General features: G+C 64.0%; 108 protein-coding genes and 3 pseudogenes (2 of these 111 running past the window's edge). 48 read left to right on the top strand and 63 right to left on the bottom strand.

Going from position 1 to position 114,533, the window contains the following annotated elements:
- From ACP8ML_RS04080 to mraZ, 18 genes are all read right to left on the bottom strand, one after another.
- Positions 1-387, bottom strand: partial view of a TraR/DksA family transcriptional regulator gene (locus ACP8ML_RS04080; protein WP_004811792.1) — the 5' portion only. Its footprint begins 93 nt before the window's first position; only the first 387 of its 480 coding nucleotides appear in the window; it begins with the start codon at positions 385-387; the stop codon falls past the left edge of the window.
- Positions 388-546: 159 nt separating this feature from the next.
- Positions 547-1,638 (bottom strand): DivIVA domain-containing protein, encoded by a 1,092-nt coding sequence (locus ACP8ML_RS04075; protein ID WP_486703033.1) that lies wholly within the window; start codon positions 1,636-1,638, stop codon positions 547-549.
- A gap of 149 nt (positions 1,639-1,787) precedes the next feature.
- Positions 1,788-2,078 carry a YggT family protein gene (locus ACP8ML_RS04070; protein ID WP_065673937.1) on the bottom strand — a complete coding sequence of 97 codons (291 nt, stop codon included), beginning with the start codon at positions 2,076-2,078 and terminating at the stop codon, positions 1,788-1,790.
- 11 nt (positions 2,079-2,089) lie between these two features.
- Positions 2,090-2,605, bottom strand: a complete 516-nt coding sequence (locus tag ACP8ML_RS04065; RefSeq protein ID WP_065673936.1) for a cell division protein SepF — start codon at positions 2,603-2,605, stop codon at positions 2,090-2,092.
- A 127-nt stretch (positions 2,606-2,732) separates the two neighbouring features.
- A complete protein-coding gene (locus ACP8ML_RS04060; RefSeq protein ID WP_117189289.1) occupies positions 2,733-3,518 on the bottom strand; it encodes a purine nucleoside phosphorylase YfiH/LACC1 family protein in 786 nt (261 codons plus the stop codon).
- A 1-nt stretch (position 3,519) separates the two neighbouring features.
- Entirely contained in the window at positions 3,520-4,773 is a 1,254-nt protein-coding gene (gene ftsZ, locus ACP8ML_RS04055; protein WP_065673935.1) for a cell division protein FtsZ, read from the bottom strand.
- A gap of 121 nt (positions 4,774-4,894) precedes the next feature.
- Positions 4,895-5,608: a cell division protein FtsQ/DivIB gene (locus ACP8ML_RS04050; protein WP_004811798.1), complete on the bottom strand. Its 714-nt coding sequence runs from the start codon at positions 5,606-5,608 to the stop codon at positions 4,895-4,897.
- Positions 5,608-7,023 (bottom strand): UDP-N-acetylmuramate--L-alanine ligase, encoded by a 1,416-nt coding sequence (gene murC, locus ACP8ML_RS04045; RefSeq protein ID WP_065673934.1) that lies wholly within the window; start codon positions 7,021-7,023, stop codon positions 5,608-5,610. The genes ACP8ML_RS04050 and murC overlap by 1 nt, the downstream gene beginning before the upstream one ends.
- 31 nt (positions 7,024-7,054) lie before the next feature.
- Complete coding sequence (murG, locus tag ACP8ML_RS04040; protein ID WP_065673933.1) at positions 7,055-8,158, bottom strand: undecaprenyldiphospho-muramoylpentapeptide beta-N-acetylglucosaminyltransferase; 1,104 nt, start codon at positions 8,156-8,158, stop codon at positions 7,055-7,057.
- A gap of 37 nt (positions 8,159-8,195) precedes the next feature.
- The gene (gene ftsW / locus ACP8ML_RS04035; protein ID WP_171048592.1) at positions 8,196-9,371 is read right to left on the bottom strand and encodes a putative lipid II flippase FtsW; all 1,176 of its coding nucleotides are present in this window, start codon (positions 9,369-9,371) and stop codon (positions 8,196-8,198) included.
- A 115-nt stretch (positions 9,372-9,486) separates the two neighbouring features.
- Positions 9,487-10,983: a UDP-N-acetylmuramoyl-L-alanine--D-glutamate ligase gene (murD, locus tag ACP8ML_RS04030; protein ID WP_065673932.1), complete on the bottom strand. Its 1,497-nt coding sequence runs from the start codon at positions 10,981-10,983 to the stop codon at positions 9,487-9,489.
- Entirely contained in the window at positions 10,965-12,035 is a 1,071-nt protein-coding gene (gene mraY, locus ACP8ML_RS04025; RefSeq protein WP_016667320.1) for a phospho-N-acetylmuramoyl-pentapeptide-transferase, read from the bottom strand. The genes murD and mraY overlap by 19 nt, the downstream gene beginning before the upstream one ends.
- Positions 12,032-13,489: a UDP-N-acetylmuramoyl-tripeptide--D-alanyl-D-alanine ligase gene (locus ACP8ML_RS04020; RefSeq protein ID WP_221268918.1), complete on the bottom strand. Its 1,458-nt coding sequence runs from the start codon at positions 13,487-13,489 to the stop codon at positions 12,032-12,034. The genes mraY and ACP8ML_RS04020 overlap by 4 nt, the downstream gene beginning before the upstream one ends.
- Positions 13,486-15,075: a UDP-N-acetylmuramoyl-L-alanyl-D-glutamate--2,6-diaminopimelate ligase gene (locus ACP8ML_RS04015; protein ID WP_446333904.1), complete on the bottom strand. Its 1,590-nt coding sequence runs from the start codon at positions 15,073-15,075 to the stop codon at positions 13,486-13,488. Before ACP8ML_RS04015 ends, ACP8ML_RS04020 begins: the two co-directional genes overlap by 4 nt.
- Positions 15,072-16,859, bottom strand: coding sequence for a peptidoglycan D,D-transpeptidase FtsI family protein (locus tag ACP8ML_RS04010; RefSeq protein WP_021108643.1), 1,788 nt, complete (start codon positions 16,857-16,859; stop codon positions 15,072-15,074). Before ACP8ML_RS04010 ends, ACP8ML_RS04015 begins: the two co-directional genes overlap by 4 nt.
- A gap of 137 nt (positions 16,860-16,996) precedes the next feature.
- Positions 16,997-17,350, bottom strand: a complete 354-nt coding sequence (gene ftsL, locus ACP8ML_RS04005; protein ID WP_036976532.1) for a cell division protein FtsL — start codon at positions 17,348-17,350, stop codon at positions 16,997-16,999.
- Positions 17,351-17,457: 107 nt separating this feature from the next.
- Positions 17,458-18,471 carry a 16S rRNA (cytosine(1402)-N(4))-methyltransferase RsmH gene (gene rsmH, locus ACP8ML_RS04000; protein ID WP_065673930.1) on the bottom strand — a complete coding sequence of 338 codons (1,014 nt, stop codon included), beginning with the start codon at positions 18,469-18,471 and terminating at the stop codon, positions 17,458-17,460.
- Between the two features lie 142 nt (positions 18,472-18,613).
- Positions 18,614-19,042 carry a division/cell wall cluster transcriptional repressor MraZ gene (gene mraZ / locus ACP8ML_RS03995; protein ID WP_015583001.1) on the bottom strand — a complete coding sequence of 143 codons (429 nt, stop codon included), beginning with the start codon at positions 19,040-19,042 and terminating at the stop codon, positions 18,614-18,616.
- A 279-nt stretch (positions 19,043-19,321) separates the two neighbouring features.
- Between mraZ and ACP8ML_RS03990 the strand changes: the two genes are divergently transcribed.
- From ACP8ML_RS03990 to ACP8ML_RS03980, 3 genes are read left to right on the top strand one after another with little or no spacing between them, the layout of a single operon-like run.
- A complete protein-coding gene (locus ACP8ML_RS03990; protein ID WP_065673929.1) occupies positions 19,322-20,365 on the top strand; it encodes an AAA family ATPase in 1,044 nt (347 codons plus the stop codon).
- Positions 20,362-21,588 (top strand): DUF58 domain-containing protein, encoded by a 1,227-nt coding sequence (locus tag ACP8ML_RS03985; RefSeq protein ID WP_117189292.1) that lies wholly within the window; start codon positions 20,362-20,364, stop codon positions 21,586-21,588. The genes ACP8ML_RS03990 and ACP8ML_RS03985 overlap by 4 nt, the downstream gene beginning before the upstream one ends.
- Positions 21,585-23,804, top strand: coding sequence for a transglutaminase TgpA family protein (locus tag ACP8ML_RS03980; RefSeq protein ID WP_117189293.1), 2,220 nt, complete (start codon positions 21,585-21,587; stop codon positions 23,802-23,804). Before ACP8ML_RS03985 ends, ACP8ML_RS03980 begins: the two co-directional genes overlap by 4 nt.
- Before the next feature lie 26 nt (positions 23,805-23,830).
- Here ACP8ML_RS03980 and ACP8ML_RS03975 read toward each other — a convergent pair whose 3' ends face one another.
- Complete coding sequence (locus ACP8ML_RS03975) at positions 23,831-24,262, bottom strand: DUF3040 domain-containing protein (protein ID WP_065673926.1); 432 nt, start codon at positions 24,260-24,262, stop codon at positions 23,831-23,833.
- Positions 24,263-24,387: 125 nt separating this feature from the next.
- Between ACP8ML_RS03975 and gcvT the strand changes: the two genes are divergently transcribed.
- From gcvT to gcvP, 3 genes are read left to right on the top strand one after another with little or no spacing between them, the layout of a single operon-like run.
- Complete coding sequence (gcvT, locus tag ACP8ML_RS03970; RefSeq protein ID WP_117189294.1) at positions 24,388-25,503, top strand: glycine cleavage system aminomethyltransferase GcvT; 1,116 nt, start codon at positions 24,388-24,390, stop codon at positions 25,501-25,503.
- 44 nt (positions 25,504-25,547) lie between these two features.
- On the top strand, positions 25,548-25,919 hold the full coding sequence (gene gcvH / locus ACP8ML_RS03965; protein WP_065673924.1) for a glycine cleavage system protein GcvH: 372 nt from the start codon (positions 25,548-25,550) through the stop codon (positions 25,917-25,919).
- Positions 25,919-28,909, top strand: coding sequence for an aminomethyl-transferring glycine dehydrogenase (gcvP, locus tag ACP8ML_RS03960; RefSeq protein WP_117189295.1), 2,991 nt, complete (start codon positions 25,919-25,921; stop codon positions 28,907-28,909). Before gcvH ends, gcvP begins: the two co-directional genes overlap by 1 nt.
- A 110-nt stretch (positions 28,910-29,019) precedes the next feature.
- On the opposite strand, the pseudogene ACP8ML_RS03955 reads toward gcvP, so the two are convergent.
- The 3 genes and pseudogenes from ACP8ML_RS03955 to cmtR all read right to left on the bottom strand — a co-directional run.
- A pseudogene (locus ACP8ML_RS03955) lies at positions 29,020-29,406 on the bottom strand (FadR/GntR family transcriptional regulator); the annotation flags it as partial.
- Positions 29,407-29,557: 151 nt separating this feature from the next.
- Positions 29,558-30,160, bottom strand: coding sequence for a cadmium resistance transporter (locus ACP8ML_RS03950; RefSeq protein WP_016667307.1), 603 nt, complete (start codon positions 30,158-30,160; stop codon positions 29,558-29,560).
- Positions 30,157-30,516, bottom strand: a complete 360-nt coding sequence (gene cmtR / locus ACP8ML_RS03945) for a Cd(II)/Pb(II)-sensing metalloregulatory transcriptional regulator CmtR (RefSeq protein WP_065673922.1) — start codon at positions 30,514-30,516, stop codon at positions 30,157-30,159. Before cmtR ends, ACP8ML_RS03950 begins: the two co-directional genes overlap by 4 nt.
- 193 nt (positions 30,517-30,709) lie before the next feature.
- On the opposite strand from cmtR, the gene ACP8ML_RS03940 reads away from it, so the two are divergent.
- Genes ACP8ML_RS03940 through ACP8ML_RS03930 form a run of 3 tightly spaced genes read left to right on the top strand, consistent with a single transcriptional unit; the run spans position 30,710 to position 33,007 of the window.
- Positions 30,710-31,306: a recombinase family protein gene (locus ACP8ML_RS03940; RefSeq protein ID WP_117189296.1), complete on the top strand. Its 597-nt coding sequence runs from the start codon at positions 30,710-30,712 to the stop codon at positions 31,304-31,306.
- Positions 31,307-31,313: 7 nt separating this feature from the next.
- On the top strand, positions 31,314-32,711 hold the full coding sequence (locus tag ACP8ML_RS03935; RefSeq protein ID WP_081302699.1) for a Mu transposase C-terminal domain-containing protein: 1,398 nt from the start codon (positions 31,314-31,316) through the stop codon (positions 32,709-32,711).
- Positions 32,708-33,007 (top strand): hypothetical protein, encoded by a 300-nt coding sequence (locus ACP8ML_RS03930; protein ID WP_249361227.1) that lies wholly within the window; start codon positions 32,708-32,710, stop codon positions 33,005-33,007. Before ACP8ML_RS03935 ends, ACP8ML_RS03930 begins: the two co-directional genes overlap by 4 nt.
- 202 nt (positions 33,008-33,209) lie before the next feature.
- Here the strand turns inward: ACP8ML_RS03930 and ACP8ML_RS03925 are convergent, their stop codons facing one another.
- Positions 33,210-33,899: a FadR/GntR family transcriptional regulator gene (locus ACP8ML_RS03925; RefSeq protein WP_117189297.1), complete on the bottom strand. Its 690-nt coding sequence runs from the start codon at positions 33,897-33,899 to the stop codon at positions 33,210-33,212.
- Positions 33,900-34,056: 157 nt separating this feature from the next.
- Here ACP8ML_RS03925 and ACP8ML_RS03920 point away from each other — a divergent pair, with 157 nt between their 5' ends.
- Both ACP8ML_RS03920 and ACP8ML_RS03915 read left to right on the top strand, forming a co-directional pair.
- Positions 34,057-34,581 carry a gluconokinase gene (locus ACP8ML_RS03920; RefSeq protein ID WP_171048578.1) on the top strand — a complete coding sequence of 175 codons (525 nt, stop codon included), beginning with the start codon at positions 34,057-34,059 and terminating at the stop codon, positions 34,579-34,581.
- A 31-nt stretch (positions 34,582-34,612) separates the two neighbouring features.
- Positions 34,613-35,983 (top strand): GntT/GntP/DsdX family permease, encoded by a 1,371-nt coding sequence (locus ACP8ML_RS03915; protein WP_065673920.1) that lies wholly within the window; start codon positions 34,613-34,615, stop codon positions 35,981-35,983.
- A gap of 73 nt (positions 35,984-36,056) precedes the next feature.
- Here the strand turns inward: ACP8ML_RS03915 and ACP8ML_RS03910 are convergent, their stop codons facing one another.
- Positions 36,057-36,515: an Hsp20/alpha crystallin family protein gene (locus ACP8ML_RS03910; protein WP_004811828.1), complete on the bottom strand. Its 459-nt coding sequence runs from the start codon at positions 36,513-36,515 to the stop codon at positions 36,057-36,059.
- 120 nt (positions 36,516-36,635) lie between these two features.
- On the bottom strand, positions 36,636-37,364 hold the full coding sequence (locus ACP8ML_RS03905) for an alpha/beta fold hydrolase (RefSeq protein ID WP_117189298.1): 729 nt from the start codon (positions 37,362-37,364) through the stop codon (positions 36,636-36,638).
- A gap of 50 nt (positions 37,365-37,414) precedes the next feature.
- Between ACP8ML_RS03905 and ACP8ML_RS03900 the strand changes: the two genes are divergently transcribed.
- Together ACP8ML_RS03900 and ACP8ML_RS03895 are read left to right on the top strand one after the other, a co-directional pair.
- The gene (locus tag ACP8ML_RS03900) at positions 37,415-38,581 is read left to right on the top strand and encodes a carotenoid dehydrogenase (RefSeq protein ID WP_117189299.1); all 1,167 of its coding nucleotides are present in this window, start codon (positions 37,415-37,417) and stop codon (positions 38,579-38,581) included.
- 83 nt (positions 38,582-38,664) lie between these two features.
- Positions 38,665-40,890: a HelD family protein gene (locus tag ACP8ML_RS03895; protein WP_171048579.1), complete on the top strand. Its 2,226-nt coding sequence runs from the start codon at positions 38,665-38,667 to the stop codon at positions 40,888-40,890.
- On the opposite strand, the gene metF is transcribed toward ACP8ML_RS03895, so the two are convergent.
- On the bottom strand, positions 40,787-41,725 hold the full coding sequence (gene metF / locus ACP8ML_RS03890; RefSeq protein ID WP_016667297.1) for a methylenetetrahydrofolate reductase [NAD(P)H]: 939 nt from the start codon (positions 41,723-41,725) through the stop codon (positions 40,787-40,789). The two genes, ACP8ML_RS03895 and metF, sit on opposite strands and share 104 nt — an antisense overlap.
- 91 nt (positions 41,726-41,816) lie before the next feature.
- Here metF and ACP8ML_RS03885 point away from each other — a divergent pair, with 91 nt between their 5' ends.
- Positions 41,817-42,914, top strand: a complete 1,098-nt coding sequence (locus ACP8ML_RS03885) for a polyprenyl synthetase family protein (protein WP_117189301.1) — start codon at positions 41,817-41,819, stop codon at positions 42,912-42,914.
- Positions 42,915-42,924: 10 nt separating this feature from the next.
- Here the strand turns inward: ACP8ML_RS03885 and ACP8ML_RS03880 are convergent, their stop codons facing one another.
- Positions 42,925-43,323, bottom strand: coding sequence for a barstar family protein (locus tag ACP8ML_RS03880; RefSeq protein WP_069101636.1), 399 nt, complete (start codon positions 43,321-43,323; stop codon positions 42,925-42,927).
- Positions 43,320-43,760, bottom strand: coding sequence for a guanyl-specific ribonuclease (locus ACP8ML_RS03875; protein WP_333490116.1), 441 nt, complete (start codon positions 43,758-43,760; stop codon positions 43,320-43,322). Before ACP8ML_RS03875 ends, ACP8ML_RS03880 begins: the two co-directional genes overlap by 4 nt.
- A gap of 119 nt (positions 43,761-43,879) precedes the next feature.
- Between ACP8ML_RS03875 and ACP8ML_RS03870 the strand changes: the two genes are divergently transcribed.
- Both ACP8ML_RS03870 and ACP8ML_RS03865 read left to right on the top strand, forming a co-directional pair.
- Positions 43,880-45,304 carry a protein kinase domain-containing protein gene (locus tag ACP8ML_RS03870; protein WP_117189302.1) on the top strand — a complete coding sequence of 475 codons (1,425 nt, stop codon included), beginning with the start codon at positions 43,880-43,882 and terminating at the stop codon, positions 45,302-45,304.
- 49 nt (positions 45,305-45,353) lie between these two features.
- Positions 45,354-46,313 carry a DMT family transporter gene (locus tag ACP8ML_RS03865; RefSeq protein ID WP_261795789.1) on the top strand — a complete coding sequence of 320 codons (960 nt, stop codon included), beginning with the start codon at positions 45,354-45,356 and terminating at the stop codon, positions 46,311-46,313.
- Between the two features lie 12 nt (positions 46,314-46,325).
- On the opposite strand, the gene ACP8ML_RS03860 is transcribed toward ACP8ML_RS03865, so the two are convergent.
- The 4 genes from ACP8ML_RS03860 to ACP8ML_RS03845 all read right to left on the bottom strand — a co-directional run bounded on the left by ACP8ML_RS03860 (position 46,326) and on the right by ACP8ML_RS03845 (position 50,022).
- The gene (locus ACP8ML_RS03860; protein WP_016667291.1) at positions 46,326-46,973 is read right to left on the bottom strand and encodes an MBL fold metallo-hydrolase; all 648 of its coding nucleotides are present in this window, start codon (positions 46,971-46,973) and stop codon (positions 46,326-46,328) included.
- Between the two features lie 78 nt (positions 46,974-47,051).
- The gene (locus ACP8ML_RS03855; protein WP_171048580.1) at positions 47,052-48,470 is read right to left on the bottom strand and encodes a class II 3-deoxy-7-phosphoheptulonate synthase; all 1,419 of its coding nucleotides are present in this window, start codon (positions 48,468-48,470) and stop codon (positions 47,052-47,054) included.
- Positions 48,471-48,542: 72 nt separating this feature from the next.
- Positions 48,543-49,115, bottom strand: coding sequence for a 1-acyl-sn-glycerol-3-phosphate acyltransferase (locus ACP8ML_RS03850; RefSeq protein ID WP_171048595.1), 573 nt, complete (start codon positions 49,113-49,115; stop codon positions 48,543-48,545).
- Between the two features lie 151 nt (positions 49,116-49,266).
- The gene (locus ACP8ML_RS03845) at positions 49,267-50,022 is read right to left on the bottom strand and encodes a lysophospholipid acyltransferase family protein (protein ID WP_016667288.1); all 756 of its coding nucleotides are present in this window, start codon (positions 50,020-50,022) and stop codon (positions 49,267-49,269) included.
- Between the two features lie 60 nt (positions 50,023-50,082).
- Between ACP8ML_RS03845 and ACP8ML_RS03840 the strand changes: the two genes are divergently transcribed.
- A complete protein-coding gene (locus ACP8ML_RS03840) occupies positions 50,083-50,490 on the top strand; it encodes a hypothetical protein (RefSeq protein ID WP_065673619.1) in 408 nt (135 codons plus the stop codon).
- A 4-nt stretch (positions 50,491-50,494) separates the two neighbouring features.
- Here ACP8ML_RS03840 and ACP8ML_RS03835 read toward each other — a convergent pair whose 3' ends face one another.
- A complete protein-coding gene (locus tag ACP8ML_RS03835; protein ID WP_117189304.1) occupies positions 50,495-51,565 on the bottom strand; it encodes an ROK family glucokinase in 1,071 nt (356 codons plus the stop codon).
- Between the two features lie 6 nt (positions 51,566-51,571).
- On the bottom strand, positions 51,572-52,708 hold the full coding sequence (locus tag ACP8ML_RS03830; RefSeq protein WP_171048581.1) for a C40 family peptidase: 1,137 nt from the start codon (positions 52,706-52,708) through the stop codon (positions 51,572-51,574).
- 311 nt (positions 52,709-53,019) lie between these two features.
- Between ACP8ML_RS03830 and ACP8ML_RS03825 the strand changes: the two genes are divergently transcribed.
- Positions 53,020-54,765 (top strand): DEDD exonuclease domain-containing protein, encoded by a 1,746-nt coding sequence (locus ACP8ML_RS03825; protein ID WP_171048582.1) that lies wholly within the window; start codon positions 53,020-53,022, stop codon positions 54,763-54,765.
- Here ACP8ML_RS03825 and ACP8ML_RS03820 read toward each other — a convergent pair.
- Together ACP8ML_RS03820 and ACP8ML_RS03815 are read right to left on the bottom strand one after the other, a co-directional pair.
- Positions 54,700-55,278, bottom strand: a complete 579-nt coding sequence (locus ACP8ML_RS03820) for a rhomboid family intramembrane serine protease (RefSeq protein WP_036910428.1) — start codon at positions 55,276-55,278, stop codon at positions 54,700-54,702. The genes ACP8ML_RS03825 and ACP8ML_RS03820 overlap by 66 nt on opposite strands.
- 198 nt (positions 55,279-55,476) lie before the next feature.
- Positions 55,477-55,989, bottom strand: coding sequence for a peptidylprolyl isomerase (locus ACP8ML_RS03815; protein ID WP_016667282.1), 513 nt, complete (start codon positions 55,987-55,989; stop codon positions 55,477-55,479).
- 183 nt (positions 55,990-56,172) lie between these two features.
- Between ACP8ML_RS03815 and ACP8ML_RS03810 the strand changes: the two genes are divergently transcribed.
- From ACP8ML_RS03810 to ACP8ML_RS03800, 3 genes are all read left to right on the top strand, one after another.
- Positions 56,173-57,315: a sunset domain-containing protein gene (locus ACP8ML_RS03810; protein WP_117189305.1), complete on the top strand. Its 1,143-nt coding sequence runs from the start codon at positions 56,173-56,175 to the stop codon at positions 57,313-57,315.
- Positions 57,316-57,579: 264 nt separating this feature from the next.
- Positions 57,580-58,059, top strand: a complete 480-nt coding sequence (locus tag ACP8ML_RS03805) for a hypothetical protein (protein ID WP_065673615.1) — start codon at positions 57,580-57,582, stop codon at positions 58,057-58,059.
- A gap of 9 nt (positions 58,060-58,068) precedes the next feature.
- Positions 58,069-58,779 carry an A24 family peptidase gene (locus ACP8ML_RS03800; protein ID WP_016667279.1) on the top strand — a complete coding sequence of 237 codons (711 nt, stop codon included), beginning with the start codon at positions 58,069-58,071 and terminating at the stop codon, positions 58,777-58,779.
- On the opposite strand, the gene trpD is transcribed toward ACP8ML_RS03800, so the two are convergent.
- The gene (trpD, locus tag ACP8ML_RS03795) at positions 58,766-59,818 is read right to left on the bottom strand and encodes an anthranilate phosphoribosyltransferase (RefSeq protein ID WP_117189306.1); all 1,053 of its coding nucleotides are present in this window, start codon (positions 59,816-59,818) and stop codon (positions 58,766-58,768) included. The genes ACP8ML_RS03800 and trpD overlap by 14 nt on opposite strands.
- A gap of 14 nt (positions 59,819-59,832) precedes the next feature.
- Entirely contained in the window at positions 59,833-60,276 is a 444-nt protein-coding gene (locus ACP8ML_RS03790) for a response regulator transcription factor (RefSeq protein ID WP_117189307.1), read from the bottom strand.
- Between the two features lie 253 nt (positions 60,277-60,529).
- On the opposite strand from ACP8ML_RS03790, the gene ctaE reads away from it, so the two are divergent.
- From ctaE to qcrB, 4 genes are read left to right on the top strand one after another with little or no spacing between them, the layout of a single operon-like run.
- Positions 60,530-61,225 (top strand): aa3-type cytochrome oxidase subunit III, encoded by a 696-nt coding sequence (gene ctaE / locus ACP8ML_RS03785; protein WP_429830894.1) that lies wholly within the window; start codon positions 60,530-60,532, stop codon positions 61,223-61,225.
- A 30-nt stretch (positions 61,226-61,255) separates the two neighbouring features.
- On the top strand, positions 61,256-62,059 hold the full coding sequence (gene qcrC, locus ACP8ML_RS03780; RefSeq protein ID WP_065673612.1) for a cytochrome bc1 complex diheme cytochrome c subunit: 804 nt from the start codon (positions 61,256-61,258) through the stop codon (positions 62,057-62,059).
- Positions 62,026-63,108, top strand: coding sequence for a cytochrome bc1 complex Rieske iron-sulfur subunit (qcrA, locus tag ACP8ML_RS03775; protein WP_036910312.1), 1,083 nt, complete (start codon positions 62,026-62,028; stop codon positions 63,106-63,108). Before qcrC ends, qcrA begins: the two co-directional genes overlap by 34 nt.
- Complete coding sequence (gene qcrB, locus ACP8ML_RS03770; protein WP_065673611.1) at positions 63,108-64,787, top strand: cytochrome bc1 complex cytochrome b subunit; 1,680 nt, start codon at positions 63,108-63,110, stop codon at positions 64,785-64,787. Before qcrA ends, qcrB begins: the two co-directional genes overlap by 1 nt.
- A gap of 45 nt (positions 64,788-64,832) precedes the next feature.
- Here the strand turns inward: qcrB and ACP8ML_RS03765 are convergent, their stop codons facing one another.
- Entirely contained in the window at positions 64,833-65,150 is a 318-nt protein-coding gene (locus ACP8ML_RS03765) for an MGMT family protein (RefSeq protein WP_016667272.1), read from the bottom strand.
- Between the two features lie 40 nt (positions 65,151-65,190).
- Here ACP8ML_RS03765 and ACP8ML_RS03760 point away from each other — a divergent pair, with 40 nt between their 5' ends.
- Positions 65,191-66,675: a GuaB1 family IMP dehydrogenase-related protein gene (locus ACP8ML_RS03760; protein WP_117189309.1), complete on the top strand. Its 1,485-nt coding sequence runs from the start codon at positions 65,191-65,193 to the stop codon at positions 66,673-66,675.
- 64 nt (positions 66,676-66,739) lie between these two features.
- On the top strand, positions 66,740-67,396 hold the full coding sequence (locus ACP8ML_RS03755) for an NAD(P)H-binding protein (RefSeq protein WP_117189310.1): 657 nt from the start codon (positions 66,740-66,742) through the stop codon (positions 67,394-67,396).
- 97 nt (positions 67,397-67,493) lie between these two features.
- On the opposite strand, the gene ACP8ML_RS03750 is transcribed toward ACP8ML_RS03755, so the two are convergent.
- The 6 genes from ACP8ML_RS03750 to ACP8ML_RS03725 all read right to left on the bottom strand — a co-directional run bounded on the left by ACP8ML_RS03750 (position 67,494) and on the right by ACP8ML_RS03725 (position 72,312).
- Complete coding sequence (locus ACP8ML_RS03750) at positions 67,494-67,889, bottom strand: cytochrome c oxidase subunit 4 (RefSeq protein ID WP_004811862.1); 396 nt, start codon at positions 67,887-67,889, stop codon at positions 67,494-67,496.
- Positions 67,889-69,610 (bottom strand): aa3-type cytochrome oxidase subunit I, encoded by a 1,722-nt coding sequence (ctaD, locus tag ACP8ML_RS03745; protein ID WP_117189311.1) that lies wholly within the window; start codon positions 69,608-69,610, stop codon positions 67,889-67,891. The genes ACP8ML_RS03750 and ctaD overlap by 1 nt, the downstream gene beginning before the upstream one ends.
- Complete coding sequence (gene ctaC, locus ACP8ML_RS03740; RefSeq protein ID WP_429830895.1) at positions 69,607-70,515, bottom strand: aa3-type cytochrome oxidase subunit II; 909 nt, start codon at positions 70,513-70,515, stop codon at positions 69,607-69,609. The genes ctaD and ctaC overlap by 4 nt, the downstream gene beginning before the upstream one ends.
- A gap of 180 nt (positions 70,516-70,695) precedes the next feature.
- Entirely contained in the window at positions 70,696-71,049 is a 354-nt protein-coding gene (erpA, locus tag ACP8ML_RS03735) for an iron-sulfur cluster insertion protein ErpA (RefSeq protein WP_004811865.1), read from the bottom strand.
- A gap of 172 nt (positions 71,050-71,221) precedes the next feature.
- Positions 71,222-71,512: a PspA-associated protein PspAA gene (pspAA, locus tag ACP8ML_RS03730; protein WP_004811866.1), complete on the bottom strand. Its 291-nt coding sequence runs from the start codon at positions 71,510-71,512 to the stop codon at positions 71,222-71,224.
- Positions 71,509-72,312, bottom strand: a complete 804-nt coding sequence (locus tag ACP8ML_RS03725; protein ID WP_036975854.1) for a PspA/IM30 family protein — start codon at positions 72,310-72,312, stop codon at positions 71,509-71,511. Before ACP8ML_RS03725 ends, pspAA begins: the two co-directional genes overlap by 4 nt.
- Before the next feature lie 200 nt (positions 72,313-72,512).
- On the opposite strand from ACP8ML_RS03725, the gene ACP8ML_RS03720 reads away from it, so the two are divergent.
- Both ACP8ML_RS03720 and ACP8ML_RS03715 read left to right on the top strand, forming a co-directional pair.
- The gene (locus tag ACP8ML_RS03720) at positions 72,513-73,277 is read left to right on the top strand and encodes a DUF3043 domain-containing protein (protein WP_065673607.1); all 765 of its coding nucleotides are present in this window, start codon (positions 72,513-72,515) and stop codon (positions 73,275-73,277) included.
- Positions 73,278-73,356: 79 nt separating this feature from the next.
- Entirely contained in the window at positions 73,357-73,575 is a 219-nt protein-coding gene (locus tag ACP8ML_RS03715) for a hypothetical protein (protein WP_004811869.1), read from the top strand.
- On the opposite strand, the pseudogene ACP8ML_RS03710 reads toward ACP8ML_RS03715, so the two are convergent.
- Positions 73,545-74,089 (bottom strand): annotated as a pseudogene (locus tag ACP8ML_RS03710) (hypothetical protein). The gene ACP8ML_RS03715 and the pseudogene ACP8ML_RS03710 sit on opposite strands and share 31 nt — an antisense overlap.
- Between ACP8ML_RS03710 and ACP8ML_RS03705 the strand changes: the two are divergent.
- The 9 genes from ACP8ML_RS03705 to ACP8ML_RS03665 all read left to right on the top strand — a co-directional run bounded on the left by ACP8ML_RS03705 (position 74,049) and on the right by ACP8ML_RS03665 (position 87,590).
- Positions 74,049-75,575 carry a leucyl aminopeptidase gene (locus tag ACP8ML_RS03705; RefSeq protein WP_065673605.1) on the top strand — a complete coding sequence of 509 codons (1,527 nt, stop codon included), beginning with the start codon at positions 74,049-74,051 and terminating at the stop codon, positions 75,573-75,575. The pseudogene ACP8ML_RS03710 and the gene ACP8ML_RS03705 overlap by 41 nt on opposite strands.
- Positions 75,576-75,734: 159 nt before the next feature.
- Positions 75,735-77,474, top strand: a complete 1,740-nt coding sequence (gene sucB / locus ACP8ML_RS03700; RefSeq protein WP_117189313.1) for a 2-oxoglutarate dehydrogenase, E2 component, dihydrolipoamide succinyltransferase — start codon at positions 75,735-75,737, stop codon at positions 77,472-77,474.
- Between the two features lie 160 nt (positions 77,475-77,634).
- Positions 77,635-78,399, top strand: coding sequence for a lipoyl(octanoyl) transferase LipB (gene lipB, locus ACP8ML_RS03695; RefSeq protein ID WP_171048596.1), 765 nt, complete (start codon positions 77,635-77,637; stop codon positions 78,397-78,399).
- Between the two features lie 49 nt (positions 78,400-78,448).
- Complete coding sequence (locus tag ACP8ML_RS03690) at positions 78,449-80,392, top strand: cytochrome c oxidase assembly protein (protein ID WP_171048583.1); 1,944 nt, start codon at positions 78,449-78,451, stop codon at positions 80,390-80,392.
- The gene (locus tag ACP8ML_RS03685) at positions 80,389-82,632 is read left to right on the top strand and encodes a heavy metal translocating P-type ATPase (protein ID WP_117189314.1); all 2,244 of its coding nucleotides are present in this window, start codon (positions 80,389-80,391) and stop codon (positions 82,630-82,632) included. Before ACP8ML_RS03690 ends, ACP8ML_RS03685 begins: the two co-directional genes overlap by 4 nt.
- Positions 82,633-82,642: 10 nt before the next feature.
- Positions 82,643-83,635 carry a lipoyl synthase gene (gene lipA, locus ACP8ML_RS03680; protein WP_036975847.1) on the top strand — a complete coding sequence of 331 codons (993 nt, stop codon included), beginning with the start codon at positions 82,643-82,645 and terminating at the stop codon, positions 83,633-83,635.
- 145 nt (positions 83,636-83,780) lie between these two features.
- On the top strand, positions 83,781-84,551 hold the full coding sequence (locus tag ACP8ML_RS03675) for a DUF4191 domain-containing protein (protein ID WP_065674099.1): 771 nt from the start codon (positions 83,781-83,783) through the stop codon (positions 84,549-84,551).
- A 7-nt stretch (positions 84,552-84,558) separates the two neighbouring features.
- Positions 84,559-86,361, top strand: a complete 1,803-nt coding sequence (locus ACP8ML_RS03670) for an ABC-F family ATP-binding cassette domain-containing protein (RefSeq protein ID WP_065674100.1) — start codon at positions 84,559-84,561, stop codon at positions 86,359-86,361.
- Positions 86,362-86,465: 104 nt separating this feature from the next.
- Entirely contained in the window at positions 86,466-87,590 is a 1,125-nt protein-coding gene (locus tag ACP8ML_RS03665) for a glycosyltransferase 87 family protein (protein ID WP_249361240.1), read from the top strand.
- Here ACP8ML_RS03665 and ACP8ML_RS03660 read toward each other — a convergent pair.
- From ACP8ML_RS03660 to ACP8ML_RS03645, 4 genes are all read right to left on the bottom strand, one after another.
- Positions 87,569-88,021 carry a PTS sugar transporter subunit IIA gene (locus ACP8ML_RS03660; protein ID WP_065674102.1) on the bottom strand — a complete coding sequence of 151 codons (453 nt, stop codon included), beginning with the start codon at positions 88,019-88,021 and terminating at the stop codon, positions 87,569-87,571. The two genes, ACP8ML_RS03665 and ACP8ML_RS03660, sit on opposite strands and share 22 nt — an antisense overlap.
- On the bottom strand, positions 88,021-88,251 hold the full coding sequence (locus ACP8ML_RS03655) for a PTS sugar transporter subunit IIB (protein ID WP_004811882.1): 231 nt from the start codon (positions 88,249-88,251) through the stop codon (positions 88,021-88,023). The genes ACP8ML_RS03660 and ACP8ML_RS03655 overlap by 1 nt, the downstream gene beginning before the upstream one ends.
- Positions 88,252-88,397: 146 nt before the next feature.
- On the bottom strand, positions 88,398-88,646 hold the full coding sequence (locus tag ACP8ML_RS03650) for a PTS sugar transporter subunit IIB (RefSeq protein ID WP_016667253.1): 249 nt from the start codon (positions 88,644-88,646) through the stop codon (positions 88,398-88,400).
- A complete protein-coding gene (locus ACP8ML_RS03645; protein WP_065674103.1) occupies positions 88,643-89,368 on the bottom strand; it encodes a GntR family transcriptional regulator in 726 nt (241 codons plus the stop codon). Before ACP8ML_RS03645 ends, ACP8ML_RS03650 begins: the two co-directional genes overlap by 4 nt.
- Before the next feature lie 214 nt (positions 89,369-89,582).
- Here ACP8ML_RS03645 and ACP8ML_RS03640 point away from each other — a divergent pair, with 214 nt between their 5' ends.
- A complete protein-coding gene (locus tag ACP8ML_RS03640) occupies positions 89,583-90,971 on the top strand; it encodes a PTS transporter subunit EIIC (protein WP_117189315.1) in 1,389 nt (462 codons plus the stop codon).
- A gap of 70 nt (positions 90,972-91,041) precedes the next feature.
- Here the strand turns inward: ACP8ML_RS03640 and ACP8ML_RS03635 are convergent, their stop codons facing one another.
- Genes ACP8ML_RS03635 through ACP8ML_RS03625 form a run of 3 tightly spaced genes read right to left on the bottom strand, consistent with a single transcriptional unit; the run spans position 91,042 to position 93,214 of the window.
- A complete protein-coding gene (locus ACP8ML_RS03635; protein ID WP_065674105.1) occupies positions 91,042-91,650 on the bottom strand; it encodes a DedA family protein in 609 nt (202 codons plus the stop codon).
- Positions 91,651-91,673: 23 nt separating this feature from the next.
- Complete coding sequence (locus ACP8ML_RS03630) at positions 91,674-92,786, bottom strand: glycosyltransferase (RefSeq protein WP_117189316.1); 1,113 nt, start codon at positions 92,784-92,786, stop codon at positions 91,674-91,676.
- 5 nt (positions 92,787-92,791) lie between these two features.
- Complete coding sequence (locus tag ACP8ML_RS03625; protein WP_065674106.1) at positions 92,792-93,214, bottom strand: RDD family protein; 423 nt, start codon at positions 93,212-93,214, stop codon at positions 92,792-92,794.
- 112 nt (positions 93,215-93,326) lie between these two features.
- Here ACP8ML_RS03625 and glnA (ACP8ML_RS03620) point away from each other — a divergent pair, with 112 nt between their 5' ends.
- Positions 93,327-94,748 carry a type I glutamate--ammonia ligase gene (gene glnA / locus ACP8ML_RS03620; protein ID WP_117189317.1) on the top strand — a complete coding sequence of 474 codons (1,422 nt, stop codon included), beginning with the start codon at positions 93,327-93,329 and terminating at the stop codon, positions 94,746-94,748.
- 114 nt (positions 94,749-94,862) lie between these two features.
- Here the strand turns inward: glnA (ACP8ML_RS03620) and ACP8ML_RS03615 are convergent, their stop codons facing one another.
- The 3 genes from ACP8ML_RS03615 to ACP8ML_RS03605 all read right to left on the bottom strand — a co-directional run bounded on the left by ACP8ML_RS03615 (position 94,863) and on the right by ACP8ML_RS03605 (position 97,253).
- On the bottom strand, positions 94,863-95,270 hold the full coding sequence (locus ACP8ML_RS03615) for a hypothetical protein (RefSeq protein ID WP_117189318.1): 408 nt from the start codon (positions 95,268-95,270) through the stop codon (positions 94,863-94,865).
- Positions 95,271-95,512: 242 nt separating this feature from the next.
- Entirely contained in the window at positions 95,513-96,562 is a 1,050-nt protein-coding gene (locus tag ACP8ML_RS03610; RefSeq protein ID WP_117189319.1) for a YdcF family protein, read from the bottom strand.
- A gap of 64 nt (positions 96,563-96,626) precedes the next feature.
- Positions 96,627-97,253: a hypothetical protein gene (locus ACP8ML_RS03605; RefSeq protein ID WP_249361230.1), complete on the bottom strand. Its 627-nt coding sequence runs from the start codon at positions 97,251-97,253 to the stop codon at positions 96,627-96,629.
- A gap of 22 nt (positions 97,254-97,275) precedes the next feature.
- Between ACP8ML_RS03605 and ACP8ML_RS03600 the strand changes: the two genes are divergently transcribed.
- A complete protein-coding gene (locus tag ACP8ML_RS03600) occupies positions 97,276-98,457 on the top strand; it encodes a Nif3-like dinuclear metal center hexameric protein (RefSeq protein WP_065674112.1) in 1,182 nt (393 codons plus the stop codon).
- A gap of 99 nt (positions 98,458-98,556) precedes the next feature.
- On the top strand, positions 98,557-99,783 hold the full coding sequence (locus tag ACP8ML_RS03595) for a threonine/serine exporter family protein (protein WP_065674166.1): 1,227 nt from the start codon (positions 98,557-98,559) through the stop codon (positions 99,781-99,783).
- Here ACP8ML_RS03595 and ACP8ML_RS03590 read toward each other — a convergent pair whose 3' ends face one another.
- Entirely contained in the window at positions 99,784-102,735 is a 2,952-nt protein-coding gene (locus ACP8ML_RS03590) for a bifunctional [glutamine synthetase] adenylyltransferase/[glutamine synthetase]-adenylyl-L-tyrosine phosphorylase (RefSeq protein WP_117189368.1), read from the bottom strand.
- A 129-nt stretch (positions 102,736-102,864) separates the two neighbouring features.
- Here ACP8ML_RS03590 and ACP8ML_RS03585 point away from each other — a divergent pair, with 129 nt between their 5' ends.
- Complete coding sequence (locus ACP8ML_RS03585; RefSeq protein ID WP_117189321.1) at positions 102,865-103,668, top strand: sterol carrier family protein; 804 nt, start codon at positions 102,865-102,867, stop codon at positions 103,666-103,668.
- Positions 103,669-103,791: 123 nt separating this feature from the next.
- On the opposite strand, the gene glnA (ACP8ML_RS03580) is transcribed toward ACP8ML_RS03585, so the two are convergent.
- Positions 103,792-105,093: a type I glutamate--ammonia ligase gene (glnA, locus tag ACP8ML_RS03580; protein ID WP_117189322.1), complete on the bottom strand. Its 1,302-nt coding sequence runs from the start codon at positions 105,091-105,093 to the stop codon at positions 103,792-103,794.
- Between the two features lie 104 nt (positions 105,094-105,197).
- Between glnA (ACP8ML_RS03580) and ACP8ML_RS03575 the strand changes: the two are divergent.
- Positions 105,198-105,269 (top strand): annotated as a pseudogene (locus tag ACP8ML_RS03575) (hypothetical protein); the annotation flags it as partial.
- Positions 105,270-105,665: 396 nt separating this feature from the next.
- Positions 105,666-106,067 carry a hypothetical protein gene (locus ACP8ML_RS03570; RefSeq protein WP_036910431.1) on the top strand — a complete coding sequence of 134 codons (402 nt, stop codon included), beginning with the start codon at positions 105,666-105,668 and terminating at the stop codon, positions 106,065-106,067.
- A gap of 4 nt (positions 106,068-106,071) precedes the next feature.
- Here the strand turns inward: ACP8ML_RS03570 and ACP8ML_RS03565 are convergent, their stop codons facing one another.
- Positions 106,072-106,266: a hypothetical protein gene (locus ACP8ML_RS03565; protein ID WP_004811898.1), complete on the bottom strand. Its 195-nt coding sequence runs from the start codon at positions 106,264-106,266 to the stop codon at positions 106,072-106,074.
- An 83-nt stretch (positions 106,267-106,349) separates the two neighbouring features.
- Between ACP8ML_RS03565 and ACP8ML_RS03560 the strand changes: the two genes are divergently transcribed.
- The 3 genes from ACP8ML_RS03560 to map all read left to right on the top strand — a co-directional run bounded on the left by ACP8ML_RS03560 (position 106,350) and on the right by map (position 109,379).
- Positions 106,350-107,738 (top strand): FtsX-like permease family protein, encoded by a 1,389-nt coding sequence (locus tag ACP8ML_RS03560; protein ID WP_117189323.1) that lies wholly within the window; start codon positions 106,350-106,352, stop codon positions 107,736-107,738.
- The gene (locus tag ACP8ML_RS03555) at positions 107,738-108,448 is read left to right on the top strand and encodes an ABC transporter ATP-binding protein (RefSeq protein ID WP_065674115.1); all 711 of its coding nucleotides are present in this window, start codon (positions 107,738-107,740) and stop codon (positions 108,446-108,448) included. The genes ACP8ML_RS03560 and ACP8ML_RS03555 overlap by 1 nt, the downstream gene beginning before the upstream one ends.
- Before the next feature lie 190 nt (positions 108,449-108,638).
- Positions 108,639-109,379 (top strand): type I methionyl aminopeptidase, encoded by a 741-nt coding sequence (gene map / locus ACP8ML_RS03550; RefSeq protein WP_283240441.1) that lies wholly within the window; start codon positions 108,639-108,641, stop codon positions 109,377-109,379.
- A gap of 6 nt (positions 109,380-109,385) precedes the next feature.
- Here map and ACP8ML_RS03545 read toward each other — a convergent pair whose 3' ends face one another.
- From ACP8ML_RS03545 to ACP8ML_RS03530, 4 genes are all read right to left on the bottom strand, one after another.
- Positions 109,386-111,170, bottom strand: coding sequence for a dipeptide ABC transporter ATP-binding protein (locus ACP8ML_RS03545; protein ID WP_117189324.1), 1,785 nt, complete (start codon positions 111,168-111,170; stop codon positions 109,386-109,388).
- A gap of 35 nt (positions 111,171-111,205) precedes the next feature.
- Complete coding sequence (locus tag ACP8ML_RS03540; protein WP_117189325.1) at positions 111,206-112,876, bottom strand: ABC transporter substrate-binding protein; 1,671 nt, start codon at positions 112,874-112,876, stop codon at positions 111,206-111,208.
- A gap of 93 nt (positions 112,877-112,969) precedes the next feature.
- The gene (locus tag ACP8ML_RS03535) at positions 112,970-113,956 is read right to left on the bottom strand and encodes an ABC transporter permease (RefSeq protein WP_117189326.1); all 987 of its coding nucleotides are present in this window, start codon (positions 113,954-113,956) and stop codon (positions 112,970-112,972) included.
- Positions 113,953-114,533, bottom strand: partial view of an ABC transporter permease gene (locus ACP8ML_RS03530; protein ID WP_117189327.1) — the 3' portion only. The gene runs 439 nt beyond the window's last position; only the last 581 of its 1,020 coding nucleotides appear in the window; the start codon falls outside the window, past its right edge; its stop codon occupies positions 113,953-113,955. The genes ACP8ML_RS03535 and ACP8ML_RS03530 overlap by 4 nt, the downstream gene beginning before the upstream one ends.

Below are 114,533 nucleotides of genomic sequence, written 5' to 3'. Positions count from 1 at the left end.
CTCGCAGGTACCCCAGGTACCCTCGTCGAGCAGCTGGAGAGCGAGCTTCGACTGGTCGTAGACGGCACGGGCGTTGCGGGTAACGGAGATCTCCTGGTCACGCTCGAACTGGGAGGAACCAACGTCGATGGTGTCCATGCCGGCACCGTCGTTGCCCTGCTTCATGAGATCGGCAAGGTCATTCTCGGCCTTGGCGAGGGCGGTACCCATCCTGTGGACATCCGACTCCAGGGCGTCGATGATCTCGCGAACCTCATCGGCCGTCCATGGCTCATCGCCGTCGCGCACCGGCAGGGAGGCGGCGATGGCCTCGGCATCATGATCTGACATGGAACTCTCCATCGTCATGCGGGGATCGTCCCCGGCTTGGTGGTGTGTGCCGCTCATGTCATCACCTACGTGGGAGGTACATGAACTGTGGGCAGACATTACACCCATGCCACTCACCCGTCATCCTCGTCGCCGGCTCCGAGGTTGGCCACCAGATGAACGACGCCGTGCCCCGGTCACATGACCGGGGCACGGTGTCTTAGAAAGTGTGTCGCGTCAGTTCTGCTGCTGGCCGCGGCCAATGAGAGCGTCGAGACGCGGGGTGGAGGAATCACCCGGAGCAACGCGGTTCTCCGACTTGAGCAGCTCGGGCAGCTCGGCGGGCTCGAAGACACCATTCTCCAGGTTGTCAGCCTGAGCACGCAGGTGGGAGGTGAGGGCATCGCGGTAGCTCGCCTCGAAGGAGCGCAGGTGGTCGACATTGCCTGCCAAGGTGTCACGCTCGGCCTCGAGCTCGCGGAAGAGCTCGGTGCGGCGGGTCTGGGCATCGGCATTGACCTTGTCAGCGTTGCTCTTGGCGTCCGAGGTCATCTTCTCGGCATTGACGCGGGCGCTGGACTCGATGCGCTCGGCACGGGTCTGGGCATCGACGGTGAGCTCGTGAGCCTTGGTCTCGGCAGCCTGAACCTTGCGACCGGCTTCCTGCTCAGCCTCGTGGACGACACGCTCGGCGTCGGCGAGGGCCAGCTCAACCATGCGGACCACGGCCGGAGAGGCTTCAGCGCTGGTGGTCACGACAAGCTTCTGGACGCCATCCTCGGTGGTCGTCGGCTGCTGTTGGGCGACCGAGGAAGTACGGCTACGGGAGGCAAGGGCCTGGGCATCACGCAGCTGGGCGCCAAGACGCTCGTTCTCGCTGCGCAGGCGGGCAACCTCGGCCGGGTCGATGTCCTGGCCCGGGCGCTGGGTGGCCCGACGCAGCTCCTCGATCTCGGACTGCAGGGAAGCCTTCTCCTGCTCGATCTGGTGGGCGCGGTTCTCGGCCTCCTGCTGGGCGGCCTTGGCACGATCGACCTCACCGGAATCAACCGCCGGACGATCATTCTGTTGGGAGCGCAGCTCCTCGATCTGGGCACGGAGGTGCTCGTTCTCGTCGACGAGCTCCTGATCGGCCTTCTGCTCACCCTGGTCGCCGGACCTAAGGGCCTCGACCTGGGCCTTGAGACGCTCATTCTCGTCGGTGAGGGTCATGAACGCCGCTTCAACCTTGTCGACGAAATCATCGACTTCAATGGCGCGGTAGCCCTCGCCGGGGCGTTTGACCATCGGGAAACGAACCTTGCGCACCTCTTCGAGGGTCAGCGTCATTGTGCACTCCAAGATGTCGGGAACAGTCAGGACCCGTGAGGCGGACCGTATGGTCCGGGGTGGACACGAGATGCCGACAAGGTTACTCCACCGCGGCGCTCGCGTCACTCGGGAGGCTCAACCTCACCTTCGGGGTATGGCCAACCCCCTCACCAGAAGAGGGCGACAACCAGCCTCTGAAGGACAGCCAGCAGGACGAAAACGATGATGAACCCAACCGAGAATCCGACATTGCCGAACCTCACCGGCGGCACAAGTCGATCAAAGAACTTGATCGGCGGATCCGTGATCGTGTAGACGATCTCAAACACCACTGCCAATGCGCCGTGCGGCTCGAAATCGCGCACCAGCAACGGCACCCAAGACATGAGCATCCGCACGATGAGCAACACCGTGTAAATCTGAATGAGCCACGTGAGAATGGTCCCGGCTAGGATCATGGCTGACTCCGTCAAGACTGGTTGAAGAACCCGCCACTGGCGATGCGGGCCTTGTCCTCCGGGGTGACATTGACATTGCGCGGGCACAGCAGGAAGACCTTGCTCGTCACCCGCTCGATGGTTCCGCGCAGACCGAAGATGAGACCGGCAGCGAAATCGACCAGGCGCTTAGCGTCGGCGTCGTCCATCTCGGTGAGGTTCATGATGACGGGAATGCCGTCACGGAACTGCTCGCCAATCGTCCGAGCCTCGTTGTAATTGCGCGGATGGACGGTCAGGATGCGGTTGATGTCGGCGATGCTCGGCTCCTCGAGTTCCGGGCGACGCTGCTGGACCGCCTTGTGTTCCCTGCCGCGCTGCCCGGTGGAGTCGTGATGATGCAACTGGGTCACCTCCGAAGATGGCTCGTACCCGTCGTCGGAGTAGACCTCCGTGGTGAGCTCCTCGTCCGGAAGATCCTCCTCGTCGTAGCGACGATCGTCGACAATTCCGACGTACGAGGCGATCTTCCTGCCGATTCCTGCCATCTGGAGCTCCTTCTCGTGGGTGCGTCCCCAAGACGGGGATCTCACCATTCAAGCCTGCCACGGATATTGCCACGGTTTGACGAGACACGCGAACTGCTGACACATCATGGACCGGCGCGATCCGTCCTCACCGAGGGTTGGAAGTCCTCCACACCAGGCCGGCAAGACGTCCCGCACCGTGATCCCTCCGGTGGGAGAACAGATCTTGTCCCTCAAAAGTACATGGGTCAAGCCCGACTGCTGCCACGCCCAGGGACTCCAGCTGGACCAGGGCGCCGGCACCCAAATCAAGGGCCGGAGTCCCTCGACGAGTCACGGCCCGGGTTGCCGGGTACTCGGCCCACACCTGCTCTGCCATGTCAGCGGGGACCTCATAACAGTTGCCGCAAATATGAGGCCCCACCCATGCCAGCAGGTCAGTGGCTCCCATGTCTCGCATGGCGCTGACGGTGGCCGGAAGGACCCCCGCCAGGAATCCCACTCGACCGGCGTGAGCAACCCCGATGACACCAGTTTTCGGGTCAGCCAGCACGACGGGCATGCAATCGGCGACCCGAATGGCCAGTGCGACCCCGGGGAGGACGGTGACCATGGCATCAGCGACGGGGAGTTTCCGCTGGCCTGCGACGCGGTCTCCAAGATAGCGTTGCGGAGTCCACCCCCCGACGTCGTCAGCCCCGACTCGCCACACGTCCTTGCCGTGCACCTGATGACAGACCATCACCGGACCAAGACCGAGGCGGGCACGCAGCGCCTCCAGGTGCTCGAGAACGGCGGGATCCTCGTCAGTGCGTCCGAGATTGAACCCGTCAAAACCGTGACCCCCCAGGCCCCGGCCGGCAGGGTCGACGCGATCCGTGAAGGCGACCCCAACGCCATTGTTGGCGTCGGGGTCGATGACGAATCTCAGCACGTCACTTCAAGAAGTCGGGGATATCCAGATCATCCTCGGGCTCATCGACCTGCGGACGCTCGTCCTGCTGCTGGACCGGCTGGTTCAACTGCTCCGGCTGGGAGGGACGATGACCGAACGGGCTGCCCTGGGTCTGCGGACGAATCGGGGTCGGCTGCTGGTTGCCGCCGCCCTGACGGTTCGCGCTGGAGGCAGATCCGGACGGGGCTGCCCCGGTACCAAAGACTCCTGCCGAGGAACGATTGCTCATTGCCGGACGGGAGGCCGGACGCTGGCTGATGCCAGGTTGCTTGGTGCTGGTGGGCTGGCCATTCTCGAACCCGGCCGCGATAACCGTGACGCGCACCTCATCGCCGAGGGCATCGTCGATGATGGTGCCGAAGATGATGTTGGCCTCGTCGTGAGCGGCGGCCTCGATGAGATTGGCCGCACTGGCGACCTCGAACAGACCGAGGTCGGAGCCACCGGCGATGGACAGCAGTACGCCGCGAGCACCGTCGATGGACACCTCGAGCAGCGGGGACGAGATGGCCATCTCGGCGGCAGCACGGGCGCGGTCCTCGCCAGAGGCACGTCCGATGCCCATGAGGGCCGATCCGGCGTTCGACATGACCGACTTGACGTCGGCGAAGTCCAAGTTGATCTGACCCGGCGTCGTGATGAGGTCGGTAATGCCGGAAACACCTTGCATCAGCACCTGGTCGGCCTGTTTGAAGGCGTCCAGGATGGCGATCTGCTGGTCCGTCATATCCAACAACTTGTCGTTGGGAATGACGATGAGGGTGTCGACCTCGTCGCGCAGATTGCCGATACCGGACTCGGCCTGGGACGAACGGCGGTGGCCCTCGAAGGAGAACGGGCGGGTCACGACACCAATGGTCAGGGCCCCGAGGGAACGAGCAATCTTGGCGACGACGGGAGCAGCACCTGTGCCAGTCCCACCGCCCTCACCGGCGGTGACGAAGACCATGTCGGCGCCCTTGAGGGACTCCTCGATCTCGTCAGCGTGATCCTCGGCAGCCTGACGTCCCTTGTCAGGGTCCGCACCTGCACCCAGTCCTCGGGTGAGGTCCCTGCCGATGTCGAGTTTGACGTCGGCATCGCTCGTGAGGAGGGCCTGGGCATCGGTGTTGACGGCGAGGAACTCAACTCCCTTGAGTCCCGCCTCGATCATGCGGTTAACGGCATTGCAGCCGCCACCGCCTACCCCCACGACCTTGATCACGGCGAGGTAGTTCTGGGATGGAATAGCCACTGGAGTTCTGCCTCACTCTTGTCTGACGGACCGGTCTAGGGCAAGGGTATGAGCACGTCAGAGGGGTGTCCAACGCCGTAGGCCACCTTGACCTCGACCCTCAACCCCGGCTTGAGACTGCTCACCGAGAGGTCGGATGCTCCGGGGATGAGACGTCGAAACGGGTTGCCTTGACATTGAGCATCGCGGCGGTGACCTTGCCCTTGAGCTCGGACTGATCCGCCGATCCCCACACCACCGTCCGCTTACCGGACAACACCACGACGATGGCGTCACGAGACTTGGCCTCGACGTGGTCGACCTGTCGCCTCAGCTCGACGGGGAAGGAATCAGCCACGGTTGCGACGTCGCGCAGCAGGGCACGATTGCCCGACGACGTCGTGGCCCACACCACCTTCGGGGTCGGCTTGGCCGTCCGGTTGAAGATCGCCCCGGTGGGGTCAATCCACAGGTATCCCCCAGGAGTCTTCACCTGATACGAGACCTTCAACTCGGTGACGTCGATGACGAGGGTGTGAGGCCACTTCCGGTGCACCTCAGCCTGGTGGACGATGTCCATCGAGGTGACGCGAGCAACGACCTCGTCAGTGTTGACCCGCGCCAGGGGCTGGCCTTTCTGCACCTTGGCGGCCTGCTCGACCTGGGAGACCGTGACCAGATGCGTTCCGTGAACCTCGACGGTGTCGACGCTGAACACGGAGGAACTGCGCACCACCCAGATCGCCACCAGGATGAGGACCACCACCGCAGCGACGATTCCTGCGATGATCTGGTTGCGACGTCGGCGGCGTCGGCGTCGCAACTCGATGGCAACGTTGATGTCGGAAACCGGCATCAGGACTTGTCCTCCAGCAATCCCACCAGAACTGGACCCACCAAGGTGACGTCTCCAGCTCCCAGGGTGATGACGAGGTCGCCGGGCCGCACCTCTTCGGCAAGAGCCTCCGGGAGGTCCTGCTTGTCAGGAACGTAGCGGGAATCACCACCTGCCGCGATGACCGCATCGTGCACCATCTCGCCCGTGACCCCAGGAATCGGGTCCTCCCGGGCGGGGTACACGTCAGAGACGATGACGCGGTCAGCCAGGGTGAGGGCCTGGCCGAACTCCTCGGCGAAGTCCCGGGTACGGGAGAACAGATGAGGCTGGAAACAGGCGATGACCCTCCCCTGTCCGGTCACTGCGCGGCGAGCAGCCCCGAGAGTGGCGCGCAGCTCGGTCGGATGGTGGGCGTAATCGTCGAAGACTGCCACGTCACCGACGCATCCCACCAGCTGGAAGCGCCGCAGGGTACCTGTGAAGGCGCCAATTCCCGTCAGGAGTTCGTCATGGTCAATCCCCAGCAGGGAGCCGACGCAGTAGGCGGCAGCAGCGTTGGAGACGTTGTAGCGGCCGGGAACCTGGAGTTCGATGCGACCCCGGGTGGACCCGTGGACGAGGGTGGCCGAGGCCGTCGTGCCCTCCAGGTCGAGGTCGACGAGCTGGACCTCTGCCTGCTCCGACTCACCGTAGGTGACCACCTTGACCGTTCCGGTGCTCTCCAGGCGAACCGCCAGCTCGGCCGCCCCCGGATCATCGACATTGGTGACGACATAGCGCACCTCGGGGCGGGTTGCCATCGAGATGAAGCCATCGAAGTAAGCCTGCGGGGTGCCCCAGTTGTCGAGGTGGTCAGCTTCCACATTGGTGACGACGACGATCTGGCTGGGGTACTGCAGGAAGGAGCCGTCGGACTCGTCAGCCTCGACGACGAAGACCTCCCCCCCACCCAGGTGGGCCGACTCTCCGGTGGATGCCAGCGGTGAACCGATGACGTAGGACGGATCAGCTCCGGCATGATCGAGCATGGTGGCGACCATTCCGGTGGTCGTCGTCTTGCCATGGGTACCGGCGATCGAGACACCCTCACGACCCAACATGAGGGCAGCCAGAGCGGCCGAGCGGTGCCAGACGCGCAGGCCGAGACGATTGGCCTCCACCAGCTCCGGATTGTCAGGACGGATCGCCGAGGAGACCACGACCGTGCGAGCCCCGGCCAGATGGGCAGGGTCATGGCCCACCCAGGTCTGGACCCCAGCAGCTGCCAGATCACGCAGGTTGGCTGAATCGACCTGGTCGGAGCCGCGAACGTCCACTCCCATGTCGTGGTAGATCCGCGCCACACCGCTCATTCCGGCTCCGCCGATGGCGATGAAGTGAACCGGCCCAATGGTGCTGGGGCCGAGCAGCTCGACAGGTTCCCGCAATGACATGAGTTTTCTCCTCGAACAGTCGTCGGGTCGATCACTTCGAATTGGTGGCCGAGATCACCCGTGCCGCCATCTCCTCAGCGGCATGGGCAGGCATGAGTCCCCGTCCGGCAGCTGACATTCTGGTCAGCGCATCGGCGTCATGGATACGCGCGGTCTCGGCGAGGAGCCGCTGGGCATCCAGTTCCGCGTTCGTGACGACGACACCAGCCCCGGCGTCAACGGCCGAGGTGGCATTGCGCGCCTGTTCGCCATTGCCGTGTGGCAATGGAACGTAGATCGTCGGCAGGCCGACGGTCGCGGTCTCCACCACTGTTCCAGCTCCGGAACGAGCCACCATCAGGTCGGCAGCCGCGTACGCACTGGCCATGTCGTCAACATATCCGACCGGCAGCCAGGCAGCTCCCGTCGTTTCATCAACGATCTTGGTGTTGCCCTTGATGTTCTTCGGGCCCACGACGTGGAGGATTTGCACACCGTCGGCAAGGAGGGTGTCACGTGCTGCGACGACGGCGTCATTGATGGCGACCGCTCCCTGAGATCCTCCGGAGACAAGCAGGGTGGGACGGTCGGTGTCCAGTCCCAGATCGGCGCGAGCGCGGGCACAACGCCCGGCTCGATCCGCGTCGCTGGAGTCTGCCAGGTCAGTGATCTGCGTGCGCAGCGGCATACCGACGAAGGTGCCCTTCGGCAACGGGGTGTCGGGGAACGCCGTACCGACGAAAACCGCAAACCGCGCGGCGATCTTGTTCGCCAGCCCGGGAACAGCGTTCTGCTCGTGAATGACGACGGGGATCCTGGCTTTCCTGGCAGCCAGGTATGCAGGCAACGAGACGTAACCGCCGAAGCCAACGACCACATCAGCCCGGCGCTGCTTGAGCACCGCACCTGCCTTCCGTACCGCTCCGGCCAACCGACCAGGAACCTTGAACAGATCCGCGTTCACCGTGCGCGGCAGCGGCACCGGAGGAATCATGTCGAGCTCGAGACCGGCCTCGGGGATCACTCGTCCCTCAAGACCCTTCGGCGTCCCGATGCAGGAGACCGTGACGCCACGCTCCTGCAGAGCCTTCGCGGTGGCAATAAGGGGAGATGTGTGGCCAGCCGTTCCTCCGCCAGCCAGAACAACGTTCACCATGGGTACTCCTCGGGGGGAATGGGATATGGCGTCGAGATCAGCCACGATTACCTCCGTCGACGACACTCGTCACACGGGCGGGCTCAGTGCGTCGGGAAGCCTCAGTACTGCGCCGAGCGTCTGGCTCGGTACGGGCACACGCCAAGATGATGCCTACCGCCAACAACACCGACACCAAGGCCGATCCACCGATAGAGATGAAAGGAAGCGGCACGCCGACGACCGGCAACAGATTCAGTGAGACAGACATGTTGATGATCGCCTGGGCCGCAATCCATGCGGTGGCCGTCGATGCGGCCGAACGACGGAAGAGAGAGTCCTGGCGCATCGCCGTCCTCACTCCTGCCCACACGAGCAGGGTAAACAGCAGGATCACGCCGAGGGTGCCGAGCAGACCCATCTCCTCACCGAGGACGGCGAAGACGAAGTCGTTCTGCGCACCGTCGTAGAGTCCTCCCCACTTCTGACGGGACGCACCGATGCCGACCCCCCACCAGCCACCGGTCGCCAGGGCGTAGATCGCCGAGAGCGGCTGCTGGGAGGTCGTCGCGCCATTGTCAGGATGCAGGAAGGACAGCACGCGCTGAGCTCGGTAGGGAGTGATCGCGATGAGCATCAGGATCGCCAGCAGGCCCAGACCGATGAGAGCGCCCAAATAACGTTTCGGCACGCCGAATCCCCACATCTGCGCCAACATGATGAGTCCGATGATCATCGTCGTCCCAAGGTCTCCCTGAGCGACGACCAGCAACCCGATGACCCCATACAGCGCAAGATAAATGCCCACGCCTTTGGACGTCGCCATCTCGTCTCGACGCGACGCCATGTAGCTGGCCCCGATGAGGACCAGCGCGAACTTCGCGAACTCCGAGGGCTGCAGGCTGACCGGGCCGAGAGCCAGCCACGACTGGTTCCCCTTGCCAGCGTCCGATCCCAGGGGGGTCAGCACCATTACGAGCATCAGGCAGACGACGGCGTAGGTCAGCCCGCCGAGTTGGCGCAGATGTGCTTCCGACAACCGGGACACCACCGCCGAGGCAATCGCTCCGACGACGAGGAAGAGGATCTGGCGAATGGCGAAGTGGTAGGGCCCGCGTCCGAGCGACTGGGAGTACACCGAGGACGAGGACAACCCCATCAACGCTCCGATGCCGCACAGCAGCACGGTGGTGGCGAGGATGACGTAGTAATCCAGGAAGGGTTGAGTCAGCAAGCCACCTGAGGATCCGTCACCGCTGTCGAGTCGCAGGAAGTGTGTCAGCCAGCTGGCGGGGGTCCGGCGTCGGGCTCCATTCATCTGCCGAGGAGTCCGGGTGTCGACCGACTTCTCAGCCATCAGCATCCGGCCCGTCAATCTGTCGTGCCGCGCTGACGAAGTCGTCACCGCGGGCAGCATATCCAGGCCAAATGTCGAGGCTCGCGCACCCCGGAGCCATCAAGACGGTGTCGCCGGCGCGGGCCATCTCGGCCGCCTCGCGAACTGCCTTGGCCATGCATTCTCGCGACATGTCATCGATGACGACGACGGGGACATGCGGGGCGTGCTCGGCCAAGGACTTGGCGACGACGTCACGGTCGGTTCCCAGCACGATGGCTCCGCGCAGCTTCTCGGCGTGGGTGGTGACCAGGTCGTCAAAGTTGGTGCCCTTGGCCTGGCCTCCGGCGATCCACACGATGTGCTCGAAGGCGCGCATCGAGGAGTTCGCGGCGTGAGGGTTGGTGGCCTTGGAGTCGTCGACCCAGGTGATGCCACCAGCTTTATGGACGGTCTCGATCCGGTGCCCGCCAAGGTGGAGGTCGCGCAGACCCTGACCCACGGCGCGGGCCGGCACGCCGAAGGAGCGAGTCAGGGCAGCTGCCGCCAAGGCGTTCTCGACATTGTGTGGGGCGAAAGGACGGACGTCATCGAGGTGGGCCAGCTCCATGGCGGAGGTCGCCCGCTGGTCGACGAAGGCACGGTCGACGATGAGATCATCGACGACACCGATCATGGAGGGGCCGGGGATTCCGGTAGTGAAGCCGATGGCGCGAGCTCCCTCGACGACATCTGCCTCCTCGACCATGTGCTCGGTCGCGGGGTCGGCGACATTGTAGACGCAGGAATTCGTCACCTGGTGATAGATCCGAGCCTTGTCAGCCGCATAGGAGGCGAAGGGGTCATCCTCGTGGGCATACCACTCCAAATGATCCTGCTGCAGATTCAGGACGGCAGCCGAGTGCAGGGAGAGGGAATTCGACCAGTGCAGCTGGAAGCTGGAAAGCTCCACGGCGAAGACGTCGTAGTCGATCTCGTCGGCCATCGCCTCCAGGATGGGCCGACCGATGTTACCGACGGCGCAGGCTCGCAACCCCGCCGCGTTGAGAATCGACTCGGTCATCTGGGTGGTCGTCGTCTTGCCATTGGTGCCAGTGATGGCAAGCCACGGGACGACGCGGTCCGGATGCATGAGACGCCAGGCCAGTTCTGGCTCTCCCCAGACTGGAATCCCCTGGAGTAGAGCACTGGCCACCAAGGACTGGATCGGACGCCACCCCGGGGACACGATGACGAGGTCGGTGCCCTCAGGAAGTTCAGCTGCCGCCCCAGCCCCCAGTCGCACCTCGGCACCGAGCACCTCGAGCAGCCCGCCTTTGTCGCGATGACCATCGTCGTCGGAGTCGTCGAGCACGAGCACCGTGGCATCGAGCTCGAGCAGGGCGTCGGCAGCGGCGTAACCAGAAGTACCCAGACCGGCGACGACGACGTGTACTCCCGACCAGTCGAACAGCCGGTCGGCCGAGCTCAGATCAACCTTTCCGGAGAACGTCACTGTCCCGCCACCCATTCTGCGTAGAAGATTCCCAGGCCGGCCGACACGGCCAGACCGCAAATGATCCAGAACCTGATGACCACGGTCACCTCAGCCCACCCCTTCAACTCGAAGTGGTGATGCAACGGGGCCATCTTGAAAACTCGTTTTCCACCGGTGAGTTTGAACACACTCACCTGGAGCATCACCGAGATCGTCTCGATGACGAACAGTGCGCCGATGATGACCAACAGCAATTCGGTACGGCTGACGACAGCCATACCCGCAACAGCGCCACCGAGAGCCAGGGACCCGGTGTCACCAAGGAAGATCTTGGCCGGCTTCGCATTCCACCACAGGAAACCGAAACAGGCTCCTGCGATGGCAATGGCCACCACGGCGATGTCGTGCGGATCACGCACTGCGTAGCAATGGTTGCCGGCAGTAGTCGGACGCGAACACCACTGGTTGAACTGCCAGATGCTCAGCAAAGTGTAGGCGCCGAAGACCATGGTGGTGGCCCCCGTCGCCAACCCGTCCAGGCCGTCGGTGAGGTTCACCGCATTGGAACTACCAGCAATGAGCAGGATCACCCAGATGATGCCCAACCAGACAGGCAGATGAAGCCAGGAGATGTCGCGCAGGAATGAGATCGCCGAGGAACCCGGAGTGACTCCGTGGGTATCCGGGAAGTACATCACTCCGATGGCGAAGGTGACGGCAACAAACGCCTGTCCAAGCAGTTTTCCCCTGGGTTTGAGGCCCAATGAGCGCTGTTTGGAGATCTTCGTCCAGTCATCGAGGAATCCGATGAATCCCAGACCGGCGAAGAGCCAGAGGACCATTACGGCTGAGAGAGTCGGGTGGGTCCAGGTCACTAGATGCGCGACGATGTAGGCTAACAGAACCGACACAATGATGACGGCACCGCCCATGGTCGGGGTGCCCTTCTTCGTCTTGTGGGTGGTCGGGCCGTCGTCGCGAATGAACTGGCCGTATCCTCTTGCGGCGAGCCAGTGGATGAACCATCGCGTGCCGACAAGGGTGCCGATCATCGACACCGCGCCGGCGAGCAGGATGTTCTTCACGCCTGGGCCTCCCTATCCTCGAACACAGCGCGCCCCACCCGTTCCAGCGCCAGGCCTCGGGATGCTTTGAGGAGAACGACATCGTGCGAGGTCCAACTTAGCGACTCAGCAGCCTCTTCCACGGTGGTGACGAACACATGTGCGCCTTCTGCGCACGCGCCGGCAGCAATGTTCTCGGCCTCATCACCGACCGCGATGACGACGTCAAACCCGACCTGAGCAGCACGTCGACCTGATTCGGCATTGAGTTCAGGGGAATCCTTGCCGAGCTCAAGCATGTCGCCAAGCACAGCGATGCCACGGGTTTGGGGATCAGCGGCCCGGCGAGTCGCGAGGACGTGACCCATGGCTTTCAAGGAAGCAGCCATCGAGTCAGGGTTGGCGTTGTAACAGTCCTCAACCAGCACCAGGCCATCAGCTCGCTCACGCAACTGCATCCTCATGGCAGACCGCGACACAGCCTTGCTCAAGGCCTCGGCAATGCGACCGACAGTGTCCCCGTCGACAGCGCCATTGAGCTCCAGAGCTGCCAGCGCTGCAGCAGTGGCGGCAACAGCATTGGCGACCTGGTGGGCCCCCATCGTCGTCAACCGGACCCGACTGGTCCAGGTCGACTCGCCCCTGCGAACACCCAGGGTGAAGGAGTGACGATCCAGATCGTCAGAAGTGATCGACTCCGCCCACACCTCGACCTCGGCATCCGGGCGCCGGTGATCGGCATCAGGGCTGAACCATGCGATGTGGCCACTGGTCCGCGGGGCCATCCCAGCCACCAGTTCATCGGCAGCATTGAGGACAGCCCAGCCGTCAGAGCTGAGAGCCTCGACGATTTCGCCCTTGGCCTGGGCGATGACCTCACGGGATCCGAACTCGCCCAGGTGGGCGGTCCCGATGTTGAGGACCATGGCGACGTCGGGGGTGACGATGGAGGTCAGCCACGAAATGTGGCCGAGTCCGCGAGCCCCCATCTCGGAGACGAGGAATGCGGTCTCCTCGTTGACGCGGCATGCCGTTAGGGGCACGCCGATCTCATTGTTGAACGACCCCACCGGAGCCACCGTCGGGCCAAAGGCCTCGAGAACCTGGGCCAGCATGTCCTTGGTGCTCGTCTTGCCGCTGGACCCAGTGAGAGCAATGGTCCGCAGACCACGGCATCGCTCGGTGCCCACGACGTGACGGGCCAATCGAGACAGTCCGGCCTGGCCGTCGTCAACGATGAGGTGCGGCAACTGGGCGTCGGTGGCGCGCGTACCCATCACGGCAGCCGCGCCAGCTTCCTGAGCAGCCTTCGTGAAGTCGTGTCCGTCCGCCCGGGCGCCAGGCAGAGCGACGAAGAGAGCCCCCGGAGTCACCTCACGGGTGTCGATGACGACGTCGGGGCCCACCTGCGCAGAGCCGTCAACCGGTTCGGCCCCGACCCATGGGGAAAGGGTGGCAATGTCGACAACTCTCATCGGGTCTGATCCTCCTCGACCTGCCGAGCCATGGTGCGCCATTCAGCTCGGATGACCTCACGATCGTCGAATGGCAGCACCTCGCCGCCAACATGTTGTCCGGTCTCGTGCCCCTTGCCGAGCACGCAGATGACGTCTCCGACCTCGGCCATTCTCAAGGCCTCGTTGATCGCCTCACGACGGCGTCCGCCATCGACGACGATGACACCATCCTCGGCGGCCTCGTGGGCACCCTCCAACACCGCTGCGCGGATCGTTGCCGGATCCTCAGTACGTGGGTTGTCGTCGGTGATGATGACGACGTCGGCCCTCTCAGCCGCAACATCACCCATGGGGCCACGCTTAGCGGCGTCACGGTCTCCCCCAGCACCCAGGACGGCGATGAGACGCCCCCCGTCGACCGAGGACCGTGCCGCATCAAGGGCGGAGGCAATCGCCTGCGGAGTGTGCGCGAAGTCGACCAGAGCGGTCGGTGAGTCAGGGCCGAGGTCGACGCGCTCCATCCGACCTGGCACCTGAGCAGACGACAATCCGTGCGCAACCTCGTCGAAGGAGAGCCCTGCGGCCTCCAGCATTGCCAGGGCCATGACCGCGTTGCGGACGTTGAACTCACCGGGCAGGGACAATTCGAGAGTGCGCTCCCCCGACGGGGTCGTGACCTCGAGGACGGCCCCGTGCGGTCCCGGATGCCACGACGTCACCTGATAGTCGGAGGGTTCGTGGATCGACGTCGTCACGGCCGTGACGCCACTGGCCTGCATCCTCTCGACGAGTTGACGTCCACGCGGGTCGTCAACGTTGATGACGCCGAGCCGGGCCAGGTTCGAGGTGAACAGACGAGCCTTGGCCTCGAAGTAATCATCGAGGGTCTTGTGGAAGTCAAGATGATCGCGACCGAGGTTGGTGAAGGCAGCGACATCGAAACGGGTGCCGTCGACCCGTTGCAGGGCGAGGGCGTGGGAGGAGACCTCCATGACGACGTCGGTCGCTCCCCTCTCAGCCATGGCGCCGAAGAGACCTTGGAGATCCGGAGCTTCCGGGGTCGTCACTGTGGTACGAGCGCTCGGCAACTCGACACCGTCGAGCTGGAACCCAATCGTCCCGATCGTCCCGACGTGGCGTCCAGCAGCTCGCAGACCTGCCTCCACCAGGAAGGCCGTCGTCGTCTTGCCATTGGTACCAGTGACACCGAACATCGTCATGGCATCAGCGGGATGGCCGAAGATCTTGGCAGCCGCGACCGCCATCGCAGCCCGGGGATCCGGGACGACGATGATCGGCACACCGGCATCCGCAGCGAGGGTCGCACCCTCGTCGTCAGTGAGGACTGCCACCGCACCGGACTGTGCTGCCGAGCCAGCGAATCGAGCCCCATGGGCGTGGAGACCGTGCAGACCGACGTACAAGTCGCCGTGACGTACCTGACGGGAGTCCAGGGTGATCCCGCTGATCGCAGGACCGTTCTCATCGGCCCGACACCCGTCGAGCTCGGCCACCAGATCACCCCACGCAATGGAATTCACCTCCGAAGGCCGCAGGGCGGTGTCTGCAGGTGATGTGAGGGTGGGAGTGGGTTCAGGGCTCACGGCTGGTACTCCAAGGGTTCCTTGCGCGCTTTGTCGGTGGACGGTTGCACACCGTAGCGCGGCAGGGCGACGGACATCAGTTGCCGCGCCGCCGGCTGCGCCACCTCCGTACCTGTGTGTCCGTTGGTGGGCTGGTTGATGACGACATAGGTGAGAATACGCGGCTTCTCGATGGGAGCGACGGCGATGAATGAGGAGATGTAACCGCGATAGCAGTGGCATTGCGGGTCAACACGCTGCGCAGTACCCGTCTTTCCCCCCATTCGGTAATCCGGGATCGGTCGGCCCTTGGCCGTCGAGACGACGTTCTCCATCATGTCGCGGACCTGCTCGGAAGCCTGCTGGGAGATCACTCGGCGGGTCGTCGTGTCAGGGATCTCAGCAGGTTCACCGTGACCGTCGACAGCTGATTTGATGATCGTCGGGGAGTGGTATACACCACCGTTGACGATGCCAGCCACCGCAGCAGCCTCCTGGATCGCGGTCACCGACAACCCCTGGCCAAAGGCCACCTGGTCACGGGTGTAGTCGGGCATGTCCGGTTTGGGAATCTGGCCGTGGGCCTCGCCGGGAAGACCGATCCCGGTAGGTGCCCCTAGGCCGAAGGACTTGAGGTAGGAGGCCATCGTCCCCTTGTCGAGGTTTCGGGCGAAGAGGGTCGTCCCGATGTTCGAGGAGTGCACGAAAACACCGCGAGCGGTCAGGTGCTCGGTGCCGTGGGGCTCGGCATCCGTGATCTTGCCGCCCCCGGAGGACAAGGCCGGAGGAACGACGATGTGGGTATCGGGAGTGAGGACTCCCTGGTCGGTGAGGGCGGCCATCGTCAGTACCTTCTGGACCGACCCCGGCTCGTAGGCATCCTGGATGGTCCGATTGCGGGTCTGGCTCTCCTTGGCCTTCCCCGGCTTGTTCGAGTCGAAGGTGGGCATCGACACCATGGCGAGTACCTCGCCATTCGTCACGTCCATCATGATGATCTCGCCACTCTTGGCCTTGGCGTTCTTGATGGCCGTGCCCAGTGCCTGCTGGGCCATGAGCTGTAGCTGTGCGTCAAGGGTCAGAGCGTAACTGGTGCCATTGACGGCAGGAACGAGGGTGTTGGATCCCAGCGGGATGCGTCCCCACGTCGAAGCTTCGTAGGACTCCTTTCCGGGCACACCTGCCAAGGCCTTGTCGTGGCTGTGTTCGAAGCCGCCAGCGCCCTTGCCCTCGGCATTGACGAATCCGACGACATTGGACGCCACCTTCCCGGAGGGATAGGTGCGGATCGGGTCATTCGAGCTGAAGATCCCGTACCATTCCCCCTCCTTCATGTCCTTCTTGATGAGGTCGAAGGTGTAGCTGTCGACGTGGTGACGCACCACCGAGTAGCGGCTGAGATTGCCCTTGGAGTCGGTGGCCGTGAGAGCCTTGCGGTAATCCTCCGGACGTCCGCCGAGGTGCTTGGCCAGGATCTTGGCAATCGCCTTGGGGGCTGCAGCGGCTTTCTCCCGCTGGGTACGACTCATGGTGACCCGCTCGTCAACGCCATTGCGCGAGATCATGCGAGGGTCGACGAATACCAACACGGCCGGCTGAGTCTGCGCCATGACGGTGCCATTGCGATCAGTGAGCCGTCCGCGGTCGGGCTGCAGGTCGTATGTGTACTTCATCCGCGCGGCCGCCGAGGCCGCGTACGCAGGAGCCTCGATGGCCTGCAACTGCAGAGCGCGGCTGGCCAGACCGATCGCGAGCACGAGGAATGCCGCCATGATGATCGTCAGACGGCCTCGTTGGGAGGCCATCCGTGGGGCTGGCCTCGCGCTCGACGCAGGACGACCCGGACGGTAACCGGGGCGCGATGGCGCGGATCCACGCCCGGGCGCAGGCGGTCGGGCGGAACCGGGACGCCGGGTCGGACCCGTGGAACGCCGGAAATCGCTCACGGCTGACCCAGCTCTGGCTTGGCCGTCTCACCGATGAGTCCTGGTGCTTCCTTGCCGTCAACCCTCGTCTGGGTTCCCATCACCTTGCCAGTGCGCAGATCAATGTAAGAGCCGTAGGGATTCGGCCTCATGCCGAGCTTCTTGGCCTCTTCCTGCAGGTTTTGCGGTCCTCGCAAGTGATCGACCTCAGCCCCGAGCACGGCCTGCTGGTGCTGCAGGACGTTGAGATTGCGCGTCTCCTGGGCAATCTGCATGGACTGTGCCTGGATTGTGGTGTTGAGCACCAGGAGACCGGCCAACCCGGCAGCCAGCATGACGACGATGAGGATGGCGAAGCCGAGCCGTCCCATCCTCTGCTGCTGAACCCGCCGTGGCAGGGCTCGCAGCACCGGACGTAGCGGGGCGGTACGCGCTGCGGCAACCTTGGCCGGGTGGGGACGCGGTGCTGGTTCGGCGCTCATCGGCTCTCCTTCGTCGCATGCTGAGAACTAACGAATCCAGGACGGACCCGCTCAATGACCCGCAACCGTGCTGACGCGGATCGTGGATTCGTGGACACCTCGTCGGCGTCAGGACGTTCAGCTCCTCGAGTGACAGGGCTGAACTTGGCTGCCATTGACTCCGGGACCATCGGCAGACCCGCTGGCGCGGTGTCGGCGCAAGCGTCCCGGAAGACTTCCTTGACTGGCCGATCCTCCAGGGAGTGGTAAGCGAGAACTGCCATCCGGCCGCCGACGGCGAGCCGGTCGAGTGCTCGGGGAAGTACCGCTGGAAGGGTCTCCATCTCGCGGTTGACGGCAATACGCAGTGCCTGAAAGGTGCGCTTGGCGGGATGCCCCGAGCGCTTGTGCCGAACAGCGGCGGGGATCGCCTCGGTGATGATGTCGACGAGGCGTCCGGAGGTCTCAATGGGTTGACGATCCCGCTCTGCGACAATGGCCCGCACGATGCGATCGGCGAACTTCTCCTCGCCGTACTCGCGCAGGATCCGCACCAGGTCGCCTGGGGCGGATGCGTTGACGATCTCGGCGGCAGTACGTCCACCGGACTGGTCCATGCGCATGTCCAGCCGGGAATCGACGGAGTATGAGAACCCGCGGCCCACCTCGTCGATCTGCAGGGAGGACAGCCCCAGATCGAGCAGCACCGAATTCACGTGCCCCAGCCCAAGGTCATCGAGGACTTCGGGGAGCTCGTCATGGACGGCATGGACGAGATGGACGCGATCCCCGAACGGCTCGAGTCGCGCACCCGCCATGGCCAGGGCCTGCTTATCCCGGTCGATACCGACGAGCCGCACGTGAGGAAACTGTTTCAGAACAGCTTCGGCGTGACCTCCCATACCAAGGGTGCCATCAAGGTGAACGGGGTTCTCGCCCTCGAGGGCTGGGGAGAGAAGGTCGAGAATGCGGGTGCGCATGACAGGGATGTGAACGGCATCGCCGGCAATGGCATCGGTCGCCATGAGCATCCCCTCCCCGGCATGGTCTGCCAGCAACGTCTTCGACCGGTGTCGACGACCCGTGGTCCGGGGTTCCGTTCCGGCTGGACCACCTGGCACAGGGGAAGTTGTGTCAGGGGGCCCGGTCGGACCGGAGCCGCGGATCACGCGATCACTGTTCGGCGAAGACCTCCTCGTTCATGTCGGCGAAGATCTCCTCCTGGGCTTCGGAGTACTTCTCCCACTCGGTGGCGTCCCACACCTCGACACGGGTGATCGCACCCACCACGACGATCTCCTTGTCGAGACCGGCGTAGCGCCTCAGCATCGACGGAATCATGACCCGCCCTTGCTTGTCCGGAGTGGTGTCACTGGCACCGGCTGCCAACATGCGCTGGTAGTCACGAACTTTCTTGACACTCACCGAACCCTTAGCGATCTCCCGGGTCGTCTCCACGAAGGTTTCGGTCGGGTAGATCGCCAGACACCTGTCCTGGCCTCTGGTGATGACCAACCCGTCGTCCAACTCGTCGCGGAACTTCGCCGGTAGGAAGAAGCGGCCTTTTTCGTCGAGCTTTGGAGTGTGCGTACCCAGGAACACCGGGCACCTCCTTGCTCCACGATCGGGGCGATCTCCTCCACTTGCCTCCACCATACTCCACAATGCTCCACTAAGTCACCATCCCAACTCCTCGACCTCCACTTCCCACCACTCCCACCGCGTGATGACGCGGTGAAGTGGGTGTCAGAAATGTCAATGTGAGTCCGAGAAAGTCGTTCGCCCCTGTTTGGAGGACCGCGACAGCGAGAGGGGCATCACCGTCAGAAGGCCCGGATAGCATGGGCTCCGGCCACTGCCGTGCACGCAAGGAGGATTCCGTTGAGCCACGAAGAACTGCAGCCGGTCCATCCGGCCCATGCCCAACCCCTCGGCGACGTCGCAGCCCCAACAGCGACGATTGACGACGTGGTGGCCGCCACGAATGCCATCCGCTCGGCTGTGGCCGGGGTCATCGAGGGCAAGGACGGACGCATCGACACCGCCCTCGTGGTGCTGCTCGCCCAAGGCCATCTCCTGGTGGAGGACGTACCCGGCGTCGGCAAGACGATGCTTGCCCGTGCGCTCGGCCGCGCCATTGACTGCACCGTGCACCGCATCCAGTTCACTCCGGACCTGCTGCCCTCCGACATCACCGGCGTCAGTGTCTATGACCAGGAGAAGAGGGAGTTCGTCTTCAAACCCGGAGGAATCTTCGCCAACATCGTCGTCGGTGACGAGATCAACCGGGCCTCCCCCAAGACCCAGTCCGCTCTCCTCGAGGCGATGGCCGAGCGTCAGGTCTCGGCGGATGGTCAGACTCACGTCCTTGACGCCCCCTTCATGGTGGTGGCCACCCAGAACCCCCTCGAGATGGAGGGCACCTACCGCCTGCCGGAGGCTCAGCGAGACCGCTTCATGGCCCGCATCACCATGGGCTACCCGACTCGCCCCGCCGAGCTCGCCATGCTCGAACACCACGGTGCAGCCTCACCTCTCGACGAGGTCACCCCGGTCACCGACGCCGTGACGGTTCGGGGTCTCATCTCGGCTGTTCTCGGAGTCCACGTGGCAACCGACATCCATGAGTACGTCCTGGACATTGTCGCTGCGACCCGCAGTCACGAATCCATTCGGTTGGGGGCGTCTCCACGCGCGGCCCTCCACCTGGTTCGGGCCTGTCGCGCTCGCGCTGCCATGAATGGTCGTGACTACGTCATTCCTGACGACGTCCAGGCCCTCGCCGCCCTGGTCCTGGCTCACCGTCTGGTGCTCTCAGGACGCAGCGGGGTTGCGAGCCACGACACTGCTCGAGCAGCCGAGTCCCTCGTCAACTCAATCATGCGTCAGGTGCCGTTGCCCGAGCGAACCCATCAGGACCGATGAATTTCCCGTCGGCGTCGAACTCCCCTCGCCGCTGGGGGATTCTCACCGCAAGGGGTCGTGCCGTCGGAATCGTCGGCATCGTCCTGGCGGTCATCGGCTTGAGCATTGATCAACGGGACCTGGCCCGGATCGGCATACTCCTCATCCTCCTGCCCTTGGTCGCCATTGCTGTCGTGGCATGGTTTTGTCCACGGGTCCGAACCACGCGGAGTCTGGCTCCGGTGCAGATACCGTTGGGGTCCGAGGCCGTCGAGACGGTGACGGTGGAGCGTCGTGGAGGATTGCCGCTGGGAGCGGCACGATTCACTGACACTCTGCCCGCCGCCCTGGGCCAGGCTCGGTGGTCAGCCGGAATGATTCAGACGCCCGTCGTGCCCACCACTCGTGGCCGATTCACCATCGGGCCCGTCATGATGCGTACCGTCGACCCCTTCGGCATGGCCTGTCGCCACTCCGACCTCGGGGAGACAGCGGAAGTCGTCGTGACACCGAGAATCGTCAATCTGGGCACTTCTGGAGAGCTCGGTAGCCAGGGCTTCGCCGCCAGATCCTCCGCCGTCAATGCCGGTAGGCGTGGTCCCGACGACGCCATGGTGCGCGATTGGCACACCGGGGACTCGGTGCGACGTATCCACTGGCGATCCACGGCACACCGCGGCGACCTCATGGTTCGTCGTGAGGAGCAGGCCTGGAATCCGTCGGTGGTGGTCGTGCTGGACTCCCGCGCTCATCACCACGCCGGCACCGGCCCCAACGCCTCCTTCGAGTGGGCCGTCAACTCAGTGGCGTCCATAGCCGCTCGGCTCAAGACGGACGGATACGTCACTCACGTCTGCGATTCGTCCGGTCCTCTCACCGGTGATCTCCTCGAGGCACTCGTCGACGAACCGCTACGTCCCGACATCACTCTTGATGAGGCGGTCGAATCCTGCCGTGGAATTGACGGCCCAGCCATCGCGATCCTCGGCAGGCTGGAATCGGCTGACGTCGCAGATCTCGTGGACCTGAGACGAGACCGCGTTGCTGGACTCGCTCTTGTCCTCGACGCCGACACCTTCACGGCCCGGCGGTTCCGAGGAACCGTCGAGCAGGCCGCGGAACACGAACGAGCCCTGACCGAGCTGTCCGACGCCGGGTGGACGGTTGTCCCCGTCAATTCCCGCACCTCCGTCGAGACAGCATGGCGCCAGCTGCTCCACGACGGGAGGACGGCTATCTCATGAGCAATCCACGTCGCGCTACCCAGCCTGAATCCCGGCTCTCGGAATTCCTCGGACCGGTCGAGCAGCCACCCGAGTACTCCCACGGGGTGGCGATCCATCTTGCGGTCGCGCTAGCCATGATTCTGGCAACCCTGTCGCTGTCGGGTCTCACCGCCGACCCCTGGTACTGGGTCGGACCGACGGCCATCATCGTCGTCATCGAAGCCGTAGCCCTGCTGTGCCGACGTCATCGTTGGGACCACGCCGAGGTGCAAGGCGTACAAGCCGTCCTCGTCCTCGTCATCGCCGCCGTGATGGGAGGAATCTGCGCATCCACTGCCGGTTCGTCAGGCAGTTTCCCGTTCAACTTCCTGCATCTCTACCGAGACACCATCACCCTCATCCAGACAACCGACGGCCCGCTGCCTCCGTCGATCGGCGTCATCTGGTTGGTGACGACAGTGGTCGGCGTCCTCACCGTCGTGACGGATCTGCTCACCATCACCTTGGAGAGCCCGGGCTGGTCCCTCGCCCCGCTGTTGGCAACACATCTCCCCGCTGTCCTGACAGCCACCAGCGACGCCCCGTGGTGGAGTTTCACCTTGGTCGCAGGCAGCTGGCTCCTCATCCTCGCCGTCGATCACGCACTGCGCGACGGCGGCCGACTGACCGGACCGTCAGCGGTCATCGTCGGAGCCATCACCATCGCCCTCGCGACGGTTCTCGCGACCATCGCCCCGGTGTGGGGCCACGTCGACCTGGCTCGCCCGTCAGGAGCCTCCTCGGCCCCGGTGCACATGAGTGATCCCACCATCGATCTGCGCCGCAACCTCCACAACAAGTCAACGGCATCGGTGATCGACTACATCACCAACAGTCGTGACGGCGAGTACCTGCGCATGACCTCTCTGCCCAAGATGACGGATCGAGGGTGGGGACTCGTCCCGGTCAACCTGGAGCACTCTGCTCCCGGAAAGGTTCCGGGACTGACCGGTCATTCGCAGACCCGCACCGTCGACGTCACCGTCAACGGCTTCTCATCGCAGTACCTTCCGGCTCCTTACGGTCCGATCGATGCTGACGTCGACCAGACCTGGGCCTGGGACCCCGACAGTCTGACGATCGTCTCGACCTCTGCCGATCGCGACCATGCGACTGACGACATGCAGTACAGCATCTCCGCCGAGGAGCCGGACCCTGATCCAGCGACCTTCGACGAGGCGAAGGCCGGCATTCCTGACGGCACGGTCTACACCGATGTCCCGGACGCAGCGCCTACTGACATCAAGGAGCTGACACACCGAATCGTCAGGGGGAAGACCGCCCCGGTGGCCAAGGCCATCGCCATCCAGAACTGGTTACGTGACGACTCCCGGTTCCATTACGACATCAACGCCCCCGAGGGTAATGGCTTCCAGGTGCTCGAGACCTTCTTGCTGCGGACCCACCGGGGATACTGCATTCACTTCGCCGCGTCGATGGCTCTCATGGCCCGCATCGAGGGGATTCCATCACGGGTTTCCATCGGATTCCTCCCCGGGAGTCACAAGGGCGACAGCTGGAAGGTGCGTGCCAACCAGATGCACGCGTGGCCGGAACTGTACTTCCAGGACTACGGATGGGTGAGGTTCGAGCCGACTGCCGCGGTGGCCCCGGCACCGGCCTGGACCCGTAAGGCCGCAGCCACACAGTCTCCCACTCCGACCCCGTCGACCAGCCCGACTCCCTCGGCCCAGTCATCCGCATCGACGTCATCGACGCCGCCTCCCACGGCGTCCAGCACCCCGACAGCGTCGAGCAGCCCGATTCCCGTCAGCAGCACTGAACACGGCGGCGTTAACTGGCCGCTCCTCCTCGGAGCGCTGATCGTCCTGCTCCTGCTCGTCCTGCCGATGCTCACCCGCATCCTCATCTCGCGACGCCGAATCTCGAGCGGGTCGGCAGCCGACACCTGGCAGGAGCTACGCGGACTGTGGATTGACCATGGATTGCCCTGGCCCGATGGCACGCCTCGCCACCAGGCGACCGCCTTGACCCAGGACATGGACGAGTCCACTGCGCAGGCGGTGAATCGGCTGGCCTTGGCCGAGGAAAGGGACCGCTGGTCGGGCAGGGAAGGTCGTTACGACTCGATGGCTTCCGACCTCATGACGGCCAAGGACTGGCTCGGAAAGATGCACACCCCCAAACCACACTGGTTGGCTGTCTGGATGCCGACATCCCTCTTCATGAGGTGAGAATCACCACGGCTGACGACCGCGTCTCATCGCGACTGACGTCGACGCCACCTCTCCTCCATCCGAGCGGTGAAGGAGTCCGGATTGCTCTCACGGCCCCCACCACGCGGCCGAATGCCATTGCTGCCCGGCATCGTGCCTTGGCCCGTGGACAGCAGAATTCCGACCGCAACGGCCATGATCACGAAACCGACGACGGCGAGGAGGCCACTGCTCATCACGACCCCGCCGACGACCCCTGCCAGACCCAGCACCATCATGCCTGAGCCAAGGAGGATCTGACGGCGACGGGCTTGACGATGCCGTCTCCGCCGCTGCTCCAGGGCATCCCCGGCGGGATGGGGACGACGGGTCGCCGAGGCCTTCCGCGAGAACGATCGGGCAAAGTCAGGATCGTCGGTGGACAGATATTCCTCGAGCTCGGCAAGGCGCCGCTGCTCCTCTGCTGACAAGGGCATCTCGAACTCCTACCTGACCTGCCACGGAGCTTGCGGGGTGAACTCCTTCGTACGTCACCAAGTCTACTTCCTCAGTTCTGGCTGCGGGCAAGCACGCGGTCCCGCGTCATGCCATACTTCCAAGCATGACCACGCTTCGACGTACACCACTGGCGGCCGTATACGAGAGTCTCGGAGCATCCTTCACCGATTTCGCGGGCTGGGACATGCCCGTGCGGTACTCCTCAGACCTGGCTGAACACCACGCCGTCCGCAAGAATGCCGGCATCTTCGACCTGTCTCACATGGGCGAGATCAGGGTCTCCGGGCCCGATGCCGGGGCAGCTCTCGACTACGCCCTGGCAGGCAAACTCTCAGCCGTCGCGGAGGGCCGCGCGAAATACTCCCTCATGCTCACCGAGGACGGGGGCGTCGTCGATGATCTCGTGACCTACCACCTGCCTGACGGTGATTATCTCGTCGTTGCCAACGCTGCCAACACCGAAACCGATCTGACCGAGTTCTCCAAGAGGTGTGCCAGCTTCGACGTCACCGTCTCCGACGAGTCAGCTCAGACGGCCCTCGTCGCAGTGCAGGGACCCAAAGCCGTCGAGATCGTGCTGGCGACCCTGGCGAAGGCCGACACCACCCTCGATTCCGACGAGGTCCGCGACGTCAAGTACTACCGCTGCCTGACCGGACAGCTCGACGGCTCCCCCACGCTCGTCGCCCGTACTGGATACACCGGTGAGGACGGTTACGAGCTTTATGTACCGGCCGAGGCCGCCGAACACCTCTGGAATCTTCTCATGGAGGCCGGCGGCGATGACCTCACCCCGTGTGGGCTCGCCTGTCGCGACACCCTGCGTCTGGAAGCCGGCATGCCCCTCTACGGGCATGAGCTGGGAATCGACATCCATCCCTCCCAGGTCGGCCTTGGGCGAGTCGTCAACTTCAAGAAGGAGGGTGACTTCGTCGGTCGCTCTGCCCTCGAGAACCGCGAGACGACTGATGACCGTGTTCTCGTCGGTCTGGCTGGCGAGGGACGGCGCGCGGCGCGCGCTGGCTACGCCGTCATGAATGAGGGCAAGGAGGTCGGGTCCATCACCTCCGGCATCCTCTCCCCCACCCTGGGCCACCCGATCGCAATGGCTTTCGTAGATCCCGGTGTCGCCGCGGTTGGCACTTCGCTCAGCGTCGACGTGCGAGGCAAGGCCCTCGACGTCACCGTCGTCGAGCTGCCCTTCTACAAGCGTTCCTGACACCGTCCACCAACCCGCCCCCAGACAACCCTTTAGGAGCAGACATGGAACTGTCCGATCTCAAGTACTCCGCCGAGCACGAGTGGGTCGCCGTTGACGGCGACACCGTAACCGTCGGCATCACCGACTACGCCGCCGAGGCCTTGGGCGACGTCGTCTTCGTCGACATTCCCGAGGCCGGCAGCGAGGTCCAGGCCGGATCGGCCATCGGCGAGGTCGAGTCCACCAAATCGGTATCAGACCTCTTCAGCCCGGTGTCCGGTACCGTCTCCGAGGTCAACGAGGCCATCTCCGACTCGCCCGAACTCGTCAACTCTGACCCCTTCGGCCAAGGATGGCTGTTCAAGGTCTCCGGCGGACAGCTCGCCGATGAACTCATGGACCGCGACGCCTACCTCAAGCTCACCACCAAGTGATGACGATGACAGACCACGCTGGGGATCGGCGCGGCCTCGAGGGGCCGCGCCCCTTCTCGAGCCGCCACGTCGGATCCGTTGTCGAGGACCTGCGTCACATCGCCGAGACGGTCGGTGTGACCAGCTGCGAACAGATCGTTCGCGACGCCATCCCGGCTTCCGTCCTCAACTCCGACAGGAATGGCTCCTCCGTCCACACCCCGAGTCTGCCGCCCGCCGCCGATGAGGCAACCGCCCGGGCCGAGCTCGTTGACATCGCAAAGGGTAACCGTGTCACCCGCGCCCTCATCGGACGTGGCTACTACGGAACCCTGACCCCGCCGGTCATCCGTCGAAACATCCTGGAGAACCCCTCCTGGTACACCGCCTACACCCCGTACCAGCCGGAAATCTCCCAGGGTCGTCTCGAGGTCCTGACGATCTACCAGCAGCTCATCACAGATCTCACCGGTCTGGCTCTGGCGAACTCCTCTTTGCTCGACGAGGCCACTGCGGCCTCCGAGGGAATGCTGTTGGCCCGCCGCGCGTCCCGCAAGGTGAAGTCCAACCGTTTCCTCGTCCACACCCACGTCTTCGACCAGGTTCGAGACGTCGTCCTCGGACATGCTGAGGCGGCGGGCATTGAGGTCGTCGAGACGGACCTGCGCAACCCGGAATCCTGGCGACCCGAGGTCGAGGCTGACTGTTTCGGCGTGCTGGCCCCCTACCCGGACAGCACTGGTGCACTGTGGAACCCCTCCGAGGTTTTCGAGGCCGTCCATCAGGCTGGCGGTATCGCCATCGCCGAGTGCGACGTACTGGCCCTGACCCTCATGACTCCTCCCGGAGAACTCGGCGCAGACGTCGCCGTTGGTTCCTCGCAGCGCTTCGGAGTTCCGATGGGCAATGGCGGACCGCACGCGGCATTCATGTCGGTGCGCACTGGCCTGGAGCGTCAGATCCCCGGACGTCTGGTGGGTGTTTCCACGGATGCCGACGGCAATCCTGCCTACCGTCTGGCCCTCCAGACTCGCGAGCAGCACATCAGGCGCGACAAGGCCACCAGCAACATCTGTACTGCCCAGGTGCTCCTTGCCGTCGTCGCTGCCGCCTTCGCCATCTGGCACGGTCCGAAGGGACTCACCCGGATCGCCACGCAGGTACGAGATCGCGCTCAGCAGCTCGCCTCGGCCCTGCGTGCCGGTGGTCTCGACCTCTCAAACGAGCTGTTCTTCGACACCATCCGCATCACCGCCAAGGGTGGTGCCAAGAAGCTGTGGAACAGAGCACGTGAAGGCGGATACACCCTCGATCTCGTCGACGAGGACACCGTCCAGATCGCCGTGGACGAGACGGTCACTCCTGACGAGCTGCGCGAGCTCGCCCAACTGCTGGGCGGCGACAGCGACAGCCTCGAGTCACCGACGGACGACATCTGGCCGGAGGATCTGCGCCGCACGACCGACTTCATGACTCACCCGGTATTCTCGAGCTACCACACCGAGACCGCCATGATGCGTTACCTCAAGAGGTTGGCAGATCGTGACTACGGCCTGGACCGCGGCATGATTCCGCTCGGCTCGTGCACCATGAAGCTCAACGCGGCAGCCGAGATGGATGCCATGACCTGGCCGGCATTCGGCCAGATGCATCCGTTCGCTCCGGTGGAGGACCAGGCCGGAAGCCTGCGACTCATCCGTGACCTGGAGATCTGGCTCGCCGAACTCACCGGCTACGACACCGTCTCCCTGCAGCCCAACGCGGGTTCCCAGGGTGAGTACACCGGTCTGGCAGCTATTCGTGGCTATCACCTGTCCCGCGGGGACACCGAGCGCAATGTGTGCCTCGTCCCGGCCTCGGCACACGGCACCAACGCTGCGTCGGCGGCTCTGGCCGGTCTCAAGGTCGTCGTCGTCAAGTCCAATGACGATGGCACCATCGACCGGGACGACCTGGCTGCCAAGATCGCCGAGAACGAGGGTCGCGTCGCCGCGATCATGATCACCTACCCGTCGACCCACGGCGTCTACGAGGACGGTGTGCGTCAGGTCTGTGACATGGTCCACCAGGCCGGCGGACAGGTCTACATCGACGGGGCGAACTTCAACGCCCTGGTCGGATGGGGACAGTTCGGCCGCATCGGCGGCGACGTGAGTCACCTCAACCTGCACAAGACCTTCGCCATCCCCCATGGTGGCGGCGGTCCTGGTGTTGGTCCGGTGGCGGCCAAGGCACACCTGGCTCCGTTCCTGCCAGGTCACCCGCTCAACCCGCGCAACGAGCACCCACTCAATGGCGGAGGGTCGGTGACCCATGACGGTCACGCGGTGTCCGCAGCCCCCTATGGATCGGTGTCAGTTCTGCCCATCTCCTGGGCGTACCTGCGACTCATGGGTCTCGAGGGCCTGCAGTTCGCGACGGAGGTGGCAGTCCTCAACGCCAACTACATCGCGCATCGTGTTCAGGACAAGATCCCGGTCCTCTACACCGGCCAGAACGGTTACGTGGCTCATGAGTGCATCCTCGATCTGCGCCCGCTGACGGCCGAGACGGGTATCACCGTTGACGACGTCGCCAAGCGTCTCATCGACTACGGTTTCCACGCCCCGACGATGAGCTTCCCGGTCGCCGGAACCCTCATGGTCGAGCCGACCGAGTCGGAGGACCTCGCCGAGCTGGACCGCTTCTGCGACGCGATGCTAGCGATTGTGGAGGAGGCTCGAATGGTGCAATCAGGTCACTGGCCTGCCGACGACAACCCGCTCGTCAATGCTCCGCATCCGGCCGCCCGCCTAGTGGCCGTCGAGTGGAACCATCCTTACTCTCGCGAGTTGGGCTGCTATCCCGGCATGCGTCTGGGCGTGCAGCGCGATCAGGAACGCGGGCTGGACGTCAGCGCCTTCACCCGGATCCAGGCCAAGTACTGGCCTCCGGTGGGCCGAGTCGACAACACCTACGGAGACCGCCACCTGGTGTGCACCTGTCCGCCTCCCGAGGCATTTGAGGACTGATTCGTCGGAGGACCGATCAGAATCACAACTGGCCGGGGCCCGATCCGTGTGGATCGGGCCCCGGCCAGTTGCTCGTCAGGGTGCGGAGCAGCCTCGCGGCTCGGGGTGGGTCAGAAAGCTGCCTGCGAGATGACCCTGCCACTCCCCAGGACGAGGGCGCGGGTGGCACGCTCGGCAGCGTCGAGATCGCTCATCGTGATGGCATCGAGAATGTCACGATGCTGGACCAGGTTGGCGCGATCCTCCTCGGTCAGCTCTCGGTCCTCGTACTGCTCAGCAAGGTACCTGAGCATCATCGGGACGTGAGCGACATACAACGGATTGCGAGTCGCCGCGAGAAGGCCACGGTGGAAAACATGGTCGTGATGGGCGAGGCCCTTGGAATCACCATTACGAATGGCCTCTGTCATGCCGGACACGGCGTCCTGCAACAACTTGAGGTCGGCCCCGTCAGCACGTTCGGCCGCGAGTCGAGCCGCAGTGGGTTCCAGCGCAATATGTGGCTTCGTTCGCTTGGTGGCGGGGTTTTTGCAGCGCTCCGTGGCGGTCTTGTTGCCGCGATCACGCAGGACTGGCTGCAGGTAGGTGTCGCGGTCTGAACCGAGAGGGGTGCGCCCGGTCGGGGCCGTTTGGATCGCTGCCGCTACGTCAGAGTCCGAAGGCTCCGCCGCTGACGAGGATCACGATGCCGAGGCCGATGAGAACGATGGGGAAAAGGATGTGCTCCCAGCGTTCGAGCACTTCGGCGATCGGGGGGCGGGTGGCGACGAACTTTGCCAGGGCCACCAGGACCGCGACGAGCGCGAGGAAGACGATGCAGTAGGCGACTACTGCGAGAGGTTCCACGCTGAAGAAGACAGGGGTGTAGACGCCGATGTTGTCGCCGCCGTTGGCAAGGGTGACGCCTGCGACTGTCCACATGCCGACCTTCTTGCCGGCAACCTTGGCCTCGTCGTCATCGTCGTCACCGTCTCCGTGCCAGGCCTGCCATGCGGCCCAGAGGCCGAGGCCCAGGGGGATGAGACCGAAGTACGGGATGGCTGCCGAGGGCAGGAATGCTCCGGCACCGATGGTCACCAGGACCGCGGCACCGAGGATGCCGGCGAATCCGAGATACTGGCCGGCCAGAATGCGGGCGGTAGTGCCGCGCTGGCCTGCCCCTCGCGCGAAGAAGAGGGAGAGCACGATGATGTCGTCGATGTTGGTCGCTGCGAACAGGCCCATCGCCTGCAAGACCGAGGTGAGGATCATGCGCTCTCCCCAGCTGCGTCGCATCCGGGAAGCGAGCAGGCGGGATCGATGCACGGGGCGTCTTCGTCCACTGCCAGGGTGGCATCGACCAGTGCCGTCAGCGCCTGCGCCAGGTGCGAATCGGCGATCTCATATCGTGTCCGACGACCCTCGGGCTCGGAGACGACGATCCCGCAATCGCGCAGGCATGCCAGGTGGTTGGACACGTTCGGGCGTGTCAGGTCCAGATCTCGGGCCAGTTCCGCCGGATAAGCGGGATGGTCGAGCAGGGTCAAGATGATCCGGGATCGAGTGGGGTCGGCCAGTGCACGACCCAGGCGGTTCATCACGTCGAGACGCGAAGCAATAGTCAGCATGGACTGAACTATACAACGCGCACTGAACACTCGGTCACAGGCGTCAGCCCAGATCGCATGCCCGTAAGGGGAGCCCTCACCGGACACCACCGCTACTTATCGAGAGGAACGACGGCACGCCTGGCGGGCTGTCCCGTAAGACCCGTCCGGTGAACTGTCCGGTGAAGGGAGGCTATATGACACGCTGGGGAGCATGTCCCCCTTGAAGGTCGGCTATGCCCGAGTCTCCACCGACGAGCAGGACCTGACCGCGCAGCGTAACGGACTCGCGGCGTTCGGCGTCGATCCCAAGCGCATCTACGTCGATCACGGGCTCACGGGCCGCAACGCCGACCGTGAGGGCCTGCGGCAGGCGCTGGCTGCCTGTCGGGACGGCGATACGTTCGTGGTCACCAAGCTCGATCGGCTGGCGCGTTCAGTCCGTGGTGCCCACCAGATCGCCGACGACCTCGCGGCGCGGGAAGTGAAGCTGAGCATCGCCGGATCGGTGTACGACCCGACCGACCCGATGGGGAAACTGTTGTTCAACGTGCTGGCGATGGTCGCCGAGTTCGAAGCCGACCTCATCCGTGCCCGCACCCGCGAGGGGATGAAGGTCGCCAAGGCCACGGGCCGGCTGCGCGGGAAGTCACCGAAACTCACCCCCCGGCAAGAAGCTCACCTCCTCCAGCTACATGCTGCCGACGAGCACACCGGGGGCGAGCTGGCTGGACTGTTCAGCGTGGGCCGCTCCACGGTCTACCGCGCCCTTCAGCGCGCCGAGCGCGGGCGCGAGAACGCCTTGCAGTAGGTGCGTCGTGGACGCTCGAGCGCGGTGGCGAATCCCCAGGCTCCACGTCGAGGACCAGGTGCCCCTCGCGCGCTTAGCTCGCGAGACCGATGTAGGGCTGCGGACCCTGGAGCGCTGGCACGCCCGCTACCGCGCCGACGGCTACGCCGGACTGGAGACAGCCTCACGAGCGGACACCGGCTCCCGCCGCCTTCCGCCCGACCTCGTCCACCTGATCCAGGGCCTGGCACTGAGCAAGCCGCGGCCGGCCATCGCCACCATCCACCGCAAAGTCACCGGCATCTGCGCCGCCCGGAGGTGGCCGGTCCCCTCCTACTCCGTGGTGTGGGACATCGTGCGGACCCTGGATCCCGGCATGGTCACCCTCGCCCTGGAGGGCGCAGCGTCCTACCGCGACAAGCACGAGCTGGTACTCCGCCGGCAAGCAGAGCTGCCCAACGCGATGTGGCAATCCGATCACACCATGCTCGACATCCTGGTGGTGGGCACCGACGGCAAGCCCGCACGGCCATGGCTGACAACGATCCTCGACGACTGCTCCCGGGCGGTCTGCGGCTACACAGTCTTCCTGGGCGCACCGTCGGCGATGAACACCGCCCTGGCGCTGCGCCAAGCGATCTGGCACAAGACCGACCCGGCCTGGCCGATGTGCGGCCTGCCCGACGTGCTCTACGTCGACCACGGCAGCGACTTCACCAGTGACCAGCTCGCCCACACCGCCATCGACCTCCACATCCGCCTGATCCACTCCACCGTCGCCCGACCCCAGGGACGGGGCAAGATCGAGCGGTTCTTCGGCACCATCAACACCGAGCTACTCGCCACCCTGCCCGGACACAACACCGAAGGGCACCCCTGGCCGACACCGAAACTGTCCCTGGCCGCCCTCGATAGCGCCCTGGAGGCGTTCGTGGCCACCTACAACGACCGCACGCACAGCGAGCTCGGAACCTCCCCGCGCAGCGCGTGGATTGCCGATGGCTGGCTGCCCCGAATGCCCAAGACCCTGGAAGACCTCGACAGACTGCTGTTGACCGTCGCCAAGACCCGCGTCGTGCGCCGCGATGGCATCCGCTTCCAGGGCCTGCGCTACGTCTCGCCAACTCTGGCCGGCTACGTCGGACGCTCGGTCGTGATCCGCTACGACCCCCGCGACATCACCGAAATCCGCGTCTTCGATCACGACGAATTCGTCTGCAAGGCCGTCAACCAAGAACACCACGACCAGAAGGTCAGCCTCAAGGAGATCCAGGCCGCGCGCAACGGCCGCCGCCGAGCGCTGCGAGCCGGCATCAACGAACGCATCGCCCTCGTGGCCGCACCTACCGAGACACCACGGATCACCGAAGCACCGACTCCGGCGCCGAGGTCGGCGTTGAAGATCTACAAGGAGGACTTCAGGTGAGCCAGCGCTTCATCGTCACCAAGGAGCACCGCCGCTTCACCGAGTTCGCCGACGCCGTGCGCCGCGGGCACACTATCGGTTTGTGCTTCGGATCAGCCGGCGTAGGAGAGACACTCTCCGCGCGCCGCTACGCACACTACGAGAAGGCTCACGACCTGCTGACCTACTGGGGGCCGCGCTCCGACAACGACGCCAAGATCTACGCCGCCTTGAACCGGAGCCGCACCGTGCTCTACACCCCCAGCGTGCGCCCAAGCGGCTCGCGACCGATGAAGCGAGGAATTCCTGAGGCATGAAAGGAACGATAACGCATGTCTCCCAACACGGCCCGATTCCCCCTTGGGAAAGCTCACCAATTGGTATCGACAGTGCCGCGTAACAACGGTTTTCATCCCCTCATAAGATGTTTACACACATAGGATGTTTACACCCCGCCGACGCGGGATTTCTTCGAGCTGTGCCTTTCCTGAGATCCTTTGAGGTTTTTCGAGGCAGTGATCACCGCGAACTCATTGCCTGGTGAGCCTCCGCGACGATCTCCCTCATGGCGTCCGCAGCAGCCTCTGGATCATGGGCAGCAACCGCATCTGCAATGTTGCGATGGAATCCAATCGCCTCTTGTCTAGGCTCGAAGGGCATGAGGTGAGTACGTCCTTTCAGGACGGCGGCGACAATATTGACGTGAGAGGCGACGAGCGGATTGTGAGAAGCCTGAAGTAGAGCGGTGTGAAAACCTATGTCGCAGTGCAGATACTCGTCAAGATCACCATCAGCGGCGGCCGCGATCATCCCAGTGACGGCCAGAGACATCGTCGCCGATTCGTCTCGGGTAGCGCGCTTGGCGGCCAACTCGGCCGCCAGCGGCTCGACGGCCGACCTCAGCTCACTGATCCAGGTGATCTCCTCGTCCCTTCTGGGACCAGCCAGGAACCACTCAATGACGGCGGGGGAACTGACGTCCCACTCTGACTCATCCGTGACGACAATGCCAACCCGTCGCCGGGCACGCACCATGTGAAGGGCCTCGAGAAGCTTGACCGCTTCTCGGGTGACAGACCTGGAAACTCCGAATTCTGCGTCAAGTTCCTCGAGCCTCATCGCTGTTCCAGGAGCGACGTCGCCACTGACGATCCGAGCCCCGATGACGTTCGAGACCGTGATGGCCATAGAGGAATCTGACATGGCCACAACCCTAGCGATACCAACCCGCGCACACCTGGCACACAACGACGTCATGACCCTCTTTTCGGGATGTGATTTCAAACCCTAATTCCCTGTACAGATCTGATCTCAACGCGTACACTCGATGCCGTCAACGATGACCGAGACTTCCGAGGGGACCTTCATGAGCGTCATCCAATCGCGCCACCGCGTGCCACCAATCGTTGTCATGGGTGTGGCTGGAGCTGGCAAGACGGACATCGGAGCCATGCTCGCCACACGCCTGAACGTGGAATTCATGGACGGCGACGATCTCCATCCCCAGGCCAACATCGACAAGATGGCTTCTGGACACCCCCTCAGCGACGACGATCGGCGCCCCTGGTTGGCAAATGTCGCCGCCTGGCTGGCAGAGCGCAGTAGTGACGGCGCTGTCGTGGCGTGCTCGGCTCTCAAGCGCATCTACCGCGATCAGCTGAGGCAAGCCTGCCTCGACCTCGTATTCGTCCACTTGGCAGGCGATCGGGAGGTCGTCATTGAACGGGTGAAGGCTCGGGCCGGCCACTTCATGCCAGCCAGCCTCGTTGACTCCCAGTACGCCACCCTCGAACCCCTCGCCGCCGACGAGGCCGGCATCACGCTCAATTTCGACGCTTCCCGAGAAGAACTCACCAACGAGGCAGCCGCCTGGCTGGCCAACCTCGACTGACATCACTACCCCCGGACTCAAGGAGGAGTCAATGCCCGTCATCCTCGAGACAACGGCCGGCACCGGCCAGTTGATCGCGGCAGCCATCATCGGCTTTGCCATCATCATCGCCCTCATCACCAAGTTCAAGCTCCACCCCTTCCTCTCCCTGACGATCGGCGCCCTGGCCGTCGGGGCGATCGCCCAGCTCTCCCTCGAAGAGATATTGGAGTCCTACTCCACGGGTGTGGGATCGACGGTGGCGTCAGTCGGCGTCCTCATCGCCCTCGGCGCGATCATCGGCAAGTTGCTCGCCGATTCCGGCGGCGCCGACGAAATCGTGGACACGCTGGTGTCCAAGGCATCCCCAGCCACCCTGCCGTGGGCGATGGCCCTCATCGGCGCCGTCATTGGCCTGCCGATGTTCTTCGAGATTGGCTTGGTGCTGCTCGTCCCCGTCATCCTGCTGGTGACTCGCCGGTCCAAGTTGCCCCTCATGAGGGTCGCCATCCCGGCCCTGGCCGGCCTGTCGACGATGCACGCCCTGGTTCCGCCGCACCCTGGCCCGTTGGCTGCCATCGGCCTGCTGAAGGCTGACCTCGGAGTGACTCTGGGTCTGGGCGTCCTCATCGCGATCCCGACGATCATCGTCGCCGGTCCGCTCTTCTCTCGCTTGGCTGCCCGCTGGGTACCCGTCGACGCCCCTGACCTCTTCCTCAATTCTGACGAAAACGGGCGGTCCGGCATCGCCCCCAGTCACCCGAAATTCTCGGTCACCCTCATGACGGTCCTGCTGCCCGTCATTCTCATGATGGGTAAGGCCCTCGCCGACATCTTCGCCGCGAAGGGCACCGTCATCCGTAACGCCCTGGACTTCCTCGGCCAGCCGATGTTCGCCCTGCTGCTGACGACCCTGCTGGCGATCTTCACCCTGGGCAAGACCTCGGGAATGGACAAGGAGGCCATCAGCGACTGCATCGGGGCCTCCCTCCCCCCGATCGCTGGCATCCTTCTCATCGTCGCTGCCGGCGGCGGTTTCAAGCAGGTCCTCGTCGACACCGGCATCGCCAAGCTGCTGGCCGCTGGCATCACCAGATCCTCCGTCTCCCCGCTGCTGATGGCTTGGCTGGTGGCCGTCGTCATTCGGTTGGCCACCGGTTCAGCAACAGTCGCAACGGTCACCGCCGCGGGCATCCTGGAGCCCGTGGCTGCCACGTTGCCGCCCACCCAGGCCGCCCTGCTGGTGCTCGCCATCGGCTGTGGTTCGGTCTTCTTCTCCCACGTCAATGACGCCGGCTTCTGGCTCATCAAGGAGTACTTCGGCATCTCCGTGGGCGAGAACATCAAGAGCTGGTCCCTCATGGAGACGGTGCTGTCGGTCTGTGGCCTGCTGCTCGTACTGCTGGTCTCCGTCATCATCTGACCACACCTGCGCGACAACACACGACGGCCGGCCCCCAACGCGGGAACCGGCCGTCGTGTCAGTCCTCGAGGACTCACTGCTCCTGATGATCACCCGAGCCGACCTGAGCCTGGTCGACCGCGGCGTCGATGGTGGTCGAGCCATGCTTAACCTCCACCTTGCGCGGCTTGGCAGCTTCGGCGACCGGGATCGTCAAGGTCAGCACACCATCGGTGTACTCGGCCGTGATCTGATCAGTGGCCAATCCATGCCCAAGGGTGAGCTGGCGGGCGAAGGTGCCCATGGCGCGCTCTCGGGAGAGCCACTGCACCTCCTGGGACACCTTGGCGGCGCGCTCGGCGCGGATGGTCAAGGTGCGATCGTCGACGTCAATGTCAATGGACGCCGGGTCCACTCCCGGAAGGTCCACAGCCACCATGTAGTTGTCGCCGTCTCGGTAAAGATCCATGGGAACCGCCACGGCCGCCGGCGTCCTGGTGACGTCGGAGAGCAGACGATCCATCTCACGGAACGGGTCAAAGGTACGAGCCATGTCAACACTCCTGTGGATTCAGCAGTTTCCTGCATCGACTCAGTCTGAGTCGCGATGACTCAAGTTTAACCATGAGTCACCCCGACTCAACAAGAGGGTTGCGTGTAGTTCGCTCAAGGCTCACATGTCCTGAACTCCGTTGTACCTTCGATTGATGTGTCGACCGTTAGTGAGGAAGGGAACTGCGACGTCGCAGAACTCGTCCCCCTTGGTGATGTGGGTGCGGTGACCTCCCTCAATGGTGGTCAATCGGGCATCCGGTAGAGCCTTCGCCACGTCCCGCAGCCTGTCCTGACGCAGGTATGACGACTTCCCTCCCCCGATGATGAGAACCGGCATCGCCATTCGGGCACATCCGTTCCACCACTGCGGATTGGGTTTGAGTAATTCGCGGCTGACCTTCCACACCATCTTGGGATCGAACCTCTTGCGGCCAGCCAGAGCCGCCACCTCCATGATCAGAGTGTCTACGTATCTCCTCATGGGCGGAGGATCCTGTCGAACCCGTCGCAGCACCGGCATGTCCTCCAGCAGCACGCGATCGAATCGTTCAGGCTGACGTTGGGCAACCATTGACGCCACCAAGGCCCCCAAGGAGTGGCCAACCAGGGCACACCTTTCGATCTTGCGGGCATCCATCTGCTCGATGATGTCGGTCGCGAAGGCCTCGAGAGGATAGTCAGTTCCCACTCCCCGACGAGTATCGATGGGCCCATGGCCCAGCAGAGACAACTGATGGACGGGAACTCTCTCGACATTGAATGCCAGCACCAACCCGCCCCAGGTGGTTGGCGAACTGGTGATTCCATGGACAGCGACGACAGGAAGATCCGTGTTCACCTCTGGCACGATACCTGCGACCGGTATTTCGACCCCACAACCACAGGAGGCACAAGCACATGGGAACGGTTCACATCCCCGGGGACGGACTCGTGGCTCTGGCCGCCGCCTTGAGATTGGCCCGGGTCGGACACGACGTCACCGTCGTCACCTCCTCACCGCGGTGGCGAGCTGACGCCGAACGTCCATTGGCGCCCGAGATTGGCGCCACCCTGGAGTTGCCCTCCGCATGGCGGGACCTCTTCGCAAAATCCGGACGCGCGATGGAGGCAGAACTGGCTGGGATCGGCATCGATCTGGTCGAAGAACCTGATCGCCACGTCCTGGCAGGAGATGAGACGGTGATGATGCCGACGGAACGGGGGGCGCAGATCCACACCGTCCGGGACCGTTACGGCGAGTGCATGGCGAACAAATGGCGTGAGGTCCTCGACCACGCCGATGACGTCTGGCAAGCTCGCCGTCGCAACGGAGTCGAGGACGCAGTGACCTCAAGACCCACCCCTCTCCCGGAGCCCATCCATGTCGATCTGTGCTCGCCTCTTGCCGAACTGTCCGCAGATGAGACCCAGCTCGCCGTCATGCGCGTCTTCGGATGCTGGAATCTCGTCGGCCCCCAGGGTCCCACCGACCTTCAGCCCTTGTTGGACCTCCTCGACCAGAGGCTGATCAGACGCGGAGTGAAAATCGATCCGGCCCCGACACCGACCCCGGATGCCATCATCGACACCATCCCCCCACCCCCTCGCCGTTCCTGGTGGCGTCGCGCACCTCGTCCCTGGTCATCCCCCACCGTCACCGTCACCACCAATGACGAGCGGCCCGCTCACGACAACATGGATCACAGGATGGAATGGCGGCCCGAGGGACTCGTCGAGACATGGACCTGGTGGGACGGCACCCAGACGCACCGGATCCGCCACGACCACACCCACCCGGTCGCCGACCCTGGTATGGGCACTGTGTGGTCGGCGTGGCGGGATCGTCCCCCCATGGCATGGAGTCTGCACGGATCAGTTCCAACCCTGCCCGCCTCCCCCGCCTCCCATGGCGGCCCGGAACCCTGGGCGCAACTGTTGACCGGGGCTCTGGCGGCCTATCTCACCCACGAACGTCTCACCGGAGAGGACATTCGCCCCACCAACAAGGCCATCGGTGCGGCGGGTCGTCCGCGGCGAGGGCGTGGTTCCACCAATGGGGCCTCCGCGCGTAAACTTGCCCGTTAGCCCCGCGACACCGAGTCCGAGGCAGACTCTCGTGAAGGACGACTTTGACCGAACACGGCACTTCGACCACTGATCCTCGCGTTGTGAAAGCTGAGATCGCCAAGGAACAGGCCCATGTCGACCGGGTCCGCGCTCAACTGGAGATCGACGAGAACAAGGCTCGCATGCTGGCCACGGCTGGCCAGGACATGTACCGCTCCGATCGCACCAGTTGGGTCCGCGAAGAGGACGGTACGGCGATGTTCGAACGCGATGCCTTCTCATACAACGCGGCCAAGAGGTTGGCAATCCTCGATGCCGAACACGAGGGTTTGGTCTTCGGTCGACTTGACCTCGCTGACGATGACGAGGTGCGTCACATTGGGCGTATCGGCGTGCGTGACGCTGATTACGAGCCCCTCGTCATCGACTGGCGCGCCCGCGCCGCCGAGCCCTTTTATCGCGCCACCCCGTCCGATCCGATGGGTGTGATCCGTCGTCGTGTGCTGCGCTGCCGGGACGACAAGGTCCTTGGCATCGAAGACGACCTACTGGACTCCACCTCGCAGGCCGACCTGCCGATCGTCGGGGAGGGAGCCCTGATGGCCGCCCTCTCACGGGCTCGCGACACCCAGATGCACTCCATCGTCTCGACCATCCAGGCAGAACAGGATGAGGCCATTCGCGCCCCTTACCAGGGCGTGACGACGATCATGGGCGGGCCTGGAACCGGCAAGACGGTCGTCGCCCTGCATCGTGCCGCCTTCCTGCTGTACTCCCATCGAGCCCGGCTGGAGAACGGCGGGGTACTCGTCATCGGACCGTCCTCGGTCTTCATGAGTTACATCGAGCGGGTGCTCCCCAGTCTCGGCGAGGACTCCGTCACCCTCCGCTCCGTCGGCCAGGTACCCTCTGACATCCTGAGGTTCTCCTCCGATCGCCTCGACGAGCCCCGCACGGCCAACATCAAGGGCAGCCTTGACATGGTCGATGTGCTCACCCGGCTGATCGACCTACCGATGTCGGCCGAACCGGATCCGATGCGCCTTCGAGTCACAGTCAAGGGTGAGGTGCTCACCCTGGGTTCTCACGCCCTGGCCGCCACCCGCCATCACATCCTCAAACGCAACCGATACAACGACGGTCGCGAAGCTGTTGAGGCCTCGCTCAAGGATCAGCTGTGGAACATCCTTCCTGAAGACGTCAGCTCCGCCCATGACCTGAGCAAGGAGCAATTCGACGACCTGGTCTCCTCCCAGGCGTCCTGGCGAATGTTCCTCAATGCCTGGTGGCCGACCCTGTCGGCCACGGACGTCCTGGCCCGGCTGGCTGACCCGGCGGTCGTCAAGGCGGTCGCTCCGGACTGGGATGACGAGACCTGTCAGCTCGTCGTCAACTCCATCCCCACCGAGGTGGACCGGCGTGGACGCCGTGACTGGTCGGTGGCAGACATGGCCCTGCTGGATGAACTGGCCGCTCTGCTGGGTCCAGTTCCGCCCGAGCCTGATGCGGAGGACCCAGTCTTCATCGAGGGCGGGGACGCCGAGGAGCTCGTCACCCTGAGCGACCGCCTCCATGATGCTCGTCAGATCGATGAGGACGAGCCGCGAGACACCTACGCCCACGTCCTCGTCGACGAGGCCCAGGACATCTCGCCGATGCAGTGGCGAATGATTGGGCGACGTGGCCCGCAAGCCTCCTGGACGATCGTCGGGGATCCGGCCCAGTCGGCCTTCCCCCACCCGGAGCAGACCCGGTCTGCCCTCGACGAACTGGTGGGCAATGCTCCCTCACGAACCTTCACGCTGACGAAGAACTACCGATCCCCGGCGGAGGTCTTCGACCTTGCCGCGGAGGTCGTCGTCACCGTCCAGCCCGATGCCGACCTTCCTCAGGCGGTGCGCTCGGTGGGGGTGCAGCCAACCGTGGTGCGTACCGATGCCCTGTGGGCCGAAGCGCGCTCCCAGCTCGACGAGATGCTTCAGGAGGTTGACGGGACGATTGGTCTGGTCTGCCCGGCGAGCCTGGTCGACCAGGCTGGCGACCTCGCCACGGATCCGCGCATCATCCCGGTGACGACGATGCAGGCCAAGGGACTCGAGTATGACGGCGCAGTCGTCGTCGATCCGGAACGCATCGTCTCCGAGACGGGGAACCCCACGAGCGGCGTCCGGGTGCTCTATGTCGCCCTCACCCGTCCGACCCAGCGTCTGGCAGTCGTCGGGCTCAGGCGGCCGGAGTCGCCTCGAAATCTGCAGGCAGACCAGCCAGCTGCGGCCGACGCCGGGCGAGCATGGTCCGAAGCTCTGTGGTCGCACGAGACCTGTTAAGCGTGTAGTAGTGCAGACCGGGAGCGCCGCTGTCGAGGAGCTCACAGCACATGTCGACGGCGGCCTCCAGACCAATGCGCCGCACGGCTGCCTTGTCCTCCTTGACGGCCTCGATCCTGGCCACTAGCTCGGCCGGGACGTCGGTGCCGGACAATTCGGCGAATCGACGGATTTGGCCGTACGAGGTGATCGGCATGATTCCCGGGATGATCGGGATGTCACAGCCCATTGCGCGCACCCGATCCACGAGTCGCTGGTAGTGGGAGGGGAGGAAGAACAGCTGGGTGATGGCGAAGGATGCCCCCGCCTCGGCCTTGTCGACAAGGATGCGCGCGTCGAGGTCGATGTCGGCGGACTCCGGATGACCGTCCGGGAAGGCCCCGACTCCCACGCATGCCTCGGGGTGAACCCGCTTGACGAGCCGGACGAGCTCGGTGGCGTTGGGCAGACCCTCGGGATGGGCGACCCAGGGCTGCCCGGCCCCACCGGGCATGTCTCCTCGGACGGCAAGGATGTGGTTGACCCCCGACTCGGCATAGTCAGCGACCATCTGCTCGAGGTCGGACACCGACTGGACGACACAGGTGAGGTGACCGACGGTTCGCAACCCCGTCGAGACCATGTGCTGGGTGCAGCGGAGGGTGCGATCACGTCGTGACCCGTTTGCCCCATAGGTCACCGAGATGAAGTCAGGAGCCATCGGGACGAGAGCGTCGGTGGCACTCCAGAGCCGATAGACATCGTCCTCGCTGCGCGGCGGCATGAACTCGAACGAGTGTAGGGGGCGATCCCCCGCGGCCAGCAGGTCGGCAATGGTCGGCTTCTGGGTCTGCATGGCGTCAGGCTAGGCGGCGCGTCCATCCGATGAGCCTCCTGTCCAGCCTGCGGACTCGTCTGCAGCCATCAGACCGCCCTATGCTGGCTTCATGTTCCCCTTTGACCCGTCCGCTCCGGTCAGCGCCGATTTCCGAGAGTCTGTGGGTGCGAGGATCGCCACCTTCCTCGATGGCGAGAAGGGGGTTGTCGACGCGATCGGTGCCGAGCTGTCCCCTGTCCTTGACGCTGCCCGCGACTACACCGGTGGCGGCAAGAGGCTTCGTCCCGCCTTCTGCTACTGGGGCCATGTGGCTGCCGCAGGACAGCCCGCGGAACCGAGCGGGCTGCTGCAGGCCGCCGCCAGCCTCGAGCTGCTGCACGTGTCGGCCCTGGTGCATGACGACCTCATGGACCACTCCGACACCCGGCGCGGTCTCCCGTCGGTTCATCGTCGCTTCGAGGCTGCTCATGCCGAGGCCAAGGGTGACGGCCCCTCCGAGCAATTCGGGTTCGACATCGCCATCCTGCTCGGTGACCTGCTGCTGATGTGGTCAGCCCAGATGTTCACCTCTGCTTCCCTGGAGGCCAGCAAGCTCGCTGCCGCCACGCCTCTCCTGGACGCCATGCGCACCGAGGTCACCTGCGGCCAGGTCCTCGACGTCACCTCCCAGTCAGGAATGGCAGGGTCGGACTCCGAGTCAGCCCTTGATCTCGTCGGCCGGGTCGTGGAGTACAAGTGTGCCTCTTACACCGTGGTGCGTCCTTGCCAGATCGGGGTGGCCCTGGCAGGAGGTTCAGATCGCCTCCAGCAGACGATGGCCGATTTCGGCTCCCCCATCGGGCGGGCCTTCCAGTACCGCGATGACCTGCTCGGCATCTTTGGTGACGCCGTGCTCACCGGCAAGCCGGCCGGGGACGATCTGCGAGAAGGCAAGCGCACAGTACTCGTCGCCCATGCCCTCGACCAGGCTGACGCCAAGGACGCCGCCCGATTGGAAGGATTCCTCGGTCGCCCCGACCTCGACGACTCCGACGTCGCCACGGCCCGCCACATCATTGAGAGCAGCGGGGCCAAGGATGCCGTCGAGTCCACCATCGACGAGTGCCACCGACGCGCTGTGGCAGCACTGGATGGCGCTGAGATGGCCGAGGCAGGTAGGACCGCTCTGCGCGAGCTGGCACGCCAGTGCGTCGAGCGTCGCTTCTGAGGTAACTGTCTCAGCTCAGCAGGAGGGCGAAGCCGTCGAGCTCGTCCTCGTCGAGACGCTGCCCGATGACGTCGACCAACCGTCCCCAGTCCTGGGGATTGTCGCGCTGGAAGGGCTGCCAGCCCGTCCACAACACGGCGGTGTCGCCCTCGACATCAGCCAGGCAGTCACGCAACGCGTCAAGGTTGTGGCCGTACCAATTCGGAAAGGACAGGGTGTTCCCGAAGCCCGTCAGGACGGCATCAAGGTCTGCCCCTCCGGCCATGTGGAAGATTCGCCATCCCGCGTTGCGCCATACTCGTGCGACCTCGGATGGATCAGAAGCACTTGCCGGGTCGACGAGTACGATCCCGGACCCAACGGGGCCTCCGGCCTGTGGACCTGCCTGGACGTCATTCTCGGTTGTCATCGGACGATCCTCCGGAACGTTGAGTAGTGGTCGGCGGTCCAGAAGCATGCCGCGTCAGAGCCACAGACGATGCGACGCGGGCCGCGACCGCTGACTCCCGGGGTGACGACGGTGTACTCGTGATACCACCCATCCTCGTGATGGGGCAACGCCCCGCTGTTGTTGTGATAGACGATGCCGTCACGTCGGAATGGGAACGGTCCGCCGGCATTGATGAGATTAAGGGTGTGCTGAGCTTCCGATGGGAGCTGGTCCTCCCTGATGGTGGGAAGGCCGTCAGAGGGCCGTGCGGTCGCCGAGATGGTCGCCCGCGAAGAGGTTGGCGTGGAACTCGAAGCTGGACTGGAGGGGGCAGAACAGCCCATGACTACGGCAGACAGCAGAGCGACGAGCCAGACAGACCAGCGGCGGGAACGAAGCCAATGCGCGACAGTCATAAGTTCAGCCTAAGGACTCGCCGGGTCACCCTCCAATTCCCTCATGGGGACTGCGCATACACTTCGAGGTGGGCCGCACCCCCTTCTTCCCCGACCGTGCGTGAGGCGTAATCGTGAGCATGACCATGAGCACTGACCCCTTGGTGGGTCACATCCTCGAGGGTCGCTACGAGATCGTGTCCAAAATCGCTCGTGGCGGGATGGCAACCGTTTATCGAGCCCAGGATTTGTGCCTTCCTCGCATCGTCGCGGTCAAGGTCATGCACGAGGGACTCGACGCGGAACTTGCGGAACGATTCGACTCCGAGGCCAAAGCGGCAGCGCGGCTCGTCAACCCCCATGTGGTGTCGGTCTTCGACCAGGGGATGGATGGGGAGCGCCCGTTCATCGTCATGGAATACGTGCCTGGGTGCACCTTGCGCCACATCATCACCCAGGAGGCGCCCCTCACCCCGGTGCGGGCCCTTGATCTCCTCGAGCCGGTGGTGTCTGCCCTGGCCAGCGCCCATGAGGACGGGCTGGTGCATCGCGACGTCAAGCCCGAGAACGTCCTCATCTCGGACCGCGGCCAGATCAAGGTCGCTGACTTCGGTCTGGCACGTGCCGTCGGCAACCAGACGATGTCCGCGACCTCCGGGCAGCTGATCGGGACGGTGTCCTACATTCCTCCTGAAAGGGTGACACGAGGCAGTTCCGACGAGCGCTCGGACATCTACTCCGCCGGTATCGTGCTCTTCGAGATGCTCACCGGCCACAAACCCCATACCGGGGACTCCCCCATTCAGGTGGCATGGGCGCACGTCAACAAGGACGTGCCCGCTCCCTCCCAGTACCTGGCCAATGGCACCCGTGCTGAGCGAGACATCGCCTGGCTCATTCCGGGCTACCTCGACGGCTTGGTGCGGGCATGCACATCGCGCGACCCAGCCAAGCGTCCTTCCGATGGACGAGCCCTTCTCGACCTGATGCGTCGTGTTCGCCACGCCCTCTCGACGGGGCGAAGTGACGACCCGGCTCTGGCCGCCCTGCAGGCACGCGCATCCCGGCCCAGTGTCGTCATCACCGATCCCGTGGCACATGCTCCCCAAGGATCCACTGATCGTTCCACCCGCCGTCGTGGTGAGCCGATTCACCCCGGGACGGCGTCGGTACCACCGTGGTCACGCAGCAACGCCACACCGGTATCCCCGCACACTCCCGTCTCGACACCGGATTCGCCATCGTCACCGATGGATCGGCACCCCGCTCCCCGACCAAGCCGGCCCGCCGCACCCGTCAACCGTGGTCGACCGCGTCCTGCACATCGACCAACAAACCAGCCAACCCTCCACTCCCGATTGGCGCAGGATGCCGTCCATCGCCGTCGTCGTGGGGTCATCGCGACCGTCTTCATCGTCCTAGTGGCGGTGCTGTGCGCATATCTGGTCTTCCACTTCGCGTCCTCCCAGTACTCCGCGAGCGGCCTTCCAGGAGCAAATCCGGTCGCGCGAACAGCCGTTCACAACGAATCATCCGGAGTGCACACCGTCTCACAAAATATTTGACGTCATTTTGGGTTGCAGAGCGAAGATTCTCCCGCGTATCATCTGATTCGTGGTTGGTTTTCGTTCTTCGCGCCTTGCTGTGCCCGCACTTCTTCTCATGGCTGCTCTCTGGGGATCGACCCTGGTCGTCATGAAGGGCGTCTACGCCCACATGAGCCCGGAAAACCTGCTCGCCTGTCGCTTTGCCCTCGCTGCGGCCGCCTTCGGGATCCTCTTTCCCAAGGCTTGGCGTACGGACATGCGCACCATCACCAAGGGAGCCATCCTCGGCGTCCTCTTCGCTGCCGGACAGCTGCTCCAGTCCATCGGGCTGAGCAGCACCGAGGCCGCGACGAACGGATTCATCGCCAGCCTGTACGTCGTCTTCACCCCGCTGCTGGCAGCCGTCATCTTCCGCAGGAAGGCGCCCAATGCCGTGTGGGGAGCTGTTGCCCTGGCGACCGTCGGTATGGGGGTGCTGGCCCTTGACCCGTCCTCCATCGGGAGCGGGTTCGGTGGTGTCGGCCAGCTGTTGACCCTGGCGTCCGCCCTGGCCTACGCCGGCCACATCGTGGCGACCGGACGTTTCGCCAACCCGTCCAATGTCGCGTCGTTGGGCCTCTACCAGACCATCACCGTCGCCGTCGTCTGTACCATTGCGGCCTTGCCCGGTGGCCTGAGTGCTCCCACCCACATGGAGGATTGGCTCGCCCTGGCCTACCTCGCCGTCATCTGCGGCACCCTGACGACCTTTATGCAGAGTTGGGGCCAAGCCCGCGTCGAGTCCACCCGTGCCGCCGTCATCATGTGCACCGAGCCGCTGTGGGGAGCCATCTTCGCCATCGGTCTCGGCGGCGAGACCCTCACCGGTCGTATCACGATCGGCGGTATCGCCATCCTGGCCGCCATGGTCCTCGCCGTCCGCCCGCCTCGTCGTCGTCGCGGTGCACCTCAGCACCACACCGAGCCTCCGGCGTCCCAGGTCAATCCGGCCTGGGCTCCGAGGTTCGGCATGGACCGAATGCTCTAAATCCTTTAAAAGTCAGTCCTCGGGAACTTCCCAGGGGTGGCCACCGCGTAGATCGTGGAAGATGGTCGGGACCATCTCCTGGTGACGATCGAAGGACAGCTGCCAGCCTCGCTCGTTGAGCAAGCCGTCATGGATGAGGAATCCATGACGGGCCCCCACAGACCTTGCGAAGTCGAGGGTCTCCTTCATAGCCGCCCATGGACCATGGGCTGGGCAAGCCAGGACGTCGACTCCTCGCGGAGTCTCGTCCAGCTCGTCACCGGGATGGAAGAGGATCGTGCCGAGTCCCTCACCGATGAGGTACCCGACGTTGCCGATCGGCTCGAGATCCCGATGGATGATCGCGTGATGACCACCCACAGCCTCGATCCTTACCTCACCGAGCTGCAACACGTCACCTGGAGAGATGGGATCGGCGTCAAGGGCAGGGACCTCGTGGCACGCACCCTCCTCAGCACGGACGACGGCCCCGGAGTTGGCGTCGACCAGAGCACCAACGTGATCAGGATCAACGTGATCGGGGTGTCGATGGGTGACGAGGATGGCGTCCAGGCCGGTCAGCCCGTGCCAAGCCTGGCTGAAGTTGCCAGGGTCGACGAGGATCCGCTGCCCGGCTGCTTCGACGAGGATGCAGGAGTGCCCCAGATGCGTGATTCTCATGTCTCTAGTGTTCCGCCGCCACCAGCCGACGGCAACCAGTTCAGCGACATTCGCCGCTGAACTCGCCCACCTGACTCATCACAGATCGATGCCGCGGAACCTCGCCAGCGGGCTGACGGCATTGCGCTTGAGACGACCGTCAGCCAGCCTCTCGGCAATCATGAACGCCAGTTCCAAGGACTGGTTTCGGTTCAGACGCGGGTCGCACGCAGTTTCGTACCGATTTGCCAGGTCAGCCTCGGCGAGCATGTCGATGCCGCCCAGACACTCCGTGACGTCGTCACCGGTCAACTCGATGTGCACGCCCCCTGGCCAGGTGCCCAGCTCTTCGTGGACGTCGAAGAAGCCATTTACCTCGTCGCAGACATCAGCGAACGACCGCGTCTTGTAACCGTTGTCGGTCTCGAAGGTGTTGCCGTGCATCGGGTCACAGCTCCACACCACCTTGCGGCCGGTGGCCTCGACCGCCTCGATGACCTTTGGCAGGTTGGTGCGTACTGCCTTGCTGCCCATCCGGGTGATGAAGGTGAGACGTCCGGGCTCGTGGTCCGGGTCAAGAGAGTCTGCGATGGCGACGGCATCCTCCCCTGTCGTCGTCGGGCCGAGCTTGACCCCCAATGGGTTGCGTACATGACGCAGGAACTCGACATGGGCGCCGTCGAGCTGACGGGTCCGCTCGCCGATCCACAGCAGGTGACCCGAGCAGTCGTAGGGCAGCTGGGAGCGTGAGTCGATCCTCGTCATGGCGTGCTCGTAGTCGAGCAACAGGGCCTCGTGGCTGGCGTAGAAGTCGACGGTGGAGAGCTGATCGTCCTCGACTCCACAGGCCATCATGAAGACCAGTGCCCGCTCAATCTCCGATGCCAACGCCTCGTACCGGGCCTCGACGTTGGAGTTACGCACGAAGTCGGCATTCCACGCATGGATGCCACGCAGGTCGGCGAAGCCACCGGTGGCAAACGCCCGCACCAGGTTCAGGGTCGCTGCTGACGCGTTGTACACCCCGACCAGACGTTTGGGATCGTGCACGCGTGCATCCGGGGTGAACTCAAACCCATTGACGGCGTCACCCCGGTAGCTGGGCAGCGTGAGGCCGCGTCGGGTCTCGATGTCCTTGGAGCGCGGCTTGGCGTACTGTCCGGCGATCCGGCCAACCTTGACCACCGGGAGCTGACCGGCATAGGTCATGACGACTGCCATGGACAGCAGCACACGGAGTTTTCCTTTGATATTGGCGGCATTGACGCCGGCGAAGGTCTCCGCGCAGTCGCCACCTTGCAGTAGGAAGGCCTCGCGATTGGCAACCGCTGCCAGATGGGCGCGAAGGTCATCGCACTCCCCTGCGAACACCAGTGGAGGCAGAGCGCGAAGCTGTTCGATCACCTCGCCAGTCGCCTGGGGATCGGGGTAACTCGGTTGCTGGACCCGGGGCAGGGCGTTAAGGGCCTCAAGACTGGGAACGCTCTGGGACATGGCCGGGAGTCTACTTCCCCTCACCGCCATCATTGCTTCCGTTCCGCACAGTGAGGGACTTGACAGTCTCACTCAGGCCCGTGCTCGACCCGGCTCTCACCGGCCCGGGTGAATGCCGTGTTCTGCCAACCGATCAGCCAGCGAGGCCTTGCGGGCCTGAAGCTGAGCAGCCAGTCGGGCCTTCTCCTCCTCGCGGGCAAGCTCCTCGGCGTCGCGGGCGTTCTCCTGGCTCAACTGTTCCTCCTCGGCCTGACAGCGCCTCTTGCGATCCCGCCTCAGCTTGCGCATACGTGAGATCCAGATGAGTGGGCGCGGCCGAAGATCTCCCCTCACCGCCGGATGGTCCTGATAGGTCAGTCCCGTGAGATCACACAGAGCCAGAGCGATGTCGTCGGCAGCCGCTCTCAGGACCGCGTGGGAGTGCGGCGTGGCGGCATGGCGAGACAGGTCGACAGGATCACCGAGGACAAGCCCTCCGTCGGTGACCTGAGCTGGCACGACGAGGGCCCCGGCAGCAAGCGCCAACCGGGCAACCTCGACGTCAACCCGATGGATCTGCCCTGCCCAACTGTGCACCCCCTCAGGTGCCATGACGACGACGCAACCCTGAGACAGGTGTTCTCGTGCCTCGCCATGGGATTGCTCGCCCCTGGACCGACGTCCGGACATCCGGTAGACCTTGCGTTTCGCTCCTGACAGGCACTGCTCGGCCGTCGCCAGATCTCCGCGACGACGCAGATGAACCGCAACGATCACTGGTTGAGCGGGCAACGGTTGGCCTGTCACCTCGCCATGGGATCGACGCAACCAATTCATACCATCAGGCCTTCGCCACGCGGGGCGGCGGCACGGGCTTACCGCCTGGTCGGGGTTTGACGAACTTCGAGACATCCTTGCCCCGCAGATTGCCGTGCTTCACCCGGAAGCCATACACGTCGACATATCCCTGGCCGGTGAGATCGCTGATCGCTCCCATCACCTCATCGGTGACCCACCGCAGTACCGCAGTCTCCTCGGTGCGATCAGCCAGCACGTCGAAGTGCATGGGCTTACCGAAGACGATGGTCGGGTGCTCCAGCAACGGGATGCCGAGAACCTTGCGCCTCACCGTGGTACCGCTGATACCCACCGGCACGACCGGAGCTCCCGAGCCCAGGGTCATCCGGGCAACACCCGTCTTACCCTTATAGAGTCGGCCATCAGGCGAGCGAGTTCCTTCCGGGAAGATGCCGACCAGGCCGCCCTCGGCGAGTCGGCGTTCCACCGGCCCCATGGCGTTGACGCTGGTGCGGCCACCCGAGCGATCCAGCGGCACCTGATCAACCGCGCGCAGGAACCACGCGACCACCTTCGACCAGAATCCACGGTCCCCGGCGAACAGCTCCTTCTTGGCCGGATAGGTGAGTTTCCGATCAATCATGGACGCCACGATGATGGGGTCCAGGGCCGCAATGTGGTTACAGGCCAGGATCACCCCACCCTCGGCGGGTATGTTTTCCTCACCGATGACACGGGGGTGCCACAGGGCTCGCACTCCTGGTCCGAAGAGCGCATACTTGAAGAACTCGTACCACATGGGGCCTCCTCGGCGACCAAGCCTAGCGGCACCTCGAGTTCCCTGACGGGCGGAGGGATGATGGACAGCGACGACAACGATGTCGATGCCGCATTCGAGGAGCTCATTGGTCGCGAATTCGGAGAGGTTGTCACCGCCCCGGGTCGCCCTCCTCCCCATGACCGACCGGCACGGCGTGCCCCGGCTCCCATTCCCCTCGAGCCGGCACCCGATCCCGACGAGATTGATGAGCCATTACCCGTCGGATCACCATCTCCGACGAGCCCGGTCACAAAGGTCGGACTCATCCTGGTGGCGATCTGCATCGTCACGGTGTTGCTGTCGATGGGAGGGATCAACATCCCCGGAACAGCGCTCATTCTGGCGATGACGTCAGGAGGAGCCGGAGCGATTCTGCTCATCTGGCAGGCCATCACCCGGCGGGAACGCGACGACGCCGGCCCGTGGGGCAATCATTCTCGGCTGTAGCCGCTCATCTGTCCCGGACGACGGGCCCGGTAAGGGTCTCAGTGAGACTTTGACGCAGTGTGCGACGTGGTTTGCGGACGGCAGTACGTCGGCGCGGCCAGAAACCGCGCGCCAGGCCCGGAGGCTCATTAATGGAGTGACGGGCGAGATCGGCAGCACCGATCAACCCTGCGTCGTTGCCGAAATGAGCCTTCTGGATGTCAGCCATGGGCCGGAAACCTCGACCGGTGAGGGTGCGGGCATACACCGTGCGGGCGGGCTCGAGCAGCAGGTCCCCGGCAGTACTGACGCCCCCGCCAACGACGAAGAGATCAGGGTCGAGGGCGGCGGCAAGGTTGGCCATGCCACGGCCCAGCCAGATACCGATGTCTGCAATGAGTTCGATGGCCAACCGGTCGCCGTCCACGGCCGCGCGGGTGACATCAGGGCCGACGAGGTTATCAGGATCACGATCGGTGACATAGGACAACAGATCCTGGACCCCGGGAGCTCCTTCCGCCAGGAGGGCGCGAGCATCCCTCACGAGAGAGTTTCCGGACGCGTACTGCTCCCAGCAACCACGGTTGCCGCACGGGCACCAGTGACCGTCTGGAACAACCGTCATATGGCCGAATTCACCGGCCATGCCATAACGACCACGGAACATCCGCCCATTGATGACCAGCGCCCCACCGATGCCGGTTCCCAGGGTGAGACACACCATGACACGCGATCCCTTGCCAGCTCCGAACCGGAACTCGGCCCAGGCGGCTGCGTTGGCGTCATTGTCGACGAGAACGGGGACGGTGATGCGCTCGGAAAGACGATCCCGCAGCGGCTCGTTACGCCATGCCAGGTGCGGGGAAAATCGCACGAGCGCCTGCTCGGTGTCTATCCACCCCGCAGCCCCGATACCGACCGCGCAAATCGGGAGGTCGTAAGACAACTCACGAACTGATTCGACGATCGCGTCCTCGACGGCCTCCGGACTGCGAGAAGGAGTCGGGCACTGGATATGCCGAACAATCTGGCCATTTTCATCCACGACACCAGCGGCAACTTTCGTGCCGCCGATGTCTATACCGACGCTAAGCAAGGAAGGTCAGCCGAAGCGGCGCGCACCCTGGTACGAGGTCTGTCCCGCCAGGACGGAGATCTTGATGCCGGTTCGCGGGCTGGATGCGTGAACGAACTTGCCGCCACCGATGTACATGCCGACGTGGGTGATGCCCGGGTAGAAGAAGACGAGGTCACCCGGTTGCAAGTCGGACGTCGCCACTGGGCGACCTGCCGCGTACTGAGCGGCTGCGGTTCGCGGAAGACCGACGCCAGCCTTGCCCCACGCGGCCATCATGAGACCGGAGCAGTCATACCCGGACGGTCCAGTTCCGCCCCAGATGTAAGGCTTGCCGAGCTGGGCCATCGCGAAACTGAGAGCGGCCTGAGCACGGGAAGAGACACTTTCCGAAGGAGCAGGGATCGAGACCTGATCACCCTTCGCGTTCTGAGCGGTCTGCCGAGCAGGCTGGGGAGCTGACGGAACAGCAGAACGTCCCGCAGTCCGGGGTCCCGCAGCCCGGGACACGACGTTGGCGGTCGAAGCAGCCGCGTCCGCAGCCTGGCGACGCTCAAGCTCGGCACGCTGCTGTGCGGAGAGGCGCTCGACGACCTCCTTGGCCTCCTGCTCCTTCTTCTTGGCGTCAGCCAGCAGCTTGGCCTGCTGGTCACGCTGAGCCTGGATGGTGGCTCGGTCAGTCTGGGCCTGCGACTCCAGGGAAGCCAACCGGGCCTGCTGAGCCTGAAAATCCTGGAACTGTTCAGTGGTGCGATCGGTGACGTTCTGGACGGTTGCCAGCTTGGACAGGAACTGGCCGGAGTCACTACTGGTCACGAGCTGGGTGGTCGTCGAGACACCGCGGCCGCTCTGGTAGTCGCTCAGAGCAACACGACCGAGGGCCTTGCGCATAGTCGCCACCTTGGCAGACTGCACACCGAGGTCCTTCTGCGAACGATTGAGATCCTTCTGAGTCTTGTCGAGAGCAGCCTGGGCCTTGGTGTAGTCCTCCTGCACCTTGGCGGTCTGCTCGTCGAGCTGAGCCAGGCGGACCTTCGCCTGATCGATGGGGTCAGGAGCAGCCTGAGCTCCAAGCTCAACCGATCCCACCGTGCCGAGGATGATCGCTCCCGTCATCGCAGCTACTGCGACGCCCCGTCCACGTCGAGGGGTGCCACCACTCATCTGAGAAGCTCCAAATCTGCGCTCCACTGTCTACCCTTCACCATCACCTGACCAGTCCGACCGCATCATGACGCGGTGGGACCGAATCATCCGTCCAACTGTGATTTGGCCGTCGAGCCCGGACCATCCCTGCCGACTGAGAGAATCTTATGTGGTCCTCAGGAGCTGGGCAACTCCTCGGGGAAAACGCTCACACCAGTACGCGTCCATCGCCGATATCCGGGCGCGCCACGGCTCTGACACGGCTGTTCTCCATCGGTCTCGCCCATGTGCAACACATCCTGTCACAGGGAGTGTCTACCGTCCCGATCATGACCGCACCTCTCCAGCCCTCCTTCGACGATCTGGGCACTCCTCTACCCGACGTCACCTTCTGCGTCGTCGACCTCGAGACCACCGGCACTGGCGACAATGCCCAGATCACCGAGATCGGGGCGATCAAGGTGTGCGGAGGTCACGTCGAGGGTGAGTTCCAGACCCTCGTCCGCCCGTCCGGACCAATTCCGGCTTCCGTCCAGGTCCTCACCGGCATCACGGACACCATGGTCCGGCCTGCACCACCACTGGACGCCGTCCTGCCAAGTTGGTCAGAGTTCAGTCGGGGTACGGTGCTGGTGGCCCACAACGCCCGCTTCGACGTCAGCTTCCTCAAGCGGGCCTATGCCGAGCACGACTACTCGTGGGAAAACCCTGCTGTCGTGGACACCCTCGCGCTGGCTCGCTCCGTGCTCCCCCGTGACGAGATTCGCAACTACAAGTTGGGCACCCTGTCCCAGTTGTTTCGGACCACGACGACGCCGTCTCATCGCGCACTGGCTGATGCTCGTGCGACTGTCGACGTCCTGCACGGTCTCATCGAACGAGTGGGAAACCTCGGCGTCACCACCTTAGAAGACCTGCTGGAGATGACTCACCGGGTCCCCCGAGTTCGGCGACGCTGCCGGGTGTGGGCCAAGGGCCTCCCGGAAGGACCTGGCGTGTACTGGTTCTGCCTCGACAAACCAGCGCCCTCCCCGCCCGAGGTGCTTTACGTGGGCACGTCGGTCAATATTCGACGACGGGTGTCGCAGTACTTCACAGCCTCCGAGACGCGGCGCCGGATGGACGAGATGGTCCGGGTCGCAACAGGGGTGCAAGCCCGAGAATGCTCGACTCGTCTTGAGGCGGGAGTGCGAGAGCTACGTCTCATTGACGCCCACCAGCCGCGGTACAACCGTCGTTCGCGTCGCCAAGGGTCGGTGTGGTGGGTCACCCTCACTGACGAAGCTCATCCCCGCCCCTCTGTGGTGCAACAGGCCCATCGCGACTCACAGCCGCCGTGGGGACCATTCACGAGTCGTCGAGCGGCAACTCGCGCCGCCATCGTCCTCGCTGAAGCGTTTGGCCTTCGACAGTGCAGCGGATCACTGTCACGTCATCCTGACGGGTGCCCGTTGGCGGAGATGGGACGGTGCTCAGCCCCTTGCCTGAATCCTGCCACCGACTACTCAGCAATCGTCGACCGCACTCGCACGGCCATGACCTCGGACGTCCGTGATCTCACAGATCGGCTTGCGGAACGAATCGCCCACCTGTCCGACGCCGAGCGCTTCGAGGAGGCCGCGGAATACACCGAGGACGCCCGAGAAGTACTGAGGGCCACCCGACGACGTGCCCGGTTGGCGTCCTTGGCGTCCTGTCCCCAGATTGTGGCGGCCCGGCGGGAAGCCGCTTTCTGGGAGATTCACGTCGTCCGACATGGCCGACTGGTTGGAGCAGGACGATGCCGCACAGGAGCCGACCCCATGCCTACCATCGATGCGATTTGCGCAACGGCGGAGAGCGTCGCCCCTCCCCCAGCAGGTCTACCGGCATGCACCGTCGAGGAAGCCGAGTTGGTTGCATCGTGGTTTGAAGAGCCTGGGGTCCGGCTCGTTGACATCACCGGGGAATGGTCATGGCCAGCCCACTGTTGGATGGCCACGGAAGAACTCGCCGTGCGAGTAGCCGCCTCACACCACCCAGGTGACGACGAGGGCGGCGAGACAGACCGCGAGGATTGCCAATCCCGCCCCTAGCTGGCGACGGTGTGAGGACCACCGGGTCTGCAGCCATGCCCAGCCAGACACCGCTCCAACGACAACTGCGCCGATATCGGCGATCCAGGTGTACGACCCAATCACGATGGCCCAGATGATGAACATCGTCAGCAACACAACGTCCGCGCGAACGTCCTGTTTCTGGACGTACTTGACGACCGCCGATGCCGCCATCAAGCCAAACAAGCCACACAGGGATCCTTCGAAGCAGTACGGCGCCCCCGCAAGGCTGATCGCCGTCGATCCACCAACCCCACACAGCAGGTACAGGAAGGCGAACTGCACCGAACCGGTCATCGGCTCGATCTGATGGCCGATGAGCACCAGGACCAAACCGCTCAGGACGGCACCGAAGATGGACGACGTCGTCAAGGAGAAGACCAGCGGCCGCCAGATCTGGAAGTCATAGGCCTTCACGGCTCCAGAGGCCAACATCGACGACAAGGGGGTGAATTGTGCCGCAATAGCCACCAGCACGGTCACGACGGCCAGGGCCAGCGACGCCGGACACAGTGCCGGGGCGGGGCGGACGGGGTGCTCACTCCATCGGTCAGGCATGAATCTCCTCCGGTCCAAAGCCGTCGATGACGGGGAAAGGCGACAGTGGTGGAAATGCCCCGAGGTGCGGCCACCTCGGGGCAGGCACCCTGGTTCTCGCGAACAAGCCCGCGGGGACCAGGGCACTAGGCGTCAGGACAGCTCGACGCTCTCGATGACGACCGGCTCGACCGGACGATCCATACGGCCAGTACGAACCTGAGCGATCTCGTCAACGACCTTGCGGGACTCCTCGTTCGCAACCTCACCGAAGATGGTGTGACGACGGTTCAGGTGCGGGGTCGGGGCGACGGTGATGAAAAACTGGGAACCGTTGGTGCCCGGCCCTGCATTGGCCATGGCCAGCAAGTAGGGCTTGGAGAAGACGAGCTCGGGGTGGAACTCGTCAGCGAACTGGTAGCCGGGGCCGCCAGTTCCGGTACCGAGGGGGCAACCGCCCTGGATCATGAACCCGTCGATGACACGGTGGAAGGTCAAGCCGTCGTAGAACTTGCCAGTGGTCGGCTGACCAGTGTGCGGGTCGACATACTCCTTGGTGCCGCCAGCCAGGCCGACGAAATTCTCGACGGTCTTGGGAGCCTGATCGGCAAAGAGATTGAGGACGATGTCGCCGTGGTTGGTGTGCAGAGTCGCGGTAGAGGCCACCTGCCTGCCTTCCTATGAGAAACGATGTGGTCGATCCCAGACTACTGAGTCTCACACTGGACTGACCGGAATTGACTCTCCGGTGAACACCAGGAACTGCGGTTCCCTGGTCTGAGGGCTATTTGATGGATACCGTGGGGAGTGCTCGATCACGAGCTTTATCCCATACGAATTGGAGGAACCGTGTCCTGCAAGAAGAAGGCTTCCCGCAAGACCGCCGCCGCAAGCAGCCCCAGCACGCTCAAGGAGCAGCGTGCACAGGCGCTGGAGATCGCCGCCGCATACCTCACAGCCGCCCAGGACAAGGCTGCTCCGCTGGCCTCGCAGGTCAATGACAAGATCGGGCCGCTGACCGACCAGCTCTCGGACAAGATTGGCCCCATCTCGGAGAAGCTCGGACCCATTTCCGACCAGGCCGTCGAGGCTGGCAAGAAGGCCCTTGACGTCTCGAAGGAGTACGCCCAGGAGAAGGTTGTCCCGACTCTCCACCAGGCTTATGACACCTTCCAGAAGGACATCCTTCCCGGACTCGAGGAGCGTGCCGAGAAGGTCACTGCCCTGCCCGCCGTCGAGGAGGCCACCCGTCGCGGACAGGCCGCCGTCTCCGCCCTCAAGGGCGAGTCGACTGAGCTGGCCGCCAAGGCTGGCATCGAGACGAAGTCGGTCAAGAAGGCCAAGCGCCGCGGCAAGTTCGGCAAGGTGCTCGGCACCCTCGCCATTCTCGGCGGAATCTCAGCTGCTGCCGTCGTCGCCAGCCGGCGCTTCATGAGCTCCTCCGACGATGGCTGGACTGCCCATGAGCCCAAGGTCACCTACTCCTGGACTCCAGGAGACAAGGATGAGATGGCTGACAAGCCCGCTCCGAAGCCGGCCTCCAAGGCCGAGGAGAAGTCTCAGGACAAGTCTGCCGAGAAGGCTGAGGCCAGCCACGGTTCCAAGCCGGTTGCCAAGCCCGAGCCGAAGAAGAAGGACAAGTCAGTTCCGGCCGACCCCGTCGCCGCCATGGCTGACGAGGGTGGTCCCGCAGCCGCTGCTCCCGAGACGACCGCTGAGACCACCATCTTCGTCGACGAGGGCGCTCGCTCTGAGACGACCACCAAGGACGGCGCCACCAAGGCTCCCGAGGAGAGCAAGAAGGACGAGGAGCCTAAGGCCACCTCGTACGTCGGTGAGAACCCGCCGGAAGGCTACGTCATCAAGGGCAATGACCGCTCGATGAAGTACCATGTCCCCGGTTCCGGCGGTTACGACCGCACCATCGCCGACGTGTGGTTCGCCACTGAGGAGGCCGCCCAGGCTGCCGGGTTTACCAAGGCCCAGCGCTGAGTTCTCATTCCACGATTTCGACGGGGCTCGTCACTCGACGGGCCCCGTCGTCGTGTGTATCGAACGTTTCGCGGAGGTGAAACGGCTCCACTCACGTACCCGATTCCCATTTGTGTAATCCAGTGTCGTTGCATGGCCCGCAATGTAACAGTCATGTAACAACATAGTTTTGATGTCACATTGGGCTTCTGCGGTGGCACTTATGCCCATTAGATGAGTGTTCAACGTCCCTCGGGGCACACCACCGACAGAAAGGCCTGTCACATGATTGGACCCGATCTACAGTCCTCGGCAGCGTCGACAGCATGGGTCGACGCCCGCTACTTCTCCCTCCACGTCCGTTCCCTCGTTCACGAATGTCGCATCCCATGGCGAGTCATCGCCCTCCTCGCGCACGTCCCCAGCCAGACCGTCCGACGGCTCGCCGGGCAGGGTGACCGGCCCCTGCAACGGATTCGCGTCATCGATGCCATGCGTATCCTCACGGTCAGTGTCGATGATGTCGAGGCAGCACGCGAAAGGGTCGTACCAGCCGGAAGTACCCGGACCAGGGCTCTCGCCCTTCGGAAAACTGGTTGTGACGTCGAGGACATCGCCGCCATGCTCGACGTGACGATCCCCCAGGCTCAGGCCCTCCTCGACGGAGAGGAAGACGTGTGCACCGAGATGACGCGACTTCGGGGTCGAGCGGCATGCGAGGCCCGTGGCCTGATCGCCACCCCCGAGCCCATCACATCCTTGTGAGCCATCCTCATGTGGGCCGTCATCGGGATTGCAATCTCCTGCGGGCTCGCGCTGTGGCATCTTCTCATCACCGTCCCCCGGCTGGCAGAACCAACTGTCGAGGTGGTGGGTGACGAGATCCTGGCCATCAAACCGCGATATGACTCCCTGGCCACACCGGCCCGGACCCTTATCGTCATCGCAACAGCCGCGGTATGTGGATTTTCCTCAACCCTTGCTCCACGGTGGAGTTGGGGACCCTGGTGGGTCTGGTCCGGATCGGTCGCGACCCTGGCAGCCGTCGATCAAGCAACCACTTTCCTGCCGGTGAAGTTGTGGCGTCGATGTGTCGCCGAATCAGCAGTCGCACTCGTCGCAGGTATGGCTATCACGGGACCACCGCACTTACCAGCCCTGGCCGGATGCGTTGCCGTGGCAGCAGTATCAACAGGTTTCTTCTGGCTGATGTGGCGGCTGAGCTCCTCCCTTGGGTATGGGGACGTCAGGCTGTCAGCCGGGACGGGGTTTCTCGGTGCGACCACGGGCGCCCTTGCCCCTCACCCAGACGTCTTCCAGGCTGGCATGACGACTTTGCTTGCCTCAACCGTGCTGGGAGCGGTAATGGCGATCGTGACGACACTCATCCGCCGATGCCGACCCTCACCATGGGGATCAGCATTTGCATACGGCCCGGCCTTGTGGGCCGGGCCATGGGTAGCGCTTGCAATCAGTCTGAGGTAACAGCGATCCAGCGATCGAGGCGACCACTGGCAGCCCCGGAATCAATGGACTGGACAGCACGTTCCAGCTCCTGAGCCAGCTGCGGGACGAGCTCCTCGTCGATCGTCGGCCCGTCATGGGCCAGCAAGGCTGCCGCCGCGTTCAGCAGGACGATGTCGCGCACCGGGCCGTGCTCCCCCGCCAAGACCTTGCGAACGACTCCAGCGTTGAACTGCGGGTCCCCACCCACCAGGTCAGCCGGAGCAGCCGGAGTCAAGCCCAAGGCGGCCGGATCAATCTCGGTCTCGACAACCTTGCCGTCGGAGATAACCCAGACCTGCGACGTCGTCGTGGTCGTCAGCTCATCGAGACCATCCTCGCCATGGAAGACCAGTCCGCGAGTGCCTCGCGCCGCCAAGGCGTCGGCGACCAGCGGAGCCATGGCATCATCTGCGATACCGATCGCCGCAGCATGCGGGCGGGCCGGGTTCGTCAGCGGGCCGAGGAGGTTGAAGGTGGTCTGGATGCCGAGCTCCTTGCGGGCCGGAGCGGCGTGACGCAAGGAAGCGTGGTAGCGCGGGGCGAAGAGGAAGGTCAGGCCCACCTCGTCAAGAACATCCGCCTGGCGCTCCGGATCAATGTCGACTCCAACGCCGAGAGCCTCCAAGCAGTCTGCCGTTCCGCAGGCAGAGCTGGCAGCGCGATTGCCGTGCTTGACGACCTTGGCCCCGGCGCCAGCGGCAACGAGGGCCGCCATCGTCGAGATGTTGACAGTATTGGCGCGGTCGCCACCGGTACCGACGATGTCAACGGCATCGCGATCCAATTCCACCGGTGTGGCCTGGGAAATCATCCCCTCCGCCATGCCTGCGATCTCATCGGCGGTTTCACCCTTGGCCCGCAGTGCCACTGCGAAGCCCGCAACCTGTACTGGAGTCAGTTCTCCGGACAGGACCCTCTCCATCGCCGCGGCAGCGGTGCCACGATCCATGTCGCGCCTCGCAACGAGATCGGTCAGCAGGTCAGCCCAGGTGAACTCGTCGATGCGATCCTCGGACATGAAACTCCTTCGAGTCAGATGGTCTGTGCGGCAGGCTTCGCAGCCTCGCCACGGGAAACACGAACCACTGACGCCACCGTCTGGGGCAGGGCCACCGGATCGACAGGATGGGTGGCGACGGCGTCAGCACGGGACCAGGACGCCAACCACGCATCGGCGATGCGAGCCACCAGGAGGACGACCGGGGGGCAATCCTCAACCTCATCCTTGAGCTGATGGCACACCCCCATCCCGCCGTACGGAGTCGATTCGCCGTCAGCAACCAGGACGTCATAGTGACCGCTGCTCATGGCATCGACGACCGAGGCCTGGGTAGCTGTCTCGATGACCTCGGCACGCGGAAGGTCCGAGGCGATCGTCCCGCTCAACGCGACCTTCATCTGCTCACGAACAGTACGATCATCGGAGTAAACGAGAATCTTGAGAGCCCCCGACGGCTCCCCGTGCTTGTCACCCATGAGCGGCCCTTTCCCTCGACTGTGTGGGACTGACTGAGCTGCCGGCCACCAGCAGGCCGGATGCAACACGGGTGATGCTACAGCCTACGGCGCCTCATTGGGTCTGAGACCATCCTGACTACTGAGACGACCGGTATCACACCTTCGGACAAAGCGCTGCATTTTGCCATCTGGCCCCAGAGAGTCAACCTCGGATCGAACTGGAACGGCGAAACGACATGACCAATGACACATTTCCGGCCATAATGAGGCCGTGGCCACTTCAGCGCAGACTTCACAAAGACCGACGGGCGCCATCCATCCGATCGCGCCGACGCGGCTCAACGCGCCGGCGGGTCGTCCCGATGCCCTACCCATGGGTGTCTGGGTGTGGCTGGCGAGCGAGCTCATGTTCTTCGCCGCTCTCTTCGCGGCCTACTTCATGATTCGCCAGACGACGAGCGACTTGGCAACGGCTGGGCAGCAGACCCTCTGGCAGACCGAATCCGGTCACCTGGCCGTCGGTGCCGCCGCCATCAACACCCTTATCCTGGTGCTGTCGTCGGTGACCTGTCAGATGGGTGTTCACGCCGCGGAGCATGGCCAGGTCAAGCGGACCAAGGGCCTCGGCGCCATCACCTCCTGGGGCATGCGCGAGTGGTACACCCTGACCTTCATCATGGGCGCGGTGTTCATCGCTGGACAGGTCGCGGAGTACATCACCCTCATCGGCGAGGGTCACACCATCTCCTCGAGCGTCTACTTCTCGGCCTTCTTCCTGGCAACCGGCTTCCACGGCCTGCACGTGACCGGCGGCCTGGTCCTGTTCCTGTTCACCCTTGCCCGCACCTACATGGCTCGTCGGTTCACCCACGAGCAGGCGGTCACGGCAATGGTCGTTTCCTACTACTGGCACTTCGTTGACGTCGTGTGGATCATCCTGTTCTCGGTGATCTACATCGTGCGCTGACCCCCCAACCCGAGAAAGGTGACTGTGGTGATGAGATTCCTCTCCACGAAACGGCACAGCCGGGCAGCCAAACCCGTGCTGCTGCTCCTGGCCTTGGTGCTGGTGGGGTGTGTGTACGCCTTCGTCAGCCCCGCGGCTTCTGGGCAGGCTGACGCCAATGCGTCGACCCAGACGGCCCAGGGCAAGGAGATCTTCCAGCAGAACTGCTCCTCCTGTCATGGCCTCAACGGCGAGGGAACCACCCAGGGTCCGTCCTTGGCCGGTGTCGGCGCGGCTGCCGTTGACTTCCAGATGGGCACCGGCCGCATGCCGATGGCTCGCCCCGAGGCTCAGGCCCCTTCCAAGAGCACGAAGTTCACCGATGAGGAAATCGCTTCGGTCGGCGCCTACGTCGCCTCTCTGACCCCCGGCCCGGAGGTCCCCTCCTCCCAGACTCTCAACACCTCGGGATTGAGTGCTGGGGAACTGGCTCGGGGCGCTGAGCTGTTCAAGACCAACTGCTCAGCCTGCCACAACATCGAGGGACGCGGTGGAGCGCTCCCGGAAGGTGCCTACGCGCCTTCCCTTATGAAGACGTCCGACAAGCACATCTACGAGGCCATGCGCACCGGCCCGCAGCAGATGCCGGTGTTCTCCAAGTCGGTCATCACCGACCAGGACGCCCGAGAGATCATTGGCTACCTCCAGACCGCACATTCTGAGCCCAACAACGGCGGATTCGCCCTCGGCGGCATCGGCCCGGTCACTGAGGGCTTGTTCGGTTGGATCATCGGCATTGGCGGCCTCATCCTGGTCGCCGGATGGCTGGCACGGAAGGGGGCTCGCGCGAAGTGAGCGACAAGTACACCGAACGCAACGACCTGCCGGTCGAGAACCCGGGCGTCGAGCCCCACGTCGAGCGGTACACCGACGCCAATCCGAAGGCCGGAAACCGGGCCTACCTCCAGGTGATCACCCTGCTGGGACTGGTCCCCGTTCTCGCCATCGCCTTCGTCGTCTTCTACTTCGCGATCCCCCGCGACGCCACCATCGAGATCGGGCCGCTCCACATGAACGCCTCGACCTTCGCGCTGGGTCTGTGTGCCGGCCTCGCGGTGCTGTTCATCGGCATCGCCTGCATCCACTGGGCCAAGCAGGTCATGGGCGACGAGGAGATCGTTCAGGAGCGGCACCCGGTCAATTCCGATACCGCTGATCGCGAGGAGTTCGCCAAGCAGTGGCGCATCGGCGCCGAGCAGTCCGGGCTCTCCCGACGCAAGCTCATCGGCAGCGCCCTTGGCGGTGCCATCGGCATCATGGCTGTCCCGGCCATCGTCACCCTTGCTGACCTCGGCCCGAAGCCCGGCCCCGGAATGCGTCGCGCCACCATCGAGCGCACCATCTGGGCCGAGGGCGTCCGACTCGTCAACGACATCACCTTCCAGCCGATCAAGGCCTCCGACCTCGAGATCGGCCAGCTGGTCAACGCGGAGCCCGAGAACCTCAAGGATCTCGAGGGCGCTGAGTTCCAGCGTCAGAAGGCCAAAGCCGCCATCCTCATCGTCAGGATGGATCCTGATTCCATCAAGATCCCCGAGTCCCGCAAGGACTGGCAGGTCGGCGGCATCCTGTCCTATTCCAAGATCTGCACCCACGTCGGTTGCCCCGTCAACCTGTGGGAGCAGCAGACCCACCATCTGCTGTGCCCCTGCCACCAGTCGACCTTCGATCTCGGTGACTCCGGTGTCGTCGTCTTCGGTCCTGCCGGACGCTCACTGCCGCAGCTGCCCATCACCGTCGACGACAAGGGTTACCTGGTCGCTCGCAGCGACTTCACCGTTCCGGTGGGCCCGTCCTACTTCGAACGAGATTCTCGTCACGACTACAAGAAGGGTGACAACTGATGGCCCGGCCAACTGGCATCGCCGAGGAATCACCCACCCTGCGCACTGCGACGGCTGACGACAAGCCCTCGGGCCGCGGGATGCGGATCGTCAACTGGCACGACGACCGTTTGGGTCTTGCCAAAATGGGCAAGGAGAACCTGCGCAAGGTCTTCCCTGACCACTGGTCCTTCCTGCTGGGCGAGATTGCTCTCTACTCCTTCGTCGTCCTACTGCTCACGGGTGTCTTCCTCACCATCTGGTTCAAGCCGTCGATGGCCGAGGTCGACTACAACGGTCCGTACCAGTTGCTCAAGGGAACGCCCATGTCGGAGGCGTTCGCCTCCACTCTGGACCTCTCCTTCGAGGTGCGTGGTGGCCTACTGGTCCGCCAGATCCACCACTGGGCAGCCATCCTCTTCGTGGCAGCAGCCACCGTCCACATGCTGCGCATCTTCTTCACGGGTGCCTTCCGCAAGCCTCGTGAGATCAACTGGCTGATCGGCCTGGGGCTCTTCATGCTGGCCATGGTTGAGGGCTTCGCCGGATACTCGCTGCCTGACGACCTGCTCTCGGGCACCGGTCTCCGCTTCGCCGACGGTCTGATGCGTGCCATCCCGCTGGTGGGCACGTGGGTTGAGTTCTTCGTCTTCAACGGCGAGTTCCCCGGCACCGCGATCGTGCCCCGTCTCTACATGGTGCACATCCTGTTGATCCCGGCCCTGCTGCTGGGCCTGGTGGCCGCGCACCTCGCCCTGGTCGTGTACCACAAGCACACCCAGTACCCGGGCCCCGGACGGACGGAGAAGAACGTCGTGGGCTACCCGCTGTTCCCGGTGTATGCCGCCAAGGCCGGTGGCTTCTTCTTCGTGGTCTTCGGCGTCCTGACCCTCATGGGCACCTTCATGCAGATCAACCCGGTCTGGAAGTTCGGCCCCTACAACCCGGGCGAGGTCACCGCTGGATCCCAGCCTGACTGGTACATGGGTTGGCTCGAGGGTGCTGTCCGTATCACACCGAACTGGGAGTGGCACATCGGTCACACCACTTGGAGCTGGAACATCTTCCTGCCCGGTGTGTGCCTCATGGGTGTGCTGTTCACCCTCTTGGTGGCATGGCCCTTCGTCGAGAAGTGGATCACCGGTGACGAATCGGAGCATCACCTGCTCGACCGTCCGCGCAACGTCCCGACGCGTACCGCCCTCGGTGTCGCTGCCATGAGCTGCTACGCCATGTTCTGGTTGTCGGGTGCTAACGACATCATCGCCACCCACTTCCACCTGTCGCTGAACTCGATCACGTACTTCATGCGTGGTGCGATCTTCATCGTCCCGATCATCACCTACCAGATCACCAAGCGGATCTGCGTGTCCCTGCAGCGTGCTGACCGTCAGCGCCTGCTGCACGGGTCGCCCTCGGGTGAGATCATCCGCGAGCCCGAGGGCGCCTTCCACGAGGCTCACGTGCCGGTGAGCGAGGAGGAGGCCTGGACCCTTACCCAGCAGAAGACCTACCCAGTCCTCACCGCTGGCTCCATTGACGACCGTGGCCGTCGCGTCAGTAAGAAGCGCGCTCGCTGGATGAAGTGGTTCCTCGGTGACAACGTTCCCAAGGTCACCCGTGAGGAGTTGGAGGCCGCTCGCCACCACACCGAGATCGGTTCCGGTCACTCCGCGGGTAATGCCGAGATCACCAACTGATCCCTTCTGAACCCGTACGAAGGCCCCTCAACCGAGGGGCCTTCGTCATGCCTGGATGCGCAATCTCTGCCAGTTGAGCTCCCACTCCTGCGGATCGGGGGCATGGGCGCGCAGCATATCGACTCCTCCACCCAACCCTTCGTCGTCCCAGTGACGGCGAGCCTCTTCCATGAGGTGATCGGGCAAGGTCCCACGCACGTTGGTGACTCGCCACCACTCCACCTCATGACCGTGACCGGCCATGATCGTGCCGACCCGTCGTGGGGAGGTTCCGACGAGCTCGGCAAGGTCGGAGTAGGACACCACCGTTCTCGGCGGCAGGGCTTCCACCGCGGCCAATACGTCATCGATGATCGAGCTCACGACACCAGTGTGCCGCGACCCGTCAGGACATGACTGGAGAATGACGACGTGGGAGAATAAGGACGTGCGTTTTCTCAACGAGCAGCCGAACTACGACCTGACGTACAACGACGTCTTCATGGCCCCGAACCGTTCCTCGGTCGGATCTCGGATGAATGTCGATCTGACGTCGACCGACGGGCTAGGCACTCCCCTGCCCCTCGTCGTGGCCAACATGACCGCGATCTCCGGACGACGGATGGCCGAGACGATCGCCCGCCGCGGCGGCATCGCCATCCTGCCCCAGGACATCCCCGCTGACTTCGTCGCGAGGTCCATACGTCGGGTCAAGGGTGCCCACACCCGCTTCGACACCCCGGTCACCGTCAATCCCACGACGACCGTCGGCGAGGCCATGAGTCTGCTCAACAAGCGCGCCCACGGCGTCGTCCTCGTCATCGAGGACCATCGCCCGGTCGGACTGGTCTCCCCTGCCGAGGCGGAGGGCGTCGACCGCTTCGCCCAGTGCCATGAGGTCATGACCACCGACCTCACCCTGGTCGGCCCTGACGCCAGTCCGGACGACGTCTTCCAGGCCCTCGCAGAGCGTCACCAGAAGGTCGCTGTGGCCGTCGACGAGACCGGCGTCCTCGTCGGCATCATGACGTCCCGTGGCGCGCTGCGCACCGAGATCTACCGCCCTGCCGTCGATCCCGACGGTCACCTCATGATCGGCACTGCCATCGGCATCAACGGCGACGTCGCCGGTCGCGCTCGTAGCGCTCTGGACTCCGGTTCCGACGTCCTCGTCATGGACACCGCTCACGGCCACCAGGACCCCATGATCCGGGCCATTGGCGTGGCAGACGAGGTTCGCACCGCCTTCCAGGAGAAAACCGGACGCCGTATCCCTATCGTGGCTGGCAACATCGTCACCCGGCGCGGCACCCTGGACCTGCTGGAGGCCGGGGCGGACATCATCAAGGTCGGTGTTGGGCCGGGCGCCATGTGCACCACCCGTATGCAGACCGGCGTCGGGCGTCCTCAGTTCTCCGCGGTTCTGGAGTGCGCTGAGGCAGCAACCGAGGCCGACGGGGCCATCTGGGCTGATGGAGGCGTCCGTCACCCCCGTGACGTCGCCCTCGCCCTGGCGGCCGGAGCCGGATCGGTCATGATCGGCTCGTGGTTCGCCGGCACCCACGAGTCCACCGGAGCTATGCTCGTCGATCACGATGGCCTCCTGTACAAGGAGTCCTTCGGAATGGCCTCGGCCCGGGCAGTGCGTCACCGCACCCGCCAGCGCAGCGCCTTCGAGAGGGCCCGCGCTGCCCTGTTCGAGGAAGGGATCTCCCAGTCGAAGATGTACCTGGACCCCCAGCGTCCTGGAGTTGAGGACCTCGTCGACTTCATCACCTCCGGAGTGCGATCCTCCTGCACCTACGCCGGCGCAGCCAACCTCGAGGAGTTCCACGAGAAGGCCGTCATCGGCGTGCAGTCCCCCTCGGGGTACGAGGAGGGACGTCCTCTGCAGCGCAGTTGGACCTGAGCTGCTGGCGAACTGTCCACGTCACTCACCCTTGCCGACCTCGGTCGGTTCTAGGGTGAGTGACATGACAGCAGATCGAATCCTCATCATTGGTGGCCACGGGCACGTGGCCAAGCACTTCACTCAGCACGCCACCGAGAAGGGACGCCACGTCGATTCCGTCATTCGGCGTGAGGACCAGGCTGCTGACGTCGTCAAGTGGGGCGGCAATCCCATCGTCGCTGATGTGACCTCCTTGCGGCCTTCCCAGTGGGACGACCTCGTCAACAGCCATGACGCCGTGGTGTGGTCGGCCGGGGCCGGTGGTAAGGGCAGCCCCGAGGACACCTACGCCGTCGATCGCGATGCCTGCAAGCACCTCGTCGACGCCATTGCGCGTTCCCCCCACGGACCGCGGTTCGTGCTCATCTCGTGGTGCGGAAGCCCCGACCACGGTGTCCCCTCCGACAACGACTTCTTCCCCTATGCCGACGCAAAGGCCGATGCCGACCGCCACACCATGCGCTCGACGGTTCAATGGACGATCCTCGGCCCGGTGACCCTCAGCCACGATCCCGCCACCGGCATCCATGTGTTGGAGGAGGGCGAGGACTACAAGGACGCCACTGTGTCCCGTGAGGCCGTCGCTCAGGCGGCTCTGGCTTGTCTGGACGACGAGACCACGGTTGGCCGGTTCATTCGCTTCCGTGACGGTTCTCAGCCCATTGCAGAGGCCATCTGAGCCAGGACCACGCAGCAGTATCCTCCGACGAAAAAACAGAAAAGGCCGGGACCGTCATCATGACGGTCCCGGCCTTCACATTGTCGGTGAGACGCGGTCAGTGCTGGTAGTCCCCGCGGTAGTACTCGAATGCCCAACCCGAAGCAGCCCAGATGCCGATGCCCAGACCGAGCAGTGAGATCCACCACCCGAAGACCGGACCGAGGCACATGATTGCCACGACAAGAGCACACCAGAAGGGCCAGATGCTCTGCGGCGGGAAGAATCCCACTGGTCCAGCTCCGTCGATCACCTCAGCATCCTTCTCATCGGAGGGACGCGGGTTGATCTTCTTGGCGACGACCTGGACGTAGAAGAACACCATCAGGGCCATGGCCCCCGACAGCCCCAGCACCCAGGTGCCGGCGACCTCATGGGCGGTGAACCAGTAGATCGGGGTGACGACGAGGTAGAACAGACCAAGCCCGCCGAAGACCCAACGTTCCGGTTTCATCAGGCATCCTCCTTGCCGGAGTGGACGAGTTCACGCGGGTTAGCTTCCTCGGTCTCGGTAGCCAGGGCGGCCTCCGGATGGTTGATGTCAAAGGCCGGGGAAGTGGAACGAACGCGAATCATCTTGGTGAAGTTGTGGGCAGGCGGCGGACACGAGGTGGCCCACTCGAGGGTACGGCCCCAACCCCACGGATCATCGACCTCGATGTTCGGGTCATGACGGGTGATCCAGACGTTCCAGGCGAACGGCAGCATCGAGATGGCCAGCAGGAAGGCACCGAAGGTCGACACCTGGTTCAGGAGGGTGAAGCCCTCCCAGGAGCCATAGTCAGCGATACGACGCTGCATGCCCTCTACACCGAGCCAGTGCTGGACGAGGAAGGTGGTGTGGAATCCGACGAAGAGGGTCCAGAAGTGAATCTTGCCCCAGGTCTCGTTGAGCATGTGCCCGGTGATCTTCGGCCACCAGTAGTAGAAGCCGGCGAACATCGCGAACACCACGGTGCCGAACAGCACGTAGTGGAAGTGGGCCACCACGAAGTAAGTGTCTGAGACGTTGAAGTCCATCGGCGGGCTGGCGAGCATGACGCCGGTCAGACCACCGAAGAGGAAGGTCGTCAGGAAGCCGATGGCGAAGAGCATCGGTGTGTCGAAACTCAACGACCCGCCCCACATCGTGCCGATCCAGTTGAAGAACTTCACGCCCGTAGGAACGGCGATGGTGAAGGTCATGAAGGAGAAGAACGGCAGGGAGACCGCACCGGTCACGAACATGTGGTGGGCCCACACGGACACCGACAGACCGCCGATGGCCAGGGTGGCGAACACCAGACCGACATAACCGAACACCGGCTTGCGACTGAAGACCGGGAGCACCTCGGTGATGATGCCGAAGAACGGCAGGGCGATGACGTAAACCTCAGGGTGTCCGAAGAACCAGAAGAGGTGCTGCCACAGGATCGGTCCGCCATTCGCAGCATCGAAGATGTGGGCTCCCAGAGCTCGGTCAGCCTCGAGGACGAGCAGACCGGCGGACAGCACCGGGAAGACGACCAGGATCATGATCGAGGTGATGAGAATGTTCCAGGAGAAGATCGGCATCCGGAACATCGTCATACCCGGAGTACGCATGAGGATGATCGTCGTCACGAAGTTGACGGCACCCAGGATGGATGACAGGCCCAGCAGGTACAGGCCCATAACCCACAGATCACCGCCGACTCCCGGGGAGTTGATGGCGTCCGAGAGCGGGGCGTAGGCGAACCAACCGAAGCTGGCAGCGCCGCCGGGGGTGATGAAGCCGCCACAGGCCATCAGCGAGCCGAAGAGGTACAGCCAGTACGCGAACTGGTTGATACGAGGGAAGGCAACGTCGGGGGCACCGATCTGGAGAGGCATGAAGAAGTTCGCGAACCCGGAGAACAGCGGGGTGGCGAACATCAACAGCATGATCGTGCCGTGCATCGTGAAGAGCTGGTTGAAGGTCTCCTGGTGCATGAACTGCATGCCGGGATAGGCCAGCTCGGCTCGGATGAGCAGGGCGAGAATGCCACCAAAGGCGAAGAAGAACAGCGACGTGCCGAAGTACAGCCGTCCGATCTTCTTGTGGTCAGTGGTCGTCATGTAATCCCAGACGAGAGCGCCGAAGCTCGTCTTGCGACGCTCCTCGCGTGTCACTGCAGGACGCACCGCGGTTCGCTGGGCGATAGATGCGCTGGTCACTTCTTCTCCCCCTCCTTCGATTCGGCGGTGGTGAGGGCGGCGACGGAGTTCGGAGGCTTGACCTCACCGGTGTCGCCCTGAGCCTTGAGCTGCCGGAGGTGCTTGTTGTAGTCCTCGACCGACACCACGTGCACCTTGAAGATCATGTTGGCGTGGTAGGTACCACACAACTCGGCGCACTTGCCGTCGTAAACGCCGATCTTCGTCGGGGTGAGGTCGAACTGGTTGGGATGACCTGGGATGACGTCCATCTTGAAGTAGAAGGCCGGCACCCAGAAGGAGTGGATGACATCGGCGGAATTGAGGTGGAAGCGCACCGACTCGTTCACGGGAAGGTAGAGATCCGGGATCTTCTCGATGGTGCCCACCTCATGGGTGACGGCACCGTCGACATCCGGGTTCTTCTGTTCCATGTAGTTGAACGTCCAGGACCACTTCTGTCCGACGACGTTGACGACGTGCTGAGGCTCGGGATCCTTCTCGAGCACCTTGTTCTCAGTACGGACGGTGTAGAAGAACAGCACGCCGATGACGAGGAACGGAACGATGGTGTACAGCACCTCAAGCGGAAGGTGGTACCGCGACTGCCGTGGAATCACCGGATCTCCGTCCTTACGACGGAACTTGAAGGCTGCGTATCCGATGAGGCCCCACACGAACACGCCGATGACGAGCGCCGCGACCCATGCACCGATCCACATGCTTCCCATGTGCGCGGCACGGTCGGACGCCGGATCAACGAGACCGAGACGAGCTGCACGCCCAGGTCCGGTGTCGCCGCAGCCGCTCAGTGCCAGTACCGCAACCGTCGCCGCACAGGCACCACCGACCTTCCCGGCAACACCGCTGCCACTTCGGGGCACGTCCCGGTCTAGGTCGTGTCGCCAGCTGAGTCTGCGTCCCACGGCTCACCCTTCCACATTGCAAGCCCGCCCCGACCCGACGGCGGGGACAGGTGACTGTTGTGTCTGTCACACCGAACAATAGCGAAAACGAGGCGCCTCGTCCGCCCAGTCGGACGGACGAAACGCCTCAATGACCCCAGAAGGTCTGTCGGGGAAGTGATCCCGGTAGTCAGAATCGGCTCAGTGGAAGGAATCCCCACAAGCGCAAGTGCTGGTCGCGTTGGGGTTGTCGATGGTGAAACCCTGCTTCTCGATGGTGTCCATGAAGTCGATCGTGGCACCGGCGAGGTAGGGAGCGCTCATTCGGTCGGTGACCACATTGACCCCGCCGTAGGTCTTGACGACGTCACCGTCGAGGTGGCGCTCGTCGAAGAAGAGCTGGTAACGCAGACCCGAGCAACCGCCGGGTTGCACGGCCAGACGCAAGGCGAGGTCGTCGCGTCCCTCCTGATCGAGCAAGGACTTCACCTTGGCCGCAGCGGCATCGGTGAGGACGATTCCATCGGTGGTGGGGGCGTTGACGGTGTCGGTCATGTGGACTCCAAGAACGTGTGATGGACGGTCCCGGGGGATGACCCGGGTGTTCGATCCTGGTGGATCGGGCGGGTATGTCGTCCCGTCGCGTCGTCCACTGTATCCGCAGCGCACCGTCGACATCGAACTGTGCCGATTAAGCGCGCAGCGGAACAGGGATGCTTCACCTCTGTCAGCCAGGAATGAGACCGTCTCCGGCAGGGTTTTCCGAGAGCCAGACCGAGACCTCCTCGATCGTCGCCGAGACGTCGGGGACGATGAGGTCCGAGTCGACAATGTTGTCGTCGGCGATCGGGGTACCTATCGTGCGGACGGTCGTCACCAGCTCAGAGAGGGCCTCGGTGAGCTCACTCTGCGAGGTGGTCTCGATGGCGTGCTCGACGCGGGAATCGATCCGGTTGAGATGGTTCATCTCGGTGTCGGGCACCTGCCACTGGCCCTCACCAACGATACGAATGATCATGACTGGCCCTCCTGACGTCGCACAGCACGCGATCCGGTTTCCGGATTCATCCCCGTACCGGAACCGGACTCGAGCTCCGGAGTGGAATTGTCGTGGCCGGTATCCAGCTGCGCCTTAAGGGCGGACAGCTCGGCGTCGATGGAATGGTCACTGGCAAGGTTGTCGAGCTCGCGAGTGATGTCGTCGCCATAGCTACGGGTGGGATCCTCGATGGCTCCACTGGCCATGAGTTCGTCAACGGCTCCTGCACGGGCCTGAAGCTCCATGGTCTTGTCCTCGGCACGCGTGATCGCCATGCCGATGTCGCCCATCTCCTCGTTCAGACCGGTGAAGGCCTCATTGATACGAGTCTGAGCCTCAGCCGCCGAGTAGGTGGCCTTGACGGTCTCCTTCCTCGTGCGGAAGGCATCCACACGAGCCTGGAGACGCTGGGAACCGCGGATGAGCTTCTCCTCCTCAGCCTGCAAGGTGGCGTGCTGAGTCTGCAGGTCGTTGAGCTGGGCCTGCAGGGTGGCCTTGCGGGTCAGTGCCTCGCGAGCCAGATCCTCGCGGCCCTGCTCGAGGGCGCGAGCAGCCGCATTCTGCATCTTGTCGACGTCGGCCTGCAGCTGGTTCATCTGCAACTCGACTCGCTTGCGGCTCGTGGCGACGTCGGCAACGCCCCTGCGCACCTTTTGCAACATGTCGAGCTGACGCTGGTAGGAGTAGTCGAGGGTTTCGCGCGGGTCCTCAACCTTGTCGAGGGCCTTGTTCGCCTTGGAACGGAAAACCGTCGAAAGTCGTGCAAATATGCCAGCCATAGGTGGAGTCGTATCCTTCCCCTTCGGTGCTTGATGACTCCGGGAAGTCGTCAGCATTGCGGTTGCCTGACCATCAGAGTACGGGACCGCGCAACAACAACCCAGAGCAATACCCGTACAATCTTCTCAGCCCAGACAGGGTCGCCCCGGCTGGAACTGGCCACCGCGGACACGAGTACGACACAAAAAGAGGATGGATCGTGGGACTGTTCCGCCCCTACGAGCAGGGAGACAACAAGAAGGCCGAATCGACGGACGAGACCGTCACGGCAGAGCCGGTGCCCAGCACCGAGTCCTCCCCGTCCTCGGCCACCGCTGCTCCAAGGCCCACCTCTGATGCGGCGAACACCGGACAGGAGAAGCAGCCCGAGAAGAGGCGTCACGCTAACAAGGGCAACGGCGCCGCCAAGGAACACCGCGCAGCTGCGCAGTCAACGCCCGCGGCACAGCCCAAGCCCCGCCACATCGCGAAGAAGGGTCCGACCCCGACCCGCGCCAAGGCCGAGGCTGCCCGCCGTGAGCGCCTCAACCCGACCCTGAGCAAGAAGGAAGCCCGAAAGCGCGAGCGTCTGGCCAAGCGAGAGCGTCAGGCCGCCGCCATGGAGGCTGCCGAACGACGACCCGAGCGCGGTTACATCCGCGATTACGTCGACTCGCGCTGGACGTTCAGCGAGTTCATCATGCCGATCTTCCTGGCCGTCATGGTGATCTGGTTGGCCATGCTTTTCATCGCCCCCACCGCGGTCGGCGCCATCAACGCCATGTCCTTGGGCATGCTGATGGTCATGCTGTTGTGGCTGGTCGACTCCTGGCGACTGTGGCATGGGGCCAAGAAGGGTATCCGTGCCCGCTACCCCAATGCTCCTCTGCGCGGTCTGTGGGCGTACCTCAACAACCGGGCGATGACCGTGCGCCGGTGGCGCAACCCGGAACCGCGCATCGAGCGTGGTGAAAAGATCCACTGACACTGATCTCCAGACCAAACTCTGCGTCGTTGCCACGTCCGTGTCCCTTCCGTGGCACGGGCGTGGTTGTCTTGTAGGTATGAGTTACTCGTGGGTTTTCAAACAGTCTCGCGTCACCGTCAAGGGAGCTGAACACCTCGGCGAGATCGGTGCTGGCCAGCAGTTCGAATCTCAGGAGGAAGCCGAGGCATGGCTTTCCGAGACCTGGCCCGAACTGCAGGATGCCGGTGTCGACGAGGTCACCCTCATGCAGGACGAGGACGTCGTCTACGGCCCGATGGGGCTGTCCGAGGAGTGATCCCAGCGACGGGCCTTGACGGTCTGCCAGCTCATCACGACCCCGAAAGCCGTTACTGCAACCCCAAGACCTGTGACCGTGGGGCGAGACTGGGCAATGGACTGACGTCGTTGCTCGTATGTCTGCACCGTGTCCGTGCGGGTGGCGGTGTAGGTGGCCTTGTGGCAGGTGTCTCCCGGATGCATCTCGACGCCACGACACGAGATCGTCGGCGAGGCCATCACGACGATGCCCCACACAAGCAGGGCAATTCCGGCCATGACGGTGACGATGTCCAAGGCCATCCGCAACGTGGGATGGCTGGCACGACGAGAAGGCGCCGTGTCCTGGTTGGCCGGGGTGGTTGAGTTCACGAGCACACCATAACGGCGTGTCATTCGTACCGCACCGTCCCGCGCTCGACGCACCTCGACTAGGCTTCAGACGAGGCGTCGGCCCGAGTCTGACCGGGCCCATCCTGAACCGACCCCCGAATGAGAGGAATCCTCGTGGCCAAGAGCACCGAGCTACCCATCCGTCCGCGTCCCGATCTCAAGGTCTCCCGCAATGCCAACGGCGCCGACGTCGTGATTGCCGGTCTGGTCGAGAGCTCCCAGGGCCCCGTCGTCCAGGGGCTTGCACCGCGAGCTGTGAAGGAGGCCGAGGAGACCTTCGGCGCTTCGCTGGCCGAGGTTGCCATTCGCGCTGGCGGCTCGACGGAGCTTGGGTCCACCGCGGTGCTGCCCTGGTCCGGGAACAGCCTCGTCCTGGTCGGCTGCGGAGCTGAAGGATTTGACGGCGAGGCCCTACGCAAGGCTGCCGGCGCCGGCGCCCGTGCTGCCGCGGCCCTGTCGCACGGAACCAGCCTCAAGGTCGCCGTCGACATGGGAACCGGCTCCGCTGAGCAGGTTCGTATCGCTGCCGAGGGTGCCCTGCTCGGTTGTTACAAGGTGCCTGTCGTCACCGCGAACCCGGATGTCCCTGAGGTCTCCACGGTGACCATCGTCTCCAATGCTCGTGGCGCCAAGCCCGAGCTCGACAAGGCCCGGATCCTCGCCGATGCCGTCTACACCGCTCGTGACTGGGTGGATGCCCCGGCCAACCTGCTCTACCCGAAGACCTTCGCCGCCTCGGTGCAGTCGTGGTGCAAGGACCTCAAGGACGTCAACGTCGAGGTTCTCGACGAGAAGGCTCTCGTCCGTGGCGGATTCGGGGGCATCCTGGCCGTCGGCGGCGGCTCGGCCCGTTCCCCGCGTCTGGTCCGCGTCGAGTACGCCCCGGAGGGCGCCACCACCACCCTGGCCCTGGTGGGCAAGGGCATCACCTTCGACTCCGGCGGCCTCGACATCAAGACCGCCGCCGGCATGTACACCATGAAGTGCGACATGGGTGGTGCTGCCGCGGTGCTCGCCACCGTGGGCGCGGTCGCGCGTCTGGGCCTCAACGTCCGCGTCATCGCCTACGGCTGCATGGCTGAGAACATGCCGTCCGGATCGGCATGGCGCCCTTCCGACGTGGTCACCATGTATGGCGGCAAGACCGTCGAGAACGGCAACTCCGACGCCGAGGGCCGCATCGTCATGGCTGACGGCCTGGCTCGTGCCTGTGAGGACGAACCGGACTACCTCGTCGACATCTCCACCCTCACCGGCGCCTGCATGGTCGCCCTCGGCAACCACACTGCCGGAGTCATGACCTCCGGCGCACAGGCTGCCGACACCCTGCTGGACGCCTCCGAGGCCGCCGGCGAGGACTTCTGGGAACTTCCCATCACGGACGAGGTCCGCGAGCACCTGCACTCTGACGTCGCCGACGTCAAGTCCTCCGGTGGTCGTGAGGGTGGGGCGATGCTCGCCGCCGCCTTCCTGCAGAGCTTCGTGACCCCTGGAATCGACTGGGCCCATCTCGACATCGCCGGCCCGGCCTACAACAACGCCACGCCGCACGACTACACCCCGATCCAGGGAACCGGATTCGGAGTGCGCACCTTGGTACAGCTCGCCGCCAATCTGGCTGACTGATCAACTCGATCGTCGGGAGGGCAGGGTCCACGGACCCTGCCCTCCGCCACGTTCGGATGAGATTTTTCTGACTTCAGAAATGGGACCAACTGCACATTTGCCCATAGTCCGGCTAGGCTTGCAACGAATCCGTCGCGGCTTGCAAAGGAGCTCCAACACATGTCGACCGAAGTCACTCTTCCCGCCCTGGGCGAGTCCGTCACCGAAGGCACCGTGTCCCGCTGGCTCAAGGCCGTCGGAGACACCGTCGAGGCTGACGAGCCCCTACTCGAGGTGTCCACCGACAAGGTCGACACCGAAGTCCCCTCCCCCGCCTCCGGCACCCTGCTCGAGATCAAGGTCCCCGAGGACGAAGACGCCGAGGTCGGCGCCGTGCTGGCCATCATCGGCGACTCCTCCGAGTCCGGTTCCGCCCCAACTGAGGCCACCAGCGGAAATGACGAGACCCCCGAGCCGGAGCCTGAGCCCGAACCCCCCGCCGAGGAGAAGCCTGCTCCGGCTACTGGTGGTACGGCCAAGGGTGTTGAGGTCACCCTGCCGGCCCTGGGCGAGTCCGTCACCGAAGGCACCGTGTCCCGCTGGCTCAAGGCCGTCGGAGACACCGTCGAGGCTGACGAGCCCCTACTCGAGGTGTCCACCGACAAGGTCGACACCGAAGTCCCCTCCCCCGCCTCCGGCACCCTGCTCGAGATCAAGGTCCCCGAGGACGAAGACGCCGAGGTCGGCGCCGTGCTGGCCATCATCGGCGACCCCTCCACCGCCGAGTCGGCTCCTGAGCCCACCGAGCCCAAGGCTGAGCCCGCCGAGAAGGCCGAGCCCGAGCCGGTGAAGAGCAAGGCCGAGAAGGCCCCGGCCCCCGCCCCGGCTGCCCCGAAGCCCCCTGAGGCCCCGATGCCGACTGGCACCAACGAGGTCGCCCCGCGCGCCACCAACCCGTCCTCCGACGTCTACGTCACCCCGCTGGTCCGCAAGCTGGCCAAGGAGAACAACGTGGACCTGTCCACCATCACCGGAACCGGTGTCGGTGGTCGCATCCGCAAACAGGACGTGCTGGCCGCTGCCAAGTCTGAGGAGGCCCCGGCCCCCGCTCCGGCTCCCTCCGCCACTCCGGCTCCGGCCTCCCCGAAGCCCGCTGGTTCGGCTCGCAAGGCCTCTCAGGAAGTCTCTCCGGAGGCTGCCGCCCTGCGTGGCACCACCGAGAAGATGAGCCGTCTTCGCAAGGTCATCGCCTCCCGTATGGTGGAGTCCCTGCAGGTGTCCGCCCAGCTCACTGCCACCGTCGAGGTGGACATGACCGCCATCTCCCGTATCCGCAAGGCCGAGAAGGCTGCCTTCAAGGCTCGCGAGGGAGTCGGCCTGTCCTACCTGCCGTTCATCACTAAGGCTGTCGTCGAGGCTCTCAAGGCCAACCCGAAGTTCAACGCGAACATTGACACCGAGGCCGGGACGATCACCTACGGCGCCTCCGAGAACATCGGCATCGCCGTCGACACCCCGCGTGGCCTGCTGGTTCCGGTCATCAAGAACGCCGGCGACCTCAACATCGCTGGACTGGCTCACCAGATCGGCGACCTCGCTGCTCGCACCCGTGACAACAAGGTCACTCCCGATGAGCTGGCCGGTGGCACCTTCACCATCACCAACTACGGTTCGGCCGGTGCTCTCTTCGACACCCCGATCGTCAATCAGCCCGAGGTTGCCATCCTCGGCACTGGTGCCCTGGTGAAGCGCCCGGTCGTCGTCACCAACGAGTTCGGTGAGGACACCATGGCCATTCGCGACATGATGTACCTGTCGCTGTCCTACGATCACCGCCTCATCGACGGTGCCGTGGCGGCCCGCTTCCTGTCGGGCATCAAGGCCCGCCTGGAGGAGGGTGACTTCGCCGGAGAGTTCTGATTCGAACCTCATGACGGGGTCCGGTGTGGAATTCCACACCGGACCCCGTCGCGTGTCCGGACTACCATGGGTCAGCGTGACAGACGCCCAGAATCACTCCTGCGATCGCGACGAAGCCCAGGCGACCCCGCAGCCCACCACACCCCAGGTCATTGCCGGGGTGGCCCCGAAGGGATGGGTGGACCATCCCGCTGGCTTGGAATTCGAGTATCTGGGCATCGCGGACAACCCCCCGGTACGCACCGAGTACAACGAGTGCTGGGCCCACCAGCGTGAGGTCCACGCCGAGGTCTCCAGCCATCAGCGTCCCAACACGGTCATCTACGTCGAGCACGACCCCGTCTACACCGCCGGGCGACGGACCCGTCCCGAGGCCTACCCCTTCGATGGCACCCCTGTCGTCCCAGTGGACCGTGGCGGTGAGATCACCTGGCACGGTCCGGGACAGCTGGTCGGATACCCCATTGTCTTCCTGCAGCGCGGCATCGGTGTCGTGGACTACGTACGTCGCGTGGAGGAGTCGATCATCCGCCTCGTCGCCGAATACGGGTTGAAGGCCGGTCGCGTCCCCGGACGCACCGGAGTCTGGTTCCCCTCCGACGGCGTCGGACCGGAGCGCAAGGTCTGCGCCATCGGTATCCGGGTCTCTCGTCAGACGGCGATGCACGGATTCGCCCTCAACATCGACCCCGACACCGCAGGGTTCGACAACATCATTCCCTGTGGTATCTCCGATGCTGACGTCACCAGCATGGGACGCGAACTGCGACGCCTGCATGGCCCCGACGCTGAGGTGCCGTCCATGCTAGAGGTGGCGGACAGGCTCGAGCCCATCCTCACCGAGATGATGTCCTTCCAGCCCTACGAGATGAGCCCGGACATCCCGCGGCGGGGGCACCCGGCGTTCCTCCACCCGATGTCGTGAATCTGTCCGTCATCCCGGCTACAGTTCCCCCTACCCCACCCCAAAGGAGATGTTGGTGACGCATCCCACCCGTGCCCGCGCCACTGGACCGCTGCTGGCGGTCACGGGTCTCGTCATGACCGTCATCGCCGCCGTGATCGGTCAGCTCCGGCCCCTGGAGCCTCGTCTGTTGGGTAGGGAGAATCCGGACGTACTCACCAGCGTCCTCCATGCCGTCGTCGGGACCCTGTTCTGGGCAGCTCTGGTGTGGACCCTGGCCGAACTCATTCGCGCCACCCTCTGCTCTCCCCACCGGGATGTTGTCGATCCCACCCGTACCCGCGGACGCCGGGCCTGGCTGGCAGCCCAGATGTGGGCGTTGCTGGCCCTGCTCATGATCCCGCTGGAGTCCGCCGACTCTGCCGGTCTGACCTTCGAACAGGCCACCGTCGACTTGCCGACCTACATCACCTCGACCCCCTCTGTGACGGCCTGGCTCGTCGTCGCCGTGCTGGGCCTGGTGGTGGCACTACTCGCCCTGCTCGCCACGCACCTTGGTGGCCTCGTCATGGCGACGTTGGTGACGGTTCTGGCTGCCCTGCCGATACCGGTGACCGGAGCCATCTCGGTGGGTCTCAACCACGACTTCGCCACCGACTCCGGGGCTCTTGCCGCCATCGGTATGACGATTGCAGCGGCGTGCGTTCTCGTCGAGGTCCTCGATGGGCCCGACCCCGCTGTCACCTGTCGGGTGTCCTGGCAGGAACGCGTCGGGGCCATCATCACCCTTGCCGGCGGAATCGTCGTCACCTGGCAGGGTCAGGCCGGGCATTCCTGGCTGTCGGACCGATGGGGGGTGGCCCGGGTCGTCCTGGTGATCACATCAACGGTCTGGGTGGTCCTCAGCTGGTTGCCTCGGTCTCGGGTACGTGGGTGGCTTCGTCTCGGGATGGTCACCATCGTCCTGACCGTCCTGGGAGCCAGCAGCCAGCTGGTGCCCCCGCGCTACCTCATCGGGCAGACCCCCGCCGTCAACTACCTCGGTTACGAGCTGCCACCGGCGCCCACCACTGGTGTCCTGCTGGCCCCGGGCCGTCCCAACATCGGTTTCTGGACCCTGTCGATCCTGGGAATTGCGGGATACCTCTTCGCGGTGAGCATCATCAAGCACCGCGGCGAAAAATGGTCCGGCGCTCGCATCGGGTCTTGGATCGGGGCATGGGTCATCGTGATCTACCTGGCCAGCGTTGGCCTGTGGGAGTACTCCTCGATGCAGTTCAGCTGGCACATGTTGGTCCACATGACCTTCAACATGCTGGTTCCCGCCTTGTTGGTGCTGGGAGCGCCGGTAACTCTCATGAGGGAGGTCTTCCGTACCGGCGATGGCATCGACGACGGCCTCAACGGCCCCCACGACTGCCTCATGGCTGCTCTGGAATGGCGTCCCACCAAGATCCTATTCGGCCCATTCGCAGCATGGATTGTCTTCATCGCCAGCTTCTACGTAGTGTACTTCACCCCGATCTTCGGCTACCTGATGCGCTACCACTGGGGACACCAGTGGATGTTGCTGCACTTCCTCATGGCCGGGTTCATGCTCTTCGAGTACGTCATCGGCCTGGACGACCTGCCCGCCTCCCTGCCTCACATCGGTCGGCTGGGCTTCGTCATCACTGCGATGCCCTTCCACTCCTTCTTCGCCGTCATCACGATGAATGCCCACCAGATCATTGGCAAGGACTTCTATCAGGCCCTGTCGATCCCGTGGGTGACCAATCTGCGCGACGACCAGAACCTCGGCGGCCAGATCACCTGGGCAACCGGCGAGATTCCGATGGCCCTGGTGCTCATCGCCTTGTGCGTGCAGTGGTTCGTCTCCGATCGGCGCGACCAGCGCCGGGTCGACGCCTCCGAGGATGCCAGCCTCGACGAGTCCCTCGCCGCCTACAATGACATGTTGGCTCGGATGGCTGGCCAGGAGATCAAGCCGCAGGACCCGGAGAACCGGCCATGACCGCGGTGACAACCGATGAGCAGGGTGACGACGAGCCGGTCCTCCATCCACCGGTCCAGCTCCAGATCGGCGGGATGACCTGCGCGGCGTGCGCCAACACCATCGAAAAGCGCCTGGCCCGTATTGACGGCGTACATGCAAGCGTCAACTTCGCCTCCGAGCGGGCGACGGTTACTGGTATCGACGTCGAGGACGCCATCGCGGCCGTCAAGGATGTCGGCTACACCGCCGCTCCGCTGTCTGACGTCGATCTGGCCGTCGAGGCAGAGCGACGCATCACGATGCTGCGACGCCGTCTCATCGTCGCCGTCCTGCTGACCCTGCCCCTCATGGACATCGGGTTGGTACTGGCCCTCGAGCCACAGCTGCGCTTCCCCGCCTGGGACTGGCTGCTCGTCGTGCTCTCCCTGCCGGTGGTGTTCTGGTCGGCGTGGCCCTTCCACAAGGCGACGTGGTCAAACCTGCGCCATGGCATGACCTCCATGGACACCCTGGTCTCACTGGGCGTGTTGTCCTCCTTCGGGTGGTCCTTCGTCTCCATCCTCATCGGCGCCCAGGACGAGGAGGGATACTGGCTGGGCTACGGCATCACCCCTGCTGGCGCCGACACCCTCTACCTCGACGTCGCTGCCGGGGTGACCTGTTTCCTACTGGCCGGGCGCTATTTCGAGGCCCGGGCCAAGAGGTCAGCTCGCTCGGTGCTGACGGCCCTGGGCCAGTTGGCGGCCAGAAATGCGCGCGTGTTGCGCGACGGGGTCGAGACCCTCGTGCCCATCGAGAAGTTGCACAAGGGTGACCTCTTCGTCACCCTGGCTGGTGAAACCCTCGCCGCCGACGGGGAGATCGTCGAAGGGTCGTCGAGTGTTGACACCTCGATGATGACTGGCGAGCCGATGCCGGTCGACACCACCGTCGGATCGACGGTTCTGGGCGGAACGATGAACCTCACCGGACGCATCGTGGCGCGGGCCACCGGCGTGGGAGCCCACAGCCAACTCGCCCAGATGGCGGTCATGGCCGAGGAGGCCCAGGCCCGCAAAGCCAACGTCCAGCGTCTGGTCGACAAGGTCGTCGAGATCTTCGTGCCGGCCGTGCTGGCCGTGGTTGTCCTCACCTTTTTCGGATGGTGGATCGCCGGGGCAGGAATCCGTCATGCCTTGTCAGCGGCTCTCTCCGTGCTCGTCATCGCCTGTCCCTGCGCCCTGGGTCTGGCCACCCCCACCGCGCTCATGGTCGGGGTGGGACGCGGCGGTCAACTGGGAATCCTCATCAAGGGTCCGGAAGCGCTGGAGGCGTCAGGACGCATCGACACCGTCGTCCTCGACAAGACCGGTACCGTCACCACCGGCGACATGACCCTGACCGAACGGATCGCCGCCGAAGGACAGGACATCGACCGAGCCCACCGCTACGCTGCCGCCCTGGATCAGCACTCCACCCACCCGGTGGCCAAGGCCATCGTCGCCGCTGTCGAGGGCACGATTCCGGAGTGCTCCAGCCCGCTCGCCGTCGCCGGTCGTGGCTCTGAGGGCGAGGTCGATGGGCACGACGTCATGGTCGGCAATCCCGCCTTCCTCACCGAGGCCGGCATCACCATTCCCGGCGAGCTCACCGACACCGTCGATCAGGCCGCCAGTACTGGCCGTTCCACTATTCTCGTCGCGATCGATGGCCGGGCCTCGGCAGCACTCGTCATTTCCGACACCGTCAAGCCCGAGGTTCCTGCGGTCATCGCTCAGCTCAAGGGTATGGGGCTGCGAACCGTCCTCCTCACCGGTGATTCGAAGGCCGCTGCGGACGCCGTCGCTTCCCAACTCGGTACCGACGAGGTGCTCGCAGACGTCCTGCCCACCGAGAAGGCCAAGGTCATCGACGAACTACGGGGCGGAGGTCGCGTCGTCGCCATGGTCGGTGACGGCATCAACGACGCCGCGGCCCTGGCCAGCTCTGATCTCGGCCTGGCGATGGTCACCGGCACCGACATCGCGATGCGCAGCGCAGACATCATCTGTGTGCGTCACCATCTTGGGGTCGTCCCAGACGCCATCGGGCTGTCACGACGCACCCTGCGCACCATCCGTGGCAACCTCGCATGGGCCTTCGTCTACAACATCGCAGCTATCCCGATCGCAGCCGCCGGGCTCCTCAACCCACTGATATCCGGGCTAGCCATGAGCTTGTCGAGCCTCTTCGTCGTCACCCATTCACTGAGACTTCGCAACTTCGGTGCACACAGTTAAACTGACCGACGTGAGTGTCGAAGCAGACGGTAGAAAGCTCCTCCGAGTCGAGGTCAAGAACTCCCAGACCCCCATCGAGGACAAACCCCGCTGGATCCGCACCCGGGCCACGATGGGCCCTGAGTACCGTGACATGCGACGCCGAATGATCGACGGTGATCTTCACACGGTGTGCCAGGAGGCTGGTTGCCCCAACATCTTCGAGTGCTGGGAGGATCGCGAGGCCACCTTCCTCATCGGCGGTGACCACTGCACTCGTCGGTGCGACTTCTGCCAGATCGAATCGGCCAAGCCGGAGGAATACGACCGGGACGAGCCCCGCCGCGTCGCCGAATCCGTCAAGCAGATGGGACTGCGCTATGCCACCGTCACCTCGGTCTGCCGTGACGACCTCGAGGACGAGGGAGCCTGGCTGTGCGCTGAGACCATCCGCCAGATCCACCAGGTGAATCCGGGAGTCGGCGTCGAGATGCTGGCTCAGGACTTCTCCGGCAAGCAGGATCTCCTCGACGTCGTCTTCGAGGCACGCCCGGAAGTCTTCGGGCACAACCTCGAGACGGTCCCCCGCATCTTCAAGCGCATCCGCCCCGGATTCCGCTACGACCGTTCGCTGGCCGTCCTCAACTCGGCCCACGAGGCGGGACTCATCACCAAGTCGAACCTCATCCTCGGCATGGGAGAGACTCGTGAGGAGATCTCGGAGGCCATGCAGGCCCTGCATGACTCCAACACCGACCTGCTGACGATTACCCAGTACCTTCGGCCGAATGCCTACCTGCACCCCATCGACCGCTGGGTGACCCCGCAGGAGTTCGACGAGCTGGCCGAGGAGGCCCGCGAGATCGGATTCGTCGGTGTCATGAGTGGCCCGCTGGTGCGCTCCTCCTACCGCGCCGGACGTCTCTACCGTCAGGCCATGGAGGCTCGCGGGGAGAAGCCGGTCACCATCGTCACCGGGTACCGAGACGGGGAGAAGCCGGCTCCATTCGCGACCAAGGAATAATCAGAGACACCTGATCAGCCTGACGAGGAGGATTCCAGCGGCGCCGCGAGGTACATACAGCGAAACCACGCCAAAGTAGGGCCACCGTCGCGAAACCGGTAGAATGCCGCGGAGTCCGTCCATTAACGTCGTCGGGAGCGTGTCAATGCCCAAGAGCCAGGCAGCCAAGGAACTCGCCGCCAAGCAGAAGGCCCAGGCCAAGGCCGAGAAGGAGCGTCGCAAGAACTCCGACAATCCCAAGGACTGGAGCACCGGCAAGCAGCTCGTCGAGACCTTCAAGCTGACTCGCCAGGTTGATCCCCGGCTCCTCTGGTGGGTCATTGGCGCCTTCGTCCTGGGCGTCGTGGTGTTCACCGTCCTCGGTCTCATCCTGACCGATCTGTGGTGGGCATGGCTCATCGTCGGCATCTTTGCCGGTGCCGCTGCCGCCATGTGGGTGTTCCAGTGGCGCGCCAAGCATTCCATGTACGCCCGGTTCAAGGGCCAGACCGGATCGGCCGAGGTCGCTCTCTCCCTGCTCGACAAGAAGAAGTGGACCTCCACCCCGGCGATTGCCTTCACCCGCCAACAGGACGTCGTGCACCGCGCCGTCGGACCGGCCGGAATTGTCCTCATCGGCGAGGGACACGGCAACGGTCTGCGCAATCTGCTGGCCACCGAGACCAAACGTCATGAGCAGGTCGCCTATGGCACTCCGGTGACCTCCATCATCATGGGCGACGGCAAGGGTGAGGTTCCGCTGGAGAACCTCGACAAGCACATCAAGAAGCTTCCCAAGGCCCTCAACACCGCCCAGGTGGACGAGGTCATCAACCGCCTCAAGGCCCTCGACGCGATGCGTCCGAAGGTGCCGCTGCCCAAGGGCCCGATGCCCAGCTCCATGAAGGGCGCCCGCGCCGCCATGCGAGGACGCTGAGCCTCCGTTGACCGGCACAAACCTCGTCAACGCCGATCGGATCTCGAAGTCCTGGGGCACCCGGACGGTCCTCTCAGAGGTGTCCCTGGGACTCTCAACGGGAGATGTCATCGGTGTCGTGGGTCGCAACGGGGACGGAAAATCGACCCTCCTGGCCCTTCTCACGGGCTCGTTGGAGCCCGATTCCGGGGTCGTGACGCGCACCAATGGGGTTTCCATCGGGGTACTCGCCCAGGCGGAGACCCCCACGGGTGACGAGACTGTCCGTGACCTCGTCGTCGGTGGCCGTCCCGATCATGTTTGGGCGGCGGATCGCGAAGCTCGCCCCATCGTCGAGGACATGCTCTCCGACATCGACCTCGATCGCCCCATGACCGACTTGTCCGGTGGTGAACGGCGACGTGCTGCCTTGGTCTCAATCATGCTGGCAAACCATGACCTGCTCGTCCTCGACGAGCCCACCAACCACCTCGACGTGGAGGCCGTCGCTTGGTTGGCAGGCCACCTCCGCCACCTCCAGGAACGTGGCGTCGCAATGCTCGTCGTCTCCCACGACCGCTGGTTCCTCGACGAGATCTGCACCGACATCTGGGAGGTTCACGACGCCACCGTCGAGGCTTATGAGGGCGGATACTCCGCCTACACCCTCGCCCGGGTGGAACGCGCCCGCATCGCTGCCAGCAACGAGGCCAAGCGTCAAAACCTGGCGCGCAAGGAGTTGGCATGGTTGCGTCGCGGTGCCCCCGCCCGCAGCTCCAAGCCTCGTTACCGCGTCGAGGCCGCGAACGCCCTCATCACCAATGTCCCCGAGCCCCGCGACAAGTTGGAGTTGGCGCGCTTCTCCGCTACCCGGCTGGGCAAGGACGTGCTCGATCTCAAAGACGTCACCGTCACCGTGACCTCCGACGAGCTGGGTGAGCGCACCCTGCTCGACAAGGTGACATGGTCAATCGGCCCAGGTGACCGGATCGGTCTGGTCGGCGTCAATGGTGCTGGCAAGACGACCCTGCTCAATCTCTTTGATGGATCCCGGCAACCCGACTCGGGCCGCGTCAAGCAGGGAAAGACCCTGCGACTTGCCCATCTGCGTCAGGAGGTTGACGACCTCGACACGACGGTGACGGTGCTGGAGTCGGTCAACGACGTCAAGGCCAGGACGAAACTGACCACCGGCCGGGATGCCTCCGCCGCGGACCTGCTGGAAGGATTCGGGTTCACCGGGCAGAAGCTCGTCACCCGTGTCGGCGACCTTTCCGGTGGGGAGCGTCGTCGTCTGCAGCTGTTGCGCCTCCTCATGGACGAGCCGAACGTGTTGCTGCTAGACGAGCCGACCAACGACCTCGACATCGACACCTTGCGCCTGCTCGAGGACTACCTCGACTCCTGGCCGGGGACGTTGATCGTCGTCTCGCACGACCGGTGGTTCCTGGAGCGGGTCTGCGACGTGGTCTGGGCCCTCGTGGGAGACGGCACGGTTGCCCTGCTACCAGGAGGCATTTCCCAGTACCTGGAGCACCGTCGCAATCGTGAGACCGGTCCGTCGAAGTCGAGTCGGGTGGGCACCGAGGGGTCCCGGCAGAAGGTCAACACTGCGGCCCTGCGTCAGGCTCGCAAGGACATGGACCGGATTGACCGCCAGATGGGCAAGGTCCGCGACAAACTCGCCTCATTGCACGAGGAGATGGCTGCCAAGGCCGACGATTACCAGGCCCTCGCCGATTTGCAGATGAAGGCCAATGACCTCGACGAACGGATGTCCGACCTCGAGGAGCAATGGCTGGAGGCCGCCGACATCGTGGAGAATCCGTGACGCTGCACGACGATGACACCAACGTCTCCCGGCCCCGCAGATCCTTGGCCGTGCTGTGGCCGACGATTGCTACCCTCGTCATCACGGTGGCGTGGGTGCTCATCATTCCTACCCCGATCGACCTCAGGATCTACCGGGACTGTGTGCGAGCGATGCTGCACGCCCCGGAGACGCTATACACCGCCACCTCGGTCAGCGGTCTGGGATTCACCTATCCGCCCTTCGCCGCGATCGCCCTCATCCCGCTGACCCTCCTGCCGTTCCGCGCCGCGACGATCCTTCACCATGCTGTCAGCGCGACTGCTCTCGTCATCATGATCGACGTGGTGTGGCGCCGCTGCGGACGTCGACCTTCGGGCGTCCTGACGGCTGTCGTCGCCGTGATCCTGGTGGCCAGCGAACCGATCGGCAAGAGCTTTGCCTGCGGCCAGGTCAATCTTCAGCTGGCTCTCCTGGTCGTCCTTGACGTCTTCGTTCTTCCCCGAAAGTGGCGCGGTGTCGGAGTTGGTGTGGCCACCGGGTTCAAGCTCACTCCCGGCATCTTCGCACTCTGGTACCTCGTCACCGGCCAGTTCAAGGCAGCCTTGCGAGCCGCTGGCACCGGAGTGGCAACGATTGCTCTCGGCTTCGCCATCGCACCCACGGCGTCGTGGCAGTACTGGACCCATTACATGATCACCCCAAAGCGGCTGGGCGGGCTCACCTGGGCCGGCAACCAATCCCTCTCGGGGATGTTGTTGCGGCTGGGGCTGGGAGACCTCACGCTGATCTGGCTCGTTCTCGTCGCCGTCTGTTGCCTGTTCGCTGGGATTTCCTCACGTCGGCTGTGGCAGCAGGGGGATGCTGACCAGGTGTGGTCCCTGCTGTGTGCCGGACTCTGCGGGTGTCTGGTGAGCCCGGTGTCATGGTCTCATCACTGGGTGTGGGCACCTCTACTCATCGTCGCAGGGCTGGCAGACCGACGCCGCGACCGGCACATTCTCGCCTTCCTCTGGGCCTTCGCCGCCCTGACATGGATGGTCTGGTGGTTCCCAGCGGGTAATGACCTAGAAATTGCTGCGCCGTGGTGGCAGAAAGTCCTCACCGACCCTTACGAGATCCTTGGTATCGGGTCTCTCCTCGCCTTGGCCCGGAACAACCATGCATCAGTCACACGACATGAGGCGGGCGGACCGTCTCCGGCCCGCCCCAAACCCATAACGCTCAATCACGCCACCGTGAACAACTGATCACCGCTGTTCACCGACGTGCCAGCAGCGGCGACATCACCGAGCTTGTCATGAGTCGTGTCGAGGATGATGATCGGGCAGACCGCACTGCGACCGCCTTCGACAATACGGGCAGGGTTCCACGTGATGAGCTCGTCCCCGACGGAAACCTCTGCCCCCTCCTCGGTGTGGAGGGTGAATCCCTCCCCCTCCAGCTGGACGGTGTCGATGCCCAGATGCACCAGCACCCCGAAACCGTCCGCCTGAAGGACGAAGGCATGCGGGTGCAGCTTGACGATGCGTCCCGCCACCGGGGCCACGGCGGTGACATCGCCGTCTCTGGTGGGCTGCAGGGCGACACCGGGGCCCACCAGACCCTGTGCAAACACCGGATCAGGGACCTCGGACAACGTCATCAGGGTGCCGTTGAGGGGGGAAACGATTGAGGTCATCAGCGCAGGTCCTCGATGTCCTCGGCGAGGGTGTCGGCCTCGGGGCCGACGACCACCTGTACGGAAGTTCCCTGCTGTACGACACCGAATGCACCGGCTGCCTTGAGGGCGGCCTCGTCGACGAGGTCGGGGTCGTCAACCTCGACGCGCAGCCGGGTGATGCAGGCCTCAAGGTCGTCGATGTTGTCGTCACCACCGAGGGCCGCCAAGATCTGTTCTGCCTTGCTCATGATGTCTCCTTGTCCTGGTTCGAGATGGACTCCGCCATGGAGGTTCCTCGAACAAATACTGGCCCACCTTCCAAGTGGTCCAGACAACTAACACTGAACTCCATCGGGCCGCCCGGTGTCAAGAGACGGTCAGGGTCAAGAGGCGGTCAGGTCTCGTGATCCTCTCCCCATAGATCCTCCAGGTCGGAGGCGAGCAAGTCAGCATCAGGTCCGACGATCACCTGCACGCTTTGCCCCTGAATCGTCACACCGTGGACGCCAGCGCGACGCAGAGCCTGCTCGTCAACCTGCTCGCAGTTTCGGACCTGGCAGCGCAGGCGAGTCACGCACGGCTCGATCGACACCACGTTGTCGACTCCCCCCAACGCCGCCAAGATGTGTTCAACACGCTTCATCGCGCACCTCCTCGAGGTGGATACAGGGTCCTGCGTGGCCCGGAGATCGGCACCCACAGTTTGTAACGGTCTCCCCGGTACCAGGACCGGGAATAGGAGACAGCAAGATCGTCGGCATAGGTACGACGGTTGATGGCCAGCAGGGGAGATCCCCCCGGGAGGTGCAACAGTTCGCAGATCACCGCATCCCCACTGACGGCCTCGATAGCATCCTCTCCCCAGGTGGGGACCAGTCCAGCGTCAGCCAAAGCCCCGTAAATGCTCGTAGGTACGCCATTCGCCAGCAGATCCGGCATCACTCGCGTGGAGATCCAGGTTCTTTCGACTGCCATCGGAACTCCGTCGGCCAGCCGCACCCGATAGATGAAGTGGACGGATTCACCAGGCTCAATCCCCAGCCAGACAGCCACGTCTGGGGTTGCCGGCAGTTCCTCCCCGCGCAGCACCCGAGTATCGGGAATCATCCCGCGTTGACGCATCTCCTCGCTGAAGGACGAGATCCGTGACTGGACATCAACCTTCGGAGCCCGGACGTAGGTCCCGCTCCCCCGGCGACGTTCCAGCAGTCCGCTACTGACTAGCGAGTCCACCGCCTGGCGGACCGTCATCCGCGAGACTCCGAAACGCTCGGCAAGCTCACGCTCACTGGGAACGACATCCCCGACCGACAGACCGGTGTCGATGAGCTCGACGAGGTAGTCCCGCACGGTCACGTACTTCATGCGTGAATTATGCCCCGGGTGCAGGGCGAACCACCGGTTGGGGGATCAACCCCGACCGGAATGTTCACGTTCACACATTCTGCGCACCCTCTTGTGATGGCAGTACCGGTGGCCTATACTTCCGCAAGTGGTCCATACCACCCCACGGACCACCTGATGCCGAACCGACGTGGGCGAAGGCGTCGGACATGAGAACTCACTGCGGAGGAACTCCATGGCGAAAGACGCTGTTGCCACCAGCACGAAGAAGAAACGGCAGATACCCGGGTTCTCCCAGATGCAACGCATCGGACGCTCCCTCATGCTGCCCATCGCATCCCTGCCGGTCGCGGCCCTGCTCATGCGATTCGGAGCGGCCGACGTGCTGGGCGCGGACGGCGTAGCCAAGCACGCATCCTGGATGCAGCCAGTCGCTGACGTACTCGCCGGCGCCGGTGGCGCGATCTTCGACAACCTGCCCCTCATCTTCGCCCTCGGCGTGGCCGTCGGTTACGCCAAGAAGGCCGACGGCTCCACCGCACTGGCCGCCCTCATCGGCTACCTCACCTTCACAGGCGCAGGCACCTCCGACAAGACCCAGGGTGGCGTCCTGCACGCACTGGCCCCGTACTTCGCCAAGGACACCGGAGTCATCAACTACGGTGTCCTCGGCGGCATCGTCATCGGCATCATCGCCGCCAAGATGTACGAGAAGTACCGCCGCACCAAGCTGCCGACCTACCTGGCCTTCTTCGGTGGACGTCGCTTCGTGCCGATCGTCACTGCTGCGGCCTCGGTGGTCGCCGGTGTGATCATGGCCCTCATCTACCCTGCCTTCGACTGGCTGTTCAACAAGCAGGTCGGCGGATTCATCATGGCCCACGGGTCGAACCCGGCCACCGGATTCGTCTTCGGCACCATCAACCGTCTGCTCATCCCCTTCGGCCTGCACCACCTGCTCAATTCCTTGCCGTGGTTCCAGCTCGGTAACTGCACCAACGCTGCTGGCGAGACCCTGCACGGCGACATCACCTGCTTCTTCAGCGGCACTGCTGGCACCAATGCCTGGACTGGCTCCTTCATGACCGGCTTCTTCCCGATCATGATGTTTGCCCTGCCCGGTGCTGCCCTGGCCATTTACCACACCGCCAAGCCGGAGCGTAAGAAGATCACTGGTGGCGTCATGCTCTCGGTCGGTCTGACCGCCTTCCTCACCGGTATCACCGAGCCCCTCGAGTACGCCTTCGCCTACGTGGCCTTCCCGCTGTACCTCGTGCACGCCCTGCTTACCGGCTCCTCCCTGGCCCTGTGCAACGCCCTGGGCATCAAGGATGGGTTCGGATTCTCGGCCGGTCTGACCGACTACATCATCAACTTCGGACGAGCTGCTGAACTGTCCGGCGGTGCAGGAAAGGTCCTGCTGCTCATCCTCATAGGTCTCGTCTATGCCGTCATCTACTACGTGGTGTTCCGATTCGTCATCACGAAGTGGAATCTGCGCACCCCTGGCCGCGAGGAGGAGGGTGACGAGTCCAACGCCGGGGCCAGCGTCTTCGACGAGGCTCAGCTCGCCGCCAACAAGTCCACCGGCAAGGAGAACGCCCAGAAGGAGGGCCGGGCCTGATCCCACCCCTCCCCACCTCGTGACGACGCCCCCGGCACAAGCAAGCCGGGGGCGTCGTCCGCAATTGCCCTCAGTCGTTCTGCGGAGCGGGCATCACTCGTCGCAGAACCTGGTCCAGGATGACGCCGATGACAATTGCACCGATGATCCCGACCGTCGCGGCGAGGATGTGGTTGTTGCCCAGAAAACTTGCCGCGCCGGCACCAATCCCGGTGGCATATCCAGCCCACAGGACCCCGGCCAACGCGTCGACGGGGAGGAAGACGCGATAGGAAAAGCGAGTGGCCCCCGCCATGGCGTTGACGATGACACGTCCACCAGGAATGTATCGGGCGACCAGGATGCACAGCGGCCCGCGCACCAGCAACTGGTGAGTGGCCCAGGCGACGGTCCTCTGCCGTTTCGGTCCACCGTTGAAAAGCTTGGTGTGGCCGAGCTGATGCCCAATCCAGTATGCGATGTTGTCCCCACACATCGCACCGAGCGCTGCCACCGGGACGATGACCCACCACGGCGGGTGTCCTACTGCTGCCAGGGCGACGACGAGGGATTCGCTGGGGACGGGTGGGAAGAACCCATCGATGACGCACAGTCCCCCCAACGCCGCAACGACCCAGGGATGGGAGGCATTGGCCGCGATGACGCCGTTGACGCTCGCCATCCATGCGGTCAGATCCATACCTGCCAGTCTTCCACCCAGGCTCAACCGGTCGTCACATGGCTGGAGATCGCCTGTCGGTAGACCGCCTCCAATTGATCGACGACGGGCCCGGCCGCAAATCGGGAGCGGGCCTGCCATGCGATCGCCGCTCGGTCCCACGACCGACCAAGCACCTGTTGCAGGCCATCTGCCAACGCGTCGACGTCCCCCACCGGGACGACCATGCCGTTGCTGTCGTCGATGAACTCCTGCGGACCACCACACTCCGTCGTCAGGACTGGTAGGCCTGCCGCCAACGCTTCGGCGCAGACCACCCCGAAGGTCTCGGAGTGGGAGGCCAGGGCGAAGGCGTCGGCACCAGCGAGTTCTTCCGCGATGCGCTCGCGCGGCTGGGTACCCAGCAGAACGATATTCGGGTTATTGGCAGCGATGGTCTCCAACGGCCTCCGTTGTGGTCCGTCCCCGATGATGCGCAGCTGAACTCCGGGCACCTGCTCGACGGCATGGGCCAGCTCGACCATTCCCTTGCCTGGGTTGAGAGTGGCGACGCTGACCACCACCGTTCCCTCATGACGACGGGCAGGACGGTCAAAGAGATCGACGTCGACGATGTTGGGAATCACCGTCGAGGTGATCCCATGCCCTGCCAGCCGCGAACTCAGCCCCTGGGAGACACTGACGACCGCGTCGGCCCTGTCTCCGGCGACCGAGATGTCCTCGGTCAGGCGCCGATCAGGATTCGCCAGGTGGGAGTCATGCTCGGTCCACACCAGTGGCTCCGGACACTCAGCACGGGTCGCAGCGGCCGCGAATCGCGCAAAATGAGCATGGATGACGTCGGGGGTTCCCCACTCGGAGGTCACGGTTCGATGAAGTCGTCGCGCAGCCCAGGCGTGAACACGATGATCAGTCCGCGCGGAAACGGCCCCCACCGGGACATCCAGTCTCACCACCGTGATGCCGTCATCGCGTTCCACGGCGTGCTCGACACGAGTTCCGAACTTCCGCCAGTGCCGGGCCGAACGTGCGTCGAGGACGGCCAGTACCACCTCATGGGCCTGTTGTCGCAGCGCCACCGCCTGGTCGTACTCGAAGATCCCACGTAGCGGAGCTTCCGGGCTCGGGGCCCCCCGAGCCAAAACCATGACGCGCATATCTCTCACTTGCGATTGACGACGACGGTGCCCAGCACGAGATCGTCGAGACCTCGCCTTTCTGCACCGATGACGAGGGCCGGAATGACGAGGCACTTCATCGCTGTGCGGGCGGCCGATCGCCACCATCCGATGGGGCCGAGGTCATCGAGTCGGACCACGGCCACTCGGGCGACGATCTGGCCGAAGGATCCGCCTGCCATCGCAGTGAAGAGGACCGACTCGACGAAGAAGACCGCCATCGGCATCCACATCTTCCAACCTCCACCGCGAATCACTGCCGACCCGACGATGGCACTGGCCAGCACCATGGATGCTCCCCAGTCAATGATGAGAGCGCCAATGCGCTTGCCCCAACTCGCCAGCGATCCGCGCCCTTCCGGGGGCAGTCCGATCGAGGTGCCTGGCGCTGCCTCGGTTCCACTCACCCAGGGAATCCTACCGGTAGCACCTGTTACACGCTCGAAACACAACGGTGACGGCTGAGCAACCCGCACGAACTACCGTGAACACATCACCAGCCGTGTTGATGGAGGAAAGATGTTCGAAGGTCCCGACGACCTGCTCGCCTATGTCAAGAAGGAAGGCATCGAGATGATCGATGTCCGCTTCTGCGACCTCATCGGTGTCATGCAGCACTTCACCGTCCCCGCCCGAGAGTTCGACAAGGACCAGTACGAGAACGGTCTGGCCTTCGACGGATCCTCCATCCGGGGCTTCCAGAAGATCAACGAGTCGGACATGGCCCTGCTACCTGACCCGACGACCGCCTGGATCGACCCGTTCCGCGAGCGCAAGACGCTCATCGTGAACTTCAACGTCCACGACCCGATCACCAAGGAGGCCTACAGCCGCGACCCGCGCAACATCGCACGCAAGGCCGAGGCCTACCTCACCTCCACCGGTATCGGAGACACTGCCTTTTTCGCCCCCGAGGCCGAGTTCTACGTCTTCGACGACATTCGCTTCGACACTCGCCAGAACACCTCGTACTACTCCATCGACTCCGAGGCTGGTGCCTGGAACACCGGACGCACTGAGGACGGCGGCAACCGTGGTTACAAGGTGAAGTACAAGGGCGGTTACTTCCCGGTGGCCCCCACCGACCACTTCGGTGATCTGCGTGACGAGATCGTCACCATCATGGAGGGCCTCGACATGAAGGTCGAGCGGGCCCACCACGAGGTCGGCACCGCTGGCCAGGCCGAGATCAACTGGCGCTTCAACACCCTGTCCCGCGCAGCTGATGACGTCATGAAGTTCAAGTACATCGTCAAGAATGTTGCCTGGCAGCACGGCAAGACGGCGACCTTCATGCCGAAACCGATCTTTGGTGACAACGGTTCGGGCATGCACGTCCACTCCTCGCTGTGGAAGAACGGCGATCCTCTCTTCTTTGACGAGTCCGGCTACGCACAGCTGTCCGACATGGCTCGTTACTACATCGGCGGCATCCTCAAGCACGCCCCGTCGCTGCTGGCCTTCACCAACCCGTCGGCCAACTCCTACCATCGCCTGGTTCCTGGCTTCGAGGCCCCGGTCAACCTGGTGTACTCGCAGCGCAACCGCTCCGCCTGCATGCGTATCCCGATCACCGGCCCGAACCCGAAGGCCAAGCGTGTCGAGTTCCGCTGCCCTGACCCCTCGGCCAACCCGTACATGGCCTTCGCCGCCCTGCTGCTCGCGGGTCTGGACGGCATTCAGAACAAGATCGAGCCGCCGGCCCCGGTCGACAAGGACATCTACGAGCTGCCTCCGGAAGAGCACGCTGTCATGGATCAGGTCCCGGGCAGCCTTGGTGCCGTCCTCGACAATCTCGAGGCCGACCATGAGTTCCTGCTTGCCGGTGACGTGTTCACCCCGGACCTCATCGAGACCTGGATCGAGCTCAAGCGTGGCGACCTGGCTGCCCTGCAGCAGCGTCCGCATCCCTACGAGTTCGACCTGTACTACGACATCTGAGTCGACCTGACGTGATCCCGTGACGAGGGGACGACTTCGGTCGTCCCCTCGTCACGTCGTGGAGAATTGGGCCCGATACACGAAGAGCGTGCGAATCGTGGGGCGCGGTTCTTTTCAGTCCAGAAACCGCACGGTCCCCTGAGGGATCGGGATGGCGTCGGAACCATCCGGCCCCGTCGAGGATTCATCAGTCAGTGCGTGGGCGTCGCCCAGGTCAAGACAGCCCTCCATGACGGCCGTTGTCGTCCCCACTGTTGCGACGAGCCGTCGTGCTCCGCGGTGCTCACAGTCACCATTGGTATGCCAGGACAGTTCCCAGCCCGAAACCTTTCCGGGAGCCAGCCGTCTCGACGCAGTCCTCGAGTCATAAGGTCGCCATGCCACCGGCACGGACTTCCCTACCTCGGTGGCCTGTTGGAGTTTCGGCATGACGGGCAAGGTCAGCGTGGACGTGCCACAGTTGCGGATCATGAGCCGGGTCACTCGTGCCCCCAACGCCGCCTGGACGTCGTCAAACCCCATCGCTATTTTCTCGCCGTGCTCGCATGTCAAGGCCGTCCCACCGCCGCCGACACTGGTCACCCGTTGTGGGGATGTGCTGGGCTGAGGTCGACTGGTGTGAGGTCGAGGATGGGGGGAATACTTCGGGGTCGAGGTCATCGACGAGGTCGGTACGACAGCCTCGGGAACCGCTGGGATCGGTCGTGAACACCCCGATGCCACAGCCGTGGCTGCAACCGCCACCGCAAGCACACGACAGACCTTCATCCGAACACCCCTGCCACGATCGGCCAGAAGGCCGCCACGAGAATCATCATGATGCTGTTGATCCATGGCCGTGACATCAACAGTGCGATGTACTCTCGCAGCATCGCGCTGGGCAGGAAGTAGGTGGCCGTCGGGGCCCCGAGGACCCGAGCTCGCACGCCTTGACGACGACACAATTCAGCCGCACGCACGGCGTGATAGGAGCTCGTCGCAACGACCACGGGGGGATTGTGACTCTGACGCGACGCAATCGTGCGACGCACTGACGTCGAAGCCACCTCGGCTGGCATGAGCTCTCGACTCAATGAAATGTTTTCGTTCGTATTTGCTGCCTTGTCTTCCACAACAATGCATTCGCCAGGAATACCATGCTCGATGAGATAATTGGCCATAGCCTCTCCCTCGGCACGGGGCTCGTCCTCCCCTTTTCCGCCGGAAGGAATAATCACGGAGTGAAATCCGGCGGCGTCGTCGGTACGCCACTGGTCAATACCGCGATCCAGCCTGTTGGCCAGCAGTCTGGGGACCTTTCCATGGACGAGAGCAGACCCGAGGACGATGATCTGATGCTCTCCCGGTAGTGGCTTGGCACGATGGACAGCCAGAACCGACGCCAGGTATCCGAGAAAATCAAAAGACAGCCATCCCAAAACCATTGTCAGCGAAATACCCACCACAGCCCATGGTTCAAACGGGGAGAAAAGCCCCTTCACACACCACACCATGAGTACCAGTAGCCCCACACCGAGGAGGCCAGACAGGACGTTGGAAAGGGATCCACCCTCCTTACGCCGCATCACAATGCCGTTGGCAATGAGCACGAATGGCGCAACGGCAGTTCCGATGGCGGCAAGGACCACAAGGGTTATGACAACACCCAGACCCAGGACGGGGACGGTACCCGCAACAATTCCGACAGCAGTGAGTCCCGCCAGCCCAAGGCCGACAGCCAACACGATTCCATTCGTCCAGGCACCGGGGCGTCGTTCCAACAACCAGGCATAGCAGGCGAAGATCGCCACGCATGCGGCCAGACCGATGATCATCCTTTATCCCTTGAGCGTCGAGGTATCGTGCCCGCCGCGTCATTGCGGTGGCAGAGGAAAGGCATCATCCTGACCAGACAACCGATCCGTGAACTGGTTGGGGAGATTCCAGCTGTTCGGGATTCTCGGCTTCCCCGGGCTTCGGCGTGACCGATCGCTTCACCGTGGGGATGAAGCATCCTTCGTCGCTCACGACCCCGCCGGCAATCTCAACCGACATCACCTGGCTGTGGGAACCACAACCACCTTGCCCAGGCCATGACAAGGTGACCTTGCGCCCCATTCCGCTGAGCAATTCTCCCGGGACGACACCGCGCGATTCCCATGCGACCTTGACGGGCGAGCCTGCGGACGTCACCTTGATCGTCGGCACGGCAGGCAGGGTCAACGGTTTCTCGGTGCAGTTCCGGACGATCAGCTCGACAGAGTTACCCGCGTCCCCTGTCTTCATCGAAGACATCTCGAGGACCGGGGTCGACCCCTTGCACGTCGGCATGGCCGGAGTACTGGCACCAGAAGCACCTTTTGACGGTCTCGGCCGCACCGGCTGGGGCGGAACGGAATTGGCGATCGGAGTCGCCCCGGACTGGTTCGCCATGTCGGCGACGGTCGGAGTCTTCTCGGCGCACCCTGCTGCGGCCACGACGGCAGCCAGGCACACAAACATCGTCACTGGTCGGCGAACGGTCATACCCTCAAGCTACCGTGAACCCATGGCAGCTGATACATCCCACACCGCCATCCCCTCACCCGCCGACGACCTCGTCACCGTCGGTCGGGTCCGCGACATCCTCGATGAGTGGTACCCGCCCTCCCTGGCGGAGTCGTGGGATGCCCCGGGTCTGGTGTGCGGTGACCCTGATGACACCGTCAATCACATCGTGTGCGCTCTGGAAGCCACCGACGACGTCGTCGACGCCGCGATCGCAGCACACGCGGACATGCTCGTCGTCCACCACCCACTTCTCATGCGTGGGGTCAGCTCGGTGGCAGCCGACACCGCCAAGGGACGCATCATTCACCAGCTCATCCGTCATCGCATTGCCCTCATGAGTGCCCACACCAATGCCGACGCCGCGGTCGGTGGTGTCAATGACGTCCTCGCGAGGCTCCTGGGCGTCGTCGTCGAGCGTCCCCTCGAACCCGTCACCCAAGCCGTGGATCTGTGGGGAGTCCAGGTGCCCCTCGGCTCCTCGGAGGCGCTTCGCAATGCCCTCTTCGATGCCGGGGCCGGGCGGTTCGACGGTTACGACAAGTGTAGTTTCGAGACCGTCGGGCGCGGCCAGTTCCGACCTCTCGATGGCTCCCATCCCACCATCGGCACAGCCCATGAAGTGGAGACCGTTGAGGAAGCGCGCATTCACGTCGTCGCCCCGACCTGGGCACGCTCCGCGGTGCGGTCGGCTCTCGTCGCCGCCCATCCCTACGAGGTGCCCGCCTACGACGTGACGACCATTGACTCGGGGGCGCGCCCCGGCCCCACCACCCCGGGTATCGGTCGTGTCGGCCATCTCGACGAACCGATGACACTGCGGTCCTTCACCCGGCGAGTCTCCGAACGACTCCCCCGTACCGTCTGGGGAGTGCGGGCTGCTGGCGACCCGGACCAACCGGTCAACACCGTCGCGCTGTGCTCCGGAGCAGGAGATTCCCTGCTGGATGCCGCAGCAGCCAGCAATGCCGACGTCTACCTCACCAGTGACCTGCGCCATCATCCTGCCGACGAGCATCTTCGGGCCGGCGGACCAGCCCTCGTCGACACGGCTCACTGGGCATCCGAATCACCCTGGTGTGCTGACGTGGCCCACCGACTTCACGAGGAACTCGGTCTGCCCTGCCGAGATCTGGGCATCCGAACCGACCCGTGGACCCTCGGCGCTGCAGTGGCACAATAGCAGGACGTGACAAGCACTGATTCCGTGACTTCCGACGACGACCTGCGCCACGACCACGAATTCGTCAACGACACCGAGGCGGTCATCCGTCTGGGATCAATGCTGCTGTCGTCGGGTACCGGGTCCTATCGGGTGAAGAGGGCCATGACGGACACAGGGGATGCCCTCGGTATGGACCGCCTCGACGCCACCGTCGGTCTCACCGAGATCACGGTCACCGCGCACCGGGGCGACAACTTCCGCACCGTGGCCCGGGAGGTGTACCGAGTGCGCGTCGACTCCTCTCGGATATCCGCTCTCGAGGAGCTTGCCCACAACCTTCCCGAGGGGATGACAGGCCGCGATGTCGAGGCCAGACTCGACAACATCTCCCGGACCGTCCGCCCACAGTGGAAGGAATGGCAGACCATTCTCGCCGGTGGTTTTGCCTGCGCCGGATTCGCCATCCTCAACAAGTTCTCGCTGGCCGACTCACTCGTCGTGCTGCTGGCGGCAAGTGCCGGCCAGTTCGTACGTGGTCGACTCAACCGTCGCTGGCTCAACCAGTTCGGTGTCGCGGCGCTCGCATCTGCAGCGGCCTGTCTCCTCTACCTGGTGGTCGCCGACCTCCTCACGAACACTGGGCTTCACACGATCCACGGCCCCGGATACGTGGCCTCTCTGCTCTTCCTGGTACCTGGTTTTCCGATGATTACCTCCATCCTCGACATGGTCCGGATGGACTTCACGGCGGGTCTGAGCCGCGCAATGTACTCGATTGGTCTCATCCTTGCCGCGACGTTGTCGGCCTGGGTGTTCTCGGTTGCTACCGGGCTGTTACCACTGCCCGCGCAGACGGTGCTGCCGAATCCCTGGGCGTGGCTGGCTTACGCCGCAGCGACGGCATGTGGGGTCGCCGGATTCGCCATCATCTTCAACTCGTCGCCGCGGATGCTGGCATGGGCAGTCGCTCTGGGAGTGGTGGGAAATCTCTGCCGCCTGGCCCTGGTTGGTGCCAACCTGCCAGCGCAGTTGGCAGCCGGGGTCGGCGGCCTCGCGATCGGATTCCTGGCCAGCCCGTTGTCGGTCAGGACTAAGCTGCCCCGCATCACCTTGACGGTCCCCGCCTGCGTCATCATGGTGCCCGGTGCCTCCATGTACCGCACTGTGTACTGGCTCAACGCCCAGGACATGGCGAAGGCGCTGACCTTCGGCGCCGACGCCGTTCTCACCCTGGTCCTCATCGCCTGCGGATTGGCGGTGGCCCGGATGTGCACCGACCCGGCGTGGGCACACAACCTCCCCATCCCCAGCCCACACGCCTTCAAGTTCTCCGAGAAGGACTGATCACTGGTTCCAGAAGACGGCATCGACCACCTTGGAGGCACGTCGCCCGTGCCGCAGATGGTCCTCAATCAACTGCTCAGATGCCCCACGACCCATCCCGAGGGCCCGGGCAATGACGTCGAGATCAATTGAGTCGGAGGGTATGACGTCACTGGGACGGCCCCGCACCACCATGATCACATTGCGCAGCCGGCTGGCAGCTAACCAGGAATCGCGCAGCTCCTGGTGCTGTTCCTCGTCGACGTGACCGGCTGCCAGGGCAGCGTCGAGAGCCTCGATCGTCGAGGTCGTGCGCAGAGCAGGCTCCTTGCCGGCATGCTGCAACTGAATCACCTGGGCAGTCCATTCGATGTCGGACAGGCCTCCGGGCCCGAGCTTGAGATGACGCCGAGGATCGACACCGCGCGGAATCCGCTCGGACTCCATCCGTGCCTTGAGCTTGCGAATCTCGGCCAACTGACCGGCCGTCAGGCCGTCGGCCGGGTAGCGCAGGTTGTCGACGCACTCGAGCAGCGCGGTCGTCAGGTCTCGATCACCGGCCCCGTGGTTCGCCCGCAAGAGGGCCTGGGACTCCCAGGTGCTCGACCATTTCCCGTAGTACTTGCGATAACTCTCCAGGCTGCGCACCATCGGGCCCGATCGCCCTTCCGGACGCAGGTCGGCATCCAAGATCAGCGCGGGATCGGCACCGTTCCTGCCGAGCAGATTCCGCAGCTTGGTGACGATGCGCAATGCCTTCTCCCCGGCACCTGGTCCGTCACCGACGACGAAGAGACAGTCGGCGTCAGAACCGTAGGACAGCTCCTGACCGCCCCATCGTCCCATCGCGACGATGCCAATTGGCGGGGCGTCCTCAACCCCGCGCGACACTGCGGACAGCGCAGCGTCGATCGTCGCTCCCGTCAGGTCGGTGAGGGCCCGGCCGATGCGCAACGTGCCGGTGACATTGAGGATGTTCGCGACGAGGATCCGGAACAGTTCACGACGCCGCACCGCACGGATCGCCCCGACCGCCTCCTCGACGTCGCGGTGCCTCCTGGCGACGGCGTTCATCTGGCGAGTGAGGTCGTCGCGGTCCAGCGGAGTCAGGTCGTCGTCGACGAGGACCTGGACGGTCTCGGGGGCTCGGGTGAGGACGTCGACGGCATATCTCGACGTCGACAGCACCGTTGCCAGCCGCTGGGCCATGGCCCCCTCGTCACGCATCGCGCGCAGGTACCAGGGAGACTCCCCCAATGCCTCGGAGACCTGGCGGAAGGCCAGCAAACCATTGTCGGGGCTGGGGCCGTCGGCCAGCCAGGCGAGCATGGCCGGCATGAGAGCGGTCTGGATACGCACTGCTCGGCTGGTGCCGCTGGTGAGGGCCTCGATGTGACGCAGGCCGGCGTCCTCGTCGTGGAATCCCAGCGCCCCGAGCCGAACCTTGGCCGCCTCCGGGCCCATCCGCAGATCCTCGGTGGGGATGCGAGCCACAGCCTCGACCACGGGCGAGTAGAACACTTGGCCATGAGCCCGCAGGACGGCCTTCGAGGTCGCCGTCCACACACCTCGCACCTCGTCGGGGGTGTGCAGGCCCACTGCCCGTGCCAGCCTGCGCAAGCCTGGCTCGTCGTCGGGAAGGAGGTGGGTACGACGCAACCGGAACATCTGCACCCGATGTTCCATCACTCGTTGCAGTCGGTATGCCTCCTCGAGACGTTCGGCCGCACCTCGGGAGATATAACCGCCAGCGGCCAACGCGCGCAGGGCCGGCAGAGTGGCTCGTACCCGCAGCGACTCGTCCTGGCGTCCGTGAACCAGTTGCAGCAACTGGGCGGTGAATTCGACGTCTCGCAACCCCCCGGCACCCAGCTTGATCTCACGGGCCTTCTCCTTGGTGGCGATGTGGGAGACGACCCGGGTTCGCATAGCGCGGGTTTCTGGGACGAAGCCCTCCGCCTCTCCCACCTGCCACACCATGGGTGAGACCATCTCGACAAATCTCTGCCCCAAATCAAGGTCGCCGGCCATCGGACGAGCCTTAAGGAGGGCCTGGAACTCCCAGTTCTTCGCCCACTTCTCGTAGTAGGTGCGCATCGAGTCCATGGTTCGCACCAGGGGTCCGGCATTGCCCTCAGGACGCAGCGCAGCGTCGACCTGCCAGATGGACCCTGCCCCGGAGTGGGCCGAACAGATCCGCGCCACCGAGGCTGCCAATTTCGTGGCAATGTCGACAGCCCGAGCCGCTGAAACGTCCTCCCGGGCCGGCTCGGCGACATGGACGACGTCGACGTCAGAGATGTAGTTGAGTTCTTGAGCCCCGCACTTTCCCATTGCAACGACGGCGAGCCGTGCGTCGGCATGATCCGGACAGTCTGCGCGGGTCAGGGCCAGGGCAGCGGCAACGACGGCGTCGGCAAGGTCTGCCAGTTCTCCCGCGATGTCCTCGACGACCTCGGTCGGATCGTCCGCGCCGACATCTCGGGAGGCGATCCGCACCAGATGACGCCGATTGGCCAGCCTCAGCCGATCCGCTGCCGGGCCGGTGGGCCTCTCGGCCACCAGGAACTCACCATCCTCATGAGCTCCGACGACCTCGAGCAGGTCGTTGCGAATCTCGTCACGGCTGCGACGCACGGGATCGTGGGCGATCTCGGCCAGGTCGTCGGGATGGGCGACGAGGTGACGGCCCAGCTCGCTGGAGGCGCCCAGGAGCCGAACGAGCCGGCATGCCGAGTCGTCGTCATCAAGGAGGCCGACGACAAGCTGTGGGGATCTCTGTGAGAGATCTGCCAAGGTGTCGAGGGCCAGATCAGGGTCACACGACATTTCCAGGTGATGTTCCCACCCGGTCAGTCGACTTGGGTCAGCCCCGATCGTCTCTGCAATCCGCTGATGGTGGGCCAGGGCCGCTTCAGTGTCCATCACTCCCAGCCGCAGTAGGTCCACCGTGACGCTCGACTTGCGATCCACCGTGACCACCCCCTCGACGGCACATTAGCCGACGAGGGCCACCGACGTGTTGCTCAGTCGTCACGTCGGTGTCGAATGGGTGTACGGTCCCAGCAACTAGTTTCCCCTAGTGTTCTTGAGGTGACGATTATGGCGGCACGCGCAGAACGCGGCGTGAGGCGGTTGGCGACGACATGGGTGGCCACCGCTCGCTCGTTGCTGCCCCCGGCCAGGAGCACCACCCTCGGGTCGGCCGATACACGGTTGTGGGGACGCCACCACATCGCCCACCTCATGGTCATCCTCACCGACACCCTGCAGACCGTCACCGCCCCGACGACGATCAGGCCGATGACCCTCGCCAGGGTGATCGATGAGCGCAGCAAGGCGACCGGGACCCTGGCGGCGATCGGCCACGAGGTCATCGCCGATGACACTGCCACCCGTCTGGCCAGCCAGGCGCAGCGTCTCCTCAGCGAGGTCGAGTCGGTCCTGCTGGCCACTCCTGGCCCCTCGGCGACGGTGGAATCCCTCATCGGTCCGGTTCGCATGACTGATCACCTTCGGGCAACCCTGCTCGCCATGGTGGCCATGGGTCTCCACGACGGCGTCGACGTTCCGTCGCCAGCCATCACTGAGAGCTGCCGGACACTGTCGGCCGTCCTTGACGATACCCATGGCGGACGCACCATCGAACTGCGGGTGCCGCCCGCATGTGCAGTCCAGCTGGCAGCCACCGAGTCGGGCCCCAGCCATCACCGTGGCACCCCGCCCAATGTGGCCGAGATGGATCCCGTCACCTTCCTGCAGCTGGCCACCGGCTTCTCCTCCTGGGAGGAGATGCGCGAGGCGGGATGGGTCCAGGCGTCTGGATCCCACGTCGACGACGTCGCCAACCTCCTGCCCGTGGTGGACATGGCCGGAGCCCTCCGCGAGATCCTCGCCGAGGACTGATCGGCTGGACCCGATCACCACGATCATCGGGCTCGACCCCTTGTGTCCCCGGCAAGGCCGGCGATGGTACTTTGACACAGTTAGCTTGCACCAGTGGCCTCGGGGACTTGACCGGTCAACCGCTCACAGATGGGGAAGGTAACGATCCAACTCGAACTGGCTGACCTGCCGGTTGTACTCCTCGAATTCCGCCCGCTTGTTGCGCAGGAAGAAGTCGTAGACGTGCTCACCGAGGGTCTCGGCCACCAACTCCGACTCCTCCATGCACCGGATGGCGGCACCCAGGCTCTGCGGCAGGCGTTTGATACCGAGAGCGTGACGTTCCCGGGCCGACAGCTGCCACACGTCGTCGGAGGCCTCCTCGGGCAGCCGCAGCTCCTTCTCGATGCCGTCCAGACCAGCGGCCAGCACCAAAGAGTAGGCCAGGTACGGGTTGGCAGCCGAGTCGATGGAACGCAGTTCCACCCGAGCTGACGAGGCCTTGTCCGGCTTGTACATCGGTATCCGGACGAGGGCCGAGCGGTTGTTGCGACCCCAGCAGATGTAGTTGGGGGCCTCCCCCCCGCCCGAGAGCCGTCGATACGAGTTCACCCACTGATTCGTGACGGCGGTGATCTCCGGAGCGTGGTGAAGCAGGCCCGCCACGAAGTGCTTGGCCACCGGCGACATGCGGAACTCGTCAGCCACGTCGTAGAAGGCATTGGTGTCGCCCTCGAACAGGGAGACGTGGGCGTGCATTCCCGATCCGGCGTGGTTGGTGAAGGGCTTGGGCATGAAGGTGGCCTTGATGCCCTTGAGGGAGGCGATCTCCCGAATGACCACGCGGAAGGTCATGATGTTGTCAGCCATCGTCAACGCATCGGCGTAACGCAGGTCGATCTCGTGCTGGCCGGGAGCGGCCTCGTGGTGGCTGAACTCCACCGAGATACCCATCCGCTCCAAGACGTTGATGGCGTCACGACGGAAATCGGTACCCGCCCCCAGGGTGGTGTGGTCGAAATAGCCGCCATTGTCGAGGGAGACAGGTGCTCCACCGGGCTGGTGTTCCTCCTTGAGCAGGTAGAACTCGATCTCCGGATGCACGTAGAAGGTGAACCCCATGTCAGCGGCCCGGGCCATCGTCTTCTTGAGAACGTGACGCGGATCTGCTGCCGAGGCCGTGCCGTCGGGATTGGTGATATCGCAGAACATCCGAGCGGTGCCGGTGCCCGAGCGCCACGGCAGCACCTGGAAGGTGGCCGGGTCAGGATGGGCCACCATGTCTGCCTCGTAGACGCGGGCGTAACCCTCAATAGCCGAACCGTCGAAACCGACGCCTTCGGCAAAAGCACCCTCGACCTCAGCGGGGGCGATGGCGACGGACTTGAGTGATCCCAGGACGTCGGTGAACCACAGCCTCACGAAACGAATATTGCGTTCCTCCATGGAACGCAGGACAAAATCAGTCTGCCTGCTCACCCTTCCAGTGTGCATGGCGCGTGTTTCGAGTGAGTAACAAACGCCCTGGATCACCTCGGTAGACTGCCGACATGGCTTCGGGTCCTCAGGCAGGGTGGTATCCAGATCCCGACGACACACCGGACCGCTATCGCTGGTTCGACGGCGAGCGCTGGACGGACCGTACCGTCACCTCCCCAGAGCCCTCTCCACAGCGAGGCGGAAAGGGTCCTCGTGGCAACAACGGCGGCCACGGTTCCGGATGGGTGTGGGCGATCATCGCCGTGGTGCTCGTCGTCGCCGTCATCGCTGCTCTCGGCCTGCGCCAGCGCACCGCATCCGATCACCACGCGGAACCCGATCTCAACTCCTCCTCGCCGACCGTCTCTGCCTGGAACGAGAAATCGAGCACCCCGTCGGCCAGTTCATCGGCCGTCAGGTGCCCGCAAGGCCAGCGTCCCGGCAACCTGGACACCGCTGACGACCGGTTGCATGGCGGTGGCGTCTCGGTGGAATCCATTCCCAACTGGCGCCGCCAGAACCTCACCTTGCCGTGGGTGATGGGTCAGTCGGCTCAGATTGACGACGTCTACCCCGGGTGGATGAGTGTGTCAGGAGTGGGTGGTCTGCCGGTCGCGGAAGGATTCTCCGATCCGCAGACCGCGGCATCGATGATGATGTCCTGCTTCGCCAGCTCCGACTACTACATGGGCTACACCGGCGAGAAGGAGATTCGCTCGGAGGCCCTCACCGTTGACGGGCATCCTGCCTGGTGGAAGCGCAGCGAGATCTACGTGACGCTGCCCAACCTGCCGAAGGTGCGTGGCGACGTCGTCGACGTCGTCGTGGTCAACACCGGGCAGACGGATTTCCTCGGGATGTACTTCAACTCCGCCACGATCGGGGACTCAGCACGTCAGGCCCTCGTCGACCACGCGCGCGAATCCCTCAAGGTGGACTGACGGCTCAGTCGTCGTCCTCCTCGTCATTGAAACGAGGATCGTTCTCCCAGAAGTCGTTGCGCGCGGCCACCGTGTCAAGAGCCTCCGCCGCTGACTGAGGAGACGGGTACGGGCCAAGGTGATCGGCCGCCTTGCAGTCATCGGCAGTCTCGACGGTGTGGTGTTTGAGACACCAGAAGTATTCGGTCTTGTCAGCCATGTGATCCCCTCCAGTATCGTGACTCACATCCTAGATGTCAGTGATCGTCCCGTTTTTCCATCCGCGCTGTGAAACCCTGAACCATGACTCTCAAGATCGCCGTCAACTCCGTCATTCGGGGCGCATCCTCCTGGCTCTCCCTCATCGTCGCCTCGGTCGTGCTCATGGTGGTGGTCACCCTGAGCATCGGTTTAATAGTCGCCGGGGTGGCTGCCGGCGGCGACGCGCAGCAGGCCTACGCGTCCATGGGCGGGGTGGCCCTGGGATTCACGGTGCTGACCGGATTTGCCTCCTTCCGACTGGTCGTGGGCACCTGTGTGCGCCTGCAACGACGTGACGTCGCCTTGTGGCAGATCGTCGGTGTGCTGCCACGGACTGCACGCTTGATCCTCATCGTCGAGATCCTCCTCGTCACGGCCCTGTCCGCACTGCTTGGTGCGCTTGTCTCGGAGGCCGTGTGGCCGTGGTACGCCGGCTTCGTGGCCACCAGCGGGCTGCCTCGCAGTGATGTGCTGACCCATCCGATTCCCGTCGTGGCGATGATCACGGGAGTCGCGACGACGGCCGTCGTCAGTCTGATGTCTGGTCTGGGCTCGGCGCGACAGATCGCACGGGGTGACGTCGTCACTGCAGTCCGCCCATCGGAGACGACACAGTCCTCACCGCGTCATTCCCGCGTCCTCTTCGTGGTCGTCACAGTGCTTCTCATCGCGGGAACCGTGACCCTGTACTTCACGATTGGCCACGTCAGTCCAGTCACCGACGCAGACGACCTCGTCGGAGTCCTCTCCGCGTATCCGGGGATGGGGCTCCTCGTCTGTCTGGTTTTCGCAATGATCTGCGGGCCGGTCGTCCGTGGCCTTGTCGCGCTCATCAGAGCCATTGGCCTCGGCGGCACCCCCGGATTCCTGGCGAGCCGTGAGGCAGCGGCCAGGCCGCGATTGACCCAGGCCCTCGTCATGCCGATCAGTCTGGCAGCAGCCGCGATCGGAATGATGACGAGCTGGATCCACCTGGTGACGACGGTGATGGCAGCCCGCGCCCCCGGATCCGGATCGGTGTCGGCCCCGCCACGCCAGATGGCCTTGTTGCTGGGGGGTCCGGTCATTGTCGCCTGTGTGTGCGCGTCCGCCATCGTGCTGGCCACTTCATCACACCGACGCGAGGACAATGCTCTGTTGCTGGTGTCAGGATCGACGCCGGGTCTGGTACGCGCCAAGACCGTCCTGGAGGCCTTGGTGTACGCAGCCGTCTGCCTGGTGTGTTCCTATACCATTGTCACGGTCAACGACCTGGCCATGGCGGCTGCGCTGTCGGCAGGACCGGTCCCCGATGTCAGGGCCACGCCACCTGGGTGGTCGGCCTGTGCAGTGGTCGGCTTTGGGTTCACCCTCACCTTGATCCTCCTTCTCGTCGTCACCCGCAGTGGCATGCGGAAGGACCCCATCACCATCGTCATGGGAGGCCGTTGATGTCGCCGTTGATCAGTGCTGTCGGGGTACGCAAAGGTTTTGGAAAAGGATCCCAGCGGATCGAAGTGCTCAAGGGGGTCGATCTCGAGGTTGATCCTGGCGAGTTCGTTGCCATCGTGGGGTCCTCGGGGGCAGGCAAGTCGACGCTGCTGTATTGCTTGTGCGGTCTCCTCGCCGCCGATGGCGGGAGTATCACCCTGGCCGGCAACGACCTCGGTCCGGCTAGTCGTTCTGAACTCGCACGGATACGACGCGATCACGTCGGGGTTATCTTCCAGGATCTCAACCTCATCAGTTCCCTCAACGTCCGTGACAATGTCCGCCTGCCTGCGCGACTGGCAGGGATGAGGCCGCGCCGACGTGATGTCACGCACGCCCTGGAGACCGTCGGGCTGGCCGCCTGCGCCGACAAGTACCCGAACCACCTGTCCGGCGGACAGCGTCAACGGGTGGCGATAGCGCGGTCCCTGGTCCGGGCTCCCCAAGTGCTCTTCGCTGACGAGCCGACCGGGTCTCTTGACGTCGCCTCTCGGGAGACCGTCCTCGATCTGCTTCGCGAGACCGTGACCGACAGCACCTCTTTGGTCATGATCACCCATGATCTGGACATCGCAGCCACCGCAGATCGCGTCATCATTCTCGCGAATGGTCGTCATGACCGGGTCCTGACCCACCCGACCGCCGAGGAACTCTTCGAGACCATGCACTGATCCGGACCGTTGCACATCGGCACACGCACGTGAACCAATCCGGCGTCTTGACACTGACGACCTAGACTAGGCCGACGTGAGTGCCATCAAGCCGTATCCCCAGAGTCCTCGTCGCCACGTTCCCGGCAGCATTGCCCGCCCTCCCTATGTCGGTTTGGGAGACGTCCCGGAGACCTACGACGGTTCCCACGTGCAGACTCCCGAGACGATTGCCGCCATGGAGGAAGCCGGTCGGATCGCGTGCGGCGCCATGCACGAGGCCGGCAAGGCTGTGGCACCTGGAGTCACCACCGACGAGCTCGACCGCATCGCTCACGAGTACATGTGCGATCACGGCGCCTACCCGTCGACCCTCGACTACCGCAACTACCCCAAGTCCTGCTGCACCAGCGTCAACGAGGTCATCTGCCACGGCATCCCGGACGCTCGCCCGCTGGAGGACGGCGACATCGTCAAAATCGACGTCACCGCCTACAAGAATGGCGTGCACGGCGACAATTGCTACACCTTCCCGTGCGGCAACGTCGATCAGGAGTCCCTCGACCTCATCAAGCACACCGAGGAGTCCATGAACCGGGCCATCAAGGCCGTCAAGCCTGGTCGCTCGATCTCCATCATCGGACGCATCATCGAGAACTACGCCAAGCGATTCGGGTACGGCGTGGTGCGCGACTACACCGGGCACGGGGTCCACAGTGCCTTCCACTCCGGCCTTGTCGTCTTCCATTACGACGAGCCGCGTTACGACGTCACCCTCGAGGAGGGCATGACGCTGACCATCGAGCCGATGCTCACTCTCGGTGACCAGTCCAATCATCAGTGGGACGACGGCTGGACGGTCCTCACCAACGATGGTTCACGGTGTGCCCAGTTCGAGCAAACCCTCGTCATCGAGAAGGGCGGGGCGCGCATCATCACGACCCTGGACTGACAGGCCTCACCGTTGAACGACCACCCGGGCTCGGCGGGTTCGCTGTATCGCCGGGTCAGGGATGGGAACGGCACTCACCAGAGCACGGGTGTATTCCTCCCGCGGATGCGAAAGCACCTCCGTCGTCGGCCCTTCCTCGACGATGCGACCTTTGCTGAGCACCACTGTTCGGGCTGCAATCTGCTCGATGACCGCAAGATCATGCGAGACGAACAAGCACGCAAACCCCAGTTCAGCTTGCAGACCCGTCAGGAGCCTGAGCACCTTGGCCTGCACCGACACATCGAGCGCGCTGGTAGGTTCATCGGCAACCACCAGCCGGGGGTCCAGGGCCAGGGCACGAGCGATAGCAACCCGCTGACGCTGACCACCGCTCATTTGATGTGGGTACCGATCAGCCATCGATTCCGGCAGCTCCACCTGCTCGAGGAGTTGACGCACCCGGGCGCGCCTCCGCGACGAGTCGAGGGGGGAATGCAGCATCAAGGGTTCAGCAATTGACGCACCGACAGTGCGCCTGGGATTAAGGGCCGAGGCCGGATTCTGATACACGACTCCGGTGTTACGCCGGACGGGGAGCATCGCACGCCGAGAGGCCCCGGCGACCTCGACCCCAGCCACTCGCACCGACCCGGAGGTCACCGGTACCAACCCTGGGAGGGTGCCAGCGATCGTGGATTTTCCCGACCCGGACTCCCCCACGAGTCCCAGAACCTCCCCCGGCGCGATGGCCAGACTCACACCGCGGACCGCGTGCACAGACTTGCGTCGTCGCGCACGGTAGACGACGTCGAGGTCGGTAACCTCAACTAGTGGTGGGTCCAGCTCTCGGTTCGTCGCGTCAGGGATCGCCGGGCCGACGACCTCAACGGTTCCCGGCTCATCACTGGTTTCAGACCTAGCGGCGCTCGCCCCGTCGGGATTGGTTTGCGGATCATGGAGTTCTCGTAGCGCATCGAGTTGGGGAACGGCGTCGAGGAGCTGGCGGGTGTAGGAGTGTTGCGGATCGTTGAAGATCGCGTCGACACTGCCCCGCTCGATGATGTGCCCTTTTCTCATGACGGCAACCTCGTCGGCGATGTCAGCCACGACGGCCATGTCATGCGTGATGAGCAGCACCGCCATGCCTTCATCGGTCAGCTGACGCAGGAGGTCGAGGATCCCGGCCTGCACTGTGACATCAAGGGCCGTGGTGGGCTCGTCAGCGATGATCACCCTCGGATTGCATGCCAAGGCCAGGGCCATGCATGCTCGCTGCAACTGGCCTCCGGACAGCTGATGCGGGTAGGAGGCAGCGATCCGCTCTACGTCCGGCAGCCCGACGCGGCCCAGGAGCTTATGTACTCGGTCGCGAATTCGAGAACGCGACCGATCCTCGTCAGAGTGGGTCCTGATGACTTCACGGATCTGAGCGCCGATGGCCAGAAGAGGGTCAAGCGCACTGGAGGGCTCCTGAAAGATGGTGCCGACCAACCGACCTCGCACACCGTCGAGCACCGACCTATCAGCCCCAACCAGTTCCACGGCTGCCTCGCCGGCGTTTCTGCCCGGTTCATCTCGGCTCAGGAGCACCGATCCCGTGACCGTGGCGGCCTGGGGCAGCAAGCCGAGGCTGCCCAGGGCTGTCACGGATTTCCCCGATCCCGACTCGCCCACCAGAGCCAGTACTCGTCCAGACACCAGGTCCAGATCGACTCCCTCCGAGGCCGCCACCGGCGACCCGGAGAATCTCACCGTGACATCTCGCAGGCTCAGGACTGCGTCTGGCCACCGATCCTGCTGTGCGGTCACCCGGGTAGGAGCGTCTTTCCGTCGGGGTTGGCCCCTCACTTCTGCACTCCCACGACGAGGTAGTTCGGGTAAGCCGGGAAGGGATCGACGAAGAAACCACTCACACCTGATCCGTGCAGGAAGGCATTGCGCCGGAACACCAATGGAACGACGGGAACGTCCTGGGCGATGCGTCGATCAATGTTCGCCCGCTTCTCCTTGGCCTCATCCATCGATAGGGCGGCCGCTTCGGCGAGCATCCGATCCACCTCGGCATTGTGGTAGCGGCCAAGGTTGAAGCCGCCTGATCCGATCTCACTGGAGGCAAAAAGCGGCTGCAAATTGGCATTGGCCGACGGATAGTCGGGATTCCACGAAGCAATGGTCAAGTCGTAGTCGGAACCATCAGACTGGGTAGCTTTCTCAATCCAGGTTTCACTTTCAACGGGATTGATCTTGACGGAGATGTTGACCTTCTGAAGTGCCTGTTGGACGGCTTGAGCGAGCGCCAACGTTCCCTCATCGTTGCTTACCAGCAGTACGAGCTGGCCCACCGCTTTGCCCTTGAGGAGTTCTTGAGCCTTTGCGGTGGACTCAGGGTACAGGTCGTATTCCTGGCGTCCTGGGATGCCAGGAGTGATGTACGTCGTCGCTGGGGCTGCACCGATCTCTCCGCCCAGAGCGGTGGCTGCGGCCTTGCGATCCACCGCATAGGCGATGGCCTGGCGCACCTTGACGTCTTTGACGCGCTCAACGTTGATAGCCAAGTACTGCAGTGGCCCAGCACTACCGACGGCTAGCCGGGACTTGGCCTGGGGGTTGGATGTCACCTGAGGCAATTGGGCAGGGGGCACCATCCCCGCCCCAAATGCGTTGCGGTCATTGCCAGAGTCGGAGATGAGACGTTGAGCAATCACCGGGCTGTCCTGGCCCAAGGAAAACACAATCGTGTCAGGTAGAGCAGTACGCACCTCGTCAGAGGACGGTGTCCATTTCGGGTTGCGCTTGAGGGTTGCGGCCACACCCTGCTTGTACTCAGCCACACGATAAGGCCCAGATGCGACCGGTTCACGGGTGTAAATCGTGGGGTTGTCACTGAGGGGAACCGGAGCAAACGCGGGCATAGAAACGATCCATGGCCAGTCGCCAAATGGAGCTTTCAGATGGAAGACAATCGTCTTGTCGTCTGGCGTCTCAATGGACTTCAAATGCTTGCCCTTATATGGGCCGGTGTATCCCGAGGTCTCGGCAAGCAGCGTCTTGTGGTATCCGAGTCCGCCGGCCAAGGAGGCCGTGAAGGTGCGTTCGACCCCATGGCGAATTTGCGTAGATGTGATCGGCGACCCATCCTCGGCCACCAAACCGTCTTTGAGGGTGAAGGTCCAGGTCCGGCCACCATCCGAGGCTTTTCCGGTATCGGTAGCGAGGTCGGGGACGACCCTGGCCTCCTTACCCTTGATGATCTGCCAGCTGGTGAGACGGCGGTGAACGAGGGCCAACGAGGTGACGGCCATGCCCTGGCTGCGGCCCGGATCCCAGTTGATGTCAGTGTCTGACGCGAGGATCGTCAGCGTCCCGCCCCTGGTAGGCGTGGCTGACCCAGCTGTCTGCGCGGAACGCTCATTGGCACCGCATGCGCTCAATGCCGCAACTGCAGCGGTGGCCCCTGCGCCGAGCAGGAAGCCACGGCGGGACAACGACGAAATGGAGTATGTGCTAGGACCCATGATTTTCATCTTTCTTGTGAGCCGTTTTCAGTGGTGTGTGATGTGACTGTGGTGTGAATATGTGCTGGTGCGCTGCGCAGCGGCGTATCAGCGTCAAACCCGAGGATCGATGGCTGCTACGACGATGTCGGCCAACAGATTCATTCCGATGATCGCGACTGCGGCCACCAATGTGACGCCCATCACGAGTTGGACATCAGTAGCTCCCACGGCGTCCATGAGTAGAGCTCCGAGACCCTGGATGGAGAACACTTTCTCGGTGATGACGGCTCCGCCCAGTAATCCCCCCAGGTCGAGAGCGAAATAGGTGAGTATCGGCACGGAGATGCTGCGCAGGACATGGTTAGCCAGGACGCGTCGTTCCGACAGACCCGCGGCGCGAGCAGTGCGCACATAATCCTCGTCAAGGGTCTCCAGCATCTCACTGCGGACCATCCGCGTATAGACCGCTGCTGAGAGGACGGCGAGCACGGTCCATGGCAAGGCCAGATGCCAGAGCCAGTCGACAGGACTCACAGAGAATGGCACATATCCGGACACCGGAACAATGTCAGCCTTGAATCCCAGCAGCAGGATGCCGAGCAGACCTACCAGATAGGCCGGTGAGGAAATTCCCAAAACTGTTCCGGTCATGATCGCACGGTCCACGGCACCACCTCGATGAAGGGCCGAAATGATGCCGGTGCTCACACCAATAATCATCCACAACACGGCTGCCCCCAAAGCCACCGACATAGTGACTGGCAGCCGGTTTGCAATGAGTTCAGTGACCGGGGTCGACAGGCGGAACGAGTATCCCAGGCAGGGGGCAGAACAGTGAATGGCATCAGCCCCGGACCCATATGTAGTGCCTGCAACAATCCCAGAAAGATAGTTCCAGAATTGCTGGTACCACGGATCGTTCAAACCCATGTAAGAACGCGCAAGGGCGAGATTCTCCGGAGTACATGGCTTACCACAAGCTAATTGGGCTGGATCAGCGGGGAAGAACTCAAAGATGGCAAAGGTGATGAAGGTAATGATCACGAGCACGGCAAGCGTCTGAACCAGGCGAGAGACAAGGAAACGTAGACGGTTCATCGAGACTCACCTAGCCTCGGGTCAATGGCGTCACGAAGTCCGTCGCCAAAGAGGTTGAAAGCCAGGGTGACGAGGAATAACGCGCCACCGGGAAACAGCAAGTACCAGGGATCCGTGCTCACCCAGGTTACCGCCGAACCTATGGATCGACCCCACGACGGCGTTGGCGGGGTGACGCCCACTCCCAGGAAAGACAGCGCCGCTTCCGCGCCAATCTTCCCAGGAATGGAGATGGTGATGAAGACGATAATCGTGGCTACCAGGTTGGGCAGCATCTGCCGCACCAAGATGTGCAGGTGGCCCGCACCCATTGCCTGTGACGCACGAATGAAAGTACGCGATCGCAACGACATCGCTTGACTACGTAACACCCGCGCCGTTGAGGGCCACCCCAACAGACCAATAATGAGGACCATGACGGTCGCTCGTGGAGCGGTGGCCGGAATGACCGCCGAAATCGCGATCATGAACACCAGCTGTGGGAATCCCAGGATGACGTCAGTGCCACGAGACGCCAATCCGTCCCACCAGCCACCGAAGTACCCAGCCGTCACCCCCACGATGATGGCAATGGTCA

The organism is Cutibacterium sp. LaCa_255, from assembly GCF_057458005.1.
The sequence above is the reverse complement of the archived record's forward strand: the minus strand, read 5'-3'. Positions and strand labels throughout refer to the sequence as shown.

Excerpts from the sequence above, each read along its gene's own strand:
- ACP8ML_RS04075 (WP_486703033.1), bottom strand. The coding sequence starts at position 1,638 with ATGACGCTGACCCTCGAAGAGGTGCGCAAGGTTCGTTTCCCGATGGTC.
- ACP8ML_RS04070 (WP_065673937.1), bottom strand. The coding sequence starts at position 2,078 with ATGATCCTAGCCGGGACCATTCTCACGTGGCTCATTCAGATTTACACG.
- ACP8ML_RS04065 (WP_065673936.1), bottom strand. The coding sequence starts at position 2,605 with ATGGCAGGAATCGGCAGGAAGATCGCCTCGTACGTCGGAATTGTCGAC.
- ACP8ML_RS04050 (WP_004811798.1), bottom strand. The coding sequence starts at position 5,608 with ATGCCGGTTTCCGACATCAACGTTGCCATCGAGTTGCGACGCCGACGC.
- murC (WP_065673934.1), bottom strand. The coding sequence starts at position 7,023 with ATGTCATTGCGGGAACCTGTCGAGCTGCTCGGCCCCAGCACCATTGGG.
- murG (WP_065673933.1), bottom strand. The coding sequence starts at position 8,158 with ATGGTGAACGTTGTTCTGGCTGGCGGAGGAACGGCTGGCCACACATCT.
- murD (WP_065673932.1), bottom strand. The coding sequence starts at position 10,983 with ATGGGTGGCGGGACAGTGACGTTCTCCGGAAAGGTTGATCTGAGCTCG.
- ACP8ML_RS04020 (WP_221268918.1), bottom strand. The coding sequence starts at position 13,489 with ATGAGAGTTGTCGACATTGCCACCCTTTCCCCATGGGTCGGGGCCGAA.
- ACP8ML_RS04010 (WP_021108643.1), bottom strand. The coding sequence starts at position 16,859 with ATGGCCTCCCAACGAGGCCGTCTGACGATCATCATGGCGGCATTCCTC.
- ftsL (WP_036976532.1), bottom strand. The coding sequence starts at position 17,350 with ATGGGACGGCTCGGCTTCGCCATCCTCATCGTCGTCATGCTGGCTGCC.
- rsmH (WP_065673930.1), bottom strand. The coding sequence starts at position 18,471 with ATGCTCATGGCGACCGATGCCATTGCCGGCGATGCCGTTCACATCCCT.
- ACP8ML_RS03985 (WP_117189292.1), top strand. The coding sequence starts at position 20,362 with ATGAATTTCCCGTCGGCGTCGAACTCCCCTCGCCGCTGGGGGATTCTC.
- ACP8ML_RS03980 (WP_117189293.1), top strand. The coding sequence starts at position 21,585 with ATGAGCAATCCACGTCGCGCTACCCAGCCTGAATCCCGGCTCTCGGAA.
- ACP8ML_RS03975 (WP_065673926.1), bottom strand. The coding sequence starts at position 24,262 with ATGCCCTTGTCAGCAGAGGAGCAGCGGCGCCTTGCCGAGCTCGAGGAA.
- gcvT (WP_117189294.1), top strand. The coding sequence starts at position 24,388 with ATGACCACGCTTCGACGTACACCACTGGCGGCCGTATACGAGAGTCTC.
- gcvH (WP_065673924.1), top strand. The coding sequence starts at position 25,548 with ATGGAACTGTCCGATCTCAAGTACTCCGCCGAGCACGAGTGGGTCGCC.
- gcvP (WP_117189295.1), top strand. The coding sequence starts at position 25,919 with ATGACGATGACAGACCACGCTGGGGATCGGCGCGGCCTCGAGGGGCCG.
- ACP8ML_RS03950 (WP_016667307.1), bottom strand. The coding sequence starts at position 30,160 with ATGATCCTCACCTCGGTCTTGCAGGCGATGGGCCTGTTCGCAGCGACC.
- cmtR (WP_065673922.1), bottom strand. The coding sequence starts at position 30,516 with ATGCTGACTATTGCTTCGCGTCTCGACGTGATGAACCGCCTGGGTCGT.
- ACP8ML_RS03940 (WP_117189296.1), top strand. The coding sequence starts at position 30,710 with ATGTCCCCCTTGAAGGTCGGCTATGCCCGAGTCTCCACCGACGAGCAG.
- ACP8ML_RS03920 (WP_171048578.1), top strand. The coding sequence starts at position 34,057 with ATGAGCGTCATCCAATCGCGCCACCGCGTGCCACCAATCGTTGTCATG.
- ACP8ML_RS03915 (WP_065673920.1), top strand. The coding sequence starts at position 34,613 with ATGCCCGTCATCCTCGAGACAACGGCCGGCACCGGCCAGTTGATCGCG.
- ACP8ML_RS03910 (WP_004811828.1), bottom strand. The coding sequence starts at position 36,515 with ATGGCTCGTACCTTTGACCCGTTCCGTGAGATGGATCGTCTGCTCTCC.
- ACP8ML_RS03900 (WP_117189299.1), top strand. The coding sequence starts at position 37,415 with ATGGGAACGGTTCACATCCCCGGGGACGGACTCGTGGCTCTGGCCGCC.
- metF (WP_016667297.1), bottom strand. The coding sequence starts at position 41,725 with ATGCAGACCCAGAAGCCGACCATTGCCGACCTGCTGGCCGCGGGGGAT.
- ACP8ML_RS03885 (WP_117189301.1), top strand. The coding sequence starts at position 41,817 with ATGTTCCCCTTTGACCCGTCCGCTCCGGTCAGCGCCGATTTCCGAGAG.
- ACP8ML_RS03880 (WP_069101636.1), bottom strand. The coding sequence starts at position 43,323 with ATGACAACCGAGAATGACGTCCAGGCAGGTCCACAGGCCGGAGGCCCC.
- ACP8ML_RS03875 (WP_333490116.1), bottom strand. The coding sequence starts at position 43,760 with ATGACTGTCGCGCATTGGCTTCGTTCCCGCCGCTGGTCTGTCTGGCTC.
- ACP8ML_RS03870 (WP_117189302.1), top strand. The coding sequence starts at position 43,880 with ATGACCATGAGCACTGACCCCTTGGTGGGTCACATCCTCGAGGGTCGC.
- ACP8ML_RS03860 (WP_016667291.1), bottom strand. The coding sequence starts at position 46,973 with ATGAGAATCACGCATCTGGGGCACTCCTGCATCCTCGTCGAAGCAGCC.
- ACP8ML_RS03850 (WP_171048595.1), bottom strand. The coding sequence starts at position 49,115 with ATGTCCGGACGTCGGTCCAGGGGCGAGCAATCCCATGGCGAGGCACGA.
- ACP8ML_RS03845 (WP_016667288.1), bottom strand. The coding sequence starts at position 50,022 with ATGTGGTACGAGTTCTTCAAGTATGCGCTCTTCGGACCAGGAGTGCGA.
- ACP8ML_RS03840 (WP_065673619.1), top strand. The coding sequence starts at position 50,083 with ATGGACAGCGACGACAACGATGTCGATGCCGCATTCGAGGAGCTCATT.
- ACP8ML_RS03830 (WP_171048581.1), bottom strand. The coding sequence starts at position 52,708 with ATGAGTGGTGGCACCCCTCGACGTGGACGGGGCGTCGCAGTAGCTGCG.
- ACP8ML_RS03825 (WP_171048582.1), top strand. The coding sequence starts at position 53,020 with ATGACCGCACCTCTCCAGCCCTCCTTCGACGATCTGGGCACTCCTCTA.
- ACP8ML_RS03805 (WP_065673615.1), top strand. The coding sequence starts at position 57,580 with ATGATTGGACCCGATCTACAGTCCTCGGCAGCGTCGACAGCATGGGTC.
- ACP8ML_RS03800 (WP_016667279.1), top strand. The coding sequence starts at position 58,069 with ATGTGGGCCGTCATCGGGATTGCAATCTCCTGCGGGCTCGCGCTGTGG.
- trpD (WP_117189306.1), bottom strand. The coding sequence starts at position 59,818 with ATGTCCGAGGATCGCATCGACGAGTTCACCTGGGCTGACCTGCTGACC.
- ACP8ML_RS03790 (WP_117189307.1), bottom strand. The coding sequence starts at position 60,276 with ATGGGTGACAAGCACGGGGAGCCGTCGGGGGCTCTCAAGATTCTCGTT.
- qcrC (WP_065673612.1), top strand. The coding sequence starts at position 61,256 with ATGAGATTCCTCTCCACGAAACGGCACAGCCGGGCAGCCAAACCCGTG.
- qcrA (WP_036910312.1), top strand. The coding sequence starts at position 62,026 with ATGGCTGGCACGGAAGGGGGCTCGCGCGAAGTGAGCGACAAGTACACC.
- qcrB (WP_065673611.1), top strand. The coding sequence starts at position 63,108 with ATGGCCCGGCCAACTGGCATCGCCGAGGAATCACCCACCCTGCGCACT.
- ACP8ML_RS03760 (WP_117189309.1), top strand. The coding sequence starts at position 65,191 with ATGACGACGTGGGAGAATAAGGACGTGCGTTTTCTCAACGAGCAGCCG.
- ACP8ML_RS03755 (WP_117189310.1), top strand. The coding sequence starts at position 66,740 with ATGACAGCAGATCGAATCCTCATCATTGGTGGCCACGGGCACGTGGCC.
- ACP8ML_RS03750 (WP_004811862.1), bottom strand. The coding sequence starts at position 67,889 with ATGAAACCGGAACGTTGGGTCTTCGGCGGGCTTGGTCTGTTCTACCTC.
- erpA (WP_004811865.1), bottom strand. The coding sequence starts at position 71,049 with ATGACCGACACCGTCAACGCCCCCACCACCGATGGAATCGTCCTCACC.
- pspAA (WP_004811866.1), bottom strand. The coding sequence starts at position 71,512 with ATGATCATTCGTATCGTTGGTGAGGGCCAGTGGCAGGTGCCCGACACC.
- ACP8ML_RS03725 (WP_036975854.1), bottom strand. The coding sequence starts at position 72,312 with ATGGCTGGCATATTTGCACGACTTTCGACGGTTTTCCGTTCCAAGGCG.
- ACP8ML_RS03715 (WP_004811869.1), top strand. The coding sequence starts at position 73,357 with ATGAGTTACTCGTGGGTTTTCAAACAGTCTCGCGTCACCGTCAAGGGA.
- ACP8ML_RS03705 (WP_065673605.1), top strand. The coding sequence starts at position 74,049 with ATGAGAGGAATCCTCGTGGCCAAGAGCACCGAGCTACCCATCCGTCCG.
- sucB (WP_117189313.1), top strand. The coding sequence starts at position 75,735 with ATGTCGACCGAAGTCACTCTTCCCGCCCTGGGCGAGTCCGTCACCGAA.
- ACP8ML_RS03690 (WP_171048583.1), top strand. The coding sequence starts at position 78,449 with ATGTTGGTGACGCATCCCACCCGTGCCCGCGCCACTGGACCGCTGCTG.
- ACP8ML_RS03685 (WP_117189314.1), top strand. The coding sequence starts at position 80,389 with ATGACCGCGGTGACAACCGATGAGCAGGGTGACGACGAGCCGGTCCTC.
- ACP8ML_RS03675 (WP_065674099.1), top strand. The coding sequence starts at position 83,781 with ATGCCCAAGAGCCAGGCAGCCAAGGAACTCGCCGCCAAGCAGAAGGCC.
- ACP8ML_RS03660 (WP_065674102.1), bottom strand. The coding sequence starts at position 88,021 with ATGACCTCAATCGTTTCCCCCCTCAACGGCACCCTGATGACGTTGTCC.
- ACP8ML_RS03655 (WP_004811882.1), bottom strand. The coding sequence starts at position 88,251 with ATGAGCAAGGCAGAACAGATCTTGGCGGCCCTCGGTGGTGACGACAAC.
- ACP8ML_RS03650 (WP_016667253.1), bottom strand. The coding sequence starts at position 88,646 with ATGAAGCGTGTTGAACACATCTTGGCGGCGTTGGGGGGAGTCGACAAC.
- ACP8ML_RS03645 (WP_065674103.1), bottom strand. The coding sequence starts at position 89,368 with ATGAAGTACGTGACCGTGCGGGACTACCTCGTCGAGCTCATCGACACC.
- ACP8ML_RS03640 (WP_117189315.1), top strand. The coding sequence starts at position 89,583 with ATGGCGAAAGACGCTGTTGCCACCAGCACGAAGAAGAAACGGCAGATA.
- ACP8ML_RS03635 (WP_065674105.1), bottom strand. The coding sequence starts at position 91,650 with ATGGATCTGACCGCATGGATGGCGAGCGTCAACGGCGTCATCGCGGCC.
- ACP8ML_RS03630 (WP_117189316.1), bottom strand. The coding sequence starts at position 92,786 with ATGCGCGTCATGGTTTTGGCTCGGGGGGCCCCGAGCCCGGAAGCTCCG.
- glnA (WP_117189317.1), top strand. The coding sequence starts at position 93,327 with ATGTTCGAAGGTCCCGACGACCTGCTCGCCTATGTCAAGAAGGAAGGC.
- ACP8ML_RS03615 (WP_117189318.1), bottom strand. The coding sequence starts at position 95,270 with ATGGGGTTTGACGACGTCCAGGCGGCGTTGGGGGCACGAGTGACCCGG.
- ACP8ML_RS03610 (WP_117189319.1), bottom strand. The coding sequence starts at position 96,562 with ATGATCATCGGTCTGGCCGCATGCGTGGCGATCTTCGCCTGCTATGCC.
- ACP8ML_RS03605 (WP_249361230.1), bottom strand. The coding sequence starts at position 97,253 with ATGACCGTTCGCCGACCAGTGACGATGTTTGTGTGCCTGGCTGCCGTC.
- ACP8ML_RS03600 (WP_065674112.1), top strand. The coding sequence starts at position 97,276 with ATGGCAGCTGATACATCCCACACCGCCATCCCCTCACCCGCCGACGAC.
- ACP8ML_RS03595 (WP_065674166.1), top strand. The coding sequence starts at position 98,557 with ATGCTGCTGTCGTCGGGTACCGGGTCCTATCGGGTGAAGAGGGCCATG.
- ACP8ML_RS03585 (WP_117189321.1), top strand. The coding sequence starts at position 102,865 with ATGGCGGCACGCGCAGAACGCGGCGTGAGGCGGTTGGCGACGACATGG.
- glnA (WP_117189322.1), bottom strand. The coding sequence starts at position 105,093 with ATGGAGGAACGCAATATTCGTTTCGTGAGGCTGTGGTTCACCGACGTC.
- ACP8ML_RS03570 (WP_036910431.1), top strand. The coding sequence starts at position 105,666 with ATGGGTCAGTCGGCTCAGATTGACGACGTCTACCCCGGGTGGATGAGT.
- ACP8ML_RS03565 (WP_004811898.1), bottom strand. The coding sequence starts at position 106,266 with ATGGCTGACAAGACCGAATACTTCTGGTGTCTCAAACACCACACCGTC.
- ACP8ML_RS03560 (WP_117189323.1), top strand. The coding sequence starts at position 106,350 with ATGACTCTCAAGATCGCCGTCAACTCCGTCATTCGGGGCGCATCCTCC.
- ACP8ML_RS03555 (WP_065674115.1), top strand. The coding sequence starts at position 107,738 with ATGTCGCCGTTGATCAGTGCTGTCGGGGTACGCAAAGGTTTTGGAAAA.
- ACP8ML_RS03540 (WP_117189325.1), bottom strand. The coding sequence starts at position 112,876 with ATGGGTCCTAGCACATACTCCATTTCGTCGTTGTCCCGCCGTGGCTTC.
- ACP8ML_RS03535 (WP_117189326.1), bottom strand. The coding sequence starts at position 113,956 with ATGAACCGTCTACGTTTCCTTGTCTCTCGCCTGGTTCAGACGCTTGCC.